The 83,479-nt window shown below is 40.0% G+C and carries 81 protein-coding genes, 5 tRNA genes and 1 riboswitch; of the genes, 14 read left to right on the top strand and 72 right to left on the bottom strand.

The features are described 5' to 3' along the window. Together A33I_RS12660 and A33I_RS12655 are read right to left on the bottom strand one after the other, a co-directional pair. Positions 1-75, bottom strand: a tRNA-Asn gene (locus tag A33I_RS12660). A gap of 151 nt (positions 76-226) precedes the next feature. Then, positions 227-679 (bottom strand): SprT family protein, encoded by a 453-nt coding sequence (locus tag A33I_RS12655; RefSeq protein WP_022628766.1) that lies wholly within the window; start codon positions 677-679, stop codon positions 227-229. 93 nt (positions 680-772) lie between these two features. On the opposite strand from A33I_RS12655, the gene cmpA reads away from it, so the two are divergent. Further along, positions 773-901 carry a cortex morphogenetic protein CmpA gene (gene cmpA / locus A33I_RS20280; RefSeq protein WP_012957266.1) on the top strand — a complete coding sequence of 43 codons (129 nt, stop codon included), beginning with the start codon at positions 773-775 and terminating at the stop codon, positions 899-901. Between the two features lie 38 nt (positions 902-939). On the opposite strand, the gene A33I_RS12650 is transcribed toward cmpA, so the two are convergent. The 13 genes from A33I_RS12650 to acpS form a co-directional block, all read right to left on the bottom strand. After that, positions 940-3,120 (bottom strand): Tex family protein, encoded by a 2,181-nt coding sequence (locus A33I_RS12650; protein WP_022628765.1) that lies wholly within the window; start codon positions 3,118-3,120, stop codon positions 940-942. A 141-nt stretch (positions 3,121-3,261) separates the two neighbouring features. Then, on the bottom strand, positions 3,262-3,861 hold the full coding sequence (locus A33I_RS12645) for a SpoIIE family protein phosphatase (protein WP_022628764.1): 600 nt from the start codon (positions 3,859-3,861) through the stop codon (positions 3,262-3,264). 1 nt (position 3,862) lies between these two features. Further along, the gene (gene sigB, locus A33I_RS12640) at positions 3,863-4,648 is read right to left on the bottom strand and encodes an RNA polymerase sigma factor SigB (protein WP_012957263.1); all 786 of its coding nucleotides are present in this window, start codon (positions 4,646-4,648) and stop codon (positions 3,863-3,865) included. Continuing rightward, entirely contained in the window at positions 4,608-5,096 is a 489-nt protein-coding gene (rsbW, locus tag A33I_RS12635) for an anti-sigma B factor RsbW (protein ID WP_022628763.1), read from the bottom strand. Before rsbW ends, sigB begins: the two co-directional genes overlap by 41 nt. Next, complete coding sequence (locus A33I_RS12630) at positions 5,093-5,425, bottom strand: STAS domain-containing protein (protein WP_012957261.1); 333 nt, start codon at positions 5,423-5,425, stop codon at positions 5,093-5,095. The genes rsbW and A33I_RS12630 overlap by 4 nt, the downstream gene beginning before the upstream one ends. Positions 5,426-5,486: 61 nt before the next feature. Next, positions 5,487-6,500, bottom strand: coding sequence for a PP2C family protein-serine/threonine phosphatase (locus A33I_RS12625; protein WP_022628762.1), 1,014 nt, complete (start codon positions 6,498-6,500; stop codon positions 5,487-5,489). A gap of 12 nt (positions 6,501-6,512) precedes the next feature. After that, positions 6,513-6,926 carry an anti-sigma regulatory factor gene (locus A33I_RS12620; RefSeq protein WP_012957259.1) on the bottom strand — a complete coding sequence of 138 codons (414 nt, stop codon included), beginning with the start codon at positions 6,924-6,926 and terminating at the stop codon, positions 6,513-6,515. 2 nt (positions 6,927-6,928) lie between these two features. Continuing rightward, positions 6,929-7,285, bottom strand: a complete 357-nt coding sequence (locus A33I_RS12615; protein WP_012957258.1) for an STAS domain-containing protein — start codon at positions 7,283-7,285, stop codon at positions 6,929-6,931. Between the two features lie 16 nt (positions 7,286-7,301). After that, positions 7,302-8,120 (bottom strand): RsbT co-antagonist protein RsbRA, encoded by an 819-nt coding sequence (locus A33I_RS12610; RefSeq protein WP_022628761.1) that lies wholly within the window; start codon positions 8,118-8,120, stop codon positions 7,302-7,304. A 244-nt stretch (positions 8,121-8,364) separates the two neighbouring features. Beyond that, entirely contained in the window at positions 8,365-8,715 is a 351-nt protein-coding gene (locus tag A33I_RS12605) for a type II toxin-antitoxin system PemK/MazF family toxin (protein WP_012957256.1), read from the bottom strand. 3 nt (positions 8,716-8,718) lie between these two features. Continuing rightward, the gene (locus tag A33I_RS12600) at positions 8,719-9,003 is read right to left on the bottom strand and encodes a CopG family ribbon-helix-helix protein (protein ID WP_031311629.1); all 285 of its coding nucleotides are present in this window, start codon (positions 9,001-9,003) and stop codon (positions 8,719-8,721) included. A 201-nt stretch (positions 9,004-9,204) separates the two neighbouring features. Beyond that, on the bottom strand, positions 9,205-10,215 hold the full coding sequence (locus A33I_RS12595; RefSeq protein ID WP_022628759.1) for a LolA family protein: 1,011 nt from the start codon (positions 10,213-10,215) through the stop codon (positions 9,205-9,207). A 238-nt stretch (positions 10,216-10,453) separates the two neighbouring features. Continuing rightward, the gene (gene acpS, locus A33I_RS12590; RefSeq protein ID WP_022628758.1) at positions 10,454-10,813 is read right to left on the bottom strand and encodes a holo-ACP synthase; all 360 of its coding nucleotides are present in this window, start codon (positions 10,811-10,813) and stop codon (positions 10,454-10,456) included. Positions 10,814-10,914: 101 nt separating this feature from the next. Between acpS and A33I_RS12585 the strand changes: the two genes are divergently transcribed. Then, entirely contained in the window at positions 10,915-11,655 is a 741-nt protein-coding gene (locus A33I_RS12585) for a rhomboid family intramembrane serine protease (protein ID WP_022628757.1), read from the top strand. Positions 11,656-11,701: 46 nt separating this feature from the next. Here A33I_RS12585 and A33I_RS12580 read toward each other — a convergent pair whose 3' ends face one another. From A33I_RS12580 to A33I_RS12555, 6 genes are all read right to left on the bottom strand, one after another. Next, positions 11,702-12,598, bottom strand: coding sequence for a metal ABC transporter solute-binding protein, Zn/Mn family (locus A33I_RS12580; protein WP_022628756.1), 897 nt, complete (start codon positions 12,596-12,598; stop codon positions 11,702-11,704). Between the two features lie 296 nt (positions 12,599-12,894). After that, entirely contained in the window at positions 12,895-13,458 is a 564-nt protein-coding gene (locus tag A33I_RS12575; RefSeq protein ID WP_022628755.1) for a hypothetical protein, read from the bottom strand. 23 nt (positions 13,459-13,481) lie between these two features. Then, entirely contained in the window at positions 13,482-13,799 is a 318-nt protein-coding gene (locus A33I_RS12570) for a DUF2325 domain-containing protein (RefSeq protein ID WP_022628754.1), read from the bottom strand. A 132-nt stretch (positions 13,800-13,931) separates the two neighbouring features. Next, on the bottom strand, positions 13,932-15,611 hold the full coding sequence (locus A33I_RS12565; protein WP_022628753.1) for an ABC transporter permease: 1,680 nt from the start codon (positions 15,609-15,611) through the stop codon (positions 13,932-13,934). 35 nt (positions 15,612-15,646) lie between these two features. Beyond that, positions 15,647-16,756, bottom strand: a complete 1,110-nt coding sequence (locus tag A33I_RS12560; protein ID WP_022628752.1) for an extracellular solute-binding protein — start codon at positions 16,754-16,756, stop codon at positions 15,647-15,649. 185 nt (positions 16,757-16,941) lie between these two features. Beyond that, entirely contained in the window at positions 16,942-18,000 is a 1,059-nt protein-coding gene (locus tag A33I_RS12555; RefSeq protein ID WP_022628751.1) for an ABC transporter ATP-binding protein, read from the bottom strand. Between the two features lie 265 nt (positions 18,001-18,265). On the opposite strand from A33I_RS12555, the gene mgtE reads away from it, so the two are divergent. After that, positions 18,266-19,630, top strand: a complete 1,365-nt coding sequence (gene mgtE, locus A33I_RS12550; protein ID WP_152976477.1) for a magnesium transporter — start codon at positions 18,266-18,268, stop codon at positions 19,628-19,630. A 368-nt stretch (positions 19,631-19,998) separates the two neighbouring features. Here the strand turns inward: mgtE and A33I_RS12545 are convergent, their stop codons facing one another. The 3 genes from A33I_RS12545 to wrbA form a co-directional block, all read right to left on the bottom strand. Then, positions 19,999-20,139 carry a BH0509 family protein gene (locus A33I_RS12545; protein WP_012957243.1) on the bottom strand — a complete coding sequence of 47 codons (141 nt, stop codon included), beginning with the start codon at positions 20,137-20,139 and terminating at the stop codon, positions 19,999-20,001. Positions 20,140-20,295: 156 nt separating this feature from the next. Then, a complete protein-coding gene (locus tag A33I_RS12540; RefSeq protein WP_022628749.1) occupies positions 20,296-20,712 on the bottom strand; it encodes a universal stress protein in 417 nt (138 codons plus the stop codon). Positions 20,713-20,854: 142 nt separating this feature from the next. Next, the gene (gene wrbA, locus A33I_RS12535; RefSeq protein WP_022628748.1) at positions 20,855-21,475 is read right to left on the bottom strand and encodes an NAD(P)H:quinone oxidoreductase; all 621 of its coding nucleotides are present in this window, start codon (positions 21,473-21,475) and stop codon (positions 20,855-20,857) included. A 164-nt stretch (positions 21,476-21,639) separates the two neighbouring features. Between wrbA and A33I_RS12530 the strand changes: the two genes are divergently transcribed. Continuing rightward, positions 21,640-21,948 (top strand): winged helix-turn-helix transcriptional regulator, encoded by a 309-nt coding sequence (locus A33I_RS12530; RefSeq protein WP_012957240.1) that lies wholly within the window; start codon positions 21,640-21,642, stop codon positions 21,946-21,948. Positions 21,949-22,051: 103 nt separating this feature from the next. Here the strand turns inward: A33I_RS12530 and A33I_RS12525 are convergent, their stop codons facing one another. After that, positions 22,052-22,642, bottom strand: coding sequence for a TetR/AcrR family transcriptional regulator (locus A33I_RS12525; RefSeq protein ID WP_022628747.1), 591 nt, complete (start codon positions 22,640-22,642; stop codon positions 22,052-22,054). 300 nt (positions 22,643-22,942) lie between these two features. On the opposite strand from A33I_RS12525, the gene A33I_RS12520 reads away from it, so the two are divergent. Beyond that, on the top strand, positions 22,943-23,815 hold the full coding sequence (locus tag A33I_RS12520; RefSeq protein WP_022628746.1) for a helix-turn-helix domain-containing protein: 873 nt from the start codon (positions 22,943-22,945) through the stop codon (positions 23,813-23,815). Between the two features lie 38 nt (positions 23,816-23,853). Here the strand turns inward: A33I_RS12520 and A33I_RS12515 are convergent, their stop codons facing one another. From A33I_RS12515 to A33I_RS12460, 12 genes are all read right to left on the bottom strand, one after another. Then, the gene (locus tag A33I_RS12515) at positions 23,854-24,039 is read right to left on the bottom strand and encodes a hypothetical protein (protein WP_012957237.1); all 186 of its coding nucleotides are present in this window, start codon (positions 24,037-24,039) and stop codon (positions 23,854-23,856) included. A 200-nt stretch (positions 24,040-24,239) separates the two neighbouring features. Continuing rightward, positions 24,240-25,364: a S8 family peptidase gene (locus tag A33I_RS12510; protein WP_022628745.1), complete on the bottom strand. Its 1,125-nt coding sequence runs from the start codon at positions 25,362-25,364 to the stop codon at positions 24,240-24,242. Between the two features lie 226 nt (positions 25,365-25,590). Beyond that, positions 25,591-27,780: a PAS domain-containing sensor histidine kinase gene (locus tag A33I_RS12505; RefSeq protein ID WP_022628744.1), complete on the bottom strand. Its 2,190-nt coding sequence runs from the start codon at positions 27,778-27,780 to the stop codon at positions 25,591-25,593. Between the two features lie 152 nt (positions 27,781-27,932). Beyond that, entirely contained in the window at positions 27,933-29,288 is a 1,356-nt protein-coding gene (locus tag A33I_RS12500) for an aspartate aminotransferase family protein (RefSeq protein WP_022628743.1), read from the bottom strand. A gap of 32 nt (positions 29,289-29,320) precedes the next feature. Then, a complete protein-coding gene (locus A33I_RS12495; protein WP_022628742.1) occupies positions 29,321-30,784 on the bottom strand; it encodes a CoA-acylating methylmalonate-semialdehyde dehydrogenase in 1,464 nt (487 codons plus the stop codon). 179 nt (positions 30,785-30,963) lie between these two features. After that, positions 30,964-32,571, bottom strand: a complete 1,608-nt coding sequence (locus A33I_RS12490; RefSeq protein WP_022628741.1) for a PucR family transcriptional regulator — start codon at positions 32,569-32,571, stop codon at positions 30,964-30,966. Positions 32,572-32,756: 185 nt separating this feature from the next. Then, complete coding sequence (locus tag A33I_RS12485; protein WP_022628740.1) at positions 32,757-32,993, bottom strand: hypothetical protein; 237 nt, start codon at positions 32,991-32,993, stop codon at positions 32,757-32,759. Between the two features lie 14 nt (positions 32,994-33,007). Beyond that, positions 33,008-34,477 carry an NCS1 family transporter gene (locus A33I_RS12480; RefSeq protein ID WP_012957229.1) on the bottom strand — a complete coding sequence of 490 codons (1,470 nt, stop codon included), beginning with the start codon at positions 34,475-34,477 and terminating at the stop codon, positions 33,008-33,010. 196 nt (positions 34,478-34,673) lie between these two features. Further along, positions 34,674-36,092, bottom strand: coding sequence for a dihydropyrimidinase (gene hydA / locus A33I_RS12475; RefSeq protein ID WP_012957228.1), 1,419 nt, complete (start codon positions 36,090-36,092; stop codon positions 34,674-34,676). A gap of 78 nt (positions 36,093-36,170) precedes the next feature. Continuing rightward, positions 36,171-37,457 (bottom strand): NAD-dependent dihydropyrimidine dehydrogenase subunit PreA, encoded by a 1,287-nt coding sequence (preA, locus tag A33I_RS12470; RefSeq protein ID WP_022628739.1) that lies wholly within the window; start codon positions 37,455-37,457, stop codon positions 36,171-36,173. A gap of 24 nt (positions 37,458-37,481) precedes the next feature. Then, positions 37,482-38,837: an NAD(P)-dependent oxidoreductase gene (locus tag A33I_RS12465; protein WP_031311622.1), complete on the bottom strand. Its 1,356-nt coding sequence runs from the start codon at positions 38,835-38,837 to the stop codon at positions 37,482-37,484. Between the two features lie 108 nt (positions 38,838-38,945). After that, the gene (locus A33I_RS12460) at positions 38,946-39,836 is read right to left on the bottom strand and encodes a nitrilase-related carbon-nitrogen hydrolase (RefSeq protein WP_012957225.1); all 891 of its coding nucleotides are present in this window, start codon (positions 39,834-39,836) and stop codon (positions 38,946-38,948) included. A 557-nt stretch (positions 39,837-40,393) separates the two neighbouring features. Between A33I_RS12460 and A33I_RS12455 the strand changes: the two genes are divergently transcribed. After that, positions 40,394-41,998: a glutathione ABC transporter substrate-binding protein gene (locus A33I_RS12455; RefSeq protein WP_022628737.1), complete on the top strand. Its 1,605-nt coding sequence runs from the start codon at positions 40,394-40,396 to the stop codon at positions 41,996-41,998. 268 nt (positions 41,999-42,266) lie between these two features. Here the strand turns inward: A33I_RS12455 and A33I_RS12450 are convergent, their stop codons facing one another. The 8 genes from A33I_RS12450 to A33I_RS12415 form a co-directional block, all read right to left on the bottom strand. Then, the gene (locus tag A33I_RS12450) at positions 42,267-43,097 is read right to left on the bottom strand and encodes a MetQ/NlpA family ABC transporter substrate-binding protein (RefSeq protein ID WP_022628736.1); all 831 of its coding nucleotides are present in this window, start codon (positions 43,095-43,097) and stop codon (positions 42,267-42,269) included. A 26-nt stretch (positions 43,098-43,123) separates the two neighbouring features. Continuing rightward, complete coding sequence (locus A33I_RS12445) at positions 43,124-43,789, bottom strand: methionine ABC transporter permease (RefSeq protein WP_022628735.1); 666 nt, start codon at positions 43,787-43,789, stop codon at positions 43,124-43,126. Further along, entirely contained in the window at positions 43,779-44,792 is a 1,014-nt protein-coding gene (locus tag A33I_RS12440; protein ID WP_022628734.1) for a methionine ABC transporter ATP-binding protein, read from the bottom strand. The genes A33I_RS12445 and A33I_RS12440 overlap by 11 nt, the downstream gene beginning before the upstream one ends. 142 nt (positions 44,793-44,934) lie before the next feature. After that, a riboswitch (SAM riboswitch) is annotated at positions 44,935-45,042 on the bottom strand. Between the two features lie 73 nt (positions 45,043-45,115). Further along, complete coding sequence (locus A33I_RS12435; protein ID WP_012957220.1) at positions 45,116-45,856, bottom strand: amino acid ABC transporter ATP-binding protein; 741 nt, start codon at positions 45,854-45,856, stop codon at positions 45,116-45,118. Positions 45,857-45,869: 13 nt separating this feature from the next. Next, entirely contained in the window at positions 45,870-46,571 is a 702-nt protein-coding gene (locus A33I_RS12430) for an amino acid ABC transporter permease (protein ID WP_022628733.1), read from the bottom strand. A gap of 99 nt (positions 46,572-46,670) precedes the next feature. Next, positions 46,671-47,555: a transporter substrate-binding domain-containing protein gene (locus A33I_RS12425; RefSeq protein WP_022628732.1), complete on the bottom strand. Its 885-nt coding sequence runs from the start codon at positions 47,553-47,555 to the stop codon at positions 46,671-46,673. A 138-nt stretch (positions 47,556-47,693) separates the two neighbouring features. After that, positions 47,694-48,395: a DsbA family oxidoreductase gene (locus A33I_RS12420; RefSeq protein ID WP_022628731.1), complete on the bottom strand. Its 702-nt coding sequence runs from the start codon at positions 48,393-48,395 to the stop codon at positions 47,694-47,696. A gap of 76 nt (positions 48,396-48,471) precedes the next feature. After that, positions 48,472-49,866, bottom strand: a complete 1,395-nt coding sequence (locus tag A33I_RS12415; protein ID WP_022628730.1) for a purine-cytosine permease family protein — start codon at positions 49,864-49,866, stop codon at positions 48,472-48,474. A 97-nt stretch (positions 49,867-49,963) separates the two neighbouring features. Between A33I_RS12415 and A33I_RS12410 the strand changes: the two genes are divergently transcribed. After that, positions 49,964-50,596 (top strand): CBS domain-containing protein, encoded by a 633-nt coding sequence (locus A33I_RS12410; protein WP_022628729.1) that lies wholly within the window; start codon positions 49,964-49,966, stop codon positions 50,594-50,596. Positions 50,597-50,637: 41 nt separating this feature from the next. Here A33I_RS12410 and A33I_RS12405 read toward each other — a convergent pair whose 3' ends face one another. Next, on the bottom strand, positions 50,638-50,817 hold the full coding sequence (locus A33I_RS12405) for a hypothetical protein (RefSeq protein ID WP_012957214.1): 180 nt from the start codon (positions 50,815-50,817) through the stop codon (positions 50,638-50,640). A gap of 148 nt (positions 50,818-50,965) precedes the next feature. On the opposite strand from A33I_RS12405, the gene A33I_RS12400 reads away from it, so the two are divergent. Then, on the top strand, positions 50,966-52,162 hold the full coding sequence (locus A33I_RS12400) for a M20 family metallopeptidase (RefSeq protein WP_022628728.1): 1,197 nt from the start codon (positions 50,966-50,968) through the stop codon (positions 52,160-52,162). A gap of 46 nt (positions 52,163-52,208) precedes the next feature. Here A33I_RS12400 and A33I_RS12395 read toward each other — a convergent pair whose 3' ends face one another. From A33I_RS12395 to A33I_RS21300, 8 genes are all read right to left on the bottom strand, one after another. After that, positions 52,209-53,036, bottom strand: a complete 828-nt coding sequence (locus tag A33I_RS12395) for a sugar phosphate isomerase/epimerase family protein (RefSeq protein WP_022628727.1) — start codon at positions 53,034-53,036, stop codon at positions 52,209-52,211. A 19-nt stretch (positions 53,037-53,055) separates the two neighbouring features. After that, positions 53,056-54,081: a DUF6005 family protein gene (locus A33I_RS12390; protein ID WP_022628726.1), complete on the bottom strand. Its 1,026-nt coding sequence runs from the start codon at positions 54,079-54,081 to the stop codon at positions 53,056-53,058. Then, positions 54,078-54,353, bottom strand: coding sequence for a petrobactin biosynthesis protein AsbD (asbD, locus tag A33I_RS12385; RefSeq protein WP_012957210.1), 276 nt, complete (start codon positions 54,351-54,353; stop codon positions 54,078-54,080). Before asbD ends, A33I_RS12390 begins: the two co-directional genes overlap by 4 nt. Further along, positions 54,350-55,588, bottom strand: coding sequence for an AMP-binding protein (locus A33I_RS12380; protein WP_022628725.1), 1,239 nt, complete (start codon positions 55,586-55,588; stop codon positions 54,350-54,352). The genes asbD and A33I_RS12380 overlap by 4 nt, the downstream gene beginning before the upstream one ends. Further along, positions 55,575-57,338 carry an IucA/IucC family protein gene (locus A33I_RS12375; protein WP_022628724.1) on the bottom strand — a complete coding sequence of 588 codons (1,764 nt, stop codon included), beginning with the start codon at positions 57,336-57,338 and terminating at the stop codon, positions 55,575-55,577. The genes A33I_RS12380 and A33I_RS12375 overlap by 14 nt, the downstream gene beginning before the upstream one ends. Beyond that, positions 57,310-59,121, bottom strand: a complete 1,812-nt coding sequence (locus tag A33I_RS12370) for an IucA/IucC family protein (RefSeq protein ID WP_022628723.1) — start codon at positions 59,119-59,121, stop codon at positions 57,310-57,312. Before A33I_RS12370 ends, A33I_RS12375 begins: the two co-directional genes overlap by 29 nt. Before the next feature lie 114 nt (positions 59,122-59,235). Further along, positions 59,236-60,231, bottom strand: coding sequence for an ABC transporter substrate-binding protein (locus tag A33I_RS12365; RefSeq protein ID WP_022628721.1), 996 nt, complete (start codon positions 60,229-60,231; stop codon positions 59,236-59,238). 152 nt (positions 60,232-60,383) lie between these two features. After that, positions 60,384-61,154 (bottom strand): helix-turn-helix domain-containing protein, encoded by a 771-nt coding sequence (locus A33I_RS21300; RefSeq protein WP_022628720.1) that lies wholly within the window; start codon positions 61,152-61,154, stop codon positions 60,384-60,386. 120 nt (positions 61,155-61,274) lie between these two features. Between A33I_RS21300 and A33I_RS12355 the strand changes: the two genes are divergently transcribed. Together A33I_RS12355 and A33I_RS12350 are read left to right on the top strand one after the other, a co-directional pair. Then, positions 61,275-62,312: a FecCD family ABC transporter permease gene (locus tag A33I_RS12355; protein ID WP_022628719.1), complete on the top strand. Its 1,038-nt coding sequence runs from the start codon at positions 61,275-61,277 to the stop codon at positions 62,310-62,312. Beyond that, on the top strand, positions 62,312-63,343 hold the full coding sequence (locus A33I_RS12350) for a FecCD family ABC transporter permease (RefSeq protein ID WP_022628718.1): 1,032 nt from the start codon (positions 62,312-62,314) through the stop codon (positions 63,341-63,343). The genes A33I_RS12355 and A33I_RS12350 overlap by 1 nt, the downstream gene beginning before the upstream one ends. A 53-nt stretch (positions 63,344-63,396) precedes the next feature. Here A33I_RS12350 and A33I_RS12345 read toward each other — a convergent pair whose 3' ends face one another. The 3 genes from A33I_RS12345 to A33I_RS12330 all read right to left on the bottom strand — a co-directional run bounded on the left by A33I_RS12345 (position 63,397) and on the right by A33I_RS12330 (position 66,114). Continuing rightward, positions 63,397-63,729, bottom strand: a complete 333-nt coding sequence (locus A33I_RS12345) for an antibiotic biosynthesis monooxygenase family protein (RefSeq protein WP_012957202.1) — start codon at positions 63,727-63,729, stop codon at positions 63,397-63,399. A 361-nt stretch (positions 63,730-64,090) separates the two neighbouring features. Continuing rightward, complete coding sequence (locus tag A33I_RS12340; protein WP_274423079.1) at positions 64,091-64,717, bottom strand: peroxiredoxin; 627 nt, start codon at positions 64,715-64,717, stop codon at positions 64,091-64,093. Between the two features lie 92 nt (positions 64,718-64,809). After that, a complete protein-coding gene (locus A33I_RS12330; protein ID WP_022628715.1) occupies positions 64,810-66,114 on the bottom strand; it encodes a uracil/xanthine transporter in 1,305 nt (434 codons plus the stop codon). Positions 66,115-66,324: 210 nt separating this feature from the next. On the opposite strand from A33I_RS12330, the gene A33I_RS12325 reads away from it, so the two are divergent. Continuing rightward, positions 66,325-66,828, top strand: coding sequence for a ferritin (locus A33I_RS12325; RefSeq protein WP_022628714.1), 504 nt, complete (start codon positions 66,325-66,327; stop codon positions 66,826-66,828). Positions 66,829-66,881: 53 nt separating this feature from the next. Here A33I_RS12325 and A33I_RS12320 read toward each other — a convergent pair whose 3' ends face one another. Continuing rightward, positions 66,882-67,502: a peptidylprolyl isomerase gene (locus A33I_RS12320; RefSeq protein ID WP_022628713.1), complete on the bottom strand. Its 621-nt coding sequence runs from the start codon at positions 67,500-67,502 to the stop codon at positions 66,882-66,884. 246 nt (positions 67,503-67,748) lie between these two features. On the opposite strand from A33I_RS12320, the gene A33I_RS12315 reads away from it, so the two are divergent. Further along, positions 67,749-68,492 (top strand): STAS domain-containing protein, encoded by a 744-nt coding sequence (locus A33I_RS12315; RefSeq protein ID WP_022628712.1) that lies wholly within the window; start codon positions 67,749-67,751, stop codon positions 68,490-68,492. Between the two features lie 33 nt (positions 68,493-68,525). Here the strand turns inward: A33I_RS12315 and A33I_RS12310 are convergent, their stop codons facing one another. The 4 genes from A33I_RS12310 to A33I_RS12295 all read right to left on the bottom strand — a co-directional run bounded on the left by A33I_RS12310 (position 68,526) and on the right by A33I_RS12295 (position 72,844). Further along, a complete protein-coding gene (locus tag A33I_RS12310; protein ID WP_031311618.1) occupies positions 68,526-69,641 on the bottom strand; it encodes an NAD(P)/FAD-dependent oxidoreductase in 1,116 nt (371 codons plus the stop codon). A gap of 128 nt (positions 69,642-69,769) precedes the next feature. Next, positions 69,770-70,939 carry a sensor domain-containing diguanylate cyclase gene (locus A33I_RS12305; RefSeq protein WP_022628710.1) on the bottom strand — a complete coding sequence of 390 codons (1,170 nt, stop codon included), beginning with the start codon at positions 70,937-70,939 and terminating at the stop codon, positions 69,770-69,772. A gap of 137 nt (positions 70,940-71,076) precedes the next feature. Next, positions 71,077-71,574, bottom strand: coding sequence for a L,D-transpeptidase family protein (locus A33I_RS12300; RefSeq protein WP_012957192.1), 498 nt, complete (start codon positions 71,572-71,574; stop codon positions 71,077-71,079). Positions 71,575-71,644: 70 nt separating this feature from the next. Beyond that, positions 71,645-72,844 (bottom strand): DHH family phosphoesterase, encoded by a 1,200-nt coding sequence (locus A33I_RS12295; RefSeq protein ID WP_022628709.1) that lies wholly within the window; start codon positions 72,842-72,844, stop codon positions 71,645-71,647. 318 nt (positions 72,845-73,162) lie between these two features. Here A33I_RS12295 and katG point away from each other — a divergent pair, with 318 nt between their 5' ends. Beyond that, entirely contained in the window at positions 73,163-75,346 is a 2,184-nt protein-coding gene (katG, locus tag A33I_RS12290; RefSeq protein WP_022628708.1) for a catalase/peroxidase HPI, read from the top strand. 150 nt (positions 75,347-75,496) lie between these two features. On the opposite strand, the gene glmS is transcribed toward katG, so the two are convergent. The 6 genes from glmS to sigW all read right to left on the bottom strand — a co-directional run bounded on the left by glmS (position 75,497) and on the right by sigW (position 82,690). Continuing rightward, the gene (glmS, locus tag A33I_RS12285) at positions 75,497-77,299 is read right to left on the bottom strand and encodes a glutamine--fructose-6-phosphate transaminase (isomerizing) (RefSeq protein WP_022628707.1); all 1,803 of its coding nucleotides are present in this window, start codon (positions 77,297-77,299) and stop codon (positions 75,497-75,499) included. Between the two features lie 444 nt (positions 77,300-77,743). Continuing rightward, the gene (gene glmM / locus A33I_RS12280) at positions 77,744-79,093 is read right to left on the bottom strand and encodes a phosphoglucosamine mutase (protein ID WP_022628706.1); all 1,350 of its coding nucleotides are present in this window, start codon (positions 79,091-79,093) and stop codon (positions 77,744-77,746) included. A gap of 26 nt (positions 79,094-79,119) precedes the next feature. Continuing rightward, positions 79,120-80,364 (bottom strand): CdaR family protein, encoded by a 1,245-nt coding sequence (locus A33I_RS12275; protein WP_022628705.1) that lies wholly within the window; start codon positions 80,362-80,364, stop codon positions 79,120-79,122. Continuing rightward, positions 80,357-81,181, bottom strand: a complete 825-nt coding sequence (gene cdaA, locus A33I_RS12270; protein WP_022628704.1) for a diadenylate cyclase CdaA — start codon at positions 81,179-81,181, stop codon at positions 80,357-80,359. Before cdaA ends, A33I_RS12275 begins: the two co-directional genes overlap by 8 nt. A gap of 281 nt (positions 81,182-81,462) precedes the next feature. Beyond that, positions 81,463-82,113, bottom strand: a complete 651-nt coding sequence (gene rsiW, locus A33I_RS12265; RefSeq protein ID WP_338012136.1) for an anti-sigma-W factor RsiW — start codon at positions 82,111-82,113, stop codon at positions 81,463-81,465. Between the two features lie 13 nt (positions 82,114-82,126). Then, on the bottom strand, positions 82,127-82,690 hold the full coding sequence (gene sigW, locus A33I_RS12260) for an RNA polymerase sigma factor SigW (RefSeq protein ID WP_022628702.1): 564 nt from the start codon (positions 82,688-82,690) through the stop codon (positions 82,127-82,129). 215 nt (positions 82,691-82,905) lie between these two features. Between sigW and A33I_RS20275 the strand changes: the two genes are divergently transcribed. Then, positions 82,906-83,079: an aspartyl-phosphate phosphatase Spo0E family protein gene (locus A33I_RS20275; protein ID WP_012957183.1), complete on the top strand. Its 174-nt coding sequence runs from the start codon at positions 82,906-82,908 to the stop codon at positions 83,077-83,079. A 50-nt stretch (positions 83,080-83,129) separates the two neighbouring features. Here the strand turns inward: A33I_RS20275 and A33I_RS12255 are convergent. From A33I_RS12255 to A33I_RS12240, 4 genes are all read right to left on the bottom strand, one after another. After that, positions 83,130-83,205: transfer RNA gene (locus A33I_RS12255), tRNA-Ala, on the bottom strand. A gap of 7 nt (positions 83,206-83,212) precedes the next feature. Then, positions 83,213-83,287, bottom strand: a tRNA-Gly gene (locus A33I_RS12250). Positions 83,288-83,322: 35 nt separating this feature from the next. After that, positions 83,323-83,395 (bottom strand) — tRNA-Lys (locus tag A33I_RS12245). A gap of 6 nt (positions 83,396-83,401) precedes the next feature. Continuing rightward, positions 83,402-83,476, bottom strand: a tRNA-Gln gene (locus A33I_RS12240). Positions 83,477-83,479 lie beyond the last annotated feature (3 nt).

Below are 83,479 nucleotides of genomic sequence, written 5' to 3'. Positions count from 1 at the left end.
TGGCTCCACAGGTAGGACTCGAACCTACGACCGATCGGTTAACAGCCGATTGCTCTACCACTGAGCTACTGTGGAATATTGTGGTGTTTGTGTTGCTGACTTTAAACATTATATCGAAAGTGTTTTTTGATGTCAACACTTTTTTTGGAATCGCTTTTCGATTTGCTTGTCTCGTTCAGCGACTTCTATAATATAGCACAGCTCATTTAATATAGGCAACACTTTTTTATAATTTTTTTCTCAATTTGCCTCTGCATTTTCCACACACATATTTAGACGTATCGATCCTTCTCTTCCGTCTATATAAAAGATAACAATCTTGACACTCATACTCATGTAGAACCTTCGTTTGTCTCTTAGCTCCTGGTATTTCTCTACAATACCTAGCTCCACCTACATGCGTCAACAGCTCTTTAAAGTCAGCATCTCTATGTTTATAGCCTCTTCCCTCTATATGAAGGTGATAATGACACAACTCATGTTTAATAATCTTTATTAATTCTTCTTCTCCGTACAGTTGGTACTGTTTAGGATTAAATTCAAGATTATGCGACCGTAACAAGTACCTGCCGCCAGTCGTACGTAGTCTTGAATTAAACGTCGCTTCGTGTACAAATGGTTTTTTAAAACTCGTTAGAGAGATCTCTTCAACCATCTTTTGCAGTTCACTCTGATTCAATGTCACCCGCCTCCATACAAAATACAATCAACACTGACAAACTCTCCTACATATACTAAATATACTACCACAACTAATAAGGAGTTGGGAGAAATGCCTACCTGGTTACGCACTCAACTACAAAAGGCTTTCAAAGAGCAGAACCGCCATCAAATAAAGATCCTTAATCAATGCTGGTTTTACTATCAACGTAAAGAACAAATGAATAAGCATTTAGGTTAAAGAAAGGGCCATGCATTTTCGCATGGTCCTTTCTTTATTTATACGGTTTGCGCAGCCGGCTCTAGCATTGTGAGAGCAACCCTGCCTTTTTTTATATCGACATCCTCAACCCATACCGTTACAATTTCTCCAACAGCCACTACTTCAAGAGGATGCTTCACGAACCTTTTAGTTAGTTTAGAAATGTGAACTAACCCATCTTGCTTTACCCCTACATCAACAAACGCTCCAAAATCGACTACATTTCTCACAGTCCCTTGAAGTTCCATCCCGCGAGTTAAGTCTTCTAATTGAAGAACCCCCTGCTTTAACAAAGGTTTTGCTACTTCATCACGCGGATCTCGAGTCGGTCTGATAAGTGTTGCGATGATATCTTTAACAGTCGGAATACCAAGTCCAAGCTCCTCTGCTATTTGCCGTTCATTCAATCCAGACAGTTTTTCGCTCAGCTCTTTTGTACCTACATCTTTTCGTGACGCACCGACCTTATCAAGGAGTGCTTCGGTTTCCTTATAGGTCTCTGGATGAATCCCTGTAGCATCAAGCGGATTCTTCCCTCCTTGAATGCGTAAGAAGCCGATACACTGTTCATACGTTTTCGCACCTAGTCTAGGTACTTTCTTTAATTGTGCCCGACTAGTAAACCGCCCTTCTTCCTCTCTGCGTTTCACAATATTTATAGCAACCGACTTCGACAGTCCAGCAACATACTGCAATAATGAAACGGAGGCGGTATTCACATTTACACCAACTTGGTTAACTACTGTCTCTACCACAAAAGTTAATGATTCAGATAATCTTTTTTGCGCAACATCATGTTGATATTGACCCACACCAACGGACTTCGGATCAATTTTTACGAGTTCAGCTAATGGATCTTGGAGCCTTCTTGCAATAGAAACAGCACTTCTTTCTTCAACTTGGAATTCTGGAAATTCCTCACGACCTAGCTCAGAAGCAGAATATACACTCGCTCCAGCTTCATTAACAATCAAATAATACAATTCTCCTGGTAAATCGTTGATAAGGTCAGCAATAAACTGCTCCGTCTCTCTCGAAGCTGTGCCGTTCCCAATAGCAATCATTTCTACCTTATGTTCTTTAACTAATTGTTTTACTTTCGCTGCTGCTTTTTCAACTTCATTTCTAGGTGGCGTTGGATAAACAACTCCTATATCGAGCACCTTCCCAGTCCCGTCCACCACAGCTAACTTGCACCCTGTACGGTAAGCAGGATCCACTCCAAGCACAACCTTATCTTTAATAGGCGGCTGTAAAAGGAGGTTTCTCAAGTTCTCTGAAAAGATATGAATTGCTTGTTCTTCAGCTTTTGCAGTCAGTTCGCTTCTTATTTCTCGTTCAATTGATGGTTCTATTAAACGTTTATATCCATCTTGAATAGCCAGCTTAACATATTTAGCAGCTGGTGAGTCTCCCGCGCGAGCCATATAACGCTTCTCGATCTCCCCTATCATCTTCTCTGCCTGAAACTCAATTCCCGCTTTTAAAACCCCGTCTTTTTCTCCGCGGTTCATAGCAAGAATTCTATGAGGTACGATGGAGCGGACTGCTTCTGAGTATTCGTAATACATTTCATATGTACCTTTTTCATCAAGTTCCTTGTCTTTAACAACCGTTTTAATTTGACCATCTTTAAACGAACGTTCGCGAATGAACTTTCTTAAATCCGCATCATCAGACACCCATTCAGCAATGATATCTTGAGCACCACCGAGCGCCTCTTCAATCGTAGTCACACCTTTTTCTTCATCAATATATTGAAGTGCTTCTTTGCCAATATCAGTTTGTTTCGGATACGTAATTAACCATTCCGCTAATGGCTGCAACCCTTTTTCTTTTGCGGTTGTAGCTCTTGTACGCCTTTTTTGCTTATAAGGTCTATATAGATCCTCTATTTCTTGTAACTTCATAGCCTGATCAATTTTCAAAGCGAGCTCATCTGTCAACTTATCCTGTTCACCGATTAAGCGTTTAACCTCGTCTTTTCGCTGCTGAAGCTGATTTGCATACTCCCACTTCTCAACGATTGTACGGATTTGAACTTCATCTAATGATCCAGTCAATTCTTTTCTGTAGCGCGCAATAAAAGGCACTGTATTTCCCTCTTCAACTAGATCAATTAAATTTCTTATGTACTTTTCATTTACTGACAGTTCTTTTTCTATTTCTTGAATTAACTTATTATGAAAATCATTCATCTCATCGAGCTCCTTTACTAGTAGCCTGTAACCCTAATCATACCATATGCCGCTTCACGTAACTAACTTCCCTATCTTTCGTGAATATCCTGCTAGCTCTACAAAACAAAAATAAACCCCCTTATTAGCTAAGGAGGTTTATTAATTAAGCTTTCCTACTAGTAACGTCACATCATCAACAGCAAAGCGATCTAGTGTTATTAAATGTTTAAATTCTTCCTTTAGAGAGCCAATCGCAAGTAGATTTTTCTTAGAGAAAGGGATCTTTACCCCGTCAGAATAAAGCATAAAAATACTGCCTTTCTTATAGGAAAAACGTTTACTTTTAATCATAACTTGCCTTCCCGATAAATAACCCCTAATGGGTATAGGCTGAAGCGTAGTGCCGTCTGGTTCATACATAACAAACCCGATGTTGCCGAAGTTACAATAAATAACCTCTTCTTTTTGAAAATCAACTTTTACTAATGTTAGAACTGCACCGCGTTTGTTAACCATTGCTTGATTACAACGAGTGACAATTTCATCAACTTCTAAAAAACGATTTTCTTTGATGACTTCAATAGCTGCATCAGCAGATTCAGAAGCTCCCTCACCGCTGCCTAAACCATCAACCACCGCGCATAATGTAAAATCCTCTTCTTCAACTACGACATGAGCATCACCACAGTGAACATTTCCCGGTTTAGGCTGTTGAACTGCAGCTACCTCAATGTGTTTGTTTTCATAAAGAGAAATCATATTATAAAATCTCCGAAGGCTCGACTTTAATTGAATCTCGTAATTTTTGTAACGCCCTACGTTGAAGACGTGATACATGCATTTGAGAAATACCGAGTTTTTCTCCTGTTTCTTTTTGACTCAAATTGTCATAGTAGGTTAGCATGAGAATTTGTTTTTCACGTTCATTAAGCACTTGGAATGCTTTTTGAAGCAGCATCTTTTGATCAGTTTTCTCAAACCCGCTGTCTTCATTGCCGACAAGGTCAAGCAATGTAACTTCTCCACCTTCTTGGTCAGCCTCAAGCGAACGGTCAACAGATAATGCTTGATAACTTTTGCTCATCTCCATTGTCTCTAGAACTTCCTCTTCAGAAACCTCTAGATACGCAGCTATTTCATGAACAAGTGGAGAGCGGTTAAGTTCAACCGTCAAGGATTCTACAGCCTTTTTGATTTTAGGGCCTAACTCTTTAATACGTCTTGGAACATGCACACTCCACGTTTTATCACGTATGAATCGTTTAATTTCACCGACAATAGTTGGCACGGCAAAAGATTCAAAACTACGTCCAAACTCGCTGTCAAATCGAGTTAGGGCAGCGAGCAGACCTACCATTCCAACTTGGTATAGATCTTCGTCGTATTCCCGTCCTTTAGAAAACTTTCGAGCTAATGAACGGACAAGAGCCTCATAATGCTTAACCAGCTTTACTTGAACCTCTTCTTCGCCTGTTTCCTGATAAAGGCGAATCCATTCATATACCTCATCTTTGTTCTGTTTGTGTGGAAGGGACTCCGTCGACATTTTTCTCCACCTCATCTCCGCGAATGAACTTTGTCATCATTAAGATAACCCCTGATTCATCATTGATTTCCACTTTGTCCATTAAAGTGTTGATGAGGAAGAGGCCAAGCCCCCCTTCTTTCAAATCACCGACCGGCTTAGTCGAGTCAACTGGACCTAAACGCTCACGTAAACCATTGATATCAAAACTTTGTCCGCGGTCCGCTATGACAATTTCCATACGGTCTTCGTGCAGCACAAAAGAAGCGGAAATCAACCCTTCATCTTCATACGCATGGTTTACTACGTTCGTACATGCTTCTGCAACTGCAATCTTAATATCTTCAATATCGTCGTACGTAAATCCAAGGCGATTGGCAATTCCAGAAACCGTCAAACGCACGACACCAACAAATTCAGGCTTAGCCGGAACACTCATCTCGATGTGATCTACTTGCTGTTGGTTCATTTCGCTTCCTCCCCTTTAATCGGTTCGATCTGGATAACCTCATCTAATCCAGTAATCGTAAACAGGCGGTGTACCCGTTCAGACAACCCCGTTAACACTAACGAACTGTCCTTCGAGTCTGTTAATTTTAGAATTCCTACAAAAATCCCCAAGCCTGTACTATCTATATATTGAACGTTTGTTAAATCGACGATAATCTTATTTGATCCTTGCTCAGCAAGCGGTGTTAGTGTGCTGCGAAGCTTCGGCGCGGTATAGGCATCAATTTCTCCTGTTACATATACAAGCTCTGCGCCCTCTGACTGTTCATGACGAATATCTAAGTTCATCTATAATCTCCTCCTGGTATCCCATCTACAATAGTTTATAAATACCACAAAACAATCATTTTTAAACTTTTCGACGCAAAATCATTAATGTAAAGTCATCTCTCAAGGTAAAATCTTGTAATTTCACAAGTTCCTTATAGACGCTGTCGACAATTTCTTGAGCACTTAAATGCATGTAGGATCTTATTAACTTCACTATTTCTTCTCGTTCAATAAAATCATCATCTACTCGGCATTCCGTTACACCATCTGATAAAAAGACAATAAAATCATCTTGTTCAACCTTTTTATGATACTCACGGAATTTTGTATGGCGTGAGACTCCTAAAACTAAGCCTTTTGCATACAATTCTTCGAAACGATCCTCAGAAGATGAATAATAAAATCCAGGTTCATGCCCCGCTCCAGAATAATGGAATTCATGCGTCCCTGTATCATATGCCCCGTACATCATCGTAATAAACATACTATCATCAACGTTCTGCTCGACGACCCTGTTCAAGTTCTCAAGCAGCGCGCCTGGCCTAAGTCTTTGTTCAGGCAAGCTGTCCATGGCGTATTTAATCATAGACATACACAAAGCAGCAGGAACACCTTTCCCAATAATATCTGCTATGGCTACCCCTACATTACCGTGCTCATCTCGAACAAAATGATAGTAGTCTCCGCTCATTTTTGTAGCCGGTACACTCACTACACCGATATCTAACACATCGTCAGACGGAATTTCTTTAGGCAGCAATGTTTGCTGCATATTAGCAGCTACATCGATCTCTGATTCAAGTTCTTTTTGACGATCACGTAAACTTTGATGTTCACGATAGGCAAGTCCATAGCCCATCATAACTTCTAAGAGTAACTCAAAAGAATCCTGCACCTCACTTGATACATTCGGAAACAACTCTTCTAAAATAGAGCGGTGAATACTGACCAATTCCTCAGGTGATATTTGATGCTCAAGTAAAATTTTACTAAATTGCTGTGCTTCATATAACCCTTGTTCACTTTTATCATGAAGGAATGTCTGCAATATATGTTTGTATGATTCTTCTAGCTTTTGAACAGTATTATTCACGCTGGCCCTCCTTTAACGAAGCCACTTCGTCGTTGTGATGACCGTCCCTTCCCCTACCTCGGAATCAATAGAAAATTCATCCATTAAACGCTTCACTCCAGGAAGTCCTGCTCCCATACCGCTAGAGGTGGTAAATCCATCTACCATCACTTGTCTAATGTCTGAAATTCCGGGACCTTGGTCTTTAGCAATCACTTGTATTCCTTTAACCATTCCCGTTTTCGACGGTGCCTCAATTAGTTCTAAACATATTTCTCCACGCTGCGCATATAAATAAATATTACGCGCTAGTTCTGAAATGGCTGTTGTTATCCGCGCTTGATCGACACTCCCAAACCCGATTTCCTTTGAGAGGGTACGACCTGCTTGTCTAGCAGCAACAATCCCCCATTCATTTTTTACTTCTACACAGGATTGGGTTTCCATGATCATCCCTCCAGTTCCTGCTGCAATTTGTCCAAACCTTGCTCAAGGTCAAGAGCTGTAGGAACATCATCCAGTTTAATACCCATATCAATTAATGTAATTGCGACCGCAGGCTGTATTCCTGTTAACACAACGCGAGCACCCATTAAATTAGACATATCGACGACATCACCTAACACTTTAGCGATAAATGAATCGATCATATCTACAGATGTCAGATCAATAACAACTCCTATCGACCCTTCTTTGTGAATTTTATTTAATAGGTCCTCTTGAAAACGCAGTGCTGTTTGATCATCTAACTCTACTTGGATACTGATAAGCAAGTATTGATGAAGTTTTAAGATTGGGATCCTCATTTTTAACTCCTCCAACTTATATTTCTTCTATTTTTTTATCCGTCATTTCTAAAGCCGTTTCCATCCCTTTACGCAAAGTGCTCTTTGTAGGGAATTTACCTAAGTCAATTCCAAGGTTGACAATCGTTTGAGCGATTTCAGGACGAATACCAACTAAAATACATGTTGCTCCTACAAGACGAACTGCCTCTGAAGCTTGTATAATGTGGTGAGCAACCATTGTATCCACAACAGGAACACCCGTAATGTCAATTAACACCACTTGTGAGCGGTTTTTAATAACGCCGTCCAACAGATTTTCCATAATTAGTTTCGCTCTTGCTGTATCGATTGTTCCAATAAGCGGCATTACCGTAATCCCCTCAAAAACTGGAATTAAAGGTGCCGAAAGTTCAAGAAGAGACAATTTTTGCATTTCGAAAATATCTTCCCAAGAACCTGTATAATCTGTTACCAATTGATTAATAATGCCGTCAATCCAATCTTCCACTTCATTAAAAAGAGTTAAAAGCTGATCGACATTATGTTCTGTTTCAGAAAGTGTCGCTAAGACAGCGCGACGGAACGCCTGTAGGCCTCGAGTGAAGTAAGCTAGCGGCCAACCCGTCTGAATAAATCGATCTGTAAAATTTGTCAGCCGTTCATTCGCTTGCATTTGGTTTCGATCTACCGACTCAAAGATAAAATTCATAAACTCTTGATTTGTATTTTCATAGACCGTATCAGATATAGAGTTTAAATAATTCTCCTTACGAACTTCTTGGAGCTGCTCTTCCCATCTTTTCGTTAACACTTCTCGATTCTCGAATATAAAGGATACTATATAAGGTTGCATCTTACTTTCCTCCAGTTCAAAGTGGTTACAGTTTGTTACAGTTATTATTTCACGACTTGCTTGATGTTGCAAAGATTTTCAGATTAAAGGTTTTAGAAGTTCATGTAAGAAATCCCACTTCAGAAAAGTTCCTCATATTAATTAAACCTTATTTTACTGCTTTTGATCAATAACAAACCGTTAAAGGCATGATTTGATGTAACATAATAGAAAAAACCCCGCTAAAAGCGGAGTTTTCCCTCATTCAAAAGTCAATTAATCCCAAACTAATAAACAAAGCATCATTAACCCTCGTCATCATATCATCATCAAGATGGGTGATTTTATCGGTCAGGCGCTGTTTATCAATTGTTCTTACTTGTTCTAGCAAAATGACCGAATCACGATCAAATCCGTATCTTTTTGCATTGATTTCAACATGAGTCGGCAATTTTGCCTTTTGAATTTGTGCCGTGATTGCAGCCACAATGACAGTAGGACTAAAACGATTCCCAATATCATTTTGGATGATTAAAACAGGTCTTACCCCACCCTGCTCAGACCCAACAACAGGTGAAAGGTCGGCAAAATAAACGTCACCTCTTTTTACAATCAACCGCTACACCCCACTTACTAAGCGATCAAGGGTGTTCTCTGCTTCCTCCTCGGCAAGAAAGGCTTCAGATGCAAGGTTAAGGTTGATTTTAGCCATTTCCATATAGCCTTGCTGCATCGTTTCACGAATTTGACGCTTCTTTCGGTCACGAAGATATAGCTTCGTTGCTTGCGATAAAAACTCACTGTAATTTACATTCTCTTGTTGAATCACACCGTCCACCTCGTTTAACAAATGTTGTGGCAAATTCACTACAATGCGTTTCGTTCTCTGTTCTGACACGAACATCCACCCCCAGCATCAACCAACGACCTAAATATTATATGTTTTCATAACGCTTTCATGCCTAATCACTTGGCAAAAAACGAACTTCTTTTATCCACATTTAATGATAGCATTGACTTCTGTAAAATGCAAAGAGGTTTTACAAATACTATTTAATCTCCATAAAAAGAAGGCCCAACATTATATGTGAGCCTCCCTGGATCGTTATTTTTCTTGTGTACCGTAAACAGATCTTGCAATTGAAACCATTTCTTCTGTTCCTAGAGTAGAAGAAGCAAGGTAGAAATCTACACCGTTATACGACCACATTAAGGACTCTTCAGTCATAACGCCAATCGTAAAGCCTAAATCTACCGGCTCGCCGTCACTTACATTCATCGGAGTGGTCGCAGGCACCACTTTGCTTTTCTCTTGAATAAGCGTGAATGGAGCTTCTCCTGTATATTGCAGTACAACACTTTCACCGCGGTCAGTTTCCACTGTTTGCGAAGAATCTAGTGATGTACCGTCCGGAGTGTACATTGGATAATGTACTGCCATCTCTGCTTCAAGTTCAGCCATCGTTGGCTGCTCATTCATTTGTGCCCCCGTCATATTACGCTCCATATCGAAATCACCTTCATTGAAGCTTGCATTCTCTTCAAAGCTTGTGAAATCTAATTGAACAAGAACTTCAAGATCAGGATTCATTACTTTCACTTGCAGTGGAGCTAAGTCTTTCTTATTAAATGTAATTTCTTGTGTGCTTAAGTTCTTATTTTGATAGTTTGTATTCGTTTGGAACACATACGCATCCTCCGTCGCCGTAAAGGTTCTTTCAGGATCCATTAACACATCTTGAATCAGTGAGCCGTATAAGTACACTTGGCTGCTGTTGATCGGCCAATCACTTTGGAAACGGAAGCTCTTATTAAGTGCCGGAGTTAACACGAATACCCCGTCATCGTTGCGGAGGATAATCTGGCTTTGGTCTTTGGCAGCATTTTTAAGTGCTACACGATAGTAATCTTTTTCTTGATGCCAAACTTCCACCTCATATGTTTGCGGCTCATTCCCTGTTTGTAATGTCATCGTAGCAGCTGCCTTATAACCACTAATATCGGACATTTTACTTTCAAGGTCTTCTAGAATATCATCTTGCGTTTTTTCACCGCACGCTGCAAGAACAAACGTCACCATCACAATAAGTGCGATAAACCAGCTTACTCTTTTCATACCTTCACCCCTTTGTCTCAATTAACGCCAAAGAAGAGAATTCTACCAATCAAGAGACGGCAATCATGATTGTGTCCCGTTCGTTCACTCAAGAATGCCAAATCTTTAAACGCGTTTAACATTCAAAGAATAAACGAATTAGGTTCTTGATGAAATTTTGACCTGACTCTGCTTGAAATGGCACAAGCTCTCCCATCCGCATTACAACTATATGAGGCAAGGGGGGACAATATGCAGACTAGCTTGACAAGCGCTCTAAAATTACTTGCGCAACAGCATTTTTCTCACTATGAGATATGGATATATGGATAGCTGCCTCAACATTCGCAGTGAGTACCGGCTTTCCGTTTTCTTCATTCAATACCTCAATATCCTGCCATCCGAACTCTTTTGAGATGCCAGTCCCGCACGCTTTAACAAAAGCTTCTTTTGCCGCAAAGCGTCCAGCCATAAATTCAATCTTTCTTTTTTCAGCAAGCTTTTGGTAAACGGACTGCTCCTCTTTTGTTAACACTTTTTGAACAAATCTTGGCTGCTTTGTGAGCATCTGTTCTATTCGCTCTAATTCCACAATATCTATTCCGATGCCTATAATCATGTAAACTCTCCTTTTCTAGTCTGAATTCTTAAATCGGGCATTTCCTCTTTCTTTTTTGATATACTTATAGAAAGAATACGATTTTGTTAGGAGGATTAAGCTTGTTTATTCGTCAGGAAAGCTTCTATTCCTTTAGAAAGAACTACCCTATTATTTTTGGTTTGTTAGTAATCCATTTAGCCTTATTTGTATGGATGAATTTTCTTCCTGGAGGCTCTCTTGTTAGAAATCTTGGGATTGGCTATAACTTGGCTGTAGCCAATGGTGAATGGTGGAGACTGATTACACCTATTTTCATGCATTTAACGATTGGGCATGTTGTATTTAACTCATTCTCTCTCGTTATCTTTGGTCCTGCCTTAGAACAAATGCTAGGCAAATTCCGCTTCATCATTTTTTATCTCGGAACAGGTGTCATCGCAAATATCGCTACTTATTATCTAGGAGGCTTGAGTTACCCTCCTCATTTAGGTGCTTCTGGTGCTATCTTCGGTTTATTCGGGATGTTTGTCTACCTTGTCTTATTTAGAAAAGATTTAATTGATCAAGCAAACTCACAGCTTGTAATGACTATTCTTATTATTGGCCTTGTTATGACATTTGTAAATTCTAATATTAACGTATTAGCGCACCTGTTTGGCTTACTAGGCGGTGCTGCACTTGCTCCTTTATTTTTAACTGGAGTGAAGCCTTATCATATGTATCAGCATGTCCACGAAGCGAGCGAGCCAACCTTTAATCCGAACCGTTGGCAAAAAAAGAGAAGGAATCAAAAGCTTTTTAAGAACGTGTTTTGGATTGTCCTCGCTTTACTCGTATTATATGGCATATTCAATAGATAAGCAGATAAAAACCCTCCAATCCTATAATGAATTGGAGGGTTCATCTTTAATTCTTTAAGCCTTCTATAAAAGTGTTTACATTATGCTTCATCATATCTACATATGTTTCTGCCCCGCTGCCGTCAGCCCCGATCGCATCTGTGTAAACCTCACCTGCAATCTCTACACCAGCATTACTAGAAACAGTATCCATAAAACGGCTGTCAATCGTTGTTTCTAAGAAGACTGCCGGAATCTCTTTTTCCTCAATCAAATCTACTACTCGAGAAATTTGGCCAGGCGTCCCTTCTTCATGGGAATTTAATTCCCAGATTCCAATTGTTTCATACCCATAGGCTGCACCAAAGTATTTAAACGCATTTTCACTTATTACAATGGTTCGTTTATCTTCTGGAATTTCTTCTGATTCTTCACTAATCCATTCATCTAATTCAGTTAATTCCTGAATATAGGCTTCAGCATTAGCCTCATACGCCTCAGCATTATCAGGATCTCTCTCCATTAAATCATCACGAATATTCTCTACATAAGCTATCACATTTTTAACATCTAACCATGCATGGGGGTCATCCTCATCCGTACCATCCACTGGAATTACATCAATCCCATCAGAAACTGTAACAATTTCAGCATCACCAGCATTCGCAACCAGCCGCTCTAGCCACTCCTCAAGGCCTAAACCATTCACATAAAAGACAGAGGAATCACTGGCCTTCTGAAAATCACTCGGAATAGGTTCATATCCATGAGGTTCTTCGCCGATAGGTACCAAGTACTCAACAGCAGCAAGGTCCCCGGTCACATTCTTTGTAATATCAGCTAAGATCGAAAAGCTCGTAACGACCTTTAACTCGCCATTTCCTTCACTTTCACCATTTTCTCCACACGCCGCAACAAATAGACTCATCAATAAAACAACTAAAGCAAAAAACCACTTACGCACTCTCATCATCCTTTCTCGATTTTTACTCTCACTAAAAAAGTTGTGTACAGGCAAAAAATAGGACAAAAAAATAGCCTCTTTTCTTCACCAAGGAAAACTATTTTGTCTTAGGGCAACTTTATTTTGTCACATTTATTAAGTATTGTCTAGCCTTTTTGGGTATTTTTCTTGTACCTTATTGATTGTATGAAAAAGCAGTCCTATATGTTCCTGTTCTGTGCCTCTTTATAAAATATTCCTATGTAAAAAGACTTGAAAATAGTATATAAAGCAACAAAAAAATAAACCATTTTTCATTATGAACAAAAATGGTTTATTTCGGCTATTAAATTTGTGGTCTGATAAGGATATACCTCTTGATGAATATAACCCGTATCTTGCAGACCGGTATATCTTTTGCCACTTATCATATCGATAACCTCAAGAGTTAAATCGCCTTCATCACACACTTTTATCCCAATCTTTCTTAACTCCTTTAAATAAATTGAAACTTTTTGTGGATCTGCTTGAACAACCATCTTTTTAAGATTGACCTTTCCATTTACCTCTTGAACCACGCAAAGGTCATTTCCAACTCCTTCAATTTGAACGTCGCCATCTATTTCAGTAAGTACAAAGATCAAATGGTCCACTAAAACAGCTAACACTTCAATGTACTCCTTTATAGTAGCAAATAAACTTTTATCAAGGTCTCTTTTATATGTAGTAATCAATTTCAATAATGTAACTACGTGACGTTCTTCAACTGGTTGGAGACAATACTCTTTAACAATTTTATTCACTACTTTATGAATGCTATTTAATAAACGCTGAGACAATTTATATTCCGAATATATCAGTTGAAGGTTCGTATTAACCATCTTCATTCCACCTCACTTTTTGGTTATTTAAATGGACATGGAGTCTCTTTATCACACCCATAATTACACCGTCCAATTGATTGATATATAGAACACCATGAGCGTTTCGCATAACAAATCGGAATGTTTTGTTCAGCAGCCTTTTTCTTCAATACAGAAGTTAAATTATGATTAATAAAATCGGTAAGAACTAATATAAGGTCAATATGAGATGGGATTTCTTTCTTTACCATCTGCGCTTTTCTCCCATCCACATGTGTAATCTGTTTGAAACCCAACCCTTCTAGCTTCTGTGGAATACTCCCAAGACGATCCGCTCCGACTATTAGTAAAGAAGACATTTATAACACCCTCCATTGATAATTATTCTCACTTTATTTTAAATGAAAAAGATTCTCATTGTCAATTAAATTTTCAGTCAAATAAAAAAAGGATCCTGAAAAAGGACCCTTTCGAAGTTACTAAGGAAATCGTTAATACTTTTTAAGCAAATAGCGCAAAGGAATGATAGAAACGATAACAATAAGCAAAGCCGCGGGTGCCGCCATATGGTAAATGGCTTCGCTTGTCTCTACCCAAATACGTACTGCAAGTGTATCAAACCCAGGAGGTCTGAGTAATAAAGTAGCCGGAAGCTCTTTAATGCTGCTTACAAATACGAGTGCGCCCCCTGCCAAGATACCAGGCAGAATAGATGGAATAATAACTTTAATCATGACCTTCCAAGGAGGCTGGCCCAGGCTTCTCGCTGCCTCGTCTATCCGTGGAGAAATGAGGCTGAGCGAAGCATCTGTTGACTGCATTGCCTGTGGTAAAAACCGAATCACAAAAGCAATGGCCACCAAATAAAATGTATTATAAAGCATAGGTATATACTGATTAAAAATAAAGATGATTCCAAGTGCTACAATGACTCCAGGTAACGCATAACCTGCATAGCTCATCTTTTCAATAATAGCAGATACTTTGGAAGGATACCTAGAGCGTAAATAAACTACTGGCAGAGCTAAGATCATACAAATGAGAGCTGCCATACCAGAGACCTTCACACTATTCCATGCATATTCCCAGAATCTTGAATCCAATGCCCCCGCCTCAAGGCCAAGAACCGACCAATAAATGAGGACAATGACCGGCAAGATAACCGAGATGAAGAAAATTGTGCTTACAAATATAAGGGCAGGCCATTTCCATTTTCCAAGACTTAAAATGTCAGGCTCTTTAAATGTATTACTTGTTTGATAATACGATTGTTTCTTCTTAGTTCTCGATTCAATCCACAAAATAACTAGTGTAAGGACAATTAAGACCACACTTAAAACAGTAGCTGAAACATTATCATAACTTCCCATTTGGTAGTAAATAGCTGCTGTAAATGTTGTATACCGCATCATCGCAATCGCACCAAAATCAGACAGTACATACAAAGCAATTAGGACAGCTCCAGCACCAATTGCGGGACGAAGAAATGGAATGTTCACTTTCCAAAAAATTTGTGAAGTCGTCATTCCTTGGGACCTTGCTACTTCTTCATAGTTCCGATTCATTTTTCTAAGCGAAGCACTGGCAATTAAAAATACATACGGATAGGTGAATAAGGTAAGAACCGCAAATACCCCCCAAAACGAATAAACATTAATTGGGTATTCACCGAATACATTTAGCAGCCACTCGTTCTCACGCCACTCTCTCCATAGCCATCCTCTAGGCCCAAATACAATAATATAAGTAACAGCCCCTACGTATGGCGGTATAACTAAAGGAAGAGCAAGCAGCCACTGCCACATTTTCCTCCCAGGCAGACTTGTACGATTAACAATCCATGCCAGCAACACGCCGATTGAAACCGCAAATAAAGTAACCATAAAGGTTAAAGACATCGTATTCCAAATCAACTGCGGAATCCGAGTATCAAGTAAGCGCATCCACCTGTCTGTACCAGCAAACAATGATCTCCATACGACATAAAAGACTGGTATGGCCATTAATAAACCGGTTAACGCTGCAAATGTAAATAAAACCCCGCCTGGCCTGCTTCCTCGATTCCTATTGAAACGGATCCCTTTAAATAAACGGCGAGAGGTTGGAGACATATCGTCTCCAACCTGAGGGGTTTTCCTATTATTTTTTTCGTTATCTAGGTGTTGACTCATGACGTCACATCTCCCACTCGCCCAATAATTATCTCTTACAGGTCTAGGTCAAGACCAGCTTGTTCAATAAGTTCACGTGTATCTTCCCACACTTCGCCTAATTGACTTAACGGCATATCATGTGTTTTATAATCTGAGATTGTTGCGGCACCTTCTACAGCTTCAATTTCTGGATTAATTGGAACCTCAAGTGACTCATATGAGAATTCACGTTGATTCTCTTCTTCTAAAATCCAATCAAGGAATACTTGAGCACTTTGAGCATTTGGAGCATCCTTCACAAGTCCGACTCCAGCTGCGTTCACAACAGCTCCCATTTCTCCCTCACCCTGATCTGGATAAATAACTCCAACGTTGTTATCAGCAGGCTCTTGAAGCTGTTGGTGATAGTAGTAGTTGTTTACTAGACCAAATGTAAACTCACCAGCCCCAACCGCACGACGGATATCACCGTGGCCTTGAAGGATAGCTCCTGCATTATCTTTCACATCTGCAATCCACTCTTTAGTTTTCTCATCGCCCCACTCATTACGAAGCGCTGATACATGACCAATCATTCCACCATTTCCTCCGCGAGTAATAGCGAACTCACCCTGCCATTTAGGATCTGTTAGTTCCTCGATAGTTTTCGGCATTTCTTCTTCAGTAATTAGATCTTTATTATACATTAAAACTCGTGTACGTGCTGATAAAGCGAACCAAGAATTATCATCTGCACGATATCTTTCATCGATTGATTCAATTCCTTCAGGATCAGATCCTTCTAAAAGTCCCTCAAGACGAAGGTTTTCAAGCGCCCCGATATCGTTTGAAATAAAAACATCAGCTTGTGTATTTCCAGCTTCACCTTTAATTCTGCTTACTGCATTATCTCCAGCATGAAGCGGCTTCACTTCAATTCCTGTATCCGCTGTAAATTTCTCTAAAAGAGCATTTACGAAGTTTTCATTACGAGATGAGTAAACAACAAGCTCACCAGTTTCTTCTAAGGCTGCTTCCTCATTTGCTTCATCCGATGATTCTTCAGTATCTTCTTCAACTGCAGGCGCATCTTCAGCTGGCTCTTCAGTAGAACCACATGCTGCAACTACAAATAAAGATAGTGCTAATAAACTAAGTAAAAAAAGTTTTAGTGCTTTATTCATAAGATTTCCTCCTGTTATGTATTTTTTAAGCTAATGATTTTCATTCTCATTTGCCCTCACAAACCATACTATACTTTGAGTGAGAATCATTGTCAACGTATTTTTATATTTTTGTAACAAATCAAACTTCAGGCGGAAAACTTTGTAAAAAAAGAAAAGCCCTCGAAAAATGAGGACTTTTTGTTTTATGCTTCAACAAGTGCAACTAGCTCTGGCTTAATATCAAACGACACAACAGAACCAACCTCAATTTCCTGTTCTACAGGCGCATAGACAATCATAGGTTCATTTGTCACATGCTCATCGCCAAGTCTCACTTCAAGCTCTTGGTACTCACCACTGTAAGTTACTCGCTCCACACGCCCGGAATAGCGGCCGTCTTCCACTAAACGACACCCTTCAGGACGGATCGAAACGCGAACATCTTCCAAGACTTTATTAGATTCTGAGGGCAGACAAACACGCCCAATATGCGTTTCTACATGTTTCATATCTTCACACAGTGTCCCTGTTAATAAGTTTGTTTTTCCAACAAATTGAGCAACAAAGCAGTTTTTAGGACAGCGATACATATCACGTGGAGATGCAATCTGCTGAATCACACCTTGATTCATGACGACCACACGATCTGATACGGCAAATGCATCCTTTTGATCATGCGTAACAATAATTGCAGTTGTATTGGCTTTCCTTAAAATAGCTGTCACATCATAACGCATTCTCTCTCGCAATCCTGCATCTAAATTACTAAATGGTTCATCCATTAAAACCACATTCGGACGCGGAGCAAGAGCACGCGCAAGAGCTACACGCTGCTGTTGTCCCCCAGAGAGTTCATTAGGAAAACGCTTAGCATAATCAGCTAAACCAACCAGCTCAAGTACTTCTTTAGCACGCTTCTTTTTATTAAGCGTACTCCATTTATTCAATCCAAACGTTACGTTCTTTTCAATTGTTAAGTGCGGGAATAATGCATAATCTTGAAACACCATTCCAATCCCTCTTTTTTCCGGAGGTAAATATGAACTTTCGTCAAAGACAACTTTATCATCAATACGAATAGACCCGCTTGATGGCTGTTCAAATCCTGCGATCATACGAAGCGTCGTGGTCTTTCCGCACCCACTCGGACCAAGCAGAGTAATAATTTCACCCTTTTCAATTGATAGGTCAATATGATTAACTGCTGGACTTCCAGCATTAGAATACGTCTTTGTTAAGTTTTGAAGGTGGATAAAGCTCATTATGTAGTCCCCCTCAGACTCTTCTTTGAGAATGAATTTCAATCTAGATTAATAATAGCATAGCCCATTTTCAAGCGTCAATGTAAAACCACCAATAAAAGCGTCACTTTCAATATTTTTAGTAATTTCAAAATTCTTGTAGGGTTGTTTCACCAATTCTCCTGAAGGGAATACAAATAAATACTGTAAATAACTACAAAGCAGGGTTTTACATCATTACGCTTTTTTTGTAAAGTATATAAGGTGTGGAAGTGAGGTGGATGCATTGGTTGCAAATATGACTGAAGACCAATTACTTGTATTAGTGATTAAGTATGTTAAAGAAGCGAAACGATCGGCACTCCAACAGTTATTAGAAGAGTTGCACCCGTATGATGTCGCCCAACTATATCGAGGCCTTCCTGAAAAACATCATCACAAGTTTCTTACATTTTTAACATCTGACCAAATAGCTGATTTAATTCAGGAATTAGAGTATGAAATGCAAATTGAAATTTTACACAAACTTGGAATTGAACGTTCCTCAAAAGTTATGAACTTGATGGATAATGATGACCTTGCTGACTTACTTAACGAATTGTCAGCAGACAAAATCCAAGAGTTCTTAGAGGTCATGAGAAAAGAAGACTCTCAAAAAATCCGCTCTTTAATGAGTTATCCAGCTGACACAGCAGGCGGATTAATGAACAATCAGTTTGTATGGATTCATGTGAACCAAACAGTGAGGCAAGCTGTTAATAAGCTAAAAGAATATGCCAGTTTCTCAGAAAACATCTATTATTTATATGTTATTAATGAGGAAAAAAAGCTGGTAGGAGTGGTTTCTTACCGAGATCTGTTAATTGCTGATGAAGATGAGCGCATTGAAGATATCATGTTCAGCCGAGTTGTATCTGTATCAGTCGATGCTGACCAAGAAGAGGTTGCACAAACAATCGAGCGTTATGATTTCATTGCTGTTCCTGTTGTAGATGCACAAAATACACTACTTGGGATTATCACTGTTGATGATGCCATCGATATTGTTATCAGAGAAGCCAATGAAGACATAGAAAAGCTATCAGCTTCTGGTAAAGATATTGACTTCAACACAAAAGCAACAACCGCTTCGTTTAGACGCCTCCCATGGCTTATCTTGTTATTATTTATTGGTTTATTATCTGGAAGTATTATTAGTGGTTTTGAGGAAACTCTAGACCAAGTCGTGGCACTGATCTTTTTTATGCCAATGATTGCAGGCATGACTGGTAATACAGGTACTCAATCACTAGCGGTTGTTGTTCGTGGTATTGTTACAAGCGATGTAGACCGTAAAACAGTCTTTAAATTGATCTTTCGTGAGCTAAGAGTTGGAATAATTATCGGCTTAACTTGCGGAGCACTCATTTTATTAGTAGCTACTCTATGGATAGGAAGTCTAACATTAGGGATCGTTGTAGGAAGTTCCTTGTTAATCACGTTGATTGTTGGTACATTGGCAGGAACTGTTATTCCTCTTATGTTATATCGTTTTGGAGTAGACCCGGCAGTTGCTTCAGGTCCACTCATCACTACAATTAACGATATCTTTTCCTTAATGATTTACTTTGGAATTGCTACAGCATTCTTATCTCAACTGCAGCATTTATAATTTTATTTGAAACAGCCTCGTTTAAGTTGAGGCTGTTTTTTTCGACAAATTGCCGGGGAAATAACTCGATGCTTGTTGAGAAAATAAACAAAAATGGGTCTAACCTCATGTTAGACCCATTCAAATTATGTTGTAAGAAAATGACCGATTACCCAATAAAGAATTCCATACAACGCTGTAACTGACGCAATAATAATAAATAAGGCTTTGTTTGAAAGTTTCATGATGGTCACCCTTCATACTTATTCTTTTCGTAGTATACCTTATTTAGACTAGTTTGTTACTGAATTTTTTTTGAACAATGAACCCACATCAAATAAAACAGCCCTTCAAATCCTCATACGAAGATTTAAAGGGCTTTATTTTCCTTATATACGTTCCTGCATCGTGTATGCTCTTGTGTAGATATGTTCAATGTCCGCATCCGTCATCACCATTAATTTACGCTCAGTCATCCCCTCTACCTTTGTTAGAAACTGAATCATATTTTCGCGTTCTTGTCTGCTCATATTAATCACCCTTTCTGTATTAATACATCTTCATTTATTTTTTATTATTATATAACAGAAGATTCGAAATGGTCAATCATTTCTTTCAATTTTTTTAATATGATTATAAAGCCCTTTTTAACAAGAAAAAACCTTGCTGAATAACAAGGTTGAAGTTTATTTCATAATCAGCACTGGGCAGGAGGCTTTTTTCATTACCTTGTGACTGACACTGCCAAGAACCATTTGCTGAAGCGGATTTAGTCCTCTGCATCCAATAACAATTAAATCTGCGTTGGTTGTTCTAGCGAAGCCTATAATTACTTGAACAGGCTCACCTCTAAGGATCTTTATTTCATAATTAATCTTTTCTTTTTTGGCAATTTCACAAATCGCAGTTAACCTCTCCTTGCGCTTTTCGGATATGCCAAGTGTATCCCAATTATGCAGTACGTCTGCTTTAGAAGTCGAGCTATCGACTGCATAAACAACAAATACCTTCGTATCTCTCCCTGTAGCAAGTTCAATTGTCTTTTCAATTGCTTTCATAGAGTGCCAAGAACCATCAGCTGCTACTACAATTTGTTTGAACATAAGCCTCCCCCTCTCACTTACTATCAAACACTCTGCAAAATAAATGGAGTCTTTTATTATACGAGCGGATATCACAAAGTGGCACTAATTTATAAAATAAAGCACCCTAGGAATAGATACTAGGATGCTTTAGACAATATTTTTATTGATTCAATTTATGTGCAACTTTAGCTAACCTTGCACCTAAGCGCTTAGCCATTGTAAAATCTCTCTCGTCCGGCGAGGCAGATCCATCCGGTCCTGAGATAGTAGATGCCCCATAAGGACTTCCGCCAATACCATCAGTTGTTAGCTGCTCGGGATTCTCACCATATGGAAGGCCTACAAAAATCATTCCGAAATGAAGCATAGGAATAAGGGACGTAATTACCGTAGTCTCTTGTCCGCCATGTACAGAACCGGTACTCGTAAAGATCGATGTTGCTTTGCCCTCTAATTCCCCGTTAGCCCACAGACCGCCGGCTGAATCAAGAAATTGTTTCATTTGAGCTGGCATCGAGCCATACCTTGTTGGTACGCCCCAAGCAATACCATCAGCCCATTTAAGATCATCATGCGTTGCTTCTGCTACTTGACCTTGTTCTTCTTGAGCTGATACGTAGGCGTCCTGACTAGACATAGCCTCCTTAACCGCATCAAATTCAGGTATTTTTACAAGCTTCACTTCTGTGCCTTCTACTTCTTCTGCTCCTTTTGCTACTGCTTTAGCCATTTCATAAATATGTCCATATGCACTGTAGTATGGTACAAGAATCTTCGCCATTATTGAACACTCCTTATTAACTAACTTTTTTAAAGTTACTATACATTTTATATTATTTTAATCATTTTTAATTGTCAATTAATTACCCTTGGTTTCTTATCTATACCACTTGTTTGTGGTAAACTAAACCTATTATTGAGGTCAACGTTCTTGAGGTGAACATTATGGATTATAGTAAAATGTGTCCTAAATACGAGCATGCAGCAGAATTATTAGGAAAAAAGTGGACTGGCTTAATTATACGAGTGCTGCTTGATGGTCCTAAACGTTTTAAAGAAATCAAAAAACAAATACCATATATGAGTGATCGAATCTTAACAGAGCGGATGAAAGAGCTAGAACAGCTCGAGATTATTTCGAGAAATGTTTACCCAGAGACACCAGTTAGGATTGAGTATGAGTTAACTGAAAAAGGATTAGATCTAGAACCAGTTATTCACTCTATTCAAACTTGGGGAGAAAAATGGATGTAGGGAAGCAATATAAGATTGCTTTCCTATTTCAAATCCGACTCTTTAGTCGATTTCATTAAAGAAAAAATAACGTCCGTTCTAGGACCTCATTTTTTCTCTTCTTTTATTTCTTTAAGCCTTGCATAAACAATGAGAACATTAATGATACCCACTCTGATAAATCAATGTCTTCCTTTTTATCAGAAATATGTAAATGTGTTCTTTGAAGAGTGATCAATTGAAAGATATAGCTTGTTTTGACACTAGATGGAATATCCTCCCTGAGATCACAAGCTTGCTCAGCGATAAGAACGTACTTATTGATTCCATCAAGCAGCGTTTCTTTTTCCCTCATTATTTTCAGCAATCTCTCATCATCATCTTGAAACGCGGTCTGTAACTCCCCTGTTAATTCTAAAATTAAGTGGATCTGTGCATAATCCATCAAAATAGCTATAACCTTTTTTAATTGTTCTTCTGCAGTTAATTCGCTTGAGATCTGCTCCATTCTTTGAGTGATTAAATTCATTACTCTTAACATATACTCACATACTAAATCTTCTTTATTCGAAAAATATTCATAGATTGTACTTCTTCCTACTCCTAATCGACCTGATATCAGCCGAAAGTTCAATCGATCATACCCTATTTCTAACAGCAGTTCCTCTGTTACTTTCATTAACTCTTGAAGATCTATTATTTTTTTCCTCGCCATCCTATTCCTCACCCTTTATTCGTCACTATTTAAACTCACAAAAAAGAACTATAACATTATTAACTTTTTTACTAATAATACCCTATAAATAGTATTATAATCCTAAGACTTTATACTGTAAATTTTTAGATTTTTCTTTTACTAAAAACCCCTGCATACGGATGGATTTTTTGTAAGTAGGAATGACCCCCGTCCTATCGGCACATGACGAAAAGGCGAGAAACTGATATTCTTATAATAAGGAAGTATTTCGATTGTCGAAGAGCTAATGTCATCTATCAAAAGAAAAAGGGTGAGAATATGGATATACATACAATTGGAAAAAATATAAAGTTTTATCGCACCCTAAAGGGCCTTACTCAAAATGATCTAGCAGAAGGTATTTGTACCCAAGCACAGATCAGTAATATCGAAGCTGGAAAATTCATCCCGCTTTCAACCACCTTGTTTGAGATATCCAGGCGCCTTGGAGTAGATATGACTCACTTCTTTCATGAAGCATCAAACCCCCGGTACGACTACATTCAAGACTTTATTCAAGATGTAAGAAAACAAACTGTCAACCGAAATTATAAAGAGGTATATGAACTGATTTTGGCAGAAGAGAAAAATCCTCTATTTGAAAGTGTAGATTTAAAACAATTTATCCTTTGGCATAAAGGACTCTCACTGGCCTATATTAGTACGAATTATGAAGAAGCCCTTAAAATGCTTTTTAACGCACTTAATTTAACCTATAAAGGAAAAGACGGCTATTCTCAGGAAGAAATTCAAATTTTAAATGCGATCGGCATTGTCTATGATTTAAGCGGCAAGCCAGAAACATCGGTCGAAATATATGAGAGAGCGATCCATGGTACTTCAACCATTCCGCAATTAAACCCAAGAATAAAAGTTAGAGTATATTATAATTATGCCAAAGCAGTAAAAAGCCTTGGTGACTTCGCTAAATCGATTGAACTGAGTGAAAAAGGGATTCAGCTCTGTATTGAGAATGAGCTGCTCTACTTACTCGGAGAGTGCTTGTACCAAAAAGGTTACTGCCTCTTATTAACAAACCAATATAAACAAGGTGAAAAACATATCAACGATGCCATTCATTTATTTAACATTGAGGGAAAAAAGCGATTGGCTGAAATTGCAGAGAAACAAAAAAAAGAAGCAATAGGATAACCCTATCGCTTCTTTTTTAATGTTTATTTTGTATGTTATTATCCTGCGTGTGGAAGGTCACCTGCATGTGGTAGATCACCGGCATGCGGTAAGTCTCCAGCATGTGGCAGGTCACCTGCATGCGGAAGGTCAAAAGCAGCTTCATTGGCTGAGGCGGATAATGCACCAGCTCCTAAAATAAATGCTCCTACTAGTAATGCGCAAACAAAACGTTTTAATGACATCTTCTTCACCCTGCCTTCTCTTTAAGTTACGTTTAGTATACATCTTTTTCCACTTTTCTGAATTCTTCACAGTAACCTATATCTTACTAATTAAAGCCGTAAATAAGCGAATAACTCGTATATCTCTTTAAAATATAAATGTACTCATAATGCAAGTTGGATGCAGAGAGCTCTCTCTGCATCCAATACTTCCTTAGGGATTATTGAGCCGCATACTCAGCATCCACTAAGCCATTTCCATAATACGTGCTGTTACCAAGCGGAATCGCTGTTTGATTCATACGATTACGAATTTGTGCCGCCGTTAAGTGAGGGTGTTTTTGTTTAACTAATGCAGCTACCCCAGCTACATGTGGAGATGCCATCGACGTACCATTTAAACTGCGATATCCGTTATTTAAATACGTACTGTTAATATTGACACCAGGCGCCATAATCTCAAGTTCTGATCCATAGCTTGAAAAGTTTGCTCTATTTCCATTTTGGTCCACCGCTCCAACAGCCATTACAGATGCATAGCGCGCTGGGTAGCCCATGTTATTTGAACCGCCCTGCTGTCCTGAGTTTCCAGCTGCCCCAATTAATAAGACACCTGCATTTCTAGCGCGGTCTGCTGCTAATTGCAGGGTTGTAGATCCAGAAGGACTTCCTAAACTCATGTTGGCAATATCCATCCCATTATTCATTGCCCATTCTATCCCTTGAGCAATGGATGCATGCGAACCGCTTCCGTTACGATCAAGAACTTTAACAGCATATAGTTCAGCTCCAGGAGCCACTCCCAATACGCCATATGAATTGTTTAGGGCAGCTACAGTACCAGCTACATGAGTACCGTGACCATTATAATCCACATAAGTGTTTTCTGTAGGGATAAAACTTACTCCTCCTCTAATATGTAAATCAGGATGAGGAGCCACTCCTGTATCAAGTACTGCTACTTTTACTCCGTTCCCAAAGTAACCTTGACGATGAACAACATCCGAGTAAATATAAGGGATCCCCCAAGGAACAGTCTGTGCAATCTCAACTTCTTCGTTTTCCTCAATAAAATCAATATGAGGATTATTTTTCAATCCACTTACCGCTGCTTCTGGAAGCTCTGCATAGATAACTGGAAACTCTGTATATTCATGTTGAATTTCTCCACCTGCATTTTGGATAAGTCCTTTTGCCTTGTCTGAGTTGAAACCAATTAAGTACTCTTGCTTCGCACCATTTGCACTAGCCGTGCCTACTAACATGATTAGAAACAAAATAGTTAAACTGCTGACCAATGCCGATTGCTTAACCTTCAACGCTGAGCGTATTTTTTGAAGATTCATAGGCGATCACCTCCTATGAATAATCTATCAAAATTCAAAAAAGTATGTATTTTCTGTGACAAGTTATTACAACCTATTTACTAGAATAATAGGAGGATTCACGTCTATTATTACGTATTTAATAAATATAGTAATATAAATAGTTTTATATGAAATTTTCAAACAATAAGCTAAGAACATAGAAAATGTCGAATTATTCCATAGAAAAAGGCATTTGAGATGTTTCTCAAATGCTCTGTCTGTGACTTAAGTTATAGCGCGGCAAAACAATATCAATCAACGTCCCTCTTTTGTGTCCGCTGCGAATCCTAAAATCACCCTTATGCTCGTGGATAATCTTTTGACTGATCGTTAATCCAAGCCCAATCCCCTTTTCTTTTGTTGTATAAAAAGGCGTTCCTAAATGAGCAAGACGATCTTTTGGGATACCTGGTCCATTATCAATAAACCTAAATCTAACACTCTCTTCTCCATCTCTACTTTCAACTTTAATTCGTATCTTGCCCATTTGGGGCTTAATGGCTTCTATAGCGTTACGCAATAAATTGATGAATACTTGTTTTAACTGATTTTCTACTGCATAGATGGACATCTGCTCTGTCTCTACATAGATGACGTCAATTTCAATATTATTTAAATGGGCCTCAGATTGGAATAAGACAATGGTATGAGAAAGCAGATCTTGAATTGGAACGCTTTTACGATCCACTTCTTGCGGTTTAGCGAGAACCATGAACTCATTAATAATCTCTTCAATTCTATTTAATTCAGAGAAAATAATCTCCCAATAGTGGTCTTCTTTTTTCTCGAGATTTTGTTCTTGATATAATTGGAGAAAGCCTTTTATTGATGTTAATGGGTTTCGTATCTCATGTGCAACTCCTGCTGCAAGCTGTCCAACCACGGATAGTTTGTCTAACCTGCGAATCATTTTTTCGTTTTCTTTCCGCTCGGTAATGTCACGGCTTTCGATTAATATATCTGATTGATCTCCTTCATCAAACATCCTTAAAATAGATTCGATCCAAATGATGCTTCCATCCTTACGATACATACGGTATTCCATTCGTTGCTGTTCTTTTGTTTCCAAAACCTTTTGAAAGGTTTCATAGGTATGCTCCCGGTCATTAGGGTGGATTCTCATCGTTGCAGTATCTCCTATCAGCTCACTTTCTTTATAGCCAAGCAGCTTCTCATGTGATGGAGAGATATACTTTCCAATCCCATTCCTGTCTATAATCGAAATAAGGTCATAGGAGTTATCAGCAATTAAGCGATAGCGTTTTTCACTCTCACGCAATGCTTCTTCCTGCCTTTTCTTTTCAGTTATATCATTTAGCAGCACAAGATTCACCTTGTTATCTCTTATGCTGATTGAGGTAACCATTGCCTCAATCATTTTATATTGATGGTCTAACGTTTTAATTGTGTATTCACTAATGCCTTGGACAGGCTCTTGATGTACTTCTGTAGAGCGTTTTTTTATTTCAGCATGATGCTCCATGTTAGCAAACGAATAGATGGAGTTGCCTATTAATTTGGATTCATCATCCGTCCCCATTAAGGTAAGGGCCGCATGATTCACATATTGAACCGTTCCCTCTTGATGAACAAAAATCGGCAAAGGACAAAGGTCGACTAGCTTTCGGTATCTCTCTTCACTTTCCCGCAGCAGGGATTCAATCTTCTTTTGTTCAGACATATCACGAAAGACACTTAATGAACCAACAATTTCCCCGTCTACATCTGTTACGTACGAATACGTAATTGAGACATCAAATAATTCCCCGCCTCTTCTTAATCTTTGAGTAGTAATATGAGAATAACTCGAGCCCCTCAAAGACATTTCGTTAATTCTTGAGGACTCTTCAATTAAAGAGACAGGAAGTATATTAATCTCATATACTTTTTTCCCTAACACTTCTTCACTCTTCCAGCCGAACATGTCGCTAAAGGCAATGTTCACAAACGTAATTGTACCGTTGACATCACGAACTAATACCGCATCTTCTGTATTCGATAAGTAGGTAAGCAAGGAAGCATTATAGGAGCCGATTAAATTCTGCTTATTCTTCCCAACGACTAACACGATCCATTCTTCCATCTCTTCTACATAAACAGGGCTGCAGCTTACCGTTAAAATCCCTTTATCTTCAAGAGAAAACGAAAAAGACACCTTCTTTTGAGTTTTAAATGTATTTTTACATGTGCGTTCAAACTCATTCTCCTTACATACAAAGCCATCCTTACCATGCATAAAAAATTCGTCTACCCATTTTTCTGCTGGCTGGTTGTATACGGCTAGCAGGATCTCTTTATCTGTATTTCTGCAAATAAACACACTATCACTCGTTTGGTAAAACCACGAGAGAAAGAGTTCATCTTTTACTAGATCTTTTGGCTCCGGCACGATCATCACAACCATTCTCCATGAATCTGTCTATCTTTTTATTATATAAGATAATTGTGTCGCCTGAACACAACAAATCATGGATATTAATACCAAATAAAGAAACGAGAGGTCTATCGAGTGACCTCTCGTTTCTTATACCCTTTTATTTTAATGACTTAATTTAATCCGTTTAATGCATCTTTAACCGTTTCAATGATAAAACGGATATCCTCTGTTTCGATGGATAATGGAGGCGAGAGCGTGAGAACATTATTGAATCCTGCTACAGTTGCTCCATTCTTCCCTACGATGAGGCCTTTATCTTTGCATGCTCCAATCACCTGGTTGACCAATTGTACATCAAGAGGTTCTTTAGTATTCTTGTCTTTTACTAACTCAATACCAATTAGCATCCCTTTGCCTCTGACATCACCGACATATGGGTTAGTTTGCAGTAATGTCTGAAGATCGGCTCTCATCTGATTACCAAGCTCAGCTGAACGGTCGAATAATTTTTCATTATCCATAATCTCTAAATTCTTTAGAGCGAGTGCACATGACGCAGGGCTGCCGCCAAACGTATTTACGTGCCTGAGATATTCGTACTCTTCTGTGCCTTTAAATGCTTCATAAATTTCTCGCTTTACCGCTGTTGCTGACAGCGGTAAATAGGCACTTGTAATCCCTTTAGCCATTGTAACAATATCCGGCTGCACCCCGTAATGCTGAAACCCAAACGGCTTTCCTGTGCGTCCAAATCCACAAATTACTTCATCTGAGATAAGAAGGGCTCCGTGAGCTTCACAAGCCTCCTTCACACCTTTCATATAATTTTCAGGAGGAACTAACACTCCTCCGCCCGTGATAATCGGTTCCATAATAACAGCCGCTACGGTTTCACTTAATTCCCACGTCATTGCCTGCTCTATATCACCTACAGACGATAAAGATCGCGGTTCAGCTGTTTCATTTTCAGGCCTTCTGTACATATCAGGAGGAGGAACATGTATAAAACCAGGTGCTAACGGTTCATACTTATACTTGCGCTGTGCCTGACCTGTTGCAGCTAGTGCCCCCATCGAGTTGCCGTGATAGGCGCGGTATCTAGAGATGAATTTATATCTCGAGCCTTCACCGCGCTGCTGATGATACTGTCTAGCAATTTTAAAAGCTACTTCATTTGCTTCTGAACCACTATTGGAAAAGAAAATGACATAATCATCGCCAAGCATTTCATTTAACTTCTCACCTAGTTTAATAGCGGGTTCATGACTCTGAGTTAATGGAAAATAAGCGAGTTCTTTTAATTGCTCATAAGCCGCTTCTGCAAGCTCTGTACGCCCGTAGCCAACATTTACACACCATAAACCGGCCATCCCATCTAGATACTGATTGCCATCACTATCTGTAACCCATGCTCCATTTGCTTTTTTCACTACCATGGTAGCGTTAGGGTTATATGGCTTCATGGAATGCCAAAGGTACTTCTCATCAGCTGCTTTCATATCCAACTTCTGATTCGTCTTCTCCAAGTGACCTTCCCCTTCCTATATTTGTTCATCGATTAAAAGTCAAAACGTGACGTGATCATCTTCTTGCGTGTGAAGAAGTTCACTCCATCTTTTCCGTTTACGTGCAAATCACCATAGAATGAATCTTTCCAGCCTGAGAATGGGAAGAAGGCCATCGTAGCTGGTACCCCTACATTAATTCCGAGCATACCTGCATCTGCCTCTTCACGGAACTTCCTTACTGATGCCGCATCTTTGGAATAAAGAGTTGCCCCGTTTCCGTAGCGGGATTTGCGGATATATTCGAGTCCTCCATCAAGATCTTCTGCACGAAGGAGACTTAAAACCGGTGCAAAAATTTCTTCTTTTGCAATCGTCATATCCGGCGTGACATGATCAAAGATCGTCGGCCCTAAAAATGTTCCTTCTTTTATTTCATCCATTTCCTTGCGTCCATCGCGGATTAAAGAGGCGCCTTCTTCTACCCCTTTATGGATATAGCCAAGCACTTTCTCACGATGAGAATCACGAATCACTGGTGTTAGAAGTACATCCTCTTCAAGGCCGCTTCCAATTGTCAGCTCATCTGCTTTTTTCTTTAACAGGTTCACAAATTTATCATTATCGCCGACTACGACAACCGCACTACAAGCCATACAGCGCTGCCCTGCGCTTCCAAATGTCGAGCTGATAATATGCTGAGCTGCTTTTTCCATATCTGCATCAGGCATCACGATATGATGGTTTTTCGCTCCAGATAGAGCTTGAACACGTTTCCCTTCGGCTGCAGCACGCTGATAGACATACTTAGCAACCGGCTGTGACCCTACAAAAGAAATGGCTTTTACATCTTCATGATCTAGTAAACCATTTACGACATCATGAGCTCCGTGTACCACATTTAATACTCCTTTTGGCGCACCAGCTTCTGTAAACAGCTCTACTAATCTATTTGCGAGTAAAGGCGTTCTCTCAGACGGCTTTAATACAAAAGTGTTGCCACAAGCAATAGCCAGCGGGAACATCCATAATGGCACCATCATTGGAAAGTTAAACGGCGTGATACCGCCTACTACTCCTAGCGGGTAACGGAACATTTCTGAATCAATTTCTTCAGCAATCCCTGAGAGGGTTTCACCCATTATTAATGTAGGCGCCCCAGAGGCAAACTCTACACATTCGATCCCGCGCTGAACTTCTCCGTATGCCTCTTTAAATGCTTTCCCATTTTCTTGTACAATCAGCTTTGCAAGCTCTTCATGCTGTTCAGTTAAAAGCGTATGGTATTTGAATAAGATTCTCGCTCTCTTTGGTACAGGAATATTTTTCCATTTCTTGAATGCTTCATTAGCTGCCTTTACTGCTTGATCCACATCTTCTTTTGTCGAGATGGGTACAGAAGCAAGAATTTCACCTGTCGCTGGATTGGGCACCTCAAGAGTGTCTTTCCCATTTGATGCAACCCATTCACCATTAATATAGTTTTTAAGCTCAGTTGATTTTTTTAGTACAGCCATGCCTGTCTCCCCCTCAATCGTTTTAATTTTCACACTATTTGATCCATGCTTCTATTATCTGTTATAAGGCTCGCGGTTGCATTAGACATTGTGTCAAATAAGCACTATAAATTTTTCCACATAATGATCATCAACAAAATAAAAAATACACTCCCTTTAAGGAGTGCAAATAAGAGTGATTAAACTGTCCGTTTTTGCAGCTGTTCTTCTACATTTAAATAATCTTTTGCAAGAAGCATAAATTCAAGTGCGAGCCTTTTCTCCGCTTCCATAAAGTCAGATCCAAGAAGCTTTTCGAGCTTTTCAATCCGATGGTATAACGTTTGCCGTACGATAAATAATCGTTTAGCTGTTTCTTGCTTCGACCCGCTGCATGTTAAATAGGCTTTTAGCGTTTCAAGCAATTGTCCATTATATCGCTTATCATATTCAATAACCGGTGCTAAGTAATCACTGACGATTTCATCAAGGTTTGCATGCTGGTGAATGACCGATAAGATACGGTATAAATGAAGGTCATCATAAAACATGCTCATCTCTTTATGATGTGCTCTATTAGTAAGCAACAGTGCTTCTCTTGCTGTTTTGTAGCTAACATTTACATCCTCAAGCTGATAAATGTATTTCCCCACCCCAAACCTGTAGGAAGAAACACTTTTTCCACCTGTGCCTTCTTGTGCTCTAACTCGCTCAAACGCTTCTTTTGCTCGTTCTTTCCAATCATCACCAGCCCTTTTATTCCCTAAAACCAATACTAGGTCCTGCCTGACATCAATCGTAAATAAATGAAAACCATACTGCTCAAAAACGGTACGGATCCATAATTTTAAATAGGTGCAGTCAGTATCTGCACCATGCCTTGCCGGCTGGTATTTACACACACACACCACTGCCCCGTTAAGCTTCAAGCCCGGTTCAAGGGAAGCGAGGTGTTCATCAATGACAGCCTCTCTATGGGAGCCTTCCAGCCAATCTAACATCCACTGTGACTCCTCGGCATTTTTTCTTTCTTCCACATACATCGTTCTAAGGAGCTGTTGAGCTAGGGCTGTTACGGTTCTGTCTAAAATTAAAAAATCATATTCCGTTAAATCACGATCTTTTGAAATAATCATTACTTCTGCATATTGATTTCCTAATAACATGACCGGTTGCTTTGCCACTTTGGGCTGTTTATCCATAGCAGCCTCTTCTGCTAATTTATACAGCTGTCTCCTCCTTCCTTTAGGAGGTTCAGGATAGAATTTAAGGTCTTTCTCATTAAACCTTGCTACGACTTGTACATCTAAGTACATTTGACAAAATGTTAAAATCTCATCATATTCGCTTATTTCTAAGAGTTTCTTATTTAATTGCTGAGAGTAATGCTCAAGATCTGATATGACTTGGTATTGTTTATTGATAAGGGTTGAATGGATATCTTGTGTAATTTCTACGAAAGGAACTTCTTGATTAAATACAATGATAGGAAATTGGTGAGTATTTGCTATTTCAATAACATCTGGAGGGATCGTGGATGTGTTTGTGCCGATTTCAATACATAGACCTGCAGCTTCGCAATCAATCAATTGTTTTACAAATTGCACAAATAAAGAGGGATCATCTTTAAAGCCGAGTCCCGTTGTTAAAATTAATTCATGACCTCTTAAAAGGTTTTTGATTTGTACGACTTCTACAACGTGGACCCACTTGACTAAACGATCAAGCCCTAAAGCCCCCGCCACCACTTCAATATGGTCAAAATGCTTCCGTTTCACAATCTCTTCAATTGATATATACGATTTCATTATCTAAATATCACCTCTTCTAAAGAGTAGAGAAATCAGTAAACATTACGATATTAATCTAGGTTGTACTTACTTCTATAACTCGTCCACTATCTCCTGCCTCACTCTAAAAATGATATGTAAGAAAACCTCCCTAAATAAAAAAATACTGTACTAAGACGATTGATCTCAGTACAGCATACTATTTAACCGGTTTTTTGAGCTTGCTTTAATAGGAGAACAGAAAAGTATTTTCTCGCATCCGCTGTCTTAATATGAAGACGTTCATATTGCTGTTGACCGCGGCTCATGCTTGAAGCAGGCAGTTCAAATTCTACAAAAGCGCCGCTTAGATTTTCTGTAACTCCCTTAATTACATAGCCTTGCTGGATTAAATAATCGATTTCATCCCTTTCGGCCAAGTATTCTTGATAGTCAGACATAAACAGTCCCCTCTCTATGCATTTTGTGCTGTTTTGGCTGTTTGTTCTTTCTCATCATCATCCTCTATAATCCAATCTCTGCCCACTGTGATCCCTAAATACTTTTCATCACTCGGATCGTTCAGCTCGGCTTGCTGATATTTTTCAAACCACCAGTACTTCGCAAGAACATAATACACGGCAGCTCCGACAACAAAACCAACAGCAAAAGAATACGTTTGAATGAAGTACGCTGCACCTCCGCCAAGAACCCAGGCAATTAGTCCAGCAAGATTCAGACCCTTCCAGTAGTGATATTGACCATCCTCTTTATAAAGATCAACTACATTTACACGACGCTTACGAATGAAATAATAATCTGCTACTAATATTCCAACGATCGCCGATAAGATCCCTCCTACTATAAGTAGCGCCGGAATAATAATCCCAAATAAACTCCATGGCTGTACAAGCACACCGATTAAACCGGCTACTACTACTCCTGTCCAGAATGGAAGCTTAGGGCCTCCGACATTTGAGAAAATTGTTGCTGCAGGAACAAGGTTTGCAGATATATTCGTAGACCATTGAGCAAAGACAATCATTAAGAGAAGGACACCAAGAACGATACCGCTTGCCGCTTCTTGAAGAGCGATTACCGGGTCATAATTGGATACGGCAATGAAGGACACTGCACCAATCACTACCATAAACGTCTGGACAATTGGCAGTGTGATTAAGCTGCCCACAATTTGTCCTTTATTGCGTTTAAACCAATTTCTCTCAAGTTTTGGCGCTTTAATAAATCTTGAAATAGATGGCATATCTGCCGCAAGCGTCCCCCAAAAGCCCATGTTACTCATGATAACAATGGCAAAAGCTGTAACGGCTGCTCCGCCTGTTACCGGACTTTCAATCCAGCTCCACACGTCACGCCCTGCTGCCAAAGCCTGGTCTGATAAGGTAGTGTACATCCATGCAGATATAATAATAATGATCGGTGCTGCAAGATCTGCAAAACGTTCTACTGCTTTAATTCCAAGGGCTGTATTGATGACCTGAATCGTAGCAAAGAATAAGAAACAAACAAACCAGTTATCAAAGCCGGTTAAAACAAACAAGATTCCATTCATGGCCGTTGCACCAAAGTAGGTGTTAATCCCAAACCAACATGAGGCCACAAACCCTCGTATAAGAGATGGAATATGAGTGCCTATCGTCCCAAAGGGTGCCCTCATATAGACCGGAAATGATAATCCATGTTCCACACCGATATCACCGGTTAGTGTCATACATAATCCAATAGCAATTGATCCAATGATGGTGGCTAAAATAACCATTCCAAGAGGCAAGGATTGAACCCCTTCTCCACCAATTGCAAATGCTGCTAAAACAACCGCCATACCTACCCAGATAATAGCGAAACCTAATGTGCTGATCTTTCGGTCACCATGCGTTATCGGAAGCAGGTCAGGAGACTTTAAATAGCTTGAGTTTTTCTTCATCACGTGATCCCCCTCTTATGTGCTAGTAACCTAGCAGTCATACTTTTGTTAAACCGCGCCATTATCAGGTTGGTTGATCTTATGATAAATGGACGATCATTTTAGAAAGGTTCATGCGTGACTGGCTTCCCTCTCCCCAGCTTCTCTATATCTTCTCTATATAGAATGCTTCTGGCGGCAGCTCGCTTTTCATTTGTTATTTAGATATCACTTCATCTGCATTAGCGGTCAATGTTTGACCGTATTTAGCTCTCTTCACATATTTTCCGGTACCAGGAGATCCGACAAATTGCTTATCTCGAATAACAAACTCTCCTCTAGATAAGACAGAAACAGCTTCCCCTGTTACTTTCATTCCTTCAAAGGCATTATAATCGACCGCCATATGATGGGTATCAGCCGAAATTGTCCGCTCAACCGTTGGGTCAAACAAGACAAGATCCGCGTCCGCACCAATCGCAATCGTCCCCTTTTGCGGATAGAGACCAAATAACTTCGCAATACGAGTAGAAGTGATATCAACAAATTGATTTAACGAGATGCGCCCTTTTGTTACCCCCTCCGAATAGAGGATGCTTACACGGTCTTCAATAATCGGACCGCCATTCGGTATTTTTGTAAAATCACCTCTTCCTAGTTCCTTTTGTCCTTTAAAGTCAAACGAACATTGATCTGAGCCGAGCGTTTGTAAGTCCCCGTTTTTCAGAGCATTCCACAACACATCTTGGTGGTGCTTCTCTCTTAGTGGCGGTGACCACACATACTTCGCCCCTTCAAAGTTTGGCTTCTCTAATGCCGTTTGATCGAGAACTAAATATTGTGGACATGTTTCGCCCCACACATCAAAGCCCTTACGTCTAGCTTCCGCAATTTTCTCGACAGCGTCACTGCATGATACATGCACAACATAGAGCTGTGAATCAGCAAGACCTGTTAATTGAGCAGCTCTGCCTGTTGCTTCTCCTTCTACTTCCGGTGGTCTGGTCAGCGCATGATAAATAGGATCTGTCTGCCCTTTTTCAATCGCTTGTTTCGTTAAATAATCAATTACATCCCCATTCTCAGCATGGACCATGACTAAACCGCCCAGCTCTTTTGCCGTAACAAGCGTTCTGAAAAGTGTTTCATCATCAGCTTGGAAGACATTTTTATAAGCCATGAAGACTTTGAATGAAGTGATTCCCTCATCAGAAATCACTCTCGGGATCTCTTGTAATACGTCATCATTTATTTCACCAATCATTAAATGGAAACCGTAATCAATCACTGCTTTGTCCTTGGATTTTGCGTGCCATTCATCAATGGACGATTGCATTGGCTCTCCCTTTTTCGTCAAGCAAAAATCGATGACTGTCGTCGTTCCGCCGTAAGCTGCAGCAATTGTGCCAGATTCAAAATCATCCTTTGACACAGTGCCGCCAAACGGCATTTCTAAATGCGTGTGCGGATCAATTCCGCCCGGAAACACATAACACCCTTTAGCATCTACTGTTTCAGCGCCATTTGCCGAAAGATTTGAACCAATCGCTGCAATCTTACCGTCTTCAATGAGAAGGTCGGCTTCATACGTTTCAGATGCCGTTACAACTGTGCCGTTCTTAATCAACTTCTTCATTCGTTAGTCCTCCTTTGACCTTCTTCAGTTTTATACGTTCATGCCTCATGTGTGTGTCAATTCAACATGATTAGTCTGTTATTTTACGGTTGGGATACTGCAGTTACCTGCTGCCCCGATTGCTGCTTGACGTTCATTCCACGTCATGGCCGGCAGTTCAGTTTTCAGCTCAACCATATCAATGGCTCCATCAACTGGACACACGATCGAACATAGGTTACAGCCTACACAATCATCCTCGCGAACTCTTAAGATATCTTTCCCTTGGTCGTCCTTTAACATATCAATACATTGGTGAGAGGTATCTTCACAGGCAATGTGGCATTTATTACAATTGATACAGACATCATTATTAATTTGTGCAACAACTTTATAATTCAGATCAAGGTTGCCCCAATCAGAGTAATTAGTCACCGATTTTCCGACAATATCCATAACTGATTCAATACCTTTTTCATCAAGGTAATTATTCAATCCATCTAACATATCCTCTACAATTCTAAAGCCGTGGTGCATCGCAGCTGTACACACTTGAACACCCGTTGCCCCCATCAGCATAAATTCCACCGCATTTTCCCAGTTGGAGACACCGCCCATACCTGAGATCGGTACATTAACATGCGGGTTACGAGCACATTCAGCTACCATGTTCAGCGCAATCGGTTTTACTGCCGGACCACAATAGCCGCCGTGCGCTCCCTTGCCGGCAACATGGGGAACTGTATTCCATGAATCAATATCAACTCCCGCCAAACTATTAATCGTATTAATCATACTAACCGCATCTGCCCCGCCTTGAACGGCTGCTTCTGCCGTTACAGTGATATCTGTGATATTCGGCGTAAGCTTAACAATAACAGGAGTCTGGGCAACTTCTTTTGCCCAATACGTCTGCTTTTCAACGAGTTCAGGAACCTGCCCGGAAGCGGCACCCATCCCGCGCTCAGCCATTCCGTGCGGACAGCCGAAATTCAACTCAAGTCCATCTACCCCAACATCTTCTACCCGTTTGACAATCTCATGCCACGCCTCTTGCCTCGGCTCTACCATGAGGGAGGCAATAATCACATGATCCGGGAAACGTTTCTTTGTTTCATAGATTTCTTTTAAGTTTACTTCTAGTGGACGGTCTGTAATTAACTCGATATTGTTAAAGCCAGCAACCTTTTGCCCGTTAAAACTTACGGCTGCAAAGCGTGAGGATACATTTAAGATAGGGTCTCCGAGTGTCTTCCATACAGCTCCACCCCACCCTGCTTCAAAGGCACGCTGCACTTGATAGCCTGAGTTTGTTGGCGGCGCGGATGCCAGCCAAAAAGGATTCGGGGATTTAATTCCTGCAAAGTCAATTCGTAAGTCAGCCATTCAACTACCTCCTCGTAATTTGGGTTAAGCCGATTCTTCCTGCATGTTTTTAGATAGTTTTTGATGCAGCGCATATGCTGTCTGTTTTCCTTGTTCTGCCGCTGTTACAACCATTGCTTCTCCTTGACCTTTACCGAAGATCACATCACCACATGCAAAGACCTTTTCGTTGGATGTCGTAAAGTCTTCCATATTTACCTTTACTACTCCGCCGTCATGCTCTAATCCAAACTGCTCGATTAAGTCAATATAGCGAGTTTGGCCGATTGCCTTAATCACCGCATCAACTTCTAACGTAAACTCAGACCCTTCTACAGGTACTGGTCTTCTTCGTCCATCTTCACTCGGTTCACCCAGCTCCATTTTGATGCACTCGATCGCTTTCACTTTCCCGTTCTCATCACCGATAATACGCTTAGGAGCAGTTAACCAGCGGAATTCGACTCCATCTTGCTTTGCAAATTCATATTCAAAATCATAAGCCGTCATTTCTGCCAGTGTTCTGCGGTAGAGGATTTTAACGTTTTCTGCGCCAAGACGAACAGAACATGTCGCACCATCCACCGCTGTGTTTCCAGCACCAATGACCACTACCTTTTTACCGATGTACTCTTCTGTCAGCTGGCCTGATTTCGTTGCTTTAACAAAGTCAATCGCATCATGAACACCATCTAGCTCTTCACCCTCTATTCCTAAATCCGGCACCTTAGACATTCCAATCGCAAGGACAACCGCATCATAATTGGCTACCAGCTCTGATACAGGAACATCTTCTCCAATTCGCATATTCGTTTTAATCTTCACATCAAGACTCTTTACTTGATCTACTTCCCAGAAAGACACGCGCTGTGGCAAGCGGAAAGAAACGATCCCATAGGTATTCAGCCCGCCCGCTTCTTTTTCAGCTTCATAAATCGTGACATCATACCCGATAAGAGCTAGTTCACGAGCAGCTGATAAGCCGGCAGGACCCCCTCCAACAATTGCAACCGTTTTTCCGTTCTTCTTTCCGGCTTTAAAGAGAACTTGTTCATTTTTCATTGCCCAATCAGTTGCATACCTTTGCAAATCCCCAATCATAATCGGCTTAGTTGAATGGTTTAGGACACATGCCCCTTCACAGAGCTCTTCTGTTGGACATACACGTGAACAGCTTGCACCGACTGGGTTTGCCGTCATAATCGTTTTAGCAGATCCCAACATATTCCCAGAGGAGATTTTCTTAATGAATTTAGGAATATCTATACTTGTCGGACAAGCGGTAATACAGGGTGCGTCATAACAAAATAAACAGCGGTTTGCTTCTTCAACTGCTTCTCTATTTGTCAGTCCAGGATGAGCCTCTTGAAACTGCTTTTCTAAGTCTTCTACCGTTAACATTAAACGTTGCTCACTCAATGAAAGACCTCCTTTAATATCTAAACTAATTAAGATGGAAAGACGTTCTGCATAAGCTACGATCATATGCAGAACGCTCTTATGTTATTTTTAAGGAAGAAGAGCCGTCATATCATCATATGTCTCTGGTCTGCGGTCTCTGTAGAACTGCCATGTATCTCGTACTTCTCGAATCATTTTCTTGTCCATTTCACCAATAATGACCTCATCTTGATCACGGCTTGCAACAGCAACCATTTGTCCGCGAGGGTTTACTAGATAGGACTGTCCGTAGAACTCGCCCATATTCCATGGCGCTTCCATTCCGACACGGTTGATGGCACCTAAATAATAGCCATTTGCAACAGCATGGGCTGGCTGCTCTAGCTTCCATAAGTATTCAGATAAACCAGCAACAGTGGCTGATGGATTAAAGACAATCTCTGCCCCGTTCAAGCCTAGTAATCTAGCACCTTCTGGAAAATGACGATCATAACAGATGTAGACCCCTACTTTTGCATAAGCTGTATCAAAGACTGGGTAACCCATATTTCCTGGCTTAAAGTAATACTTCTCCCAGAAACCGTAACCCTCTTCCCCGACACCTACATGAGGAATATGTTGTTTGCGGTATTTCCCTAAATAAGAACCGTCCGCATCGATCACTGCAGCCGTATTATAGTAAGTAGCAATGCCTTCCCGCTCATAGATTGGAAGAACAATAACAATTTCAAGTTCCTTTGCTAAATCTTGAAACAACCGTGTAGTCGGGCCATTCGGGATTTCTTCTGCCGCCTCATACCATTTTGTTTTCTGTTCAGAACAGAAGTACGGGCCATAGAATATTTCCTGCAGACATATAATTTGAGCACCCTTTGCTTTAGCTTCACGAATTAACTTAATATGCTTTTCAATGGCTTTCTCTTTATGAACCGCTACTGGCTCATCGCCGTGTACATCATTTGAGGCTTGAATTAGTCCAATTTTTACGTGATCTGACATCTTAATTCCCCCTAAGCAAAGTTAAGTTATTTCACAATAAGTAAAATGATACAAATCGAAATTATTAGAATAGTTTGACTTCAATATCAATTCTACGTGTGAGTCAGGACAAATACATCATACAAAGTGTTAAACCCTTGAATACTTTTGTTTATCATTTTGTAAAAAGCACATTTCCTTGAGCGTTATCCTACCACGCAGCTAGGCTGTTTTTCGTATTAATGTAAGGTTATCTCTCAATCTTTAAACATTTGTTGTCGTCTTCACTCATGAAACATTCCAGAAAGATCTGATGAATCCCTTTTGTGTGGTAGAAGAATCCTTCAACATATATCTACTTGAATTGATAGTCATTACCATTTAATTGACATGTTTCCCGTGAAACATGTCGAAATTAATAGAGAGCTCAGTTTTTGTGCGCTAATTTGTTAGAAAATTTATTATTTTGAAAATACTAAATTGACTTTATCCACACTATTAAGCTATAGTTTTCTTAGCAATTCTTTGTACTTTTAGTAGATTATTGTCTATTTAATTCATCTGAGAGGAGATTAATCATGAAGAAACTATCAAAATTTTTGAAGTCTGCAGCCATTTTATCGGTACTAAGCGCAGGGCTAGTTGCTTGCAGCAGTGAACCCTCTAATGACCCTTCTAGTGATGGAGGAGAAACAGGAGAAAATACAGGAGGAGGCGATCTGAAAGTAGCCGTTATGTCAGACCCTGTTTCACTTGATCCTCATGGTGCCAACGAGAATGTGTCAAACTCTATTAACTCAACAATTTATGACCGACTCGTACATATGGAAACAGACCTTACCATTCAACCTGCATTAGCAGAAAGCTTTGAGCAGATTGATGACACGACGTGGGAAGCTAAGATCCGTCAAGGTGTTACGTTTCATGACGATTCTGAATTAAATGCAGAGGTAGTTAAAGCGAACTTAGATCGTGTTCGCGATCCAGAAGTGGCCTCTCCTGTCTCTTTCTTATTTGGGATGATTACGGACGTAACAGTAGAAGATGAGTATACGGTACATATTGAAACGGAATTCCCATTCGCCTCTCTGCCTGCACATCTTGCTCACCCAGGCGGGAGCATTATCAGTCTAGAATCAATTGAAGCTTCATATGAGGCAATGGAAAACGGCGGCCAGCCTTTCTCTACTGTTAATGAAGCGCCAGCTGGTACAGGGTATTTTAAATTTGAAGAACGCAGCCCTGGACAATCTGTTACTTTAGTAAAAAATGAGGACTACTGGCATGAGGAAAAAGCGAAAGTTGACTCTGTCACATTCACCGTTATCCCAGAAGACTTGACGCGTATTGCCGAGCTTGAAACTGGCGGCGTGGACATCATATTTCCTGTAAACCCAAGTGATGTTTCACGAGTAGAAAATGGTGCTGAAACGTCTGTCCAACAATCAAACTCAACGCGGATGGTTTACCTAGGATTCAATACTGAAGTAGAGCCATTTGACGATGTAAATGTAAGACGTGCTCTTCATATGGCAGTAGATAAGCAAGCCCTAATTGATGGGGTGTTAGATGGTACTGGAGTCATTGCAGACGGACCAATTGCGCCGGATGTATTCGGATACAGTGATGATATTGACCGTATTGAGCATGATCCTGAACAAGCAAAAGAACTCTTAGCCGAAGCTGGTTTCCCTGATGGTTTCCAAACAACCATTTTGACTGACGATGATCGTGAACGCCAAGATCTTGCACAAGCTCTGCAATATCAGCTTGCTGAAATTGGGATAGACATTGAAATTGACACCTATGAGTTCGGTACGTATTTAGAACGTGCAGGCCAAGGCCAATCTGAGCTGTTCTTAGGCAGCTGGGGGACCGTTACACTTGATGGCGACTACGGATTATATCCAGTCTTCCACTCAGCTAACAAAGGTCCTGCTGGCAACCGTTCATTTATTGATAACGAAGAAATTGATTCCTTATTACAACAAGCACGTGAGGCAACTGATGATCAAGAACGCCTAGATTTTTATGAGGCTGCACAAAATGAACTAGCCGCAGAATCTCCATATGCCTACCTTTACTTCCCTGAAATTATCGCAGGTGTGCGTGATGATGTAGAAGGATTCTGGCAGTTCCCAAGTACAACTTTATTCTTACGTGATGTAGAATTGAATCGTTAAAACGTAGAAAAGCTGACTTATGTTATTTCATAAGTCAGCTTTCTTATTGCTCGCTGTGTAAGGAGCATGACTCTTTTCCCTCATCATTCTCCCCTTTAATGGATGGTTCAATTTCTATTAATTAAACGTTTGTTTAACCTGCTGATACCCCGCTGTAAATGAGATACACATCAAGTACCCTCCTAACTTCAAATTGTATAGTACTCACCTTCACCTCTCTCTATAAACAAAAGAAGACGCTGATTACAGCGCCTTCTCTAAGTGACTTTTACTCCATCCACTCTGGTTTTCCAAAGCCTTCAAATTCACTATCAATTACTTCTTCAAATTCACTCGATTCTACAGCTTCTTTAATATCTTCAACAAATGACTGGTCAAGATTTTCTGTGCTTACAACGACACGGTTTCGATACTCATCAGGCATCGTTTCAAGCTTTAATGCATCAAGAAGGTCCATATTAGCTGAGAGTGCAAAGTTTCCTGGTACAGCTGATAAGTCTACAGAATCTACAGCTCGTGGCAGCTGGCCTGCTTCAATTGGCTGGAACACAATATTTTTAGGGTTTTCGATTACGTCACGCTCTGAAATGACGAGTGGATTCACGTCTGGATCGACCTTGATTAATCCCTCTTCTTCAAGAATTAAAAAGGCACGAGCAGCATTCGTTGGGTCATTTGGGATAGCAATTTGCGTACCTTCTTCAATTTCATCCAGAGAGTCATACTTATTAGAGTAAATTCCCATTGGTGCAGTCGGTACAACAATTATTTCTGAAAGTTCCATATTATTTTCTTCAGCAAAGTTATCCATGTAAATTTTATGCTGGAATAGGTTCGCATCAATAGAACCGTTGTTTAATGCAATGTTTGGCTGTACATAATCACTAAATTCTACGACTTCTACTTCATACCCTTTTTCTTCTAACACAGGCTTGATTGCTTTACTTACCATATCACTGTATGGACCGGCAGTTGAGCCAAATGTAATCTTTGATTTATCTTCTGCTGCAGCTGATGTTTCCTCTGTTTCCCCTGAACCACACGCTGCTAGTGCTCCTACTAATAATGCTGATAGTAATACTGTTTTTAATTTTTTCATCTTTTATCTCCCCTGTTCTCCTATTTTTATCTCTTATCTATTGTTTTTGCAATCAAGTCACCCGTGTATTGGATAACCTGGACGAGCACAATTAAAATGATAATGGTTGTAAACATCACAGCCTCATCATAACGGTAGTAGCCAAAACGAATGGCTAAGTCACCAATCCCGCCGCCGCCGACAACCCCGGCCATAGCAGAGTATCCGATAAGACTGATGGTTGTAATTGTAATTCCTTGTACGATTCCTGGTTTTGCTTCAGTTAATAAAATATCTTTAATAATCAGCCAAGGGCTTGCTCCGACTGATATAGCCGCTTCAACTACCCCCTTATCAATTTTCCGCATCGATGATTCTACTAACCTTGCAAAGAAAGGAATCGCTGCTACCGATAAAGAAACAGAGGCTGCCACCGGCCCAATTGTACCGCCCACAATGGCTTGTGTTAATGGAATTAATGCGACTAGTAAGATAATAAATGGGATCGAGCGAATTAAGTTTACAATCAGTCCAAGGATGCTTTTGATCCATACATTTTCTAAAAATAACCCTTTATCCGTGACATATAGCAGAATTCCTACAGGAAGGCCGACAAGAATAGCAATGGAAAGGGAGATCCCGACCATAATGACTGTTTGAATAAAAGCTTTATTTAATTCTGGCAGCAATTGAATAAATGTATCAATTGTCATTCGTAATCACCTCCACCCCGACCGCTTTTTCATCTAAGTAAGAGATAACCTTATCAATTTCTTCTTGGTCCCCTATCAGTTCCATAATGAAGACCCCGAGCGGCACTTCTTTGATGTATTCAATTTTCCCGTGCAGTATATTTCCTTTTATATCAAATCCTTTTAACACATCAGAAACAACGGATTCGAGCGCGACCTCTCCTTGAAAATGAATCTTTATGATCGTCCCTAGGCATGTGTTCATTAATGTTTGCGGGAGCTTAAACTGCATGACGCCATCGATAAATTCTTTTGTCAGCTTTTCTTTTGGCTTAGCAAACAGTTGATACACACTTCCAAGCTCGATAACCTTCCCGTTTTCCATCACAGCCATTCGGTCACATATCTCTTTTACCACTTCCATCTCATGAGTGATGAGAACAATCGTAAGACCTAGCTTTTCGTTTATACTTTTTAACAGTTTTAAGATGGACTGGGTTGTGCTTGGATCAAGGGCAGAGGTTGCTTCATCACAAAGGAGAACCTTTGGATCATTTGCCAGCGCTCTTGCAATACCGACTCTCTGCTTTTGACCGCCACTTAACTGGCTCGGGTAGTGCTGCGCTTTATCAGAAAGGCCGACTAAATCAAGTAATTCTAGAACTTTCTTTTCACTTTCAGCTTTTGATTTCCCAGCAGCCTTTAAGGCGAAAAAGACATTATCAAATACCGTTTTAGATGATGCGAGATAAAAATGTTGAAAGATCATTCCTATTTTCTGTCTAGCCTCTCGCAACTTACTAGCTTTTAATGAGACTAGGTTCACCCCATCTACATAGATTTCTCCAGAGGTTGGCTTCTCCATTAGATTAAGGCAGCGTAAAAGTGAACTCTTTCCTGCTCCGCTATACCCGACAATACCGAAAATTTCTCCTTTTTCAACCTCAAGGCTGACATTATCCACACCTTTAATCAGGCCCTTTTTTGTTTTATATTCTTTGATGACATTCTTGACCGCTATCATGATTTCCACCTCAGAAACTAAGTAATCTTATTTGAAAACTCAACTTTGTAAATATGTTGGTTCTAGTTCTTATCCACTTCCGTAAAACCAAAAATAAAAACCTCTTCCTATTCAGAAAGAGGTTTGACAATTAAGATCGCACCTCTTATCTTTCAGAGCCATAGCTCTGCAGGATTTAGCACCGACTAAGTATAAACTTAGAGGTTGCCGGACGTCATAGGGCCTGTCCCTCGGTCGCTCTTGATAAGAGTTTTAAACTATTCAAATTTTCTAAGTTATTTCATCATAATAAAGGATTAAAGAAATGTCAATAGTTTTCAGAGTTATTCGCCTAATAGCTGTAAGAATTCTCGCGTACGAGCTTCTTTCGGATGTTCAAGCAGCTCTCTTGCCTTACCTTCCTCCACTATGAACCCGCCATCCATAAAGAATACTTTATCAGCCACTCGTTTTGCAAAATTCATTTCATGCGTTACGATTACCATCGTCTGTCCTTCTTTGGCCAGCTCTTCGATAACTCTGAGAACTTCACCTACGAGCTGCGGATCTAGTGCTGAAGTTGGCTCATCAAACAACATGACATCAGGATTCATCATTAGTGCTCTAGCTATAGCCACGCGCTGCTGCTGTCCTCCTGATAACGCATCTGGATACTTATCCTTATGTTCAAACATGCCTACTTTCTTTAAAAGCTTCTCCCCATCTGCAAGAACAGTACTCTTTCTAGCTTTCTTAACGGTTAAAGGAGCCTCTATGATATTTTCCATGACCGTTTTGTGCGGAAAGAGATGAAAGCCTTGAAAGACCATCCCGCTATAAGCGCGCAGCTCACTTATATCTTTTTTGGAAACATTCTTTGCTCCAAATTTTACTTTTTTCTCACCTATTGTGATCGTACCGCTGTTAGGCAGTTCTAACACATTTAAGCAGCGAAGAAGAGTTGTTTTACCGGAACCTGAAGGCCCTATTAAACAAACCACTTCCCCTTTTTCAACAGAAAAGTCTATAGACTCTAAAACGGTATTGTCGTCAAACTTTTTATTAAGCTTAGATACATTAATCATTTTGAGTCCTCCTTTATCGCTTACTTAAGTAACGATTATATCTCTTCTCTAATCTTTCTTGGAAATAACCGATAATAATACATACCACCCAATAAATAAGAGCGGCTGTTATATACATCGTCATACTATCAAACGTACGGCCAGCCACAAGTCTTGAGCTGTACAATAATTCTTGGACAGTAATAACCGACGCAAGAGAGGTACCTTTCACGATGTCCATAAAAATATTAAAAGTAGGCGGCAAGGCAATTCGTGTTGCTTGAGGGATAATGACCCTTCTTAATGTTTGAACATAACTCATTTGCAGTGAAGCAGCTGCCTCCCATTGACCACGCGGAACGGACATGATGGCTGATCTAACCACTTCGGCATTGTAAGCAGCAAAGTTAAGACTGATTCCAACAATCCCTGCAACAATAGCACTCTTAAATTCAACACCTAGTACCGGAATGCCATAATAAAGGATAAAGATAAATACGAGTAAAGGCGTTCCCCTCATAAATGAAATATAGATTCTAGCGGGCCATCTGATAAACCAGAACTTCGACATCCGCGCAATCCCTAAAAGCAATCCTAAAATGAGAGCAAAAACCATACTGAACAGAGCAATTATCATGGTTACTTTTAATCCTTCAAGTAAAAAAGGAAGTGAATTCATCGCTAATTCCGGATCATATAGATACTCCCACTGAATTTGATTAAACCATTCAAGCATACTACCCCTCCTTTATTAAGGTTCTCAAAAAAAGAAATACAAAGGAAGTTCCTTTGTATTTCTTGTTCTTTCTTCTTATAATGTACTACGGAACCTGTCTTATTCTCCGTCTAAACCAACGACTTCTTCATCAACAGGCTCTGAAACATCTTCACCAAGAAATTCCTCAGACAAACGAGCTACTGTACCGTCTTCAATTAACTCTTGTACAGCCTCATCTAGTTTTTCTTTAAGAGCAGTATTCCCTTTTAACACAGCCATTGCACTTTCTGTTGCATGATATTTCACTTGATCAGCCACTACTAGGCGGTCATCACCAAACTCATCAAGCGTACGTTGCAGGACTAAACGATCGTTTAGGTAGGCATCCGTATTTCCGTTCATAACATCACGTAAAATAGCCTCTGTTCCACCATCATAAGCTGTTCCATTTGCCCCAATATTATCAGCAAAAATTGCATAATTACTTGTTAGCGAACCAAGTGCCACATCTACACCTTCTAAATCATAAGCGTCACTAAAGCGATCAGCATCTTCAGATCTGACTACAACCGATCCGTAAGAATATTTATGAGGAATGACAAAATCAAATGTTTCCTTACGTTCTTCAGTAATCGCAAAATCATGTGCCGCTACATCAATTTGACCATTTCGTAATGAAGGAAGAATCCCATCAAAGTCCATTGTATTAAATTCAATTTCAAGACCTAATTTATCTGCTACCTCTTTGACAAGCTCTACTTCAAAGCCTGTTAACTCATTGCTTTCATTGTAGTACGTAATAGGGGCATATGTTCCAGATGTACCCACCACTAATTTGCCTGACTCTTCAACTTCCGTCCAAGAAGTATCTTCACTTTCACCAGTTGTTTCTTCGTTATCTGTCACTTCTTCATTATCTTGCTCTGAATCTTCCGTTGCGCCGCAAGCAGCCAACACCAATACTAAAATAAGTGCAGTCATCAATGATAATAATTTTTTCAATGCAATAAGCCTCCTTAAAACCAAGTAAATTAATCTGAATAGTAAACTTAAATTACCACGAAAATTTTCATATGTCAATTACTAATAATCAAAATAAAAAAGCTCTGCATGAATACAGAGCTTCTGACGACAGTTCACTTATACATTACATGTACCATCTGAACAATCATTATTACTAACTTCTTGCTCAGTAGAAATATTTACGGCAGCTTCTTCCTTTACTTTTTGTAATACATCTAAAAATACGTGAGTTGGCTGCGCTCCTGACACAGCATACTTTCTCTCAAATACAAAGAAAGGAACTCCTTTGACTCCAAGTGTTATTCCCTCCTGCTGATCTTTCTCAACTGTATCCTTAAACCGATCACTTGATAGCAGTTCCTCAGCTTCTTCCTTATCTATTCCTGCTTCAGCTGCCAGTTTGCTTAAAATATCACGGTCACCTATGTGCAGGGAGTCAGTAAAGTAAGCCTTTAACAGTCTCTCAGTTACTTCAAGCCCCTTTCCTTGTTCATAAGCAAAATGGGTAAGCCTGTGGGCATCAGCTGTATTTGTACGAATGGATGTATCGAAGTTAAATACTAACCCTTCTTCTTTTGCTTGCATAGCCACTTGATCACTCATTTCTTTTGCTTTCTCTCTAGTCATTCCATATTTTTTGGCTAATACATCATATAAATGATCTTCACTGTTACGCTCTGCATCTGGGTCTAGCTGATAGCTGCGAAAGATTAACTCTACTTTATTTCTATCCTCAAATTGCTCTAAGGCTTTTTCTAACCGACGTTTGCCGATGTAGCAAAACGGACATACAAAATCTGACCACACTTCAATTTTCATTATAATCCCCCTAATCTATTTTAGTTAAATTATAGAATTACATTAAGAAAACAACAACGCAGACGCCTTGACCCATTCAGCTTGCCCGTGTATTAGGGTGTCTCACTTCTTTTCTATGAATGCAGTGAGCCGTGACGAGGTAGATGAGGCCTGTCACTACAAAGGTTATAAATCCTGGGGACCAGTGATCAGGTATGAGTATATAGATTCCAGCTCCAAGTGCAGATACAATCAATCCTGATTTATTATACCGGTAGCTGTCCTCTGCTAACTTTCTAAAATCTTCTTCTTCAAACGTTAACTTTTTCAAAGATAAAAAGTCAGCTACAATTACAGCTGACAGGGGAATAATAAGTACTCCCAAATAAGAGATATATAACTGCGCTTCATTTACAAGAGCCGGAAACGCACTTAACGTGACTGCACAAGCTCCAAACAACAAAGCACTTCTCACCCTGCCAAGACTCGGGATACTGTTTAGTAAACTATATCCACCAGTATAGGCATTACTGATATTTATCATCACCATCGATGCAATGGAAGCCACTAAAATAAGGAATAAAAAAAGTGGTGAGTCTGTCAATTGACTCGATACTACGTATGGATTAACCTCACCAGTTAAAGCTGCTGTATAGGCCCCAAGGACGGCAGTTAAAAAGAAGCCGCCAGTATTGCCGATAAATAATCCAGTAAATGCATGTTTTCCACTCTTTGCATAGCGAGCCATATCAGAAGCTGCGCTCACTCCAGATATATATTGAACGAAAGCGAGGCTTGCAAAGAACAACATCATCGTCACAGTTTCAAAAGAATAGGAGCGTTCAGCACCACTAATGAGAAAAGAGAAATTCTTGCCCTCTACTTCACTTGTAAGAAGGATGTACAACATGACCAAACCACCCACAAAAAGAAAAGGCAAGAAATAGTTAGCTGCTCTTTTTACCGCATCAAACCCTATTAGCGCTAATACAGCCATAATTGTAGCTGCAATCAGGGCGATGAGCAGAAAAGGTACATTTATATTAAAAGATCGCAGAATCAGTTCTTTTAGTAAATAAGCTCCTCCTATTGTTTGCACAGCAAACCAATACATAGAGGTAAGCGTCCGTATAGGAGAGGCCACATAACGCGCTCCCTTATATCCGAGAATAGCTCGTATTGAATATTGGGCTGGAATGCCGTATTTTGCTCCTGGCAATGATAGAAAGGAGACAAATAAGAAAGCTAACGCTGCTCCTATTACTGTAGAGAAGACGGCTTGAATAAATGTGAGCCCCCCTGCTGTCACTGCTAAAGCAGGAACCAATACATTACCTGCATTAACTGAGACGGCCATTTGAATAAATGTATATTGTAATGCCTTGGTTGTTTGTAAGTCTCTTGGTACCGCCTCGAGTCCATATTGTTCAACCAACGGTTTCGCTGATTTATATATAGTTTGGCTCTCTCGTTCCTGCCCCACGTTTCCCATTCCCTTCTCCCTCGAAAATTAATCTGAAAATTATGATATTATAATAACTCAAAACAAAGTATAATAGACATACATTATACAACCTGGGGGGATTTTTATGTTTATCCGCAACTGTCTGACTCCAAAGAATGAATTAACTTTACTTCAGTCTTCAATAACGATTAAAGAGGCTTTATCATTAATGCAAGGCTCTCACTACAGTTTACCAGTGGTGAATGAAGAAGGCTCCTACCTTGGTATTTTGAGCAAGAGATCTATTTTAGAGTATATGGAAACTCAAGATGATGAAATGACACTTGCAACCCTTTATAAGCATGAAATCTCAAACTGTATTGATGTCAGTGCAAATGACAGCGTTGATCTTCATGCAAGCCACTTTGAAGATTGTCTTCCCATTATTGTAAGATATCCGTTTGTTCCTGTATTAGATAACGGAACATTTGTGGGGATTGTTAAACGTTCATTCATAGAGCGTACACTTGAAGATTGTTTCGGGGTAGGTGTTGATGGCACACGTATTCTGATCGGGGTTCATAATCAATCCGGCACCCTGCATACGATCACAAAAATTCTACATAAGTATGATATTAATATCATATCCGATATCGCATTTGAAGCGGATTCTTCCTATCTTCGCCGGATTCTAATAAAGATTGAAAAATCTCCTCACCTTGATAAAGTCACCTCAGAAATTGATAAGCATGGATTTCGCATTTTAGAAATTGAATAAAACAAAAGCAGACTCAACTGATGAGTCTGCCTCTTTTATATTTAGCCTAATTTCGCTTCTTCAATAGGGGCTTTTCTTTTTTGCAGGCCTTCTTCTAAGCCTTTACGGTAGCCCTCTTTATAATAGGATTCAAGCATTTGCTTTATCTGCTCCCTCACCAGCGGATCACGGATGGTCGCAACAAATGGATCCTCTAATTTATGATGCTTATGACTTTTCATGTCTCCTCACACCTTACAACAATTATTTGTGTACTCATACCCTCTTTTCAAAAAGTCTAAACACCTTTTTTAGAAAGATTTGCTTCTTTTTTTATTTCTATTAAACTGAAGCTAGGATAACTAAAAGGAAATATAAGGAGATGCGAATATGAATAAGGACACTCTAAACAAAGATACTCTTTTTGAAATTGTTGAAAAGCACAAAGATAACTGGATCCAAATCAGCCGATACATATGGGAGAACCCTGAGCTTGGAAATGAAGAATTTAAAGCGATGGAAGCTCTGACTGATGAGCTTCGCACCCATGGTTTTGAAGTAGAGACAAACGTTGCTGATTTAGAAACTGCTTTCATTGCTAAATTCCGCTCGGAGAAACAAGGCCCTACACTTGGCTATTTTGCTGAATATGATGCCCTGCCTGAGATTGGACATGCTTGTGGACATAACCTTATTGGAATGATGGGCACCGGTGCAGCCATTGCTCTAAAAGAAGCGGTTGCAGAATTCGGAGGTGAAGTAATCGTATTTGGCACTCCAGCTGAAGAAACGAACGGAGCTAAAGTAACCTTTGCCGATAAAGGACTTCTAAACGACCTTGATGCTGCATTAATGGTTCACCCTTCTGGTGTTCATGAGAGAAGCGGCTCATCAATGGCAATGGAAGCTGTACAATTCGATTTTTACGGCAAGCCAGCGCATGCAGCAGCAAGCCCGGATCAGGGCGTAAATGCACTAGAGGGAGTTATACAAACGTTTAATTTAATTAATTCTCTCAGACAGCACTTGCCTGATGATGTGAGAATTCATGGCATTATCACAAACGGTGGAGACGTTGTAAACGTTGTGCCGGCTAGAGCACAAGCACAATTTTATGTACGCGCAAACGAAAAGCAGGTGCTAGAAGAAACATCAGCAAAGGTAAAGCGTTGCGTAGAAGCTGCTGCTATTGCTACAGGATGTGAATTCAAGATTTCAAACCATGAACTTAGCTACGATAACCTTACGACGAATGAAACGTTATCTGAGCTTTATTGCCGGAATCTTATAGCTCTTGGTGTTGCACCAGAGGAAATTCTAAAAGACCAAGACCATGGCTCACTAGATATGGGAAATGTGAGCCAAGTGGCACCATCTATTCACCCTTACATCAAGATGGAGAATTGTCCATATTCTGCCCATACAGAAGGATTCCGTGATGCCACTGGTGATTCTAGGGGATTTGAAGCGATGATTCTAGGTATTAAAACACTAGCTGCAACAGGTTATGATTTATTAACCAACCCAGCTTATGTAAAAGAAATTAAAGAAGAGTTTGATCGTACCGTGGCTAGAGAGGATAGATAATAAATAGAAGGAGGCTGCAGCTGGCGGCCTCCTTCTCTCATTTTAATTACACTCCTACCCTCTGATTCACTTTCAGGAGTTGTCTTAGGTCGTTTGTCAGCACACTAAATACATCTTCTCCAAACCATTCAAGTGAGACCTCAACTTTCTCAAGAGAATCACTCAACAGCCTGAAAAACCTCTGATAATCGATACATCCTTCAAACAATGGAATCATTCCTTCCCGGGTTCCAGCTGCAGCATAAACATTTTCAGGTGCAAATACTCGTAAGTGATCTCTTGAGGTAATGTTTTTTAAGTGAACATGTTCGATATACGGTTCTAGCGCAATGAAGCCAGCAGCTGGATCCACGCCTGCCTCCCACATGTGAAGAGCATCGTAATTTATTCGCAGGGCTTGATGATCTACTTCCTCTATTAACTGCAACGTTGACTCAAGCGTATCAGCCAGCGTATTAGGGTGTGTTTCAATTAATAGGAGTTGATTATGCACTGCTAAACTTCTACAAACGGCTTGGAGCTGCTTTACAATATGACTCCTTTCCTCTGCAGTTACCTCTCCACTTGCTTTTTGTCCTGCAAAGGTTCGTAATTTATTTGTACCCCAAAGCTTTAGTAAATCAGCTTTCCTTTCTGTGGTTCCTATTAATTGTTCGACAGACTGATTAAGCGGCAGGTAATCACTGAGCATACTGACGGTCAGCCCTTTTTCAGCCATATTCTTCTTATGAAATGCTGCATCCTCTATTGCATTTTTAGCATGAACCGCCCATAATTCAATGCCGCTGAATCCTTGGTCACTCGCCCAAGTCGTAATCTCCTGTAATGAGTGCAAATGATGTCTAAACGTAATCGTACATAATGATACATTCATTATTAATGCCTCCGTTTCATCATGAAAGCGAAAGGATCTGGTGCCCTTCCTCTTCTAGCCTCTTTTTGTTCATATTATCTTGACCAACTTGGTTCTGCCTGTTGCTCCATTTCTCAAAGTACTGCTTGAGTGCATGTTTTATGGCTGTCTCACGCTCATCTTGATGATCAAGCTGCATATGGATCGCTTCTTGATGTTTCTCGTCTCTAGTCATCGCTAACTTCATGGCACGATACTGAACCGTTGTATATCCTTTAACTAAACGTTCAATTTCATCACACCACATCTCAAACTCTTCCTCATCTAACTTGAGCTCGTTGAAAAAATAAGCAAATGCATGTTCATAGGCATATTTCCTGATAGCCAGGACCGGAATTTGTTTTAAACTGTTACCTAATTCATGAAGTTCATTTCTGCGCTCCCCCTCTGTAAAGGCAGCCACGATAGAACGTATCCCTTCAGTCATCGGGTTGCAATCAAGTTTCAAACATGTATTAAAATAAGCTTCAATCGTTTCATCTGTTGGCTTTACCAGCTCTCTTTCATCAAAATAATAGCCGCCGCCCACTGTAGGTTCCATAATCGCATTTAAAATTTTCTTTTTTAAAAGAGTGCCTTCCCATCGAAAGTCAGGGTCAAACATCATCCACTCTTCTGGATTGCTAGTGGTATCCAGCATGACGTAATGAGGAAAAGGGCGTTGGTGAAATTTATTTTCACGCTCTGGCAGCAACGATAAATCAAGCATGACCATGAGATGGCGTCCACTAGGCTTATCTTCCATAAGCTTAAGCATATTCTCTACATTCTCTTCCTTAGACAGTTCATCTTGATACCAGCGATTTAACTTGATTCCATATAGATGCTCATACCAAGTACAAAAAAAGTCATGATTTATAATTTCAGAGTGATAAGAAAGCACATAATCCTCTGTAATGTCAAAGTCCGCATCCCATACACCGAAGTAGAATGGCCGGTGATCTAATCCCTCATTTTTTTTAATAACTTCACACACACAGCTCACAAAACAATGTACTTTAATCACAACATATCACCTATACTACTTTGCTTTGTTACAGAAGAAATAAACTGTGCCAAGCTTGAGACTGTATAGAAATCATTAGGAGCCAGCTCATCGTCTGGCACCTCTATCCCATAATCGACTTCAAGGTGCAGGATAAGCTGTAAGATCATCACTGAATCCATGCATAGATCTTCATTTAATCTAGCTTCCTTATGAAAAGCATCTATAGCAGGCAAATTAAGATGTTTTTCTAAAATATCATATAAAAGTGTAATTGCCTTCTCTTCTGTCATGCATAAACCCCTCCAAGCTTTTTACGGCTCACTTTTCCATTCGCCATTCTATCAACTTTCTTTACTCGTACCCACTCAACAGGCACTTGATAAGGTGCTAGATTATGTTGACACCATTGTCTAAGATTGATGGGATCAATTTCTTCATCACTAGAATAAAGCGCACATACACGTTCACCAGCATAGTCGTCTCTTTTTTTAAATACGACTGTATCTTGTATTCCTTTATACGAACGAATGATATTTTCCACTTCATGCGGGTACACATTTAATCCAGCGACATTGATCATCTCATCGATTCGCTCAAGAAAATGAAGAGTCCCTTGCTCATCAAAATATCCTAAATCTTTTGTTTGAATTGTTTGTTTGTCTATTTTAATGACTATCTCTTCAGGGTTTTCTTTGCCTTGCCCGCTCGTCACATCTAGATGAGACAATACCTTCCCGATTGCATTTGCTTCTGATACATTTGCATTCACACTTACACATCCTGCTTCTGAGCAGCCGTATTGTTGCAGCACTCGTTGTGATTTTTTTTGAAGCAGCCGAAACCAAGCATCCGGTAAAAGTGTGCCAGAGGTCATAACAGCGTAAAAACGTTCCTCTATTGGCAGCAACCTTGACAAGGTATACAATAATGTCGGTGCAGCATAGAGGATATGTACAGGGTATTCTTTTAATTTTTTCACAATGTATTTTGGATTGGGATTCGTAATAATGACTGGCACAGACCCTCTTTTCATTGCTGCCAACACCCCGCTTATTAACCCGTACGAATGATTTACAGGGCATGCGACAATCGATGTTGTGACCATATTAATAGAGAGCTTGACATTATAATTCTCTAGTTCCCTATCAATAGAGGCCCAGGACCGTTCAATACACTTAGGCTCTCCCGTGGTCCCTGAACTCAATTGAATTAGAGAGCCGCTGTGATCATCTCCCTCTTTCTTTAATTGAATCGGACTTTCGATATCATGATGAATTAAATAATGTGATTTGGTATGTTCAGCCGTCCGAATTGCTGCCCCTAGTGGATGCTTTGCATGTATCGGCGCGACTGACCCACCTTTTTTCTTTATATAAAAGTACAACGCTAATAAGATAAATGCATCTTCATGACAGACAGCGATTCGATGACGATCGCACTCTTTTAAGTAATCAAGCTGGTCAAATACCTTAAATTGCTCGTCTAGGTCTTGGTGTGAATAATACGTATCGTTAACATAGAACATGTTCTGCCCTCCGTGTGTCTTGATTTATAGCAAGCGAGTTTGACACCAAATGCCTATGTTCGATCTGGCTTTCTCGATTTAGCTTCTTTTTTAATAATGATTCCGCCATGATATTCTCTCTTCTATAGTCGATATGGGCCGCTCTCTCTCTATTTTCCGGAAAACAACTTATATAGTCAGTTAGTTCTTTATCTACAAGCTCCCAGAACTGCTCTTCAGAAATGAAACCTTCCCTATCAAGCAGGAATGACAACTCAGAAAGGTTATACACAAACAACGTATCCATCACGAGTTCGCGTAGGGCTTCTACTTCTTGCATCCAATAATATTGATTGTCCTTTGCTCCGTTATATACTTCATCAAGCTGCGTAAAATCGGGCAAACCTTCCTTGCTTTTAAGAAAGGAATCGACATATTCAACGCTCTCGTGAAAATCTCTCAGTGCCACCCTGAGCGGCCAGCCCTCTTTATGAATCAATAGCATGTTTTGGCTATGCGCCTCAAGAGCGATGCCGTGGTTAACTAATAGATGCCAAACAGGAATAACTGCCGACTTAATTAATTGAGTAGCCCATTTTTCTACTCCGTATTTTTTGATCCACTCGGAGATGAATAAATGACCATCTTTCTCTTTTAGCAATATTGCGTTAAAAGGAATAAATTCTTCATTACTCTTCAAATAGTTTGTTATGTTCTCCCGCCAGATAACAGCTAATTGACCAGACGAATCATTGCTTTGACAACCTTTTGGCTCAAATAATGCCCCTGCGTATTCTTTTAACATCACTACACCTTTATCTAGTAAATAGTCATCTGATAAAAGGACCTTATGCAGCCAATCAGATAGAGCCGGAGCTGTGCAAACAGAGTGCGGCACCAGCGTCCTGACAGAGGAGGTATGAACCATATTCATAGATAGCTTGATCATGGCTCTCTGTGGATTAGACCGATTCATGAGCGTTCGAACAGATTGTGTAGCTCTATATAAATCTCCAAATTCACCTAATTCAATGATGTCATGGCTTTCTAGGGAGTCCGCATATTGTTCCTTTATTGCGTCCCATTGCCAAGGATGGACAGGTAAAAAAGTGTACTCATCAAGCTGCCCCCCTTTTTGGCATAAGGCTAAGACTAGATCCCTCCATTGGTTCGTGCCTAACTCTTTCTGCCAGAAGCTTTGTTCTTCTTTAGGATAATTAAATTTCAGGTCTTTCCTTTTCACAGCAAGCCATACTAACGAAAATTCTTGTCCGGCCTCCGGACCATACCTTTTGTGGTCTTCCACTGTAAATCCAGTTCTTGATTTAAAACACGGATGATACGGATGTCCTTCTATAATAGCTGAATCTAACTCAAGTCCATTTACCTGCCTTCTCGATAAAAGCTGGGGTATGTGTTCTTCGTTCCAATCTGTTAAGTAAATCGTTTGCTCTAGTTCTTGTAGAAGAAGGCGGCCTATCTCTGCCTCTGGATTTAACTCTGCAATAAATTCAGCAATGACCGCTTGATGGATCTCCCCGCTTGAGGTTAGTTTGTAAACCAGCTCCTCCTCAATACGAATCCGTCCAAATGCAGATATCTTTCCTGTACACCTAAACGTAGCTGACCTTCCATGTATAAAAAAGTGACTAAGCTCCCTACTAACCTTCTCCTCTTTATAAGGAAGCATCTTCTCAAATAGTATTGCTTCAACTAGCTGCTTCCTTACTCTAAGAGCAGCTTTAGACTTTGGCACTTTCTCTACCTGCATAAGGGACCTCTCCTTTTTCTTTAGATGTAAATGGATTATCAAGCGTTGCGTAAACAGCTTGTTCTAGAGCTGCAGTAAGTTCATCTACATCATGAAATCTAGTGAGTAAATTTGCTTTAAAAGCTAACTTTTCTCTCGTAAGAAGCATCTCTAGTAATCTCTTGCCAGCACCATGACATAAGGTATACATCTCTTTGAGTTGATCTTGAATATAGTCAAGTATTACATTCTCTTCTAGTAGACCATCTGCTCCGAAACGATAAACAATAGAAAACAAATGATTTATAAATAAATAATACGTAAACCGTTCTTCGATCAGCTTCTCTTCATAAAAGAGCTCAGGTGTTTTCTGTAAGGATTCCTCCATTTTCAAGAGTCGTTCTCTATATTGTGTGGATAGGTAATACCCCTGGTTATCGCGGTAATAAAAAGAAGCAGGGTAGCCGGCAGAAAGATTAATTAAGCTGTTTTGCTGGTGAGCTTCTAAGGCAATTCCATACGTATCATATAAATGGATGAGTGGTATGACCGTCTTCTCAAAATAGTTCTTAAACCAATCAAAACTAACATCTTCTTGACTTCTCCCCTCATCCATTGCCAGTTCCTCTATAAGCTGTTGGAGCATCGATTTCCTACCAGGAAGTGCATCTTGAATAAGTGCTGCGATTGGAGTCACACCGGCTTCATTTCCATTTGTAAAAGGGTTTGATCTAATAATGACCTCAAACCCGCTCTCTTTCATTCCTGGAATACTTACAGTAAGAAATGCTGGGTCATGAATAAATTGAAAAGAAGGGTATTCTTTAAGCAAAGGGAGTTTCTTTAATAGCTTTGTCATATTGCGTCCTGCGTACAATTCATGTTTTTGGTTATTACGCAGTGAATTCGTTACCTTCACCGGTATGGAAAACTTAAACATCCAGTTACTTTTCTTGTTATACACTGTTCTAATCGATGAAGTAGCATAGAATTCCGGCCCCATTGCACCTGCTTCTTCAATTAAGCCTTTATCCATTAATGTTTTTACTTGAGGCTGAGTTATAAGCCATTGTGCTTGTAATGGATGGACTGGCAGCAAGGACCAACCAGGTGTCTGTTCTCTAATTTCTAACTCACGTAAAAGTAATTCTCCGCAAGATGCGTCGCCATCACTTTGATCAACAATGAGAGAATTGTTCACCTTAAAATAATGCAATTGAAAATGTCCATTCTTCTCTGGACTAAAGCGTTCATGCTGCCAGCTTGCGATCCCTTGTCTGCTTTTTGGAGTAGGATGAAGCCAGTGACCAAATACCAGCGACTGCTCAAAATCAATAAATTCTCGATTTCTAGGAGAGGCTGTTTCTTCTTTTTTTATTGCGTGGTCAATAAATTGAGCCATTGTTTGATAGCTATCTATTAGTCTAAGGAGTAATTCATCGAAATGAGAATCGCCTGCTCTTGATTCAGCATTTGCTCTCATATGTAATTCTCGGATGAGTGTAATCATTGCTTGCAGCTTCTCTTCTTGTACCCACTCACTACAATAGGGGGATTGCTTATATACGTTCCCGAAAGAATGAGTGCCTACAAGGGACTTATACGTTACTCCAATTGCATATGTAAGTGATTGATGGGGCAAAGATATAAAAAGGATATAGGGTTCATTCATTTGTTTTTTAACCTCTTGATCTTCTGCCTCCTCTAGCCTCACTACCTCTCTAACATCCATCTCACGTACATAGCAATTCAAGAATGCCTTAAATGAAGCTTGTTCTGCAATTAGCTTGGCTGTGCTTTGCATACTCTCATCCTTTCTACTTCTATTTACCTAGTAATTGATACTCATTCTCAATTAGAATGAAGAAAAAAACGGGTTTCCCCGCTTTTCCTTCGTGAAATGAGATCTGTTTACTCACTACTCTCCTAATAAAAGGTTTTCAATTTCTTTTAAACCTTTTTGACGTTCAATTGGATCCCAAAATCCCCAAGTTGTTGTTAATGTATGCACATTATCTTCTTTAACAGCATTTAACCCATTCCATACCTCACCTTGAGTGACGTTGTCATAAAATTCACCGCTATTAAAGTATGTGACGTCAATAATATGATCTGGATTGTACTTCACTAAGCCCTCAATCGAGATATTTTCACCAAAGTCATCAGGAATGTTCTCTGCTGGCGTCAGCTTAAGATCATCAAACAATAAAGCATTGGTTGCATGATTGTTTCTACCATAGACACGAATGTCTTGCTTGTTAATGGAAACAGCCATAAATGTTTCTTCACCAACCGCCTCACGAATACGCTCGCCAATATCTTCTGCCTCTGCTTCTAGCTCATCAATCACTTTTTGACCTTCTTCAAGTTTCCCTACAGCTTCAGTTACTTTTAAATGGTCATCTCTCCAGTCCCCGCCAACTTCTACTACGACAGTTGGGATCGAATCAGAAAGCTGCTCATATAACGGTTGATAACGGTCGCTGATAATAAGCAAATCAGGATCTAACTGAACAATTTCTTCTGGATTTATTTCATCAGAAAACGGCAGTGCCATTACGTTCTCTAACTCTTCTGTTAAATGCGGAGGAAACTCGTTGTCATACGCCATTACAGCATAAGGCTCGACTCCAACAGAAACTAATGAACCTTCCCATGACACATGTGATAATACTACTACCTTTTCTGGATTAGCCGGCACTTCTGTTTCACCATACAAATGTTCAACAGTGTAACTGCTAGGTGATTCATTCTCACTTGACTCTTCTGAACTATTCTCTTCTGTCTCTTCTACTGTTTCGGAATCTTCTTCTGCCGCAGCCCCAGTAGACTCTTCCGAACTATTACCGCATGCAGCTAATAAAGTCACTGCAATCAAGCATAACAAAGCCAATAGTGTCCATCTTCTTCTCATCTTTTTTCCCCCTGTACAATCAATAATGAAATTCATTATCAATGATAAGTATTATCAATTAAAAATAACATGGTCATTTTTACCTTTATTCTTGTACAAATGATTCCCTGCTTCTTTCCTTCCACGGACTATTTCTATATTTAATTAGTTGATCACGGTAATCCTTTTTTAAAGATAGATGGAGCTACTCCTTCTTTTTTCTTAAACAATTTACTAAAGTAAAATTCATCTTGAAATCCAGCAAGGTCTGCAACTTCTTTTAATGTAATATCCTTTTTCTCTCTCATTAGCTCCTTTGCTTTTTTTATACGACAGCTGTTGATAAACTCTTTAGGAGAAAACCCCGTATGTCTTTTAAACGCTCTTGAAAATGATGCAGGCGTCATATTAGCCTTCTTTGCAAGCTCTGAAACAGTAAGAGGTTCCATATGAGGTTCAACTATATGATTAGTAATTTCTTCAATAATGATTTCCATTTTACCAGGATACGATGTATGCTCTTGCGTAATTAAATCTAGCAAGCTCCAGAAAAGAGTCTGTTGTTTGCAGTATTGATTAAACGAGTCCTTTGCAACAGTAAACAGCTGTTTCCATAAAGGATCAACTTTCGTTTGTGATGCTTTATATAGTACAGGCGGTTCTATCAACCTCTTACGATCAATCCAAACGACAGCAAAAAAGAGGGTAGTTACTTGGTTTAAACCATAAATTCTATCTGTTTTATCAACCCATAAAATGTTTCCGTTCTGATAAATACCCTCCTTGCCTGGTTGCTCAGCCTGCACTCTCTGTACTTTCCCTGTCTCTATGTATAGCAATAACATCTCATTATCTTCTATCCCAACATCCAACAGCTTCTCACATTCCAGCGTTTGGAAGGAGATAGATTTCAGCTGAAGTATACAAGCATTACTTATAGTCATATCAAAACCCTCTCAAAAAATGAATTGACAAATTTACCAAATGAATAGTAGATTTATAATCAATCATAACGAAAATGATAATCATTTTCATTAATTATTTTATAAGAGGGATTAACAATCATGTCAATACTATCGAAAACAAGTAAAACAAGAAAATTTTTATCTAGAAATGGTCATCCCGGCCGCTGGATGATTGCAGGATTATGTGGCGTATTGTTTAGTCTCATACTATCAATTGGCCTCGGTGCAGTATGGATTCCCCCATCGGTCATCCTAGATTCACTCATATCCTTTACCCCTGACTTAATTGAGCATCAGCTTATTCACGAGGTTCGTATACCTAGAGCCTTAACTGCGGCCTTGGTTGGAGCCGCTTTAGCTGTGGCAGGAACACTTATGCAGGGGTTAACTCGAAACCCTCTTGCTGACCCTTCCATAATCGGGATCACTCAAGGTTCGGCTCTCTTTATTGCTATAGCATTAGCCTTTTTTACTAATCTATCATATTGGCTTCTTCTTGGCTGGTCATTTATGGGTGCAGCTCTTGGAGCCATTTTAGTCTTACTATTCTCTGTGGTATCAAAAGAACAGTTATCTCCTGTCACACTTACACTCGCCGGAGCTGCTCTTAGTATGTTATTTAGTTCTTTATCTACAGGCATTGCTCTTTACTATCAAGTCTCTCAAGATTTAAGTTTTTGGTTTGCTGGGGGATTATCGGGAGCAAAATGGATTCATGTGTACATACTTTTACCTACAGTCGTTGCTGGTTTAGTAATAGCCTTTCTCATGAGCCGCTCTCTAACTACGCTTACAATGGGAGATGACATCGCTACAGGACTCGGGCATTCACTTCATCTAGTAAGGTGGCTGAGCCTAGCAGCGGTTGTTTTATTATCAGGAGCTGCGGTATCAATTGCTGGAGCTATTGGCTTTATCGGTTTAGTCGTGCCTCATATTGTTCGGTCTCTTGTAGGTGTTGATTACAGGTATATCCTTCCACTAAGTGCTATACTAGGATCATTTTTATTAGTTGTTGCTGATATAGGGGCTAGGATGATTAACCCGCCTTTTGAAACACCTGTTGGCGCTATCACTGCTCTTATCGGTGTACCCTTTTTTCTATATTTAGCTCGTGTGAAAGGAAGAAGCATGTAATGGAATGGATTAATGCGTACCATCAATCAAAGAAAGCTCTGCTGATCATCATATTCTTGATTTTCGGGACCTTTATACTCAGTCTCTCTACTGGAATTATGCCGCTTTCCTTATCTGAGATTATCCATACATTCCTTGGAAATGGAACAGCTAATCAAGAACTTGTCCTCTATCAATTAAGGCTGCCGCGCATGATTATAGCGCTATTAATTGGGGCAGGTCTTGCTGTTTCTGGTGCTATTTTACAAGGACTTTCCCGTAATGCATTAGCGGATCCAGGGATTTTAGGAATCAACGCCGGAGCAGGCCTTGCCGTTGTATTGTTTATCTTTGTTTTCAAACAGGCTGGCTCATCAGGTGTTGTCTCTCCATTTGCACTGCCTGTCTTTGCGTTTATTGGTGCACTTACAGTCGCCTTGTTAATCTATTCATTGTCTTTTAAAGGTGGTGTAGATCCTGGCCGGCTGCTATTAATTGGGATCGGCTTTAATGCGTTATGCGGGGCACTTCTTATTATTATTCAACTGAAAATGGACCCAAGAGATTTTCAACAAGCAACCATTTGGTTAACAGGAAGTATTTGGGGCACCCAATGGCGCTATGTTAATGCCCTTCTTCCATGGATCATTGTTTTACTTCCCTTTGCATTTTTCAAAGCGAAAACGATGAATCTGCTGCAACTTAGTGACCCTGTACCATATGCACTTGGAATGAATGTAGAGCGTGAAAGAAGAATATTGTTACTGCTTGCTGCGGCATTAGCTGGTGCTTGTGTGGCAGTTGGCGGGGGTATTTCTTTCTTAGGATTATTAGCACCTCACCTTGCAAGGCGTTTAACCGGACCAAACTTCTACAGCCTTCTGCCCGCCTCAGCGCTAATCGGCATGCTTATTCTGCTCTTTTCGGATTTTGTAGGAAAGAATCTGTTAGCTCCGGCTGATATTCCAGTTGGTATCGTCATTTCTGTGATTGGAGCGCCTTATCTAATTTATATGCTTCTTACTAAACGAGGTAATGGAGTTAAAGCCTAAAAAAAGCCCATCCGTTAATAAGTACGTGCAAGTTCCTACGGATGGGCTTTGGCTTATTTTGAAACAGGTTCTCTATATTCTTTTGTTCCGATTACGTGATATACATCTTGCCCGCCCTCAAGAATAAATGCAGGCTTTGGCTTACCGCGATTGGCTCTATGGCCAGCAAGGTGCACTTCGCTTGTTTCCCAAGCTTTCCATGCTTCTTCTGACTCCCAACGAATTAAAACCATAACTTCTTCATTGCCTCTACGCTTCTTTTTTTGTAAAACTGTGAGATCTAAGAAACCAGGCTGCTCCTCAATGATCCCTTCCGTCGCAAATTTTTCAACCATTTTATCCGCGTATCCTTCTTCTACTACCAATGTTTTTACTTGAACAAACATGGAAAATCCCTCCTTATGGTGATAATATTATTATAATTGATATAGATAATCATTTTCAATTAAAAGAGGTAAAAAAACTGTTCTTGCTTAAATAAACAAGAACAACAGCTTTTGTTCGTTCTGTGAAGGTTAATCGGCGTAATGATCCTTAGAAGGTGTACAATTCCTCCCCTCACTGACACATACCAGATCTGAACTGACGCAATAAAAAAGAATCAGCGCAATTCAGCCGGCAATAAAATCAAATACTCAATGAACCCGCGCAATATGCTCTCTAATCTATGCATAAACAGCTTGACCTCACGCAATTACGAGTTTGCTATGTCACTCACCTGGGTCCGCATATCGTTCAAAACCCTTGCTAAACTTCGCCAATCAGGCCTTGGTCTGGTGTAATGGCTGCTTGCCCAGAAACCCAATTGGCTGGTATGCCTTGACCTGTCTGCTGATTATGCTGCAGGCCTTGGATTAAGCGTAGGATTTCAAAAGCATTCCTCCCTACTTCAGGGGGATAGATGCTTCTTGCTTTTATGATTCCTTCAGGGCTTATAATGACCGTGCCACGCATGGCATAGCCACCTTTTGAATCTAATACTCTATAGGCTCTTGAGATCGCTTGATTTCGATCACTAACAAGCGGATAGGTTACTCTTGCTGCATTGGGCGAGACTTTCGTAAATACTTTATGGGCATACACACTGTCTGTACTAATCCCAAGGACATCTGCTCCTAGGGCTTGAAGTTCAGGATAAAGAGCAGCGACCGCTGCTAATTCGGTTGGTCAAACGAAGGTAAAATCACTCGAATAAAATAATAAAATCGCCCATTTCCCTCTATAATCAACAAGGTTTATTTTTTCAATGCGATCGGTTTTCGAGTGATAAGCCTCGGCTGAAAACAACGGGGCCATATCGTTCGTTTGTGCACAAAAGGGAAGATCACATTGCTCTACATCATGTACTGTAAATGCATTGGATTGATGCCTCATCCGCTCACCTCCATTCATTTTACCATTCTATGCACATCAGAGCTTAGCTTATGCTGCTTTTTAGAAAAGTGTAAATAAAAAAAGCCTCTATATTAAGAAGCTTTTTGCATCTCTTGATCTATATCCTCCCAGGAGATAAAACGTTCGAGACAGATAGATAAGACAACACCCATAATCAATCCATTTGAAATGATTGGTTGTATGAGATTAGGAATTCCGTTAAATGCTGCAGGCGAAATCGCCATTAAACTGACACCTAAGAGCAAAGGACCTGCCAGTCTGAAAATAGTATTAGAAGTAAAACGTTCTCCCCTTAAGCTGTTAAATGCAGTTCCAAACAATTGAAGATACGCTACAAAAAGAACGGCATTCCCAACTGAAATAGGAAGAGTAATCAAAAAGGCTGTAACTGGTGGGATCAGCCCTACTAACGAGAGCATTCCTCCTGCCAGTAAAAAAGGTTCTTTCCGGTAAATTTGTGTACTTTCTAAAAAGCCGATCGATGAAGTGAATGGCGTATATGGTACAAGACCAAAGCCTGAAACGATAATCGAGAAAAAGCCGGTCCAAAAAAACGATCTGCGGTACTGCCCTGCATTAGGTGTATCCTTAAATAATTCTGCGGCTGCTTGGATAGAGGCAACCGTGTTCGTCAAATTTAACATTCCTGCAAAAAAAGCCACAGCGATAATACCATATTCAAGATTAGGCGGTCCTAATGGATAAAGAGCAAAAGAAAGTCCCTGCATGACCACAGGCTCTCCCTCGTTTGGAAACACCGCAGCATAAATGATCCAGCCTACTACGATTCCTATTAATATGGAAAAGTTGCTGATCATTTTTGACCCTTTTATTTTCAATATGCTAACGAAAACAACGAGCACTAAGGAAAGAATGCTGACGGGAATATTGATCACCCCCTGCTCTGTAATGCCAAGCATCCCTTGAAAGAATACAAAAATTAATTGAAAAGTTAACAAAAATAAATATACAGTCATGACCATTGGAGTGAAGATCCGCTGGACATATTTAATCCAGTTTAATGCAACAAGAAGAATCGTTACTACCCCGGCTAAAAGAATGCCAGTTGCAAGCCCCCCGCCTATTTGCGTGTACGACATGCCCATAGCAGAAGCTGATAAACCAAGATTGAGCATGACTCCCCATAAAAGCCCAGAATGCCCTTCCATTAAAGGATACCTATGACCGAAAAGCCCTTGAATCATACATGCCAGCCCTGTAAAGATCAGTGAACTGCTAAGCATTAACGTAACGGTTTCAGAAGGGACTTGGAAGGCTTGTGCCACTGAAAGAGGGACAACGATCGTGTTGGCAAAAATAAAAAATAACCATTGAACAGACGATGTCAGTGTAAAAGCTGATACCCATTTCCTCATTTTAATCACCACGTTTTAATCACTACGAATTTTTATAGTCTACCTCTTAAGCATACATTTAGAGAGACGAAAAAAGAAGAGGTTTCATTACATAAAGGAAAATGATTCAGATTCATAAAAGAAGGGAAAGGAAATTAGTAATAAAACTAGAATGTAATGGTACAAGGTATTAGGCATACTACTTAATAGGAATTTTAAGGAGGGCTTTTAATGTTAAATGATAAACTTCTCGAAGCTTTAAATGAGCAAATGAACTTTGAATTTTATTCTGCTCACACGTATATGGCGATGGCAGCCTACTGTTCTGCTGAGGGGATCGACGGATTTGCTAACTTCTTTTTAGTCCAAGCAGAAGAAGAGAGATTTCACGCAATGAAGTTTTATAACTTTATTAATACCTTAGGAGAGCGAGCTGTCATTTCAGGGTTTGAGGCACCTAATAACGAATTTCATTCCATTTTAGATGTGTTTGAAAAAGCGTTAACTCAAGAAAAAGTAGTCACAAAACGGATCTATCATCTCTCCGATTTAGCATGGGATGTAAGAGAGCATGCCACAATTAACTTTCTAAAATGGTTTATTGAAGAGCAGGTAGAAGAAGAAGATATGTTTGACAGCATTATTCAAAAACTAAAGCGTATTGATAATGACAGCAATGCGTTCTTCATGATGGATAATGAGTTTGCAAAACGAACATTTACACCTGGTGAATAGAAGAAAGCCCCGCAGCAATTGCGGGGCTTCACTATTTCACTTAATCAAATGATTTACTCATTTGTTTCTACTGTCATCTGCTTAATGATTTGTTCTTGTCCTTCAACCGGCATATCACCAGGCATTGTTTCTACTGATACAATGTCATCTACAACGTCCATTCCCTCGATTACCTTGCCAAATGAAGCATATTCACCATCTAGTGAAGGCGTATCAGCAACCATTATAAAGAATTGAGAACCTGCTGAATCAGGGTCTTGTGATCTTGCCATAGAAATAACACCACGTTCATGCTTTAAATTATTTTCAAATCCATTACTAGAAAATTCACCCTCGATTGAATGTCCAGGGCCGCCTGTTCCATTTCCATCTGGGTCTCCGCCTTGAATCATGAACCCTGGAATGACTCGGTGAAACGTCAGTCCATCATAAAAACCATCTTCTACAAGCGAAACAAAGTTCTCGACAGTTTGTGGAGCTACTTCTGGGTAAAGTTCAATAACCACTTCTCCCCCGTCCTCCATTTCCATCGTAACAACCGGTCCTGCCTCATATCCAGTATCCGAACTTTCTTCCTCTTCATTATCAACTGTCTCGCTCTCATCTGCTTGTCCACAAGCAGTCAGCAGCATGAGAAGCATAGCTAAAAGACTCCATTTAAATGCTTTTATCATGTTATGTACCCTCTTTCCTTTTAAGATCACCCCCATTATACTACAGTTAAATATTTCCTTCACCTGTTTCAATGACGTATTTATGCTATATTAATATAAACAAACATGAAGGAGAATTTCTATATGCATCAGAATAGAGAACTATATGATTTCCTAAAAGAACATTCTCATCAAATATCACAGGATTGGTATGCATCCATCGATTAGCAGGACCCAGCCTCTATTTATGCTTCAAATAACCAAGCGGTGGTTAACGAATTACGAAGTAAAAATCACGAGTATGTCGAACAAATCATTCAATTATTTATTCATGATGAATGTGAATTTTATAACGCGTTTAAAGCCTGGTCAGAAGAACTTGCCAAAGATGTTAAGCATCTAGACACGCCTCTGCACTATGTCATACGCGAGTTCTTTTCTACAAAGAAAGTGCTCCTATCCTACATTAAAAAATATGCGCTTTTAAATAAAGATAAAGTAGATTTTGATGATATCTTCAGCTGGACTGAAATCGTCATTAAATTTGTTAATATCTCCGTCACGATCTTTATCGAGGCTTATCATCAAAATACAACCAAGCGCTTTCTTGCACAGGAAGAGGTTATTAATGAATTAAGCTCACCTTTAATTCCTCTTCAAAATCAAACTGCCCTCCTTCCATTAGTCGGGAAGATTGATTCTGCTCGCGGGAAAGTTATTTTAGAAAAGACCTTAAATCAATGTGCCGCAAAAGAAATTTCTACATTATTTGTTGATCTTTCTGGAGTGTTGACAATAGATGAGCTCGTTGCAGAACAGCTGTATCATTTAATCGAATCGCTGCGCTTAACTGGTGTGGAAACGATTCTTTCTGGAATCAGACCTGAAATTGCGCAAATGTCGATAAAGCTTGGACTTCGTTTTAATCGTTTAACAACAGCCTCCTCACTTGCAAAAGCGTTATCTAGTACAACTAAATCTAACGATGATAAAGAAAGAACTCTCCTTTAAGAAAAGGAAGAGTTCTTTTTATCTTTACTTATTTTATTCAATCGCACCTTCTACATCATATAATTCAAGATCAATATCTGTTGGAATCTCAAGTGCAAGCTTCGCTAGTTCACGGCCCAAATAAGGTCCGACCGTTAATCCAGAAGCTCCTAATCCATTGGCAAGCAGGACGCCTTCCCAACTTGGAAGCGGGCCAATGATAGGAAGGAAGTTTGGTGCAACCGGCCTAAAGCCTACCTTCGCCTCTAAAAACGTACTATCATTTAAATAAGGGGCAATGTGCAGTGCTTTATCAAAAATATCATGAAGCCCGCCAACTGTCGGACGCATATCATAGCCCATCTCATCTTCATGAGTGGCCCCAGCCGCGATCCTTCCATCTTCAAAAGCCAGTAAATATTGATTATTAGGCGGCATCACAACAGGCCAGGATTCTGTATCCTCATCTCGGACTTCCAAATGAACGATTTGAGCTTTTTGAGGTTCAATCTTTAAAGTAACTCCGAGAGGCTTAAATAGCTCTTTTGCCCAAGCTCCAGCTGTTACAATGACTTGATCACTTAGACGCTCTTCACCACAGCAGACCACTCCTATCACTCGGTTGTCTCTTGCGATTAGCTGCGCATCTGCTTCCACAAATTCAGCCCCGTGCTTTTTGGCTGCCTCAATCAGTGAATCCCTAAGTGCACGTCCATTCACCCTAGCTCCTCCGCTTACATGTACCGCACTAAAGTCCTCAGACAACAGTGGAAAGAGGCTTTTCACCTCTTCTTTGGAAAGGCGGGTAATTTCCCCGATTTCCGGAGCATCTTCAAGCCTTTTGTTTGCTCTTTCTTCCATTTTGTCTAACTTGCCCTCATCTGTATGTAAACTGATTGTCCCCACTTTTTTATAGCCTGTCTGTGTTTCCCCTAGTTGTTCTAATTCGTTTATTAATGATGGATAGTATTTCGCGCCATTTTTGGCGAGCTGATACCATGCTTTATTTCTCCGCTGTGTAAGCCACGGACACACAATTCCCGCTGCTGCTTCTGTTGCTTGTCCTTTGTCCCTGCGGTCTATAATCGTCACTTTTGCACCCGACTTCGCTAAGTGATACGCGGCAGATGCACCAAGAATACCTGCTCCTACTACAATAACTGACTTCATCATCTACTAACACCTGACTCTCCTTCATTTATAGTAGTAGTGTACAAGAACCGCTCTTTTTCTACAAACGGCTAACATAGAAAGCCATCATAAATCGATGATAAACGAAAAATAAAAAGCAAAACTGCTCAGCTGAACAGTTTCGCTTTTTGGAACGTGTGTTTAAATTTATCTAAGAGGCTAACTTTTTTGTATTCCATATCTGATAAGTCCGGTGTGTAGAGTTTATATGAATTTTTACCATTAAATTTGGCAAAGTACATCGCTTGATCCGCATGTTCAATTAATAAATCTTTATCCTCTCCATCGTCAGGATACATACTGACCCCAATACTAAGTGAGATATTCGCTTCCTTCTCATTAATTTTATACGGCATAGCAACCCGTTCTAATATTCTTTCAGCAATCGACTCAATTTCTTCTTTACATGTCTCTTCAAAAAGAACGATGAATTCATCCCCGCCAATACGAGATATTAAATCCTCTTCCCTTATACTTTCATTTAACCTGCTTACAACTTCTTTTAATAACATATCTCCTGCATCATGACCCATTGTATCATTAACGATTTTAAAATCATCTAAATCAATAAACATTAAAGAGAATGTATGTTGATGCCTCTTCGATCTAGCTAGGGCTTTTTCGATATGACGATACAATGACTTTCGATTTGGCAGATCTGTTAAATCATCATAAAAAGCCATTTGCTTCAGCTCATTTTCAAGAGTTTTACGGCTTGTAATATCAATCATCTGTCCGATGATTTTGGTCACTTCACCGTCATTATCTGCAATCGGTGTCGCAATCTGCATGATCCATTTACGCCCTTGTTCTGGGTGGACAATCTCGAACTCAACCTTGGAGGATTCTCCAGCTAGTAAGCGCTGTTCATGCTCTTCTACTTTCAATTGATAATCTGGCAGAATAGAAGCCTTCCAATCTTTTAATCGCTCGGGAGTATAATCAGTACCATACAAGTCTTTCATACCTTCTGATACATACATTTCATGAGAAGAAAGAGAAAATTGAAAAATAGCTCCCTCTAATGAATCTAGCAACGTTTCATATTCTTCTTTTTTCTCTTGAAATTTTTCGTTTGCAGCTTCGAGAGTCTCTGTTTTTATTTCCAATTGCTCCATTTTCAAAGAGGCATCGTCTATAATCCCTCCAAGCCACCACACTACAGGAATGGACAAAAGTACTACTGTTGCCATCCACGTATAGCTTAGCAGGGAAAGAGTGATCAAAATAGTGATTACTGTAAAAATAAGCGCTGTCTTCTTGCCTATCATCTTCATATCGCATCATTTTCCTTTTAAATATAGGATACTTTCTTTCTTCATTATAAATAAAATTTGACATAGTTCTACATAATTATGGCCAATCCTCCCTAATAAGTCTAATTACCTATAAATCATAATGTTAAACTTCTTTTTTAAGGACGAATTCTTACTCTAGTCCCGTTTGGAACAATACTGCCAAGCTCTTCTACATCTTGGTTAAACATTCGAATACACCCTTTCGACACGGCATGGCCGATTGAGGATGGATCATTGGTCCCGTGGATGCCGTAACTTTTCTTAGATAAGGACAGCCAAAGGGTTCCAAACGGTCCGCCTGGGTTTGGCTCACGATTTACAATAATAAATTCGCCAACAGGAGTATCATAAAGCATGCGTCCTACTGCAATAGGGTACACCTTCTGCAGCTGTTCATTTTCATATAAAGAGAGGGTTCTATTAGAGATGGATACATCAATGAAATACGGTATTAACGCAGGGTCAGGAATTCCAGGAATAACAATCGGCTGGCCGACATAGATCATATTTGGATTGGGGATTTGATTGGCCGCAAGGATTGCTTGATATGGCGTGCGATAATCTTCAGAAATGGAAAACAATGTTTCCCCTGGGAGTACAATATGCTGATACATAAAAAACCTCCTGCCTTATAAGTATTACTACATCTTATGAGCAAGAGGTTCATTTTTAGTTCTATTTAATTCAATGCTTCTGACTTTCTTTTTGTTTATGCCTAATCACGCGCTTTGCAAGATATTCTACAAACTGGTCATCAGGCAGAAGCCAAGCAGCATATTTACGTTTAATAAAACGCTCCGCTTTCTCAAACGAATTAAAACTGTCTACTACTTTATCCTTAGAATCAACAACCCACCGATTCTCTTTTGTTGGGTAGATAAAGTATTGATTGTCATCGGGGCTGGCATATAAACTGCCATTTTGTGATTCCTTGGTATTCAAATAGTTGCGGCTGGCATCCATTCGCAAGGGAGCAAGAGCAAAAGGCTTGGTCACAAATAATTGAAAGGCTTCGTTCGTTAATTGACATCCAGAGGCTTTTGCATGACCCCCGCCGTCAAACTTTTTAGCCACTTCAGAAACGTCGATATCATCATGAATCGTTCTAAAACTGATCTTCCGGCCTCCTGCATTTAATATCGTAATATAATCAAGGTGCGGACTTTCCTTACCAAGTTCATTCCCTAGCTCTGAATGATACGACTCTGCATAAACAATGCCTGTACAATGTTTACCGACAAATGTCTGGACCATTTCACGTCGCTTCCGGCGTATATAACGCTCAATTTTTGTTTCTTCCATCGCTAGTAGTTTTCCTTCAAATTCATCAAAGGAGAACGCATTATTTTCTTTTAAACGGGTGACCATTCTCTCTTCAAATTCATCCATCGAGATCATAAAAAACAAATCATTTAAACGTTTAGCATCGACTGTCTCATTTTCATCCCATTCCCACGTATCCCATTGCCTGACAAGATCAACGAATTGATCAATTGCGGGTTTTGGCTCTAATAATTGCTGCTCACATAAATACTCATACAATAGAGAAGTTGCCGACGTAAGCCGTCCGTCCTCATATTCTACTTCTACTTTCGCCCAGTCATACTCGTTAAAGTGAAGAGCCGTCTTATGATGATCAATTAGTACGGCATTCCCTCCTTTTTGTACATACTCCTCCACCCTCTTTGTATTCTCTTCATTTATAGACAAATCACTGATAATAAGCCGTTCTGTCTCTTTTTCCTCTTCAAAGAAACGTTCAATCTGCCTGTCTAGACTCTGAACAGAATTATAAAAAACCTTAACCTTATCACCAAAAGCAAGCTTTGCTACAATCCCGCAGCCTATCCCATCTAAATCGTTATGTGTGTATAATCGGTACATTCATAACCCTCCTCGCACCATTAGTATGTACGAGGCATCTAGAATTTATGGTGAATTTAAATAAAGAAACTGTAAATAATATGATATGTATCCAGGAATTTTTGAACTTTTGTTAAACATGCAGGAATCCATAACCTGACTTTAGAATGAACTAGGTATAAGTCACTCGCTTCGATTGTTTTTTGGGACATCGATGCGTATTGCTTTTTATTCAGGTTATTATTTATTATAATTATAATGTAATAATCGATATTGTCTTTTCATTTTTAAGACAGATCGTTTTCTTCACATTCTTTACTACAGAAAGGGGAAATACGAATGGACACGCAAAACAATGAAAATGCAGGAAAGTGCCCTTTTACAGGCGAAAGCGGCGACAAACCATCTAGAGGTACTAAAAATAAGGATTGGTGGCCAAATCAGCTTGACTTGAATGTGCTTCATCAACATGATACAAAGACAAACCCGCTTGGTGCGGACTTTAATTATGCAGAGGAATTTAAAAAGCTTGATTACGATGCTCTGAAACAAGATCTTCTTAACCTCATGACAGACAGCCAGGATTGGTGGCCTGCAGATTACGGTCATTATGGTCCATTCTTTATTCGTATGTCATGGCATGCAGCTGGTACATATCGTACAGTAGATGGCCGCGGCGGCGGCGGAAGCGGCTCGCAGCGCTTTGCTCCTCTTAACAGCTGGCCTGATAACGGAAACTTGGACAAGGCTCGCAGGCTTTTATGGCCGATCAAACAAAAATATGGAAATAAGCTTTCTTGGGCAGACCTGCTCGTTTTCACTGGTAATGTAGCAATTGAATCAATGGGTGGAAAAACGATCGGTTTTGGCGGAGGTCGTGAAGACATCTGGCATCCAGAAGAAGATGTGAACTGGGGACCTGAAAATGAATGGCTCGGTAATAACCGCTATTCAGGTGAGCGTGATTTAGAAAATCCACTTGCAGCTGTTCAAATGGGCTTAATCTATGTTAATCCAGAAGGACCAGACGGAGAGCCTGACCCTCTTGGAAGTGCGCGCGATATTCGTGATACGTTTAAACGAATGGGAATGAATGATGAAGAAACGGTTGCACTGACTGCAGGCGGGCATACATTCGGTAAAGCGCACGGCGCAGGTGACCCTTCTCATGTAACAGAAGAACCAGAGGGAGCTTTAATTGAACACCAAGGCTTTGGCTGGAAGAGCACACATGAAGTCGGCCATGGTCCTTTCACGATTACAAGTGGAATTGAAGGTGCCTGGACCCCTACTCCGACGAAATGGGATATGAGTTATTTTGATATGCTGTTTGGCTATGAGTGGGAGCTGACTAAGAGCCCTGCCGGAGCTTATCAATGGGCGCCGATTAATCCAGATGAAGATCATCTAGCACCTGAAGTTGATGATCCATCTAAAAAGGTTCCAACGATGATGACAACAGCAGACATGGCAATGCGTATGGATCCGGAATACGAGAAAATCTCTCGCCGCTTCCACAAGAATCCAGACGAGTTTGCTGATGCATTTGCTCGGGCTTGGTTTAAGCTGCTTCATCGTGATATGGGGCCTCGTGACAGATATCTAGGACCAGAAGTGCCAGAAGAAGAATTTATTTGGCAGGACCCTATTCCAAAAGTGGACTACGAGTTGTCTGCTGCAGAAATTAAAGAGCTTAAAGAAAAGATCTTAGCATCTGAACTTACTGTAAGCGAGCTTGTTAAAACGGCTTGGGCTTCAGCCTCAACCTTCCGTAATTCTGATAAACGGGGCGGTGCAAATGGCGCCAGAATTCGTCTTGCTCCGCAAAAAGATTGGGAAGCGAATGAGCCTGAAAAGCTTTCTAAAGTATTAAACGTTTATGAAGAGATTCAAAGCAGCCTAGATAAAAAAGTCAGCCTGGCTGATTTAATTGTACTAGGTGGTAGTGCAGCGGTTGAAAAAGCAGCTAAAGATGCCGGCTTTGATGTTGAGGTTCCGTTTACTCCAGGTCGTGGTGATGCAACGGAGGAGCAAACAGATGCTGAAAACTTTGAGGTGTTAGAGCCTGTATCAGATGGATTCAGAAACTATCAGAAGAAGGAGTACAGCATTAAACCAGAAGAGTTCCTTGTTGATAAAGCACAGCTGCTTGATTTAACAGCTGCTGAAATGACTGTTCTAATTGGCGGAATGCGCGTACTCGGAGCGAATTATGGCGATACACAGCACGGAGTATTTACTGATCGTGTCGGTACGTTAACGAACGACTTCTTCGTTAACCTGCTTGATATGGGACTTGAGTGGAAGCCAGTAGATGGCGGTGTATATGAAGGATATGACCGCAAATCAGATGAACTCAAACGTACTGCAACAAGAGTAGACCTCGTATTTGGTTCTCACTCAATCCTGCGTGCTCTAGCTGAAGTATACGCACAAGACGACAGCCAAGAGAAGTTTGTTCGTGACTTTATCGCTGCATGGGTGAAAGTAATGGATGCAGATCGATTTGATGTGAAGAAATAAAATAGCATTAAATAAAACACTTTATAGGCTTTCTGGTCTGAACGCTCAGGCCAGAAGCCATGTAAGGTGTTTTTTTGCAGTCTCGTTTCCTACAATAAAAAACCCCTTTGGATGAAAACCAAAGGGGTGATCTGATTATTTATTCTTTTACTACTCTACAGTAACACTTTTCGCAAGGTTACGTGGTTTATCTACATCACAATCACGGTGAAGGGCTGCATAGTAAGAAATCAGCTGCATTGGAATAACGGCTGCAAGCGGCGTTAGATACTCGTGCACCGCTGGAAGCACAAATGCATCGCCTTCTTCTTCCATACCTTCCATACTGATAATGCATGCATTCGCACCACGTGCTGCTACTTCTTTTACATTCCCGCGGATGCTTAGGCTTACGTGCTTTTGAGTCGCTAGAGCAATAACCGGCGTTCCGTCTTCAATAAGGGCAATCGTACCATGCTTAAGCTCTCCGCCAGCAAAGCCTTCTGCTTGAATGTATGAAATTTCCTTCAGCTTCAGAGAGCCTTCTAATCCTACATAAAAGTCTACTGCGCGGCCGATAAAGAAGCAGTTGCGAGTGATTGTTAAATAATCACGTGCAATTTGTTCGAACTGCTCTTTTTGGTTCGTAAGAGTTTCCATTGCATTAGCAACAATCGCTAGCTCTTGTAATGGATCAAAGTCAAGCTTGATTCCTTTTGCTTTTGCCGTATCAACAGCAAGCAATGTTAACACAGCCATTTGAGCTGTATAAGCTTTTGTTGATGCAACGGCAATTTCAGGTCCTGCATACGTGTGAAGCGTAAAGTCAGCTTCACGAGAAAGCGTTGAACCTGGTACGTTTGTAATCGTTAATGCCTTGTGGCCGCGTTTCTTCACGTCAACTAATACTCCGCGAAGGTCAGCTGTCTCACCACTTTGCGAAATGAAAATAAAGAGTGGGTTATCTGATAGTAAAGGCATGTTATACAAGAATTCACTTGCAATATGAACCTCTACCGGACGTTGTGCAATTTTTTCAATTAACTGCTTTCCAACAAGACCAGCGTGGTAGCTCGTTCCTGCTGCAATAATGTAAATACGATCTGAACCCTTCATAGCCGCACGAATGTCGTCATCAAGGCGTACAGAGCCGTCTTCGTTTTGATATTTTTGAATGATGTTACGGATAACAAATGGCTGCTCATCAATTTCTTTTAACATGAAGTGAGGGTACGTTCCTTTTTCAATATCACTTGCATCAAGCTCTGCTGTGTAAGGCTCACGTGTCATGACCGTGCCATCAAGAGTTTTGATTGTAATACTCTCACGTGTCACAATAACAATTTCCTCATCCATGATTTCAACAAACTGATTCGTTACTTGAAGCATAGCCATCGCATCAGAGGCAATAACGTTTACGTCATCGCCAACCCCAATTAGTAACGGGCTCTTATTTTTCCCTACATATACAGTGTCAGTATCTTCGTTATCAAGAAGAGCAATCGCATACGAACCTTTTAATAAAGACAGCGTATGACGGAAAGCATCTTCAATTGATTTTCCTTCAGCTGTAAACTTCTCTACTAATTGAACAATGATTTCTGTATCCGTATCACTTTTAAGTTCTACATTTGTTAGATGCTCACGCTTAAGCTGTTCATAATTCTCAATAACACCGTTGTGAACAAGCGTATAGCGTTCTGTTGTACTTTGATGCGGGTGAGCGTTAACCTTGCTCGGTACACCATGCGTTGCCCAACGTGTATGACCAATTCCTACCGTTCCGTCTACAGTTGTATCAACTACATCACGTAATGAAGCAATACGCCCTTTTTCTTTAAATACATGAACTCCGTTATCGTTCGCTACAGCAATACCAGCTGAGTCATAGCCTCGGTATTCAAGCTTTTCAAGTCCACGTAATAGAATTTCTTTCGCATCTTCTGTACCAATATATCCAACAATACCACACATAATAAATTACCTCCTGAAGTCAGGGGCAAGAAACCTAGAGGGCATACTTGCCCCCACTCTTTTCATTTTAATTATTGTGGCATGCTGTTTCTGATTTTGTGCAAAGAGTCACCCCTTTGTTTTTTACAGAAACTTAACGGCTGTCATGCTACAACCGGAGGGCATCCGCCGAACAATCGATAAACCCTCTCCTCGTCAACTACACAGATTTCCGTCCATGTGTAGTTCAGGCGCTTTTTATTTCTACCAAAATACCTCTACCCTCCTCGTTATAAATACAAACATTATCATACAAGATTGATGTATGAACGTCAATCATTGGTAAGATTTTTACACCTTATTTTAGAAGATTTTTAGAAGATTAGATGAAAGAGTGAGAGAACCTTGCAATACTAAAAAAATATGCATGAGAAGTGGATTTGGTTCACCTCTCATGCATAATCTTTATTCAGCCAAGCCCATTTCTGCTTCAACGACCTTAGCAATTTCTGTTACATATTGTTCACATTTTTCTTCTGTTTTAGCCTCTACCATCACGCGGACAAGCGGCTCTGTTCCTGATGGACGTACAAGAACACGTCCTTCTCCTGCCATATCTGCCTCTACCGCTTCAATAGATGCACGAACCTTCTCATTATCCGTTACGGCATGCTTATCCGTCACACGGACATTTACAAGCGTTTGAGGGAATGTTTCCATCTCACTTGCCAGCTCAGACAGCTTCTTGCCCGTTACTTTCATGATATTAACCAGCTGAAGCGCTGATAACATCCCATCACCTGTTGTAATATGATCTAGGAAAATAATATGTCCGGACTGCTCACCACCTAAGTTGTAGCCTCCCTTTCTCATTTCCTCCATCACATAGCGATCACCAACACCTGTTTGTTTCGTATCAATGCCAGCCTCTTCTAAGCCTTTGTAGAAGCCAAGGTTACTCATTACTGTTGAAACGACGGTTCCATGATTAAGCCAGCCTTGCTCCTTCATGAAGTTCGCACAGATAAACATAATGTGATCCCCATCAACGATTTGGCCGTTTTCATCAATTGCAATCAGACGATCAGCATCTCCATCAAATGCCAGTCCTACTTGTGCTCCCTTTTCTACTACAAGCTCTGCAAGATGTTCTGGGTGAGTGGAACCACAGTCTTCATTAATGTTTATACCGTTTGGCGAGGTACCCATTGTTGAAATATCCGCTTCAAGATCTGCGAATAAATGCGGTGCAAGGGATGATGCTGCCCCGTTAGCACAATCAAGCGCAATATGGATGCCAGAAAAATCGTCTTGAACCGTTTGTTTTAAGAACTGAATGTATTTCTGTCCGCCTTCAAAATAATCATTTACTTGACCGATAGCATCACCAACAGGACGCGGCAGAACATCTTCTGTGTGATCAATAAGGTCTTCAATTTCTTTTTCTTGCTCATCTAATAATTTAAAGCCATCAGGACCAAAGAATTTGATGCCGTTATCAGGCACTGGATTGTGGGAAGCTGAAATCATTACACCAGCATCAGCGCTTAACGCCTTTGTCAAATAAGCAACCCCAGGAGTTGAAATAACGCCTAAGCGCATAACTTCTGCACCAATAGACAAGAGGCCAGCAACTAATGCGCTCTCAAGCATTTCACCTGAAATCCGCGTATCACGTCCAATGACAACACGCGGTTTATCTGTTTGCTTAGTTAAGACATAACCACCCATTCTCCCTAACTTAAATGCAAGCTCAGGCGTTAAATCCTTATTTGCAACTCCTCTTACACCATCTGTACCAAAATATTTACCCATGTTTTAACTCTCTCCTTCAGCTATCATCACTCAGATTCTGATTGGTCTGAGACGATTACCTCTACATTTGTTTTACTCACACTAAACCGAATATTTTGAGGGCCGTTAATTTTAATAGGAACAGAATGCTCCCCTTCACTTAAGCCGCTAACATCAATATAGACTTGAATATCATCTACAGAAAATTGGTCGAGATTCGTTTCTGCTCCGTGAGCAATAATAGAAAGGGTATCATCCTCTCCTTCATTGAAACGGACATCTGTTTCGTCGCTTGCACCAATCATTTCAATCGGTACATCTGACCATTGTCTAGATTCTTCTTCTGCTACATTCACAGTCACTTCCACCACTTCAGGATCAATCGTCTGCACTCCTGCTGGTACAGGAAGCTCCATTGTGAACGTCTCGCTTTCTGTTATGTCATCAAGATCAATCGTTAACCCTTCTAACACATTAATCGACTCTATCACATCAAAGGGACCGTAGATAACCGCTTCTTTTGGTTCAACGTTAACTGACTCGATACTTAAGCCTTCTTCAAGCTCGCCTTCGCGAGAGACTTTAATCGGCACACTTTTATTAGGGCTTGTGACAGGCACCCTTACATCAACAATTCCTGGTTCTACATCTAAGTGAAGCTCATTTCCGCTGCTGTCATACAGTTTAACCGGTACGGCTTCCTCAAGCATTTTATCTGCGTCTGTCACATCTACATAAGCTTTAGCATCTGCTACTTCAGCAGCTACTTCCCTCGCTGCTGTTACTGTGACATTAACAGGAGAAACCATCGGCGTGCCTACTGAATAGCCTTCCTTTACCCCATCAGTATTGACAAGCTCTACATCAACCGGGATAGACACGGTTTGCTTTTCTTGGAGCTCTACTCTAGCAAATTGAGGGACAATAGAAACGGATAAATCACCCGGAAACCCTCGATGTTGAATGCTTAGTGTATGTACTCCTTCTTGTCTCTCTGTAACATCTACAAAAACCTCATATGTCGGTCTCATCAGCTGAAAAAACGCGATTGCACTTTGAGAGCCGCTTAATTTCACCTGAACATGCTCGGTTTGATCGACAATTGCAAAATTCTCTTCATCATATAAAACAGAAACTTCCACTTCCTCAAGCGTTGAAGTTCTATCACTTAAGGATGGCAATATGCCAGGCTGGCTGGTCAAATCATCCATATTCACCATCGCAAATAACATCAAAGCAATAAAGAAGGAAATAATTTTTACAAACCAATGACTGTTAAATAGTTTATCCATTCTTCTTCCCTCCCCACTTCCAGCGAGAAGATGTTTGCTGCTTGCTTTCTGTTAACAGATTATTTTCTAGCAATAGCCTTAATTGTTCTTCATCTAGATCTCTGTGCAATTCACTATTTTTAGTTAATGAAATCGCACCCGTTTCTTCTGAGACAATGATCGTTAGACAATCTGTAACCTCACTGACTCCAAGAGCTGCTCTGTGACGCGTCCCGAGTTCTTTTGAGATAAATGGATTCTCAGATAAAGGAAGATAACAACCTGCAGCCAATATCTTATCTCCTTTAATAATAACGGCCCCGTCATGTAGAGGAGTATTCGGGATAAAGGTGTTGATTAATAGCTCTGATGTTAAGTGAGCGTCCATTGCAATACCTGTTTCCACATAATCAGACATCCCCGTCTCTCGTTCAACAGACATTAACGCTCCAATGCGACGTTTCCCCATATAAACAGAAGCCTTTACGATGCCTTCAATTGATTTTTTCGTAGAATCATCTTCTGGTGGTGTTCTGCTTGAGAAAAAGCGTCCTCGGCCCAGTTGTTCAAGGGCACGTCTCAATTCCGGCTGGAAGATGATAATAATCGCTAACAAACCATAAGTTAAGGTTTGAGACATGAGGAATTCAAGCGTTCTAAGGCCAAAAAATCTACTTATAAACCATACAACGAGGATAACGGTTATCCCTTTAACAAGCTGTACTGCTCGTGTGCCGCGTATGATCATAATGAGCTTGTACACAACGTATGTGACAAGTAAAATATCTACAACCTGCCCAATATAATTGAGCCACGTATAATCCTCGAATGGGAACATGGCACTTTCCTCCAAACCATTAGCATTCAACTACACTTTCATTGTTTACCCGTCATCTATACATAACTTTGTAGGTATTAGTCATTTTACACAACTTTTATTCATTCAAAACGAATTGTCTTCAATCTAAGCAATAACTCATTGAATTCATTTCATCAACTGTATCATTATACCATACATTCATCATTTCTTTTTAGGTCCGTTTCTCGCTCAATTAGAAAAGATCATTAAAAAAGGTCATTAAAAAAAGCCCCTTATCGGAGCTCAGTTATCAGGCCTTACTATTCATCGTCTCGTTGAATAATTGAGAGTACTTCATTGAAGAAAGTTTTCGTGTGATACCATATCCAATCAAGCACTTGGTCTACTTCATCAATTTCTCCTGAAACACTACCGGCAGAAGCTAAATACGGTTGGCTGTTCACTAATAGGATATTGCCTCGCACCTCACCTTCCACCACTAACTCTCCATTTCGAACGACAAGATCGCCATCAATCACTTCCCCCTCTGGAACAATGACACGTCCACTTTCATGATCAATCTGAACATTCCCTGAGCCTGTAAAACTAATTTGATCATTATTGTTCCCTTGCCATAAAGTAGAGACACTTGTTGACATGAGTAAAATAAATACAGCAGCAGCTACAAGAATAGGGTGGTTTTTCATCCACCGCTTCCAAGTAGATTTGGTTTTTGATGTGGTTTTCTTTTGAGGCAGGTTAGCCATCACATTTGCTGTAAAATCTTTAGGTGCTTCAATATGGGAGGCACTTTGGACAAAGGCAATAGCCTTCTTTAATTCACGAACATGCATCTTGCAATGAGAACATTCATTAAGGTGTTTTTCTAACGTTTGTCTCTCTGTTGAAGTGGCTTCACCGTCTAAGTATTTATGAATTAATTGCTCATAGCTTTGTTCACATTTCATCATTAAGTCCTCCTTTCTACAAATGACGCATTCGCTTCCTTAGCGCTTCTCTGCCACGGTGAATACGAGTCTTCACAGTAGATACAGGCAGGTCCATAATCTCACTAATTTCCTTTAATGAGAGGTCTTCTAGATATTTCAATATAATAGCTGTTCGATATTTAACAGGCAGCCTATTGATTTCACCTTGAACCCACTCCTGCATTTCAGCGGTGACAATTTGTTCTTCAGGAAGATCATCACTTGCTGCTAATTGACTTTCATAGGTTAGATCCTGAGACCCTTGAACTTGATCTTGCAAATAGAAATCAGGCTTCTTTTTTCTCAAACGGTCAATCGCCACATTTGTAGCAATGCGGAAAATCCATGTTGAGAACTTACGATTCGTATCGAAGCGATCGAGATTAGTATAAGCACGGAGAAAAGCCTCTTGAGCGACATCTTGTGCTTCATGAGCGTTACCAACCATACGATATGCTACTTGATATACTTTGTCTTTATATAACTCTACCAACTCTGCAAATGCTTGCTCATCACCTTGTTTTATTTCTAGGATGATTCGTTTCACAATCGCTTCCATTATTTATCCCCTGCTTATATTCAATCTATAGTGATTTACGTTTGGATTTATTATTAGGTTTCATTTATCAGGTTTTATTTATTAGGTTTTATTTTTTTCTTTGCATCTTTTATTTTATCATAAAACAATATGACCAACTTCCTAATGATGTTTTAATTTGATAATAATGGGTATTAAAATAATAACCAGTTATTTCCGTTAGGAGGGTGTAAAATATGCTTATGATGACATGCTCACACAACGATCTTCTTTATCAAATTGAAGCAGCTAGACATAAATTGAATGAACTTGCACAGACAATGCCATTACATTCAGAATTAATTGTTTGGCAAAGTCAACATTTAGATGAATTACTGAACGAATATGATTTGTTATTAAAAGAAGAATAAAACAATAAAAAACCCTTAGCTGACAGGCTAAGGGTTGAAATATGTAAGTTTGGTGGAGCCTAGCGGGATCGAACCGCTGACCTCCTGCGTGCAAGGCAGGCGCTCTCCCAGCTGAGCTAAGGCCCCTTATGTATGGAGCGGAAGACGAGATTCGAACTCGCGACCCCCACCTTGGCAAGGTGGTGTTCTACCACTGAACTACTTCCGCATCAGTTCACCTTAGGAAGATGAACGATATAAAAATGAGCCATGAAGGACTCGAACCTTCGACCCTCTGATTAAAAGTCAGATGCTCTACCAACTGAGCTAATGGCTCTAAAAATGGCTGGGCTAGCAGGATTCGAACCTACGCATGACGGAATCAAAATCCGTTGCCTTACCGCTTGGCGATAGCCCAAAA

Source organism: Alkalihalophilus marmarensis DSM 21297 (assembly GCF_000474275.2).
Taxonomy (GTDB): Bacteria; Bacillota; Bacilli; order Bacillales; family Bacillaceae_D; genus Alkalihalophilus; species Alkalihalophilus marmarensis.
The sequence above is the reverse complement of the archived record's forward strand: the minus strand, read 5'-3'. Positions and strand labels throughout refer to the sequence as shown.

Excerpts from the sequence above, each read along its gene's own strand:
- cmpA (WP_012957266.1), top strand. The coding sequence starts at position 773 with ATGCCTACCTGGTTACGCACTCAACTACAAAAGGCTTTCAAAGAGCAG.
- A33I_RS12650 (WP_022628765.1), bottom strand. The coding sequence starts at position 3,120 with ATGAATGATTTTCATAATAAGTTAATTCAAGAAATAGAAAAAGAACTG.
- A33I_RS12645 (WP_022628764.1), bottom strand. The coding sequence starts at position 3,861 with ATGATTTCTCTTTATGAAAACAAACACATTGAGGTAGCTGCAGTTCAA.
- sigB (WP_012957263.1), bottom strand. The coding sequence starts at position 4,648 with ATGTCGACGGAGTCCCTTCCACACAAACAGAACAAAGATGAGGTATAT.
- rsbW (WP_022628763.1), bottom strand. The coding sequence starts at position 5,096 with ATGAACCAACAGCAAGTAGATCACATCGAGATGAGTGTTCCGGCTAAG.
- A33I_RS12630 (WP_012957261.1), bottom strand. The coding sequence starts at position 5,425 with ATGAACTTAGATATTCGTCATGAACAGTCAGAGGGCGCAGAGCTTGTA.
- A33I_RS12620 (WP_012957259.1), bottom strand. The coding sequence starts at position 6,926 with ATGGAAACCCAATCCTGTGTAGAAGTAAAAAATGAATGGGGGATTGTT.
- A33I_RS12615 (WP_012957258.1), bottom strand. The coding sequence starts at position 7,285 with ATGAGGATCCCAATCTTAAAACTTCATCAATACTTGCTTATCAGTATC.
- A33I_RS12610 (WP_022628761.1), bottom strand. The coding sequence starts at position 8,120 with ATGCAACCTTATATAGTATCCTTTATATTCGAGAATCGAGAAGTGTTA.
- A33I_RS12600 (WP_031311629.1), bottom strand. The coding sequence starts at position 9,003 with ATGTTCGTGTCAGAACAGAGAACGAAACGCATTGTAGTGAATTTGCCA.
- A33I_RS12595 (WP_022628759.1), bottom strand. The coding sequence starts at position 10,215 with ATGAAAAGAGTAAGCTGGTTTATCGCACTTATTGTGATGGTGACGTTT.
- acpS (WP_022628758.1), bottom strand. The coding sequence starts at position 10,813 with ATGATTATAGGCATCGGAATAGATATTGTGGAATTAGAGCGAATAGAA.
- A33I_RS12575 (WP_022628755.1), bottom strand. The coding sequence starts at position 13,458 with ATGGTTAATACGAACCTTCAACTGATATATTCGGAATATAAATTGTCT.
- A33I_RS12570 (WP_022628754.1), bottom strand. The coding sequence starts at position 13,799 with ATGTCTTCTTTACTAATAGTCGGAGCGGATCGTCTTGGGAGTATTCCA.
- A33I_RS12565 (WP_022628753.1), bottom strand. The coding sequence starts at position 15,611 with ATGAGTCAACACCTAGATAACGAAAAAAATAATAGGAAAACCCCTCAG.
- A33I_RS12560 (WP_022628752.1), bottom strand. The coding sequence starts at position 16,756 with ATGAATAAAGCACTAAAACTTTTTTTACTTAGTTTATTAGCACTATCT.
- A33I_RS12555 (WP_022628751.1), bottom strand. The coding sequence starts at position 18,000 with ATGAGCTTTATCCACCTTCAAAACTTAACAAAGACGTATTCTAATGCT.
- A33I_RS12545 (WP_012957243.1), bottom strand. The coding sequence starts at position 20,139 with ATGAGCAGACAAGAACGCGAAAATATGATTCAGTTTCTAACAAAGGTA.
- A33I_RS12540 (WP_022628749.1), bottom strand. The coding sequence starts at position 20,712 with ATGTTCAAACAAATTGTAGTAGCAGCTGATGGTTCTTGGCACTCTATG.
- wrbA (WP_022628748.1), bottom strand. The coding sequence starts at position 21,475 with ATGGCGAAGATTCTTGTACCATACTACAGTGCATATGGACATATTTAT.
- A33I_RS12530 (WP_012957240.1), top strand. The coding sequence starts at position 21,640 with ATGGATTATAGTAAAATGTGTCCTAAATACGAGCATGCAGCAGAATTA.
- A33I_RS12525 (WP_022628747.1), bottom strand. The coding sequence starts at position 22,642 with ATGGCGAGGAAAAAAATAATAGATCTTCAAGAGTTAATGAAAGTAACA.
- A33I_RS12520 (WP_022628746.1), top strand. The coding sequence starts at position 22,943 with ATGGATATACATACAATTGGAAAAAATATAAAGTTTTATCGCACCCTA.
- A33I_RS12515 (WP_012957237.1), bottom strand. The coding sequence starts at position 24,039 with ATGTCATTAAAACGTTTTGTTTGCGCATTACTAGTAGGAGCATTTATT.
- A33I_RS12510 (WP_022628745.1), bottom strand. The coding sequence starts at position 25,364 with ATGAATCTTCAAAAAATACGCTCAGCGTTGAAGGTTAAGCAATCGGCA.
- A33I_RS12505 (WP_022628744.1), bottom strand. The coding sequence starts at position 27,780 with ATGATCGTGCCGGAGCCAAAAGATCTAGTAAAAGATGAACTCTTTCTC.
- A33I_RS12495 (WP_022628742.1), bottom strand. The coding sequence starts at position 30,784 with ATGGCTGTACTAAAAAAATCAACTGAGCTTAAAAACTATATTAATGGT.
- A33I_RS12490 (WP_022628741.1), bottom strand. The coding sequence starts at position 32,571 with ATGAAATCGTATATATCAATTGAAGAGATTGTGAAACGGAAGCATTTT.
- A33I_RS12485 (WP_022628740.1), bottom strand. The coding sequence starts at position 32,993 with ATGTCTGACTATCAAGAATACTTGGCCGAAAGGGATGAAATCGATTAT.
- A33I_RS12480 (WP_012957229.1), bottom strand. The coding sequence starts at position 34,477 with ATGAAGAAAAACTCAAGCTATTTAAAGTCTCCTGACCTGCTTCCGATA.
- hydA (WP_012957228.1), bottom strand. The coding sequence starts at position 36,092 with ATGAAGAAGTTGATTAAGAACGGCACAGTTGTAACGGCATCTGAAACG.
- preA (WP_022628739.1), bottom strand. The coding sequence starts at position 37,457 with ATGGCTGACTTACGAATTGACTTTGCAGGAATTAAATCCCCGAATCCT.
- A33I_RS12465 (WP_031311622.1), bottom strand. The coding sequence starts at position 38,837 with ATGTTAACGGTAGAAGACTTAGAAAAGCAGTTTCAAGAGGCTCATCCT.
- A33I_RS12460 (WP_012957225.1), bottom strand. The coding sequence starts at position 39,836 with ATGTCAGATCACGTAAAAATTGGACTAATTCAAGCCTCAAATGATGTA.
- A33I_RS12455 (WP_022628737.1), top strand. The coding sequence starts at position 40,394 with ATGAAGAAACTATCAAAATTTTTGAAGTCTGCAGCCATTTTATCGGTA.
- A33I_RS12450 (WP_022628736.1), bottom strand. The coding sequence starts at position 43,097 with ATGAAAAAATTAAAAACAGTATTACTATCAGCATTATTAGTAGGAGCA.
- A33I_RS12445 (WP_022628735.1), bottom strand. The coding sequence starts at position 43,789 with ATGACAATTGATACATTTATTCAATTGCTGCCAGAATTAAATAAAGCT.
- A33I_RS12440 (WP_022628734.1), bottom strand. The coding sequence starts at position 44,792 with ATGATAGCGGTCAAGAATGTCATCAAAGAATATAAAACAAAAAAGGGC.
- A33I_RS12435 (WP_012957220.1), bottom strand. The coding sequence starts at position 45,856 with ATGATTAATGTATCTAAGCTTAATAAAAAGTTTGACGACAATACCGTT.
- A33I_RS12430 (WP_022628733.1), bottom strand. The coding sequence starts at position 46,571 with ATGCTTGAATGGTTTAATCAAATTCAGTGGGAGTATCTATATGATCCG.
- A33I_RS12420 (WP_022628731.1), bottom strand. The coding sequence starts at position 48,395 with ATGAAAATTGAAGTGTGGTCAGATTTTGTATGTCCGTTTTGCTACATC.
- A33I_RS12415 (WP_022628730.1), bottom strand. The coding sequence starts at position 49,866 with ATGGGAAACGTGGGGCAGGAACGAGAGAGCCAAACTATATATAAATCA.
- A33I_RS12410 (WP_022628729.1), top strand. The coding sequence starts at position 49,964 with ATGTTTATCCGCAACTGTCTGACTCCAAAGAATGAATTAACTTTACTT.
- A33I_RS12405 (WP_012957214.1), bottom strand. The coding sequence starts at position 50,817 with ATGAAAAGTCATAAGCATCATAAATTAGAGGATCCATTTGTTGCGACC.
- A33I_RS12400 (WP_022628728.1), top strand. The coding sequence starts at position 50,966 with ATGAATAAGGACACTCTAAACAAAGATACTCTTTTTGAAATTGTTGAA.
- A33I_RS12395 (WP_022628727.1), bottom strand. The coding sequence starts at position 53,036 with ATGAATGTATCATTATGTACGATTACGTTTAGACATCATTTGCACTCA.
- asbD (WP_012957210.1), bottom strand. The coding sequence starts at position 54,353 with ATGACAGAAGAGAAGGCAATTACACTTTTATATGATATTTTAGAAAAA.
- A33I_RS12380 (WP_022628725.1), bottom strand. The coding sequence starts at position 55,588 with ATGTTCTATGTTAACGATACGTATTATTCACACCAAGACCTAGACGAG.
- A33I_RS12375 (WP_022628724.1), bottom strand. The coding sequence starts at position 57,338 with ATGCAGGTAGAGAAAGTGCCAAAGTCTAAAGCTGCTCTTAGAGTAAGG.
- A33I_RS12370 (WP_022628723.1), bottom strand. The coding sequence starts at position 59,121 with ATGCAAAGCACAGCCAAGCTAATTGCAGAACAAGCTTCATTTAAGGCA.
- A33I_RS12365 (WP_022628721.1), bottom strand. The coding sequence starts at position 60,231 with ATGAGAAGAAGATGGACACTATTGGCTTTGTTATGCTTGATTGCAGTG.
- A33I_RS21300 (WP_022628720.1), bottom strand. The coding sequence starts at position 61,154 with ATGACTATAAGTAATGCTTGTATACTTCAGCTGAAATCTATCTCCTTC.
- A33I_RS12355 (WP_022628719.1), top strand. The coding sequence starts at position 61,275 with ATGTCAATACTATCGAAAACAAGTAAAACAAGAAAATTTTTATCTAGA.
- A33I_RS12350 (WP_022628718.1), top strand. The coding sequence starts at position 62,312 with ATGGAATGGATTAATGCGTACCATCAATCAAAGAAAGCTCTGCTGATC.
- A33I_RS12345 (WP_012957202.1), bottom strand. The coding sequence starts at position 63,729 with ATGTTTGTTCAAGTAAAAACATTGGTAGTAGAAGAAGGATACGCGGAT.
- A33I_RS12330 (WP_022628715.1), bottom strand. The coding sequence starts at position 66,114 with ATGAGGAAATGGGTATCAGCTTTTACACTGACATCGTCTGTTCAATGG.
- A33I_RS12325 (WP_022628714.1), top strand. The coding sequence starts at position 66,325 with ATGTTAAATGATAAACTTCTCGAAGCTTTAAATGAGCAAATGAACTTT.
- A33I_RS12320 (WP_022628713.1), bottom strand. The coding sequence starts at position 67,502 with ATGATAAAAGCATTTAAATGGAGTCTTTTAGCTATGCTTCTCATGCTG.
- A33I_RS12310 (WP_031311618.1), bottom strand. The coding sequence starts at position 69,641 with ATGAAGTCAGTTATTGTAGTAGGAGCAGGTATTCTTGGTGCATCTGCC.
- A33I_RS12305 (WP_022628710.1), bottom strand. The coding sequence starts at position 70,939 with ATGAAGATGATAGGCAAGAAGACAGCGCTTATTTTTACAGTAATCACT.
- A33I_RS12300 (WP_012957192.1), bottom strand. The coding sequence starts at position 71,574 with ATGTATCAGCATATTGTACTCCCAGGGGAAACATTGTTTTCCATTTCT.
- A33I_RS12295 (WP_022628709.1), bottom strand. The coding sequence starts at position 72,844 with ATGTACCGATTATACACACATAACGATTTAGATGGGATAGGCTGCGGG.
- katG (WP_022628708.1), top strand. The coding sequence starts at position 73,163 with ATGGACACGCAAAACAATGAAAATGCAGGAAAGTGCCCTTTTACAGGC.
- glmS (WP_022628707.1), bottom strand. The coding sequence starts at position 77,299 with ATGTGTGGTATTGTTGGATATATTGGTACAGAAGATGCGAAAGAAATT.
- glmM (WP_022628706.1), bottom strand. The coding sequence starts at position 79,093 with ATGGGTAAATATTTTGGTACAGATGGTGTAAGAGGAGTTGCAAATAAG.
- A33I_RS12275 (WP_022628705.1), bottom strand. The coding sequence starts at position 80,364 with ATGGATAAACTATTTAACAGTCATTGGTTTGTAAAAATTATTTCCTTC.
- cdaA (WP_022628704.1), bottom strand. The coding sequence starts at position 81,181 with ATGTTCCCATTCGAGGATTATACGTGGCTCAATTATATTGGGCAGGTT.
- rsiW (WP_338012136.1), bottom strand. The coding sequence starts at position 82,113 with ATGATGAAATGTGAACAAAGCTATGAGCAATTAATTCATAAATACTTA.
- sigW (WP_022628702.1), bottom strand. The coding sequence starts at position 82,690 with ATGGAAGCGATTGTGAAACGAATCATCCTAGAAATAAAACAAGGTGAT.
- A33I_RS20275 (WP_012957183.1), top strand. The coding sequence starts at position 82,906 with ATGCTTATGATGACATGCTCACACAACGATCTTCTTTATCAAATTGAA.